This window comes from Marinobacter bryozoorum (genome assembly GCF_023156245.1).
In the GTDB taxonomy this organism is placed as follows: domain Bacteria; phylum Pseudomonadota; class Gammaproteobacteria; order Pseudomonadales; family Oleiphilaceae; genus Marinobacter; species Marinobacter bryozoorum.
On sequence record NZ_JAKZAH010000017.1, the window covers coordinates 1 to 93573 of the forward strand.

The 93573-nt window shown below is 60.3% G+C and carries 79 protein-coding genes and 1 other RNA gene; 19 read left to right on the forward strand and 61 right to left on the reverse strand.

All coding sequences use genetic code 11. The annotated features are described in order from the left end of the window. The first annotated feature begins 79 nt into the window (after window positions 1-79). The 3 genes from MLC59_RS10855 to MLC59_RS10865 are packed head-to-tail and all read left to right on the forward strand — an operon-like array spanning window position 80 to window position 3575. Window positions 80-1093: an ABC transporter permease gene (locus tag MLC59_RS10855; RefSeq protein ID WP_248234206.1), complete on the forward strand. Its 1014-nt coding sequence runs from the start codon at window positions 80-82 to the stop codon at window positions 1091-1093. 1 nt (window position 1094) lies between these two features. Further along, on the forward strand, window positions 1095-2726 hold the full coding sequence (locus MLC59_RS10860) for an ABC transporter ATP-binding protein (protein WP_248234207.1): 1632 nt from the start codon (window positions 1095-1097) through the stop codon (window positions 2724-2726). Window positions 2727-2783: 57 nt separating this feature from the next. After that, the gene (locus MLC59_RS10865) at window positions 2784-3575 is read left to right on the forward strand and encodes an enoyl-ACP reductase FabI (RefSeq protein ID WP_248234210.1); all 792 of its coding nucleotides are present in this window, start codon (window positions 2784-2786) and stop codon (window positions 3573-3575) included. Window positions 3576-3611: 36 nt separating this feature from the next. On the opposite strand, the gene MLC59_RS10870 is transcribed toward MLC59_RS10865, so the two are convergent. Together MLC59_RS10870 and MLC59_RS10875 are read right to left on the reverse strand one after the other, a co-directional pair. Further along, complete coding sequence (locus tag MLC59_RS10870; protein WP_248234212.1) at window positions 3612-4025, reverse strand: PilZ domain-containing protein; 414 nt, start codon at window positions 4023-4025, stop codon at window positions 3612-3614. A 59-nt stretch (window positions 4026-4084) separates the two neighbouring features. Then, window positions 4085-5875 carry a DUF1631 family protein gene (locus MLC59_RS10875; protein WP_248234213.1) on the reverse strand — a complete coding sequence of 597 codons (1791 nt, stop codon included), beginning with the start codon at window positions 5873-5875 and terminating at the stop codon, window positions 4085-4087. Window positions 5876-6102: 227 nt separating this feature from the next. On the opposite strand from MLC59_RS10875, the gene MLC59_RS10880 reads away from it, so the two are divergent. After that, entirely contained in the window at window positions 6103-7176 is a 1074-nt protein-coding gene (locus MLC59_RS10880) for a 3-deoxy-7-phosphoheptulonate synthase (RefSeq protein WP_248234215.1), read from the forward strand. A gap of 54 nt (window positions 7177-7230) precedes the next feature. Here MLC59_RS10880 and cobA read toward each other — a convergent pair whose 3' ends face one another. The 20 genes from cobA to leuC form a co-directional block, all read right to left on the reverse strand. Next, entirely contained in the window at window positions 7231-8109 is an 879-nt protein-coding gene (gene cobA, locus MLC59_RS10885) for a uroporphyrinogen-III C-methyltransferase (RefSeq protein WP_248234216.1), read from the reverse strand. Window positions 8110-8129: 20 nt separating this feature from the next. After that, window positions 8130-9404 carry a serine--tRNA ligase gene (gene serS / locus MLC59_RS10890; protein ID WP_248234217.1) on the reverse strand — a complete coding sequence of 425 codons (1275 nt, stop codon included), beginning with the start codon at window positions 9402-9404 and terminating at the stop codon, window positions 8130-8132. A 143-nt stretch (window positions 9405-9547) separates the two neighbouring features. After that, on the reverse strand, window positions 9548-10897 hold the full coding sequence (locus MLC59_RS10895; RefSeq protein ID WP_248234219.1) for a replication-associated recombination protein A: 1350 nt from the start codon (window positions 10895-10897) through the stop codon (window positions 9548-9550). Beyond that, window positions 10897-11538 (reverse strand): outer membrane lipoprotein periplasmic chaperone LolA, encoded by a 642-nt coding sequence (lolA, locus tag MLC59_RS10900; RefSeq protein ID WP_248234220.1) that lies wholly within the window; start codon window positions 11536-11538, stop codon window positions 10897-10899. Before lolA ends, MLC59_RS10895 begins: the two co-directional genes overlap by 1 nt. 18 nt (window positions 11539-11556) lie before the next feature. Beyond that, complete coding sequence (locus MLC59_RS10905; protein WP_248234221.1) at window positions 11557-14109, reverse strand: DNA translocase FtsK; 2553 nt, start codon at window positions 14107-14109, stop codon at window positions 11557-11559. Window positions 14110-14166: 57 nt separating this feature from the next. Further along, a complete protein-coding gene (locus tag MLC59_RS10910; protein WP_248234223.1) occupies window positions 14167-15390 on the reverse strand; it encodes an O-succinylhomoserine sulfhydrylase in 1224 nt (407 codons plus the stop codon). A gap of 13 nt (window positions 15391-15403) precedes the next feature. Then, window positions 15404-16927: an amidophosphoribosyltransferase gene (purF, locus tag MLC59_RS10915; protein ID WP_248234224.1), complete on the reverse strand. Its 1524-nt coding sequence runs from the start codon at window positions 16925-16927 to the stop codon at window positions 15404-15406. A 40-nt stretch (window positions 16928-16967) separates the two neighbouring features. After that, complete coding sequence (locus MLC59_RS10920; RefSeq protein WP_248234226.1) at window positions 16968-17525, reverse strand: CvpA family protein; 558 nt, start codon at window positions 17523-17525, stop codon at window positions 16968-16970. A gap of 140 nt (window positions 17526-17665) precedes the next feature. Continuing rightward, complete coding sequence (locus MLC59_RS10925) at window positions 17666-18379, reverse strand: SPOR domain-containing protein (RefSeq protein WP_248234229.1); 714 nt, start codon at window positions 18377-18379, stop codon at window positions 17666-17668. Window positions 18380-18503: 124 nt separating this feature from the next. Continuing rightward, on the reverse strand, window positions 18504-19787 hold the full coding sequence (gene folC / locus MLC59_RS10930) for a bifunctional tetrahydrofolate synthase/dihydrofolate synthase (RefSeq protein ID WP_248234231.1): 1284 nt from the start codon (window positions 19785-19787) through the stop codon (window positions 18504-18506). After that, window positions 19774-20709 (reverse strand): acetyl-CoA carboxylase, carboxyltransferase subunit beta, encoded by a 936-nt coding sequence (gene accD, locus MLC59_RS10935; RefSeq protein ID WP_248234233.1) that lies wholly within the window; start codon window positions 20707-20709, stop codon window positions 19774-19776. The genes folC and accD overlap by 14 nt, the downstream gene beginning before the upstream one ends. Window positions 20710-20749: 40 nt before the next feature. Continuing rightward, window positions 20750-21562, reverse strand: coding sequence for a tryptophan synthase subunit alpha (trpA, locus tag MLC59_RS10940; protein WP_248234235.1), 813 nt, complete (start codon window positions 21560-21562; stop codon window positions 20750-20752). A 43-nt stretch (window positions 21563-21605) separates the two neighbouring features. Continuing rightward, window positions 21606-22814 carry a tryptophan synthase subunit beta gene (gene trpB / locus MLC59_RS10945; protein WP_248234327.1) on the reverse strand — a complete coding sequence of 403 codons (1209 nt, stop codon included), beginning with the start codon at window positions 22812-22814 and terminating at the stop codon, window positions 21606-21608. Next, entirely contained in the window at window positions 22807-23481 is a 675-nt protein-coding gene (locus tag MLC59_RS10950) for a phosphoribosylanthranilate isomerase (protein WP_248234236.1), read from the reverse strand. The genes trpB and MLC59_RS10950 overlap by 8 nt, the downstream gene beginning before the upstream one ends. Window positions 23482-23511: 30 nt before the next feature. Then, window positions 23512-24417, reverse strand: coding sequence for a tRNA pseudouridine(38-40) synthase TruA (truA, locus tag MLC59_RS10955; protein WP_248234238.1), 906 nt, complete (start codon window positions 24415-24417; stop codon window positions 23512-23514). An 86-nt stretch (window positions 24418-24503) separates the two neighbouring features. Then, complete coding sequence (locus MLC59_RS10960; protein WP_248234240.1) at window positions 24504-27794, reverse strand: FimV/HubP family polar landmark protein; 3291 nt, start codon at window positions 27792-27794, stop codon at window positions 24504-24506. A 340-nt stretch (window positions 27795-28134) separates the two neighbouring features. After that, window positions 28135-29250, reverse strand: coding sequence for an aspartate-semialdehyde dehydrogenase (gene asd, locus MLC59_RS10965; protein ID WP_248234243.1), 1116 nt, complete (start codon window positions 29248-29250; stop codon window positions 28135-28137). Between the two features lie 123 nt (window positions 29251-29373). Continuing rightward, on the reverse strand, window positions 29374-30447 hold the full coding sequence (gene leuB, locus MLC59_RS10970) for a 3-isopropylmalate dehydrogenase (RefSeq protein WP_248234245.1): 1074 nt from the start codon (window positions 30445-30447) through the stop codon (window positions 29374-29376). 28 nt (window positions 30448-30475) lie between these two features. After that, window positions 30476-31123, reverse strand: a complete 648-nt coding sequence (gene leuD / locus MLC59_RS10975) for a 3-isopropylmalate dehydratase small subunit (protein ID WP_248234246.1) — start codon at window positions 31121-31123, stop codon at window positions 30476-30478. A gap of 22 nt (window positions 31124-31145) precedes the next feature. Next, the gene (leuC, locus tag MLC59_RS10980) at window positions 31146-32564 is read right to left on the reverse strand and encodes a 3-isopropylmalate dehydratase large subunit (protein WP_248234248.1); all 1419 of its coding nucleotides are present in this window, start codon (window positions 32562-32564) and stop codon (window positions 31146-31148) included. 364 nt (window positions 32565-32928) lie between these two features. Between leuC and MLC59_RS10985 the strand changes: the two genes are divergently transcribed. Further along, on the forward strand, window positions 32929-33795 hold the full coding sequence (locus MLC59_RS10985) for a LysR family transcriptional regulator (RefSeq protein ID WP_248234249.1): 867 nt from the start codon (window positions 32929-32931) through the stop codon (window positions 33793-33795). On the opposite strand, the gene MLC59_RS10990 is transcribed toward MLC59_RS10985, so the two are convergent. The 10 genes from MLC59_RS10990 to MLC59_RS11035 all read right to left on the reverse strand — a co-directional run bounded on the left by MLC59_RS10990 (window position 33788) and on the right by MLC59_RS11035 (window position 44803). Beyond that, window positions 33788-34954 (reverse strand): MFS transporter, encoded by a 1167-nt coding sequence (locus tag MLC59_RS10990; protein ID WP_248234328.1) that lies wholly within the window; start codon window positions 34952-34954, stop codon window positions 33788-33790. The genes MLC59_RS10985 and MLC59_RS10990 overlap by 8 nt on opposite strands. A gap of 46 nt (window positions 34955-35000) precedes the next feature. Then, complete coding sequence (gene aroC, locus MLC59_RS10995; RefSeq protein ID WP_248234251.1) at window positions 35001-36095, reverse strand: chorismate synthase; 1095 nt, start codon at window positions 36093-36095, stop codon at window positions 35001-35003. A gap of 37 nt (window positions 36096-36132) precedes the next feature. Then, on the reverse strand, window positions 36133-37035 hold the full coding sequence (gene prmB / locus MLC59_RS11000; RefSeq protein WP_248234254.1) for a 50S ribosomal protein L3 N(5)-glutamine methyltransferase: 903 nt from the start codon (window positions 37033-37035) through the stop codon (window positions 36133-36135). Window positions 37036-37159: 124 nt separating this feature from the next. Next, complete coding sequence (locus MLC59_RS11005) at window positions 37160-38320, reverse strand: patatin-like phospholipase family protein (protein ID WP_248234256.1); 1161 nt, start codon at window positions 38318-38320, stop codon at window positions 37160-37162. Next, the gene (locus MLC59_RS11010; protein WP_248234260.1) at window positions 38313-39245 is read right to left on the reverse strand and encodes a DUF4892 domain-containing protein; all 933 of its coding nucleotides are present in this window, start codon (window positions 39243-39245) and stop codon (window positions 38313-38315) included. The genes MLC59_RS11005 and MLC59_RS11010 overlap by 8 nt, the downstream gene beginning before the upstream one ends. Window positions 39246-39253: 8 nt before the next feature. Then, the gene (locus MLC59_RS11015) at window positions 39254-40168 is read right to left on the reverse strand and encodes an alpha/beta fold hydrolase (protein ID WP_248234262.1); all 915 of its coding nucleotides are present in this window, start codon (window positions 40166-40168) and stop codon (window positions 39254-39256) included. A gap of 80 nt (window positions 40169-40248) precedes the next feature. Beyond that, the gene (locus MLC59_RS11020) at window positions 40249-40599 is read right to left on the reverse strand and encodes a PilZ domain-containing protein (RefSeq protein WP_091850305.1); all 351 of its coding nucleotides are present in this window, start codon (window positions 40597-40599) and stop codon (window positions 40249-40251) included. Between the two features lie 112 nt (window positions 40600-40711). Further along, window positions 40712-41710 carry a DNA polymerase III subunit delta' gene (holB, locus tag MLC59_RS11025; protein ID WP_248234329.1) on the reverse strand — a complete coding sequence of 333 codons (999 nt, stop codon included), beginning with the start codon at window positions 41708-41710 and terminating at the stop codon, window positions 40712-40714. A gap of 22 nt (window positions 41711-41732) precedes the next feature. After that, a complete protein-coding gene (locus MLC59_RS11030; RefSeq protein ID WP_248234265.1) occupies window positions 41733-43823 on the reverse strand; it encodes a transglutaminase TgpA family protein in 2091 nt (696 codons plus the stop codon). Continuing rightward, a complete protein-coding gene (locus MLC59_RS11035; protein WP_248234270.1) occupies window positions 43823-44803 on the reverse strand; it encodes a DUF58 domain-containing protein in 981 nt (326 codons plus the stop codon). Before MLC59_RS11035 ends, MLC59_RS11030 begins: the two co-directional genes overlap by 1 nt. A 119-nt stretch (window positions 44804-44922) precedes the next feature. Here MLC59_RS11035 and pabB point away from each other — a divergent pair, with 119 nt between their 5' ends. Continuing rightward, complete coding sequence (pabB, locus tag MLC59_RS11040) at window positions 44923-46263, forward strand: aminodeoxychorismate synthase component I (protein ID WP_248234272.1); 1341 nt, start codon at window positions 44923-44925, stop codon at window positions 46261-46263. 39 nt (window positions 46264-46302) lie between these two features. Here the strand turns inward: pabB and thrH are convergent, their stop codons facing one another. Beyond that, on the reverse strand, window positions 46303-46911 hold the full coding sequence (gene thrH / locus MLC59_RS11045) for a bifunctional phosphoserine phosphatase/homoserine phosphotransferase ThrH (RefSeq protein ID WP_248234274.1): 609 nt from the start codon (window positions 46909-46911) through the stop codon (window positions 46303-46305). Window positions 46912-47187: 276 nt separating this feature from the next. Between thrH and MLC59_RS11050 the strand changes: the two genes are divergently transcribed. Continuing rightward, entirely contained in the window at window positions 47188-47922 is a 735-nt protein-coding gene (locus tag MLC59_RS11050; RefSeq protein WP_248234276.1) for a phosphoadenylyl-sulfate reductase, read from the forward strand. 28 nt (window positions 47923-47950) lie between these two features. On the opposite strand, the gene cysB is transcribed toward MLC59_RS11050, so the two are convergent. The 20 genes from cysB to MLC59_RS11150 all read right to left on the reverse strand — a co-directional run bounded on the left by cysB (window position 47951) and on the right by MLC59_RS11150 (window position 73408). Next, window positions 47951-48928 carry an HTH-type transcriptional regulator CysB gene (gene cysB, locus MLC59_RS11055; protein WP_248234278.1) on the reverse strand — a complete coding sequence of 326 codons (978 nt, stop codon included), beginning with the start codon at window positions 48926-48928 and terminating at the stop codon, window positions 47951-47953. Between the two features lie 193 nt (window positions 48929-49121). Then, window positions 49122-51284, reverse strand: coding sequence for an ATP-dependent DNA helicase DinG (dinG, locus tag MLC59_RS11060; protein ID WP_248234281.1), 2163 nt, complete (start codon window positions 51282-51284; stop codon window positions 49122-49124). After that, a complete protein-coding gene (locus tag MLC59_RS11065; RefSeq protein ID WP_248234283.1) occupies window positions 51284-52039 on the reverse strand; it encodes a general secretion pathway protein GspB in 756 nt (251 codons plus the stop codon). The genes dinG and MLC59_RS11065 overlap by 1 nt, the downstream gene beginning before the upstream one ends. An 8-nt stretch (window positions 52040-52047) precedes the next feature. Next, window positions 52048-53850, reverse strand: coding sequence for an ExeA family protein (locus MLC59_RS11070; protein ID WP_248234285.1), 1803 nt, complete (start codon window positions 53848-53850; stop codon window positions 52048-52050). Between the two features lie 154 nt (window positions 53851-54004). Then, a complete protein-coding gene (locus MLC59_RS11075) occupies window positions 54005-54805 on the reverse strand; it encodes an MlaA family lipoprotein (RefSeq protein WP_248234288.1) in 801 nt (266 codons plus the stop codon). Window positions 54806-54862: 57 nt separating this feature from the next. Next, a complete protein-coding gene (locus MLC59_RS11080) occupies window positions 54863-55981 on the reverse strand; it encodes a beta-ketoacyl-ACP synthase III (RefSeq protein WP_248234330.1) in 1119 nt (372 codons plus the stop codon). 191 nt (window positions 55982-56172) lie between these two features. Then, window positions 56173-60114 (reverse strand): ATP-dependent RNA helicase HrpA, encoded by a 3942-nt coding sequence (gene hrpA, locus MLC59_RS11085; protein WP_282450956.1) that lies wholly within the window; start codon window positions 60112-60114, stop codon window positions 56173-56175. 102 nt (window positions 60115-60216) lie between these two features. Then, window positions 60217-61899: an AMP-binding protein gene (locus MLC59_RS11090; protein WP_248234290.1), complete on the reverse strand. Its 1683-nt coding sequence runs from the start codon at window positions 61897-61899 to the stop codon at window positions 60217-60219. Between the two features lie 472 nt (window positions 61900-62371). Then, a complete protein-coding gene (locus tag MLC59_RS11095) occupies window positions 62372-63550 on the reverse strand; it encodes a vWA domain-containing protein (RefSeq protein WP_248234291.1) in 1179 nt (392 codons plus the stop codon). A gap of 63 nt (window positions 63551-63613) precedes the next feature. After that, the gene (locus MLC59_RS11100; RefSeq protein WP_248234294.1) at window positions 63614-64456 is read right to left on the reverse strand and encodes an AAA family ATPase; all 843 of its coding nucleotides are present in this window, start codon (window positions 64454-64456) and stop codon (window positions 63614-63616) included. 170 nt (window positions 64457-64626) lie between these two features. Beyond that, a complete protein-coding gene (locus tag MLC59_RS11105; protein WP_248234295.1) occupies window positions 64627-66783 on the reverse strand; it encodes a VWA domain-containing protein in 2157 nt (718 codons plus the stop codon). Between the two features lie 102 nt (window positions 66784-66885). Continuing rightward, entirely contained in the window at window positions 66886-67254 is a 369-nt protein-coding gene (locus MLC59_RS11110) for a hypothetical protein (RefSeq protein WP_248234296.1), read from the reverse strand. Window positions 67255-67271: 17 nt separating this feature from the next. Beyond that, window positions 67272-67718 (reverse strand): YcgN family cysteine cluster protein, encoded by a 447-nt coding sequence (locus MLC59_RS11115; RefSeq protein ID WP_248234332.1) that lies wholly within the window; start codon window positions 67716-67718, stop codon window positions 67272-67274. Next, window positions 67715-68008: a YcgL domain-containing protein gene (locus MLC59_RS11120; protein WP_248234298.1), complete on the reverse strand. Its 294-nt coding sequence runs from the start codon at window positions 68006-68008 to the stop codon at window positions 67715-67717. Before MLC59_RS11120 ends, MLC59_RS11115 begins: the two co-directional genes overlap by 4 nt. Further along, window positions 68001-69152, reverse strand: coding sequence for a ribonuclease D (locus MLC59_RS11125; RefSeq protein ID WP_248234299.1), 1152 nt, complete (start codon window positions 69150-69152; stop codon window positions 68001-68003). The genes MLC59_RS11120 and MLC59_RS11125 overlap by 8 nt, the downstream gene beginning before the upstream one ends. Window positions 69153-69176: 24 nt before the next feature. Next, complete coding sequence (gene recR, locus MLC59_RS11130; protein WP_248234300.1) at window positions 69177-69779, reverse strand: recombination mediator RecR; 603 nt, start codon at window positions 69777-69779, stop codon at window positions 69177-69179. Window positions 69780-69865: 86 nt separating this feature from the next. Beyond that, window positions 69866-70189, reverse strand: coding sequence for a YbaB/EbfC family nucleoid-associated protein (locus MLC59_RS11135; RefSeq protein WP_248234302.1), 324 nt, complete (start codon window positions 70187-70189; stop codon window positions 69866-69868). Window positions 70190-70218: 29 nt separating this feature from the next. Then, window positions 70219-72321 carry a DNA polymerase III subunit gamma/tau gene (dnaX, locus tag MLC59_RS11140; protein ID WP_248234304.1) on the reverse strand — a complete coding sequence of 701 codons (2103 nt, stop codon included), beginning with the start codon at window positions 72319-72321 and terminating at the stop codon, window positions 70219-70221. 179 nt (window positions 72322-72500) lie between these two features. Next, window positions 72501-72597: signal recognition particle sRNA small type (gene ffs / locus MLC59_RS11145), an RNA gene on the reverse strand. Between the two features lie 109 nt (window positions 72598-72706). Then, window positions 72707-73408 carry a 2OG-Fe(II) oxygenase gene (locus tag MLC59_RS11150; RefSeq protein ID WP_248234305.1) on the reverse strand — a complete coding sequence of 234 codons (702 nt, stop codon included), beginning with the start codon at window positions 73406-73408 and terminating at the stop codon, window positions 72707-72709. Window positions 73409-73529: 121 nt separating this feature from the next. Between MLC59_RS11150 and MLC59_RS11155 the strand changes: the two genes are divergently transcribed. The 5 genes from MLC59_RS11155 to prsR all read left to right on the forward strand — a co-directional run bounded on the left by MLC59_RS11155 (window position 73530) and on the right by prsR (window position 79921). Continuing rightward, window positions 73530-74438, forward strand: a complete 909-nt coding sequence (locus MLC59_RS11155) for a D-hexose-6-phosphate mutarotase (protein ID WP_248234306.1) — start codon at window positions 73530-73532, stop codon at window positions 74436-74438. A 50-nt stretch (window positions 74439-74488) separates the two neighbouring features. Beyond that, a complete protein-coding gene (locus MLC59_RS11160; RefSeq protein WP_248234307.1) occupies window positions 74489-75304 on the forward strand; it encodes a lysophospholipid acyltransferase family protein in 816 nt (271 codons plus the stop codon). Next, entirely contained in the window at window positions 75304-76251 is a 948-nt protein-coding gene (locus MLC59_RS11165; RefSeq protein ID WP_248234308.1) for an SDR family oxidoreductase, read from the forward strand. Before MLC59_RS11160 ends, MLC59_RS11165 begins: the two co-directional genes overlap by 1 nt. A gap of 65 nt (window positions 76252-76316) precedes the next feature. Next, the gene (gene prsK / locus MLC59_RS11170; RefSeq protein WP_248234309.1) at window positions 76317-78473 is read left to right on the forward strand and encodes an XrtA/PEP-CTERM system histidine kinase PrsK; all 2157 of its coding nucleotides are present in this window, start codon (window positions 76317-76319) and stop codon (window positions 78471-78473) included. Window positions 78474-78547: 74 nt separating this feature from the next. Further along, on the forward strand, window positions 78548-79921 hold the full coding sequence (gene prsR / locus MLC59_RS11175) for a PEP-CTERM-box response regulator transcription factor (RefSeq protein ID WP_345799769.1): 1374 nt from the start codon (window positions 78548-78550) through the stop codon (window positions 79919-79921). Window positions 79922-79951: 30 nt separating this feature from the next. Here the strand turns inward: prsR and MLC59_RS11180 are convergent, their stop codons facing one another. Beyond that, entirely contained in the window at window positions 79952-81436 is a 1485-nt protein-coding gene (locus MLC59_RS11180; protein WP_248234310.1) for a bifunctional 2-methylcitrate dehydratase/aconitate hydratase, read from the reverse strand. Window positions 81437-81585: 149 nt separating this feature from the next. Next, window positions 81586-82299: a lytic transglycosylase domain-containing protein gene (locus MLC59_RS11185; RefSeq protein ID WP_248234312.1), complete on the reverse strand. Its 714-nt coding sequence runs from the start codon at window positions 82297-82299 to the stop codon at window positions 81586-81588. A 309-nt stretch (window positions 82300-82608) separates the two neighbouring features. Here MLC59_RS11185 and MLC59_RS11190 point away from each other — a divergent pair, with 309 nt between their 5' ends. Next, window positions 82609-83034 carry a host attachment protein gene (locus MLC59_RS11190; protein WP_248234314.1) on the forward strand — a complete coding sequence of 142 codons (426 nt, stop codon included), beginning with the start codon at window positions 82609-82611 and terminating at the stop codon, window positions 83032-83034. Window position 83035: 1 nt separating this feature from the next. Here the strand turns inward: MLC59_RS11190 and MLC59_RS11195 are convergent, their stop codons facing one another. Beyond that, window positions 83036-84139, reverse strand: coding sequence for a DUF2855 family protein (locus tag MLC59_RS11195; protein WP_248234315.1), 1104 nt, complete (start codon window positions 84137-84139; stop codon window positions 83036-83038). A gap of 135 nt (window positions 84140-84274) precedes the next feature. Between MLC59_RS11195 and MLC59_RS11200 the strand changes: the two genes are divergently transcribed. From MLC59_RS11200 to MLC59_RS11220, 5 genes are all read left to right on the forward strand, one after another. Beyond that, window positions 84275-84916, forward strand: coding sequence for a TetR/AcrR family transcriptional regulator (locus MLC59_RS11200; protein WP_248234316.1), 642 nt, complete (start codon window positions 84275-84277; stop codon window positions 84914-84916). Between the two features lie 112 nt (window positions 84917-85028). Beyond that, window positions 85029-86030, forward strand: coding sequence for a thiosulfate ABC transporter substrate-binding protein CysP (cysP, locus tag MLC59_RS11205; protein WP_248234317.1), 1002 nt, complete (start codon window positions 85029-85031; stop codon window positions 86028-86030). A gap of 27 nt (window positions 86031-86057) precedes the next feature. Beyond that, entirely contained in the window at window positions 86058-86888 is an 831-nt protein-coding gene (gene cysT, locus MLC59_RS11210) for a sulfate/thiosulfate ABC transporter permease CysT (RefSeq protein WP_248234335.1), read from the forward strand. 6 nt (window positions 86889-86894) lie between these two features. Then, window positions 86895-87758, forward strand: coding sequence for a sulfate ABC transporter permease subunit CysW (cysW, locus tag MLC59_RS11215; RefSeq protein ID WP_248234318.1), 864 nt, complete (start codon window positions 86895-86897; stop codon window positions 87756-87758). Beyond that, window positions 87755-88846 carry a sulfate/molybdate ABC transporter ATP-binding protein gene (locus MLC59_RS11220; protein ID WP_248234319.1) on the forward strand — a complete coding sequence of 364 codons (1092 nt, stop codon included), beginning with the start codon at window positions 87755-87757 and terminating at the stop codon, window positions 88844-88846. The genes cysW and MLC59_RS11220 overlap by 4 nt, the downstream gene beginning before the upstream one ends. Window positions 88847-88871: 25 nt before the next feature. Here the strand turns inward: MLC59_RS11220 and rarD are convergent, their stop codons facing one another. Next, complete coding sequence (gene rarD / locus MLC59_RS11225; protein WP_248234321.1) at window positions 88872-89765, reverse strand: EamA family transporter RarD; 894 nt, start codon at window positions 89763-89765, stop codon at window positions 88872-88874. 135 nt (window positions 89766-89900) lie between these two features. Here rarD and MLC59_RS11230 point away from each other — a divergent pair, with 135 nt between their 5' ends. Continuing rightward, complete coding sequence (locus MLC59_RS11230; protein WP_248234322.1) at window positions 89901-90080, forward strand: DUF2897 family protein; 180 nt, start codon at window positions 89901-89903, stop codon at window positions 90078-90080. On the opposite strand, the gene MLC59_RS11235 is transcribed toward MLC59_RS11230, so the two are convergent. From MLC59_RS11235 to MLC59_RS11250, 4 genes are all read right to left on the reverse strand, one after another. Beyond that, window positions 90081-91196 carry an App1 family protein phosphatidate phosphatase gene (locus MLC59_RS11235; RefSeq protein WP_248234323.1) on the reverse strand — a complete coding sequence of 372 codons (1116 nt, stop codon included), beginning with the start codon at window positions 91194-91196 and terminating at the stop codon, window positions 90081-90083. A 101-nt stretch (window positions 91197-91297) separates the two neighbouring features. Further along, the gene (locus tag MLC59_RS11240; protein WP_248234324.1) at window positions 91298-92062 is read right to left on the reverse strand and encodes an SDR family oxidoreductase; all 765 of its coding nucleotides are present in this window, start codon (window positions 92060-92062) and stop codon (window positions 91298-91300) included. 210 nt (window positions 92063-92272) lie between these two features. Next, window positions 92273-92971, reverse strand: a complete 699-nt coding sequence (locus tag MLC59_RS11245) for an SDR family oxidoreductase (RefSeq protein ID WP_248234325.1) — start codon at window positions 92969-92971, stop codon at window positions 92273-92275. A gap of 82 nt (window positions 92972-93053) precedes the next feature. Beyond that, the gene (locus MLC59_RS11250; RefSeq protein ID WP_345799771.1) at window positions 93054-93545 is read right to left on the reverse strand and encodes a UbiA family prenyltransferase; all 492 of its coding nucleotides are present in this window, start codon (window positions 93543-93545) and stop codon (window positions 93054-93056) included. Between the last annotated feature and the right edge of the window lie 28 nt (window positions 93546-93573).

The window sequence follows — 93573 nt, forward strand, 5'->3', positions numbered from 1 at the left end:
TTCCCATCAGATTCTCCGGTGATGAAGAATTTTTACGCATTATGCCAGAAGGTGTCTCCTGCCGCGCAGACTCCTAGGCATGTCTCCCATTCAACAACGTCGCCTGGCGAACTTTCGCCGCAACCGCCGTGGCTACTGGTCTTTGTGGGCATTCCTCGCCCTTTTTTGCCTGTCCCTCGGTGCCGAACTGATCGCCAATGACCGCCCGCTGGTCGTGACCTATAAGGGCGACTTCTACTTCCCCGTGGTCCAGTCAGTTCCAGAGGAGACCTTCGGCGGCTTCCTGCCATCTGAAACGAACTACCGGGAAAGCGTTATCGCCGATGAAATCAACAGCCATGGATGGATGCTGTGGCCACCGATCCGTTTCAGCTATGACACGGTAAATTATCAGCTTGACCGGCCCTCGCCCGCTCCACCCTCGGCGGAGAACTGGCTTGGCACTGACGACCAGGCCCGGGACGTAGCCGCCCGGGTTATCTACGGCTTTCGTATATCCGTGCTGTTCGGGCTTATCCTGACCGGCCTGAGCTGCCTCGTGGGGGTTGCGGTGGGAGCGCTCCAGGGCTATTACGGCGGCAAGGTCGACCTGCTCGGTCAACGGTTTATCGAGATCTGGTCCGGGCTACCAGTGCTTTACCTGCTCATTATCCTGTCTGCGATCCTCCAGCCAAATTTCTGGTGGTTACTGGGTATCATGCTGCTGTTCAGCTGGATGGGACTGGTAGACGTCGTGCGTGCAGAGTTCCTCCGCGCACGCAACCTGGAATATGTCAAGGCAGCCCGGGCCCTGGGGCTGGGTAACCGCAAAATCATGTTCCGACACATCCTGCCCAACGCCATGGTAGCAACGCTGACGTTCCTGCCCTTTATTCTCACCGGTGCTATCACCGCCCTGACATCGCTGGATTTCCTGGGCTTCGGCCTGCCTCCCGGCTCACCTTCCCTCGGGGAGCTGATCTATCAGGGCAAGGAAAACCTTCATGCGCCCTGGCTGGGCATGTCAGCATTTTTCAGCCTGGCGCTGATGCTGACGCTGCTGGTGTTCGTCGGTGAGGCCGTACGTGATGCATTTGACCCGAGGAAGAATTGATATGGGCAGTGTGCTGCGGTTTGACGACCTGACCCTCAGGTTTGGCAACAACGCCCCGGTGGTCAACGGCCTGTCGTTCGAGGTACGGGAGGGCGAAACGGTGGCACTGGTCGGTGAAAGCGGCTCAGGAAAGTCCGTATCGGCTCTCTCGGTATTACGTTTGCTGGACGAGCACCTGATAGATTACCCCACGGGCTCCATCCTCTATCGGGGCGAGGACTTGTTGCAGGCAGGCGAACGCCGGCTACGACAGGTGCGGGGCCGGGCCATCAGCATGATTTTCCAGGAGCCAATGACCTCCCTCAACCCGCTTCACACGGTTGAAAAGCAGATCAGCGAGGTCCTGGCGGTACACAAGGGAATGCGTGGTGAGAAAGCCCGGAACCGGGTTATCGAGCTGCTGGAGCTGGTGGGTATCCCGGACCCCCGTGAACGGCTCAAAACCTATCCGCACCAGCTGTCAGGAGGTCAGAAGCAAAGGGTAATGATCGCCATGGCCCTGGCCAACGAGCCGGATCTCCTGATCGCTGATGAGCCTACAACCGCCCTCGATGTAACGGTTCAGAAGCAGGTGCTGGAGCTGCTCAAATCCCTCCAGAAGCGCTTCGGCATGGCCATCCTGCTGATCACCCACGACCTGTCAATCGTGCGCCACTATGCCCGGCGTGTGGTGGTAATGGAAAATGGGGCCATGGTTGAGCAGGGAGAAACTCACCAGGTTTTCACGTCACCTTCGCACCCCTATACCCGCAAATTGCTGGACTCGGAGCCGCCGGAGCACCCTCCCGAGCTGGACCAGGGCAACGAGGAATTGCTGCGGGTGGAGGATCTCAACGTCCGGTTTCCAGTGGGTAAATCCCTGTTCGGACCCACCCGGCGCTGGTTTCCGGCGGTTCAGGATGTCAGTTTCCGGCTGCGGCGGGGTGAAACCCTGGGTATCGTCGGCGAGAGCGGCAGCGGCAAGACCACCATAGGCCATGCCCTGCTCAAGCTGACCGAAGGCCAGGGCCGGGTTGAATTCCTCGGAGAGCGGATTGATCACCTTAACCAGGGCGAGTTCCGTCCCTGGCGCCGGCGAATGCAACTGGTTTTCCAGGACCCCTTCGGCAGCCTGAGCCCCCGTATGTCGGTGGGCGACATTGTGAGAGAAGGCCTGGAGGTACATGGCAGTGAAGACCGCAAGTCCCAGGAACAGCGGGTTATCCGGGCGCTGCAGGATGTCGGACTGGACCCGGAGGCACGCCACCGCTATCCTCACGAATTCTCTGGTGGCCAGAGGCAGCGCATCGCCATTGCACGCGCACTGGTGCTGCAGCCGGATATCATCGTGCTGGACGAGCCCACGTCGGCCCTTGACCGCACGGTGCAGAAGCAGGTAATCGAGCTACTGCAACGATTGCAGGCACGTTACCGCCTGAGCTACCTTTTTATCAGCCACGACCTGGCCGTGGTGAGGGCACTGAGCCATCAACTGCTGGTTCTGCGCGGCGGAAAGGTTATTGAAAGCGGCGCGGCCGAAGCCATCTTCCGGAGCCCCGGAACAGACTACACACGGGAACTGCTGACAGCGGCCCTTTTCTACCGGCCCCCAGCTACCGAACAGGTCGCTGACCTACGACCATTGGACCGTTAGGCAGCACTACCTTCATCAGGGATAATGCCCGCAACATTCATCATAGGGAGAACAACCATGGGAATCCTCAGCGGAAAACGCGCACTGATCGTCGGTGTCGCAAGCAAGCACTCCATTGCCCACGGCATTGCCGAGGCCTTTCACGAGCAGGGCGCCGAACTGGCGTTCACCTACCAGAATGACAAGCTCAAATCCCGGGTTGAGGGCTTTGCCGAAGGCTGGGGGAGCACCCTCACCTTCCCCTGTGACGTGGCCTCCGACGAAGAAATCGACAAGGTGTTTGCCGACCTGAAGCAGCACTGGGATTCGATTGACATTATCGTTCACGCTGTCGGGTTCGCACCCGCTCACGAACTTGACGGCAACTATGTGGATGTGACCACCCGCGACGGCTTCCGCATGGCCCACGATATCAGCTCCTACAGCTTCGTGGCGCTGGCCAAGGGTGCACGCAAGGAAGGCCTGCTCAATGAAAGCAGCTCGCTGATGACCCTGTCTTACCTGGGCTCCGAGAAGGTACTCCCGAACTACAACGTGATGGGCCTGGCCAAGGCATCCCTGGAGGCCAGCGTGCGTTACATGGCAGTGGCCCTGGGCGGAGACGGTGTGCGGGTCAATGCCATTTCCGCAGGCCCCATCAAGACCCTGGCGGCCTCCGGCATCAAGGCTTTCCGCCGTATGCTGAACGAAAACGCTGGCCGTGCCCCGCTGAAGCGCAATGTTACCCAGAAAGAGGTTGGCAACGCAGCGGCGTTCCTTGGCTCAGACCTGGCCAGCGGCGTAACTGGCGAAGTGATGTATGTGGACTGCGGTTTCAACATTACCGGAATGGGTACCCTGGAAGACTGAGGGCGCACCCTGGCAGCCCGGGGCAATCCCGGGCTGCTACCCCTGATCGGCCTCTATGATCCGGGCCATGGCCTCCACCCAGGCCAGATACTCAGCCTCTCCAGAGTCCAGCACTCTGAGCCCCGTCAACCACTCACCTTGCTTCCTTGCCGGGCGACACCAGATCACTTCAACGGTTAACGGAAATCCCTCACCGTATCCGGGCAACTCAACGATCACCGGCAGCAACGCTCTGCCAGGCAAGGGTTCGGTGGTGATCAGTCGCATGCCACCAGTGGAGATATCAGAACTGCTCGCCCGGGTAGTCCGTGCACCGTCGCCGGCACCGGGCTCCGCAGCTTCCAGTTCAATCGTGACGTTGGCCCGACCGGTCAGGCGATATTCGGTGCGCTGGTCCCGCTCCGGTTCAACATCCGGATAACCAAATGAGTATGGATCGTCTGTTGTCATAATTCGGCAGCACTTTCATTACAATACGAGCAGTGAGAAGGGTTCGGGATGGCCAGTTTTCAGCGACCTAGCCGAATGCGGCCCACTACCCGGCTCAGGGTTTCATCAAATTCCGCAGACGCACCGAGAATCCGCGCGGTATCGTCCAGCAGGTGGTCGACCAGCTGATCGATGGTCAGTTCCGTGCGATTGAGGCCAAGCCGGTCCACGAAAACCAGCTTGCGACGCGCATTTATCCGCACGGCGAGTTTCAGCCGCCGTTCCTGGTTATCCCCTCCAGTGCGCAGGGCAATCCAGCTACCCGGCCCGAGCCTGTCCACCTCGGTCATTGCCTGGTCACGGGCGGCAGCACGGGCCGCCTCCAGCCGGGCAGCCTCTTCCTGGCGGGCACGCTCACGGGCCTGTTGCTGCTCCCGCTCGGCCTCGGCCTGGCGGCGAGCCTCGGCTTCCTGGAGCTCGCGCTCACGGGCTTCTTTCTGCAACCGGACCTGCTCAGCCTTTTCCCGGGCACGGCGGGCAGCCTGCTGGCGCTGTCGGCGCTGGGACTCCAGCACCCGGCCGAGTGCCGTCAGGGTGTCTTCGAGGACCTGGCCAAAGCGGGTCTGCTCGGGTAATGGCCTTATAGTGCCTTCCTCCAGGGCCTGTCGGAAGTCCCGCCAGAACGTCATGCCCAGACGTACACCGAAACCGTTGCTCCACAGGATTTCGGTCGTCTCCGGGAAGCACGCCAGAAAATACCGGCGTTGTTCGTCATCACCCGAACCCTTCACAAACCATTGCCCCCGGACACGACCGATGTCTTCCTCAAGCGGGGCAGCGATATCCAGCCAGTGGCGGTCGTAATCCAGCCTTACCAGGTGCTGTCGGGTAGAAGACACCTCGGGTTCACCGCCACGAAGTCGTTCCACCAGGACCTGTTCAAGGGCTGCAAGGGCGCCCCGGGGGGGAGGCTCCTGCCAGATTCGCTGCCAGACCTCACTGACACGGTCTGCCAGCTGTTCCCCCACCTGGTAGACCCGTTCAAGATTCTGGCTCGACAGATCCGGGTCACCGACCCAGACCATCCACTCCAGCAAACGTTTTCCGTGACGCCAGTTATCACCATCCGGGCCCTCCTTCCAGGCGATCTGGCGCAGCAGGGGAACCCAGTGGTCAACGAGGAAGTCCATGATCGCCGGCGGAACCCTGCGACCTTCCAGCGCCCTGCCTGCCACGGCCCGCGACGCCTGGTCAGCCTTGCGCTGACGGGCAGCCCCGGCCTCGGTCTCCAGCAACCGCTGGTGCAGGCGACTGGAATGCGCCTGTCGGCGCCGGGCCTCGGCATGCCACTGATCACAGTACTCAACGAAGGAAGTAATCGACTGGGTGGCGAAGACATCCTCGACAACTTCGACCAACCGGTCGAGGCGGTCCAGCAGTGCCCGGGACGAGCGCCCTCCGGAATCACTCCAGCCACGCCAGTCCTCAAAGCTGTCGAGCCAGGTCACCAGGTGGTCCAGGAAGGGGCCCGCGCCGGTTGCCGCAAACTGCCAGGCCAGCGGGTACCGCAAGCGTGCCAGGCGAGCGACCAGCACAGGGTGTAAACCGGAAGACCGGAGGAAGACGTCCATGATGCGATCTGCCAGATAGGCCGAATTCACCTGCCTGACTGACCACGGGCCGTCCATGGAACTGAGCAGGTCCGAAACCCGCTGGTCACTCTGGTCATGCCATTGCGCCTGCAACCAATCTCCCCAGTCCACGGGTGTGGGTGGTTCTCCCACAGGATAAGGCAGATCCGGCACCCGAATTTCCCTGAGCACGCCCTCAATGGCTTGGGACAAGGTATCGGGCTGGAAGTGTTCAGGCATGGGTACTGTCGTCACAAACAGGCACTGTATGGTCCGGATACGGATTTGTTCACATTGCAGCACGTGAAGCTGCCCAGGTCCAGCGAAAGGAGCCGGTTCGGGTGCCCCGGCGCGTTGCATTGACCGGTCAAATGGCGCAGTATATCGATCCATCAAAATAACCCCGGAAAGCCCTGCAAGGCACTGCCCGCAAGGCTTCCAAGAGAGAGCACCAGGAACACAACTGTATGTCCGGCAAGCAACTAGAGAACCTCAATGTGGCCAGCCAGGAACCGCTGATCACCCCGGAAGCCCTGAAACAGGAACTGCCACTGACTGACAAGGCCGCAGCGACGGTCTCGCAAGGAAGGCAGACGATCTATGACATCCTCGATGGCAAGGATCACCGCCTGTTTGTGGTTGTCGGCCCCTGCTCGGTCCACGACGTTGATGCAGCCCTCGAGTATGCCCGCCGCCTCAAGGCCCTGGCGGATGAGGTCAGCGATACCCTGTACATCGTAATGCGGGTCTATTTCGAGAAGCCCCGCACGACCGTAGGCTGGAAGGGGCTGATCAACGACCCGCACCTGGATGATTCATTCGACATTGAACAGGGCCTGCATATCGGTCGTCGCCTGCTGCTGGATATCGCCGAGATAGGCCTTCCGACAGCAACCGAGGCCCTCGACCCGACGCTTCCCCAGTACCTGCAGGACAGCATTTCCTGGTCCGCCATCGGTGCCCGCACCACCGAGTCCCAGACCCACCGGGAAATGAGCAGCGGCCTTTCCATGGCAATTGGCTTCAAGAATGGCACTGATGGCAGCCTGGATGTGGCAGTCAACGCCCTGAAATCGGTGTCCCACCCCCACTCCTTCCTGGGCATTGACCAGCAGGGCAAGGGAGCCATTATCCGTACGCGCGGGAACAAATACGGTCACGTGGTCCTTCGTGGTGGTGGCGGCAAGCCCAACTACGACTCCGTCAGCGTAACCCTGTGCGAGCAGGCACTGGAAAAGGCGGGCGTACGCAAGTCCATCATGGTGGACTGCAGCCACGCCAACTCCAACAAGGATCCGACCATTCAGCCACTGGTCATGCAGGACGTGAGCCACCAGATCCTGGAAGGTAATCGCTCCATCCAGAGCCTGATGGTGGAAAGTAACCTGAACTGGGGCAACCAGCCGATCCCTGAAAACCTGGCTGACCTGAAATACGGGGTATCGGTCACCGATGCCTGTATCGACTGGGAGACCACGGAAAAAGCCCTGCGCGAGATGCGTGACAAGCTCAAGGATGCACTGCCCGCCCGGCTGGGCTGATCAGCCGTGGATTACCGTGCGGGCCGGGATACCGGTCCGCACCTCCCGCACCTCTTACCGGTCGTCCCCTGTCGGTACCGCAGCCATCCAGTCGAGTCGGTCTCGCAGGCTCACCACGTCGCCAATAATAACCAGTGTGGGTGCCGGCACGTCCCGCTGTTTGACGCGTTCAACAATATCCTCGAGGGTGCCACAAACCACTTCCTGTTCCGGTGTAGTGCCACGGGATACGAGCGCCACGGGCATTTGCTGCCGCATACCATGGGCCGTCAGCTCCCTTACGATAATCGGAAGGCCCACGAGCCCCATATAGAAGACCAGGGTCTGGTGACTCTGCACAAAGTCATTCCACGGCAGGTCACAGGTATCGTTCTTGAGGTGGCCCGTCACAAAGCGAACTGACTGGGCATGGTCGCGGTGGGTTAGCGGAATACCCGCATACGCGGCACAACCGGAAGCGGCGGTGATACCCGGAACCACCTGGAAGCGCACCCCCGCCTCCGCCAGGGTTTCGATTTCCTCTCCACCCCGGCCAAAGATAAACGGATCGCCTCCCTTGAGACGTACCACACGTCGCCCCTCCCGGGCCAGGGCCACCAGGCGCTGGTTGATCTCGCCCTGGGGAACACTGTGATTGGAGCGCTGCTTGCCTACGTGCACCATTTCGGCACTGTGAGGAATCATATCAAGGATGGGCTGGGAGACCAGGCGGTCGTACAGCACTACCTCGGCAGACTGCAGGATACGCCACGCCTTGAGGGTCAGCAGTTCCGGATCACCCGGTCCTGCCCCGACCAGGAACACCTCCCCAACCGAGGAGTTAGGATTCCTTGTAACCGGGTTAACCCGGTACCGGGGCGGCAGGCGCACGCCCTCCTTGCCCTTCAGTGGTGCATTGCCGGGCCGCGCTGCCCCGATCCGATGCCTGCTCATATCGCTCCGGTCCGCTGTTGTCATTGAATCCTGTCGATGCCTCGCATATAGGGGCGCAGCACGTCCGGCACCTCAATGGAGCCGTCGGCCTGCTGGTAGTTTTCCATCACCGCAATCAGGGTGCGGCCCACCGCCAGGCCGGACCCGTTCAGGGTATGCACAGGTTCCGGCTTGCCGGTTTCCGGGTTACGCCAGCGTGCTTGCATACGCCGTGCCTGAAAATCCCGGGTATTGGAGCAGGAAGAAATCTCACGATACTGGTCCTGCCCCGGCAGCCAGACTTCCAGGTCATAGGTCCGGGCGGCCGAGAACCCGATGTCACCGCCACACAGCTCTACCACCCGGTAGGGCAGGTTCAGCAGCTGCAGGATTTTCTCCGCGTTACCGGTCAGCTCGTCCAGGGCGGCGTCCGACTCTTCGGGGCGAACCACGTGGATCAGCTCCACCTTGTCGAACTGGTGCTGCCGGATCATGCCCCGGGTATCACGGCCATAAGACCCGGCTTCGCTGCGGAAGCAAGGTGTATGGGCGACAAACTTCAGCGGAAGGCTGGCATCTTCGATAATGCTGTCTGCCACCAGGTTAGTCACGGGTACTTCAGCCGTTGGTATCAGGTACAGGGGGTGCTCCCCGACGGTACGGAACAGGTCCTCTTCAAACTTCGGCAGCTGACCGGTGCCATACAGGGTGTTGGCATTGACCATGTAAGGAACGTAGGTTTCTTCGTAACCATGCTCCAGGGTGTGCTGATCCAGCATGAACTGGGTCAGGGCCCGGTGCAGGCGTGCAATGGCACCGCGCATGGCGACAAACCGGCTGTGCGCAAGGCGGGTCCCCGCCTCGAAGTCCATTCCCCCCATCGCCTCGCCAAGACTGACGTGGTCCTTTACTTCGAAGTCAAAACTCCGTGGCTCACCCCAGCGGCGGATCTCCACATTGTCTGCTTCGCTCTCGCCCGCAGGTACCGTTTGATCCGGAACGTTGGGAATGCCGGAGAAAAAGGCATTGAGAGCCTCCTGTACCGAGCGCAGCTCATCCTCGGCGTCTGCTTTCTGACGTTTGAGGTTTTCCACCTCCTGCAACAGCGGCTGGATATCTTCGCCGGCCGCCTTCGCCTTGCCGATGGACTTGGAACGCCGGTTTTGCTCACTCTGCAACGTCTCTGTGCGCACCTGGATGGAACGGCGCTTCTCTTCGAGTTCGTTGAACACATCCCGTTCGAAGGTAAAGTGCTTGATGGCCAGACGGCGGGCAATCTCGTCGGTTTCAGCGCGGACGCGTTTGGGGTCGAGCATGGCAATCCCTGTGGTTGACTGTATGGAATCGGTTAGGGTAACGGCGCATTATAACCATTCGGGTCCCATGGCGTTAAGGCGTGGGCGGCAATTCGGCTATTGAAGCCGTGCCCGTAATGCAGTGAGGGCAAGCGGAAAATCTGTTAACGGGAACCGGAAGGGTAACGCTGGCGGTCACTCGCCCGGTTCATCGTATCCAGGCGCTCCCGCTTCTCGCCCAACCGGATTTCCAGGCCTCGGGGAACCGGTTGGTAATAGCGCCGCTGGTGAACCTCTTCGGGCAGGTAGGCTTCGCCGGCGGCGAAGGCATCCGGCTCATCATGGGCGTAACGGTACTCCTCACCATAGCCCAGGTCTTTCATCAGGGACGTTGGCGCGTTCCGGATGTGCACCGGCACCTGGTAGTCGGGATCCTTGCGGATATCTGCCATGCAGCGGTTATAGGCGCTGTAGACAGCGTTGCTTTTGGGCGCCAGGGCCAGGTAGGTCACCGCCTGGGCAAGGGCCAGTTCGCCTTCCGGTGAGCCCAGGCGCTCCAGCACATCCCAGGCATCGAGGCACAGCCTCAGGGCCCGGGGATCGGCATTGCCGATGTCTTCCGAGGCAATTCTGACCAGGCGCCGTGCAACGTAGAGGGGGTCCGCACCGCCATCCAGCATGCGGCACATCCAGTACAACGAGGCGTCCGGATCCGAGCCCCGCACCGACTTGTGAAGGGCCGAGATCTGGTCATAGAAGACATCCCCGCCCTTGTCAAAGCGCCTCAGACTGCTTTGCAGCACCTGCTCCAGCACTGACTCGGTAATCTCGGGCGCGCCATCCGCACCCGGTTCTGCCAGGTCAGACGCCACCTCCAGCACATTCAGCGCCCGCCGTGCGTCACCACTGCCGGCCGAGGCAATCAGGCCGAGCACCTGGTCACTCACTGCAATCTGTCCAGCCAGGCCCGACGCCGAGACCAGTGCCCTTTGCAGGAGTCCGACCAGATCCTGTTCTTCAAGGTTCTTGAGCACATAGACCCGCGTTCGGGACAGGAGTGCACTGTTGAGTTCAAAAGAAGGGTTTTCCGTTGTAGCACCGACAAAGATGAACGTGCCATCCTCGATATGCGGCAGGAAGGCATCCTGCTGGCTTTTGTTGAACCGATGAACCTCATCGACGAACAACAGGGTGTCACGACCATCTGCCTGTTTGCGGCTGCGGGCCCGGTCCACTGCCGCGCGGATGTCCTTAACGCCGGACAGTACCGCCGACAGCGTCTCATAGCCCATGTCTCCAACACTGGCCAGCAGGCGCGCAAACGTGGTCTTGCCGACGCCGGGTGGCCCCCAGAGGATCATGGAGTGTAACTGGCCCTGCTCCACTGCCTTGCGCAGGGGCTTGCCGGGGCCCACCAGGTGTTCCTGCCCCACGTATTCGTCAAGGTTACGGGGACGCATGCGGGCAGCCAGCGGCTCAAAACCCTTCTGGTCTCCGAACAGGCTGTCCTGCATTACTGAATGCCCTGAATCACATCTACGGACTCGGGATAGTCTAACTCGAACGCACCGTCCGGAACCTGCTCGTTAATACGAACATTGCCGAATTCAAGCTCGGTGCGCTGGGCCAGGGAGTCCTCCAGGCGCATGGCCTGGAGTTCACCGTCATAGAAGGTAAGCGTCAGCGAGATAAACAGGGAATCCTCACTGCGGGGCAGCAGCGTATACTCCCGGGTGTTCTCGCCGTAACGCTGTTCGGTGATGTCGTAGGTCTCTGCCAGGCCTTCCGTTTCACCGCTGAGCAGTAAAGCCGGCGTGATGCTCACCTGCTCGTCCAGCTTCTGGATTGTGACCTGCTCCAGGTCCGGGTCATACAGCTCAACGGTTTCGCCATCGCTGACGATAAACTGGTTGGCGGGAGGATCGGTTTCCCAGTAGAAGAGTCCGGGGCGCCTGGCCTTGAGGTTTCCGGTGGTCTCCTGCATCACCCTCCCCTGCTCATCGGCCACTACCTGGGTAAACGCCGCCTGAAATGTTGAATAACGGCTGAGGGCATCCGCAAGGCGATCAGCAGCCCCTTCGTCGGCGGAAGCCAGGCTGGTGGTCATGAGTAACGCAGCAAGTGAACCCAGTAATGCGCGACCGGTCTTGATCATTCGGAACCTCCTGAAGGCTCAGGCTTTCGGGGGTGGCGGCGCCAGGACTTCCCGGGCACCGTTGTGGCCAGCCGGACTGACAACGCCAGCGGCTTCCATGGCATCCACCAGGTTGGCGGCCCGGTTGTAGCCAATCTTGAATTTGCGTTGAACCGAAGAGATCGACACCCGGCGACCCTCTGTGACAAAGGCGACCGCCTCGTCAAACAGGCTGTCTCCTTCACTGTCGCCCCCCTCGCTCAGGGTCGGTACGCCGGGCAGACTCTCACCCTCGGCACCATTAAGGACATCATCAACGTAATCTGGTTCCCCGCGGGCTTTCCAGGCGTTAACAATGCGGTGCACTTCGTCGTCGTCCACGAACGCACCGTGAACACGTACCGGCAGGCCGGAGCCCGGCGGCAGGTAGAGCATGTCGCCGTGACCGAGGAGCTGCTCCGCACCGCCCTGGTCCAGCACAGTCCGCGAATCAATCTTCGAAGATACCTGGAACGAGATACGGGTCGGTATGTTGGCCTTGATAAGGCCGGTAATAACGTCGACAGACGGGCGCTGGGTGGCCAGGATCAGGTGAATGCCGGCGGCCCTCGCCTTCTGCGCAATACGGGCGATGAGCTCTTCCACCTTCTTGCCGACAATCATCATCATGTCGGCAAATTCGTCGATGACCACCACGATAAATGGCAGGGTTTCCAGTTCCGGACGCGCCTGCTCATCGTTATCCAGGTATTCGTCCGGCTTCCAGAGCGGATCCAGCAGTGGCTCACCGGCTGCGCGGGCATCCTTCACCTTCCGGTTATAGCCGGCAATGTTCCGTACGCCCAGGTTAGCCATCAACTTGTAGCGACGTTCCATCTCCGCCACGCACCAGCGCAGGGCATTGGCGGCCTCCTTCATGTCGGTCACCACCGGCGACAGCAGGTGCGGGATGCCCTCGTAGATACTCAGTTCAAGCATCTTGGGGTCTACCATGATGAAGCGCACCTCTTCCGGCGTAGCCTTCAAAAGCATGCTCAGCAGCATGGCGTTAACACCAACGGATTTACCGGAGCCCGTGGTGCCAGCCACCAGCAGGTGGGGCATTTTCGACAAGTTGGCGACCATCGGGTTGCCACCGATGTCGTTGCCCAGGGCGAGCGTCAGGGCCGAGGAAGATTCGGCAAATACCCTCGCGCCGAGCACCTCACTGAGACGCACCATCTCCCGTTTCTCATTCGGGATCTCAATGCCCACCACCGATTTGCCGGGAATTACCTCAACAACCCGGACACTCAGCACGGCCAGTGACCGGGCGAGGTCCTTTGCCAGGTTGGAAATCTTGCTCACCTTGACACCGGGGGCTGGCTTGATTTCGAAGCGGGTGATAACCGGACCGGGGTTTACCTCCACAACTTCCACGGTCACCCCGAAGTCCGCCAGCTTCTCTTCGAGCATACGAGACATGTGCTCCAGGGATTCCTCGGAGTAGCCCTTCTCCTGGTGCTCATCAGGCGGGTCCAGCAGGGTCAGTGGTGGAATCGGGCTTTCCAGGTCTTCGAGCAGGGAGGCCTGTTTGCGAGTCTTTTCCTTCTCGGCCTCACCGTCACCATCCCGCTTGAACGGTGAAATTTTCACCTTGCCGGCGCTGCCTGCAGACTTTGCTGGCCTAACGGGTTCTGGCTCCGGTTCCGGTTCGTCATCATCCCGGGAGCTGAAGCTTTCAAGCAGCACAGGTTCATCATCGTCCGACCGGCGGCGGCCCGCCCGGGAGTCTTCCTTACCCTTTGTGGGCTGGCTATCTTGGTCCCCGGCCCTATCCTTGCCACCAAACGGCCACAGCCGACGCCACCAGGGCTCCTTGTCGGAAACCTGCGCCTGCTCGGTCAGCAACGGCGGCTCCGATTTCTCGTCCGGCGGCGCCTTTTCCTGACTTGCATCCTGCGTACTATCCGAGGAAAAGAGCCCGCGCAGCCACGACAGCCCATCAAGGGTGTAGCCACCGACCCGGTCCATCAGACTGAACCAGGAAAGCCCCGTAGTCACCGTCAGCGCGAACAGAAAAATAGCCACCAGGATCAGGGTGGTTGCCGGCAGGTTAAAGAACCGCACCATGGAGGAAGACACCGCCTGCCCCAGGACACCGCCGGAGGTGGCTCCAAGGCCAAATAGGGAATAAAGGGCCAACAGGCTGCAGGCGGATAAAAGGATGAGCAGAAAGCCGCCAGTCCGCATCAGCAGCAAAGGCCAGTGCATTTCCAGTGGGTCGTGGCGCAGGCGTATCAGTAACAGGGCATAGCCCGCCACCATCACAGGGAACAGATAGGACACCTGCCCGAAGACATCCATCAGCAGGCTGGCGAGCCAGGCGCCAAAGGGCCCGGCCGCATTATCGACCCGCACGTCATGCCCGATAGATGCCCAGCCCGGATCGGAAGCACTGTAGGTGGCCAGTGCCATGGCAAGGAAGATGGCCAGTGCGATAAACGCAATCACCAGGCCTTCCCTGGCCCCCTGGGCGACCAGGCGGCGAAACCGCTGCTGTTTTTCGGTGAGCTCTGCGGGGGCGTTGTCTTGCTTGCCGGTTTTAGCCATGAAGTCGGGACACAATCCTCTGCTGATGAAATGGCGACTGCATCAATACCGCCGGCATCATAGACCGAGGGCCTGCAGCCCCCGCTTCATGTCGTTCTTCAAGTCTTCCAGGGCCTCAATGCCCACAGAAAGGCGGATCAGGTTGTCGGTAATCCCCGCCAGCGCCTTGTCTTCCGGTGACAGCCGGCCATGGGTGGTGGTGCCGGGATGGGTAATGGTGGTTTTGACATCACCCAGGTTAGCCGTAATGGACACCATTCGGGTGGCATCGATAAAGGCCCAGGCTTCAGGCTGCCCCCCGCTGACGGTGAACGACAACACACCGCCGTAGCCATCCTGCTGGCGACTGGCCAGCTGGTGCTGGGGGTGACTCTCAAGGCCCGCGTAATGAACCTTTTCGACCCCTGGCTGCAGCTCAAGCCAACGGGCCAACTGTAACGCATTCTCACAGTGGGCACGCATACGGATTGGTAAGGTTTCCAGCCCCTTATGGAACACCCAGGCATTGAAAGGGCTCATGGTCGGCCCGGCGGAGCGCAGGAAACCGTAAACCTCTTCCATAAGCGCCTGGCCACCGACCACCACACCGCCGACACAGCGACCCTGCCCGTCCAGGTACTTGGTCGCGGAATGGATAACGATATCCGCGCCGAATTCCAGCGGTCGCTGCAGCACGGGCGTACAAAAGCAGTTGTCCACCACAAACAGGGCGTCGTTGTCGTGGGCGAGTTCTGCCAGGGCAGCCATGTCGGCGACTTCGCACAGGGGATTCGACGGTGTCTCGATAAAGAGCATGCGGGTACGCTCGTTCACGGCGCTCCGCCAGCCGTCCATATCGGTCAGCCCGACAAAGCTGGTGGTTACACCAAAACGAGCCAGGTACTTCTGGAACAGCACATTGGTCGTGCCGAAAACACCCCGCGAACATACCACATGGTCGCCGCTTTTCAGCAGTGACATACAGGTCGCCAGGATGGCGGCCATGCCGGATGCCGTTGCCACGGCGCGCTCCCCGCCCTCCATGGCCGCAATGCGCTCCTCGAAGGCCCGCACCGTCGGGTTGGTGAAGCGGGAATAGATATTACCCGGCTCCTCGCCGCCAAAGCGCGCGGCCGCCTGGGCTGCACTGCCATAAACGAAACTCGAAGTGGGAAAGATGGCATCACTGTGCTCCAGCTCACCGGTACGGTGCTGCCCTGCCCTGACCGCAAGGGTATCCACCGAGACCCCGTCCAGGTCAGCTTCCGGAATCAGAATGTGCTCTTCACGGCGTTGCGTCATGTTGTTCCAGGCCTCAGTCTTCGTCGTTATGCAGGTCGATAATACCGTTATCTTCAGGAAGACCCGCCTGGGCCGCTTCCCGGGCCTCGTCCCCCCGAAGGGCGTCCAGGCGCGCCAGGTAGGCCTCATCGACATCGCCGGTAATGTACTTGCCATTGAAGACAGAACACTCCCAGCCCTCAATGTCCGGGTTCACATCATCGACACAGGACACAAGGTCTTCCAGGTCCTGGTACACCAGCCAGTCGGCACCGATAAGGGTCTGGATTTCCTCCACGGTACGATCATGGGCGATCAGCTCCCGGGGCGACGGCATATCGATACCGTAGACATTGGGGAAGCGTACGGGGGGTGCTGCAGAGGCGAAGTAGACCTTGCGGGCGCCGGCGTCCCGGGCCATCTGGATAATTTCGTGGCAGGTGGTGCCCCGTACGATGGAGTCATCCACCAGCATCACATTCTTGCCGCGAAACTCCAGGTCGATGGGATTGAGTTTCTGGCGCACGGATTTTTTGCGCATTTTCTGGCCGGGCATGATGAATGTGCGGCCAATGTAGCGATTCCTGATAAACCCTTCCCGGAATTTCACTCCCAGGCGGTGGGCCATCTGCAGAGCGGAGGTTCGGCTGGTGTCCGGAATGGGTACCACGACGTCGATATCGTGGTCGGGACATTCCCGCAGCACCTTGTCCGCCAGGGTTTCCCCCATGCGCAGGCGGGCCTTGTAGACCGAAACCTGGTCCATGATGGAGTCCGGGCGGGCGAAGTACACATGCTCGAAAATACAGGGGTTCAGGCTGGGGGCCTCGGCACATTGCTGGGTGTAGAGGGTACCGTCGGTTTCGATATACACCGCCTCGCCCGGGGCGATATCCCTGACCAGCTTGAAGCCCGCCGCACTGAGGGCCACGCTTTCAGAGGCGATCATGTACTCTTTGCCCTCGTCGGTCTCACGCACGCCGTAACAGGCGGGGCGGATACCGTTGGGGTCGCGGAAGCCGACAATGCCGTAACCGGTGATCATGGCAATCACCGCATAGGCGCCACGGCAGCGCTTGTGAACGGCGCGCACGGCAGCAAAGATTTCTTCCTTGCTTGGATCGAGCTTGCCCAGCTTCTGCAGCTCATGGGCAAACACGTTCAGCAGGACTTCTGAATCGGAATTGGTATTGATATGGCGCAGGTCTGTGCGGAACAGGTCCCGGGCCAGCTCATCAGCATTGGTCAGGTTGCCATTATGCGCCAGCGTAATCCCGTAGGGGCTGTTGACATAGAACGGCTGGGCCTCCGCCGAGCTGGAACTGCCTGCAGTAGGGTAACGTACATGGCCGATACCGACATTACCTACCAAGCGACGCATGTGGGAGGTACGGAAGACGTCACGCACCAGGCCATTGTCCTTACGCAGAAAGAAGCGGTCATCCTGGAAAGTTACGATACCGGCCGCATCCTGGCCCCGGTGCTGGAGTACCGTCAGGGCGTCATACAACGCCTGATTGACATACTGCGTACTGACAATTCCTACAATTCCACACATGGGTGCTGCGTTCTCCAGAACATTGAAACTACGGTGTTGCCTAGAAGGCCTGAGACTTTACCGCCTCGGACATGTGCCCACGGACCACTTCGCCGGATGGCGCCGGCCCGAGGAAGCGCTCGAATTCGTCTCCGAAGGTACGACGGGACCAGTCCTCCACGACGCTCAGCCGCTCGATCATCACAGATGTCCGCCACCAGGTATCCTCAGCCAGCGGGGTATAACGGGTAAAGGCGATGGCGACGACGACCACGACCAGGCCCCTCAAGAGGCCGAAAACCATGCCCAGAACCCGGTCGGTGGCACTGAGGCCAGTAACCCGGACCAGGTGGCCAATCAGGTTATTGATGATGGCCCCGACGATCAGCGTTGCCACGAACAGTATGGCAAAGGCCGCAATCAGGCGAACCAGCGGTGTTTCCACCGTACCGGCAAGGAGGGACTGCATCTGGGGATGAAAGGTGCGGGCGACAATGAACGCAGCCACCCAGGTAACGAGCGACAGGGCCTCCCTGACAAAGCCCCTTTTAAGGCTGATCAGGGTGGAAATTGTCAGCAGGGCGATGATGACCCAGTCGATCCAGATCAGCGCGTTCATGAATTACCCGGTGAAGAACAGGAACCGCGAATTCTATCAGGAATCACCGGTAACCCAAACCACCTGGCCTGACAACGATGCGGCGGCGCGACCGGAAACAACCTGGCGCCCTGCCCTGCCTTTGCGTCCCCGGGAAACGCTCAGCCTTCGCCCCGGGTAACCAGGGACTTGATACCGAACGCCTCATCCAGCACTGCCTTGGCCTTCTCTGCCTCTGCCTTCTCGGCAAACGGACCGGAAAAAACCCGCAACAATCGTTGATCACCACGGGTAACTTCCTGCAGGTGGGCACCATAGCCCCTTTCGCGAACACGGTCCCGCAGTCGACGGGCGTTGCCTTCATCCCCGAAGCTACCCAACTGTATTACCCAGGCGCCGGCCAGGGTACGCTCGTAGTCGGCATTTTCACTGTCCTCGGCCGCAGAAGCCGTTACAGCGGGCTCTTCAGGCTCAGTTTCAGTCGTAGCGCCCTCGGTTTCCCGTGCTGACTGCTGAGATTGCGCCTGCCCGGCCGTACCTGTGCTGGCTGGCTCTTGCTCAACCACTACCGGCGCTGACTCCTCGGCGGGTTCCACGGGCTTTTCTCCGGCCACAGTGCCCTCGTCTCCCATAGCAGGATCTTCAAGCATATCCCGGGCGGGTGGCTCCGCTTCCTCGACACGGTAATCCGGCACGCCCTCCAGTGGGTCTTCGTCTTCCGGTACATTGACCTCGGGGAACGGAGGTTCCTCCGGGATATCCAGGGAGCGCACGGCGCGCTCATCATGGGGTTCGTCAAACATCATTGGCAGAAAAATCACCACCAGTGAAATCAGTACCAATGCGCCTATGATCCGCTGTTTCATTCCACTCACCTTACGTCGGCTCCCTGTTGGAGGCGCCAATACCTGTGAATATAACTGCCGTAAAACCCCAACTCAAAGCGGTAGCGGGTCTATGACCAATTTGTAAGACGTTTCGCGAGCCTGGCCCGGGACACTAGCTGAAGTAACGCTTCCCTTCCGCGACGGAGAAAAAGGAACCTAATATCAACACCAACCCATCAGTGCCTGCACTGACCAGCGCGGCTGCCGTGGCCTCCGCTATGGTTTCACACGTTGCCAGTCGCTCTGCTGGAATCACCGCTTTCACTCGCCCGGTAAGTGTTTCGGAGGACAGGCCACGGGGCACGTCCAGCCCGGCGATAAACCACTGGTCGACAATCGGGGCGAGGGCCCTGGCTACGCCGGCCGAATCCTTGTCCGACAGCCCTCCATAAACCGCGACTACCCGGCTATAGCCGGAAGTGCGGCGCAGAAACTCCAGGCGCCGGAACAGCCAGTGTGCGGCATGGGGGTTGTGGCCTACGTCGGCGAACACATCCGGGCGCCTTGCCAGCCGCTCAAACCTGCCTGGCAGGGAGACCGACGAAAGCACCTCACCGATACGCTGGTCCGACAGCGGCAGGCCCAGCTCGATCGCCGCCACGGACGCAGCCGCCAGGCTGTTAACAGGCAGGCGGTCCGGCGGAACCGGCACCCGGTGACCGGCATCCGTCTCAAGGACAAACCGGCCGGAATCATTGCTGACGAGGTACCCCTTGCCCGGCCGCAGCAGCCGTACTCGTTGGGCACTGGCCTGCTGTAATACCGACGGCGGCGGATCCAGGTCTGCGTATACCGCGGTCTGTCCCGGCCTCAGTATACCGGCCTTCTCGTAACCGATGGTGTCGCGGTCATCACCAAGCCAGGCAGTATGGTCCAGGTCTACCGAGGTGATAATCGCGAGGTCAGCATCCAGCACGTTGACTGCATCAAGGCGGCCCCCGAGGCCGACTTCCAGCACCATATTGTCAACACCCGCCTCAACCATCACCAGGAAGGCAGCAAGGGTTCCGTATTCGAAATAGGTCAGGCTGATATCACGCCGGGCGGCTTCGACTTGTTCAAAGGCGCGGATCAAGGCTTCGTCTGAGACATTCTGCCCATTGAGGCGCACACGCTCGTTATAGGCGAGCAGATGGGGGGAGGTATACGTGCCGACCGTCTCACCCGCAGCCAGCAACAGGGCTTCCAGTGCGGCAACGGTGCTGCCCTTGCCGTTGGTTCCGCCGACGGTGATCACCCGGGCTTCGGGGGAGCCGGGCATCAGGCGCCGGAGAACCAGCAGAACGCGTTCGAGCCCGAGGTCCATCTCTACCGGGTGGATCGATTCCAGGTAAGCCAGCCACTGGTCGAGAGTAGCGCCCGGCCCGGGGGCCGGGACTGTGTCACTCGCGGGCATCGGCCGTATCGGGGCTGTCAGGCCGCTCACTCACCTCGAATTCGATGGGGGCTTCACTGGCCGGTTGCTCCTGGCCGGTAAACTTGGCCAGAACCGAGGCGATGCGCTCACGCATCTTGTGCCGGTGCAGGATCATATCGATCGCACCGTGCTCCAGCAGGAACTCACTGCGCTGGAAGCCTTCCGGAAGCTTCTCCCGCACCGTCTGCTCGATAACCCGGGGGCCGGCAAAGCCGATCAGCGCATAGGGCTCGGCAATGTTCAGGTCACCGAGCATTGCCAGGCTGGCAGAAACCCCACCGAATACCGGATCGGTCATTACAGAGATATAGGGGATGCCTTCTTGCTTCATACGCTCCAGTACGGCGGCCGTCTTGGACATCTGCATCAGCGAGAGGATGGCCTCCTGCATACGGGCGCCGCCGGAGGCTGAAAAACAAACAAGCGGGATACGCTCTTCCAGGCAGATATTGGCCGCCTGTACGAACTTCTCACCGACCACCTGCCCCATGGAGCCACCGAGGAAGTTGAACTCGAAGGCACAGGCCACCAGGGGAATCCCCAGCGTACGGCCTTTCATGACCACCAGGGCATCTTTCTCACCGGTAGCTTTCTGGTTCTGGGACAGTCGCTCCTTGTAACGACGGGTGTCCTTGAACTTGAGCCGGTCCCAGGGTTCCAGGTCGGTAGCCACTTCCTCGCGGCCATCCTCGTCCAGGAAAATCTCCAGACGACGCCGGGCCGTTACCCGCAGGTGGTGATTGCACTTGGGGCAGACATCCAGGTTCTTGTCCAGCTCAGGCTTGTAGAGAAAGGCACCACACTTGGGGCATTTCTTCCAGAGCCCTTCCGGCACACCAGTCCGCTGCCTGGATTCCGAGCGAATCTTGCTCGGCATGATCTTGTCTAGCCAGTTACTCATGTTGTCATCCTGTCATTTCATGCCGACTGAACGGGCGGCCTCAGGAGGCCTTGCCGTCCAGCGCTTCGCGCATCGGGTGCAACAGATCCGTCAGGGCCTGCCTGAGAGCGGCTGGATCTGCCTGGTGGTGGGCTATTGTATCCACCAGCACAGAACCGACTATTACACCATCGGATACCTTACCCACCGCTGCCGCAGTTTCTGCGTCACGTATCCCGAAACCGACGCCCACGGGCAGTGCGGTGATCCGGTGAACATTAGCCACCTTGCGACCAACCTCGTCCACATCAATGGACGCAGAACCGGTCACACCCTTGATTGAAACATAGTACACATACCCGGAAGAGTGTTCACTGATTGCACGTATCCGGTCATCGGTTGTGGTGGGTGCCAGCAGGAATATCGGATCCATCTGTCGCTGGGAGAACAACGGCGCTACGTCATCCGCTTCTTCCGGCGGCAGGTCAACCGTCAGGATACCATCGACACCCGCCTCGGCAGATGCGTCGGCGAAGGCCTCGTAGCCCATGGCCTCCATCGGGTTGAGATAGCCCATCAGCACCACCGGTGTGGTCTGATCCTTCTCCCGAAACGTTTTGACCATGCCAATCACCTGACGAAGTGAAGTGCCATGTTTGAGTGCACGCTCGCAAGCCAGCTGGATCACCGGCCCGTCCGCCATGGGATCCGAGAATGGCACACCGAGTTCGATAATGTCTGCGCCAGCCGCTGCCAGCGTGTGCATCAGGTCCACGGTCTGATCCGGATGGGGATCACCGGCAGTAATGTAGGGAATCAAAGCCTTGCGACCCTGCTCCTTGAGGTTTTCAAGCACCCCTGCAATGCGACTCATGCCTGCTCCTGTAAAAAATGAATCCTGTTTGCCATTGCGCGGATCAGACCTCGATACCATCGAGCTCTGCAATGGTATGGATATCCTTGTCACCGCGACCGGACACATTGATAACAACCATCTGGTCCTTATCCATGGTGGCAGCCAGCTTGGTGGCATAGGCCACGGCGTGGGAAGACTCCAGGGCCGGCATGATGCCTTCCACCCGGGTAAGCATGCGGAACGCGTCCAGTGCTTCCTGGTCCGTTACCGACACATAGTTAGCCCGGCCAATATCTTTCAGCCAGCTGTGCTCAGGCCCTACTCCCGGATAGTCCAGGCCAGCAGAGACAGAGTGAGTACCAGCAATCTGGCCGTTATCGTCTTCCATCAGATAGGTTCGGTTACCGTGGAGAACACCCGGGCGTCCCGCTGCCAGCGGTGCCGCGTGCTGGCCGGTTTCAATGCCCAGGCCGCCAGCCTCGACACCATAGAGCTGTACCGACTCATCAGTGAGGAACGGATAGAACATACCGATGGCGTTGGATCCCCCGCCCACGCAGGCCACCAGGGCATCCGGCAGCTTGCCGGCCTGTTCAAGGGCCTGTGCCCGGGTCTCGCGACCGATCACCGCCTGGAAGTCCCGGACCAGCAGCGGATAGGGATGGGGCCCGGCGACGGTCCCGATAATATAGAAGGTCTCATCCACGTTGGCGACCCAGTCCCGCATGGCCTCGTTCATGGCGTCCTTGAGGGTGCGGGTTCCACTCTCAACGGCATGGACTTCCGCGCCCAGCAGTTTCATGCGATATACGTTCAGGGACTGACGGCGAACATCTTCTGAACCCATGAAGACGTGACACTCCAGGCCCAGGCGGGCGCATACAGTAGCGGTGGCCACGCCATGTTGACCGGCACCAGTCTCGGCGATAATGCGCTTCTTGCCCAGAAACGACGCCAGCAGCGCCTGGCCGATGGTGTTGTTCACCTTGTGGGCTCCGGTGTGATTGAGGTCTTCGCGCTTGAGCCAGATCTGGGCTCCGCCGGTTTCCCGGGTCAGTCGCTCGGCGAGGTACAGCGGGCTGGGACGACCCACATAGTGGGCCAGGTCCTTGTCAAAGGCGGCCTGGAATTCCGGGTCCTTCTTGAGACGAAGGTACTCGCGCTCCAGGGTCATCAGGGAGTCCATCAGGGTTTCAGACACGAACCGGCCGCCGTAGGCGCCAAAGTGCCCCCTGGCGTCCGGCAGATGGCTCAGCATTTCTTCAGTCAGTTTGGTTGACACTATTAACCTCGCTCAGAAACTCGGTAATTTTGGCAGCGTCCTTGATTCCTTTCATCACTGCGCGGCTTCCAGCAGGGGACGCTCCACCCGGCTGGTCGGACGCTTCAACACCGCCACTGACATCCACCCCCCAGGGACGTACCTGGTGAATGGCTTCAGCTACGTTGGTGGCATCCAGGCCGCCTGCAAGAATCAGTGGTATCGGGCGGCGCTCCGGTATGACGGACCAGTCAAACCGCTGCCCGGTTCCGCCATAACGTTCAGGGTCATACGCATCTACAAGCAAACCCGATGCCTGCCCCCACACATTAAAGCCCTGCTCGATGTCAGCCCGCTCCCGGACGCGTATGGCCTTGATCCAGCGACGATGAAACTGGCTACAGAAGTCGGGGGATTCGTCACCATGGAATTGCAGCAGGTCCAGCGGAACCCGCGACAGCACCTGTTCAACCAGCATACGATCTGGATTCACAAACAACCCGGTCAGGGTTACAAAGGCAGGCAAGGCCTCAGCGACCGCAACGGCCCGCTCAAGGGTAACGCACCGGGGACTTGGTTCGTAGAACACCAGTCCGATGGCATCCACCCCTGCCCGGGCAGCCGCGAGGGCATCCTCTGGCCGGGTAATGCCGCAAATCTTGGTGCGCGTACGCATCGGGTGCACTATCGTCCTCCAGTAAAAGTATCAGGTACCGGTGGCCGGCTTGCGGTGTACCCAGGTTGGCGAGACCGAGGCATTCTCGGCGTCATCGAACCAGGGGCGCACAAAGGATGGTCCGCAACTGGCGCCGGGAATACCAAAGCTCTCGGGATAGCCTACATCGACCAGATAGAGGCCAGCCGACGGCGCGGTGACCCCCGCCTTGCGTCGATCCTGGCCTGCAAGCACCTCTGCAACCCACTCCGGCGGGTATTTACCCTGCCCCACCGCCATCAATGCCCCGGCGAAATTCCGCACCATGTGGTGCAGGAACGCATTAGCCTGGACATCGATTACAACATAGTTGCCCCGGCGCCTGACCCGGACAAACTCCACGAACCGCCAGGGAGACCGGGACTGGCAACCTGCCGCCCGGAAAGCACTGAAATCATGTTCGCCCTCGAGGTGTCGGGCCGCTTCCTGCATGGCTCCCTCATCCAGGGGCCGAAAGGTCCAGCTGACCTGCGGCGCCAGCAACGCGGGGCGCACCGGACCGTTGAAGATAACATAACGATAGCGGCGGTACACGGCAGAAAAGCGTGCGTGGAAGGGCTCTGGTGCGTTTCCCGCCCAGTGGGCGGCTATGGACGAGGGCAGTGCCGTGTTGATGCCCATCACCCAGGAGCGACGATCCCGCACCGCCCGGGTATCAAAGTGTACCACCTGGTAGCTGCCGTGAACCCCGGCGTCCGTTCGCCCGGCACACACCAGGTCCACAGGTTCGTTTGCCACCTTGCTGACAGCCCGGGCCAGCTCGGCTTCTACCGAAGGTACACCGCTCTTCTGCAGCTGCCAGCCGTGGTAGGCGGCGCCATCATACTCAATCACAAGGGCCACCCTGCCCTGGCCAATAGCGTTGTCGGTGGTCAGCGGTATGGGGGTCTGAAACAAGTGCCTACCTGACAATAAAGGATTACATACATAAAAGAACGCCGGCACTGGGCCGGCGTTCGGATAAGATTGACGATTATAACGTATCAGGGCAGTTTTTTGAGCAGCGCCTGTGCGTCTTCTTTCTGATCGTCACTTCCTTCAAGGATAACCTCCTCCAGGATTTCACGAGCCCCTTCGCTGTCCCCCATGTCCACGTAGGCGCGGGCCAGGTCCAGCTTGGTGGCTACCTCGTCGGTACCGGACAGAAAATCGAAGTCGTCATCCTCGTCAAGGGAGGCCTCGTCGATGTCGTCAATACCTGCGTTATTATCCGCCTGGCCAGAGTCAGGGGGCGTTGCACCCAGCTCGTCATCCTGGCCGGCATCAAGGCCTTCGTCCAGCTCGGCATCCAGGCCGGCGTCCAGCTCAGGGATCTCCAAGTCTGACAGGTCATCCTCCATGGGCCCCTTTTCGCTGGCAAGGTCTCCCTCCTCGCCAAGATCAAGGTCTCCGAGATCCAGCTGACTTTCGTCATCCGGCTCTGTTCCTGATACCTGGTCCATCAACTCAAGGTCTTCATCGGACACGTCAAGCTCCAGGTTGTCCAACCCGTCATCGGAGTCAGCCTCCGAGGTCACCTTGTCGAGCTCCGCATCCAGCTCATCGAGGAACGACTCGTCAAGGTCAGCCTCGTCTTCCGGATTCGTGGACTCATCCACGGGGGACGCTTCGGTGGCACTGTCATCAAGGTCCAGGTCTCCGAAATCCAGGGGGTCCTCTTCGCTGGTGTCTGCGGCGCCCTGCACGTCATCGGCCTGGGGCTCACTGTCAATACCAGCGTCATCCATCTCCAGGGAGCTGAAGTCATCTTCCAGGTCCAGCGGAGAGTCCTCCGGCGCATCAGAGTCCTCAGCGGTTACATCATCTTCCGGCAGTTCAAAGTCAATACTTGCGAACTCATCCTCCTCCGCTGGTTCTTCGGCAGGGGCCATTTCCGGTGCCTGTTCCTCAGTGTCGCCGGAAGTACCGAAACCCGTGAAGTCGTATTCTATGTCTCCTTCGCCCTGCTGCTCACCAGTGAGTGAAGCCTCGTCATCCGACTGGACCTGCTCGTCTTCCGGCTGGACCTGCCCATCTTCCGACTGGTCCAGCTCTTCATCGGGCAAGTCCAGCTCTTCAAACGCAGACATCAGGTCACTGGATTCGTCCTCGTCCCGGGAGGCAGCCGCAGCGCCTGCCGCGGCGGCTCCAGCGACACCGGCAGCCGCTGCAGCACCAGTGGTGTTATCACCCTCACGCAACTGGGACTCCAGCTCATCTATGCTGGGTGTAGACTCAACCTCCTCCAGACGCGCACGCAGTGCCTCGGCTTCCGGCTGCACATCATCATGCTCCATGGCCTCCAGCTCGGCATACTGTTTGTCGAAGGCCGCGCGGTTACCTGTATCGGCATAGACTGCGAGCAACTTCAGACGGAGGTCGGAACGACTGGGCTCCCGTGAAATCGCGTTTTCGAGGACCTCGGCAGCAGAGTCGTGCTGGCCGTAGGCTATATAGCGATCCGCCTCCTCGATCGCACCGGCTGTGTCAGTGGCGTCTTCCTCGCCCAGGGAAAGTTCGAAGCCGTCATCCTCGGACTCGTCTTCAAGTTGCTGATAAAACGCTTCGTCCTTGCTCCCGCGACGGCGGGACATCAGCAGTACCAGCAGTAACAGCAGTACCAGGAAGCCGCCGAGGGCAATCTGGTACAGGAAGTTACCGGCAATAAGGTCAATGGCTGTTGCCAGGAAGCCCTTTTCCCGGTCGACCTGGTTGTCAGCAGCGGCTGAAGACGCCTCTTGCCCCTGCTGCTCACCACCGGCAGCTACCGGGTCATCCGTCGGCCCAGCAGCACTTTCGCCCTCTGCCTGCCCGGTTTCCGGGACCTGTTCTGCAGCCGGATCCGGGTCAGCCACGGCTTCCGCTTCACTATCAGAAACGTCCATCGAAGCGGTGTCCGAACTGGTGTCTGAGGCGGTATCCGAAGTGGTATCCGAGGCAGTGTCCGAAGCCACATCACCGGCCTGACCAACAGATTCGGCCTCGCCCTCACCAGCATCGGCCTCAGCACCTTCGGCAGGGATCTCACCGCCAGACGCTGCCGGGTCATCAGAACCCTGAGCTTCGCTATACTGACCAGTTTCAGCACTGGACTGGCCATCCGGGCTTGCCGTTTCAGCAGACTCCTCGCCGTCACCGGCAGACGAAGCGGAATTGCCGTTATCCTGCCCAACCGTGCCCTGGACCTGGGCCAGTTGGGTATCCTTGAGCTCGAGAAGACGCTCAAGGGTTTCCACCTGCTCCTGCAGATCCTGGAGGCGACTGCTCAGCTCGTCGTTCTCCCGACGCACCCGGTCCAGTTCCTCAAGGGCAACGGCCTGGCCAGCGTCAGCGGTTCCACCCTGTGTGCCATCACCTCCGGCAGAACCTTCGCTACTGGCTTCTTCGCTGTCCTCGGGGACCACCAGTCGAAGTTCATCGGTACCCTGTTGACCTCCCGCACCTTCACTACCGCCGGTTGCGGCGACGTTGTCAGAAGTGGCATCTACGGAGGGTTCCGGCTGGGCGACAGCCTGGTTCTGCGCAACCACTTCCTGGTTGGCCTCGGCCTGGCTGCGGGAGCGAATATCGTCACCATCCGGCACCCGCAGAACAGCGCCACGCTTGAGCCGGTTAATATTGCCGCCAATAAATGCATCCGGGTTCAGGTCCTGGATAGCCAGCATCACCTGCTGCACCGAAACGCTGTTATCCGGGCGCACCGACTGGGCAATTTGCCACAGGGTGTCGGATGCCTGGACAGGGCCCAGGGTCCGTGGGCCAGATGAAACGGCGTCCTCTGCGGCCTGGCTGCCTGAGGAGGTTCGGGTTGGTGAAGGAGACTGCGATGATGGCTGACTGGAAGCCGCTGAGGTACGGGTTGGCTGAACCGGCTGGTCTCTGCCCGATTCCTCGGCGTATACCGGGGGATCTACCAGAACGGAGTATTCCCGCATGACACGGCCACTGGGCCAGGTCACCTCTACCAGGAAGTTAAGATACGGTTCGCGAACCGGTTCCCGGGAGGTAACCGATATCACCAGTTCTCCATTCGGAGCAGTGGTGACGTTGAAATCCAGTTGGGTAAGGAAAAAGTCCCGACGCAGACCGACCCGCTCATAATCGCGCTCAGATGCAAGGTTAACGAAGATATCGCCCGGGCTAACGCCTCCGGCCCTGTTAACGTCGATCTCTGCATTCAATGGTTGGTTCAGATAGGACTGAAGCTCTATCTCCCCGAGACCCAATGCCTGTGCGACACCGGAACCAAGCCCTCCCGCCAGAGCCAGAGCAACCGCAAGCTTGCGTACCTTCATGCTTTTTCCTTACCAGTCTCCGTTATTCGTTACCGCATATTGAATACAGATTCGGACGAGGTTGGATGACTTTCGTTTTATTTAAATAAGAGTGCCGAAAGTATTGTTGATAATGCCAGCTTTATCAATCAATCACGCATCAACTTTGTACCATTTCCTGATGTATTTCACGGAACCAGTTGTCAAACCAAGATTAGAACTACCCTCACCATCATTGAGACAGCCAGGAAGAAGATCCCAGAAAATAACAGGGGCGACGACTGATTTCAGCCGTCGCCCCTGACGTGTTACCTGAAACGGTACACAGTTGGCATTACACGCACTGGTCCGCGACAGATTTTTAGCGTTCCTGCAGGATCCGCAACATCCGCCGCAGGGGTTCCGCCGCCCCCCACAGCAATTGGTCACCCACGGTGAACGCGGAGATGTATTCCGGGCCCATGGTCAGTTTGCGGATACGGCCGATCGGGATACTGAGAGTGCCGGTAACCTTCGCCGGCGTCAGCTCCTCGATGGTGGCCTCCTTCTCATTGGGGATGACCTTCACCCAGTCGTTGGCCTTTGCAAGGATCGATTCGATCTCGGAAACCGGCAGGTCCTTCTTGAGCTTGATGGTCAGCGCCTGGCTGTGGGAGCGCATGGCACCGATACGCACACAGATACCATCGATGGGGATCGGGTTATCGCTGCGACCAAGAATCTTGTTGGTCTCGACGCCCGCTTTCCATTCTTCCTTGCTCATGCCGTTATCGAGCTGCTTGTCGATAAACGGGATCAGGCTGCCTGCCAGCGGTACCTGGAAGTGCTCGGTGGGGAAACCGCCGGCACGCATGGTCTCGGTCACCTTGCGGTCAATCTCCAGGATGGCAGAGGACGGATCTTCCAGCTCGGACTTCACCGCACCGTTGAGCTCACCCATCTGATTGAGAAGCTCACGCATATTCTGTGCGCCGGAACCGGAGGCCGCCTGGTAGGTCATGGGAGATACCCACTCGATCAGGTCCTGCTCCAGCAGGCCACCCAGGGCCAGCATCATCAGGCTGACGGTACAGTTGCCGCCGATGTAGTCCTTGACGCCCTTGTCCAGGGCCGCATCGATCACGTTCCGGTTCACCGGATCGAGAACAATCACGGAATGGTCCACCATGCGCAGCGTAGAAGCGGCATCAATCCAGTAGCCGTCCCAGCCTGCATCACGGAGTTTCTGATAGACCGCGTTGGTGTAATCGCCACCCTGGCAGGTAACGATGACATCCAGGGTTTTCAGGGTGTCGATATCGAAGGCGTCCTGGAGTGGCGGGACGCCATCCTTGCCAACATCCGGGGCCGGCTTACCGGTCTGGGAGGTGGAGAAAAACACCGGATCGATGTCAGCAAAGTCGTTTTCTTCACGCATGCGCTGCATGAGGACCGAGCCCACCATGCCACGCCAACCTACAAGTCCAACTCGCTTCATGTGCGACCTTTGACTCTATGCCCGCCCGCTACCGTTATCGCTGGCAGGGACAGGATGGATGACCCCGCGGCAGCGGCGTTGTGCTGCCGTCGGGTTTCGATGAAACAAAACGGTACCTGAAATTTACAGGGCCGCCAGTACAGCTTCACCCATTTCACGGGTGGAGACCTGTTTTGCACCTTCGGACATGATGTCCGCCGTGCGCAGCCCCTGGTCCAGTACCTTGCTGACCGCCGCCTCGATGGCCTCGGCAGCTTTCTCTTCGCCCAGGCTGTAGCGCAGCATCATGGCACCACTGAGGATGGTGGCCAGCGGGTTGGCAATACCCTGCCCGGCAATGTCCGGCGCTGACCCGTGGCAGGGCTCATACATGCCCTGTTTTTCGGAGTTCAGCGAGGCGGACGGCAGCATGCCGATAGAACCGGTGAGCATAGCCGCTTCATCCGAAAGGATATCACCAAACATGTTACCGGTCACAATCACGTCAAACTGCTTGGGTGCGCGGACCAGCTGCATGGCGGCGTTGTCTACATACATGTGGGACAGTTCCACGTCCGGATAGTCCTTGGCCAGCTCTTCCATGATTTCCCGCCAGAGCACGGTCACTTCCAGCACGTTGGCCTTGTCTACGGAACACAGCTTGCCGTTGCGCTGCTGCGCTGCCTCGAAGGCTACCCGGCCGATACGACGGATCTCGGACTCACTGTAGATATAGGTATTAAAGCCCTGCCGTTCGCCACCGTCCAGCTCACGTACGCCACGGGGCTGGCCGAAATAAATGCCACCGGTCAGTTCACGGACAATCATGATATCCAGGCCGGACACCACCTCAGGCTTGAGGGAGGACGCTGACGCCAGTTGCGGGTACAGGATGGCCGGCCGCAGGTTGGCAAACAGCTCAAGGTTGGAGCGCAGGCCCAGCAGCCCCTTTTCCGGGCGCTTTGCCATTTCCAGCTTGTCCCACTGGGGACCACCAACGGCACCCAACACGATGGCATCGGCCTTTTTCGCCCGCTCGAGGGTGTCGCTTGGCAGTGGCTCGCCGGTTTCGTCGATGGCGGCACCACCAACCAGGCCGGTTTCAAATTGCAGTCCCAGGTCAAACTGGTCATTAACCTTGTTCAGGACTTTTTCGGCCTCGGCCACGATTTCCGGGCCAATCCCGTCACCGGGCAGCATCAGTACGCTTCTGGACATAGTATTTTTCCGTTGTCAGCTTGGATGATCAGTTTGCCGTATTGAACAGCCAGGGGGCCGTTTCGCGCCGCTTGTTTTCGTAGTCGCGGATAAGGTCTGCGTCTTCGAGGGTTACCCCGATGTCGTCCAGTCCGTTCAGCAGGCAGTGGCGGCGGAAATCGTCCACGTCAAAACCGAAGGATTCGCCTGAAGGTGTTGTAACCGTCTTGGCTTCCAGGTCGATGGACAGTTGATAGCCCTCATTCTCATAGGTCTCCTGGAACAGCTTCTCAACCACTTCTTCAGCAAGAACAATGGGTAACAGGCCATTCTTGAAACAGTTGTTATAGAAGATATCCGCAAAGCTCGGGGCAATGATCACGCGGAATCCGAAGTCATCCAGGGCCCAGGGGGCATGTTCGCGGCTTGAGCCGCAACCGAAGTTGCGGCGGGCCAGCAGCACACTGGCGTTCCTGTAGCGATCCTGGTTGAGCACGAAATCCGGGTTCAGGGGCCGGTTGGAACAGTCCTGATCCGGCTTACCTTCGTCCAGGTAGCGCAACTCGTCAAACAGGTTAGGGCCGAAGCCGGTCCGCTTGATGGACTTCAGGAATTGCTTGGGGATGATCATGTCCGTATCCACATTGGACCGGTCCATGGGGGCGGCGACGCCCTGGTGTTGCGTAAATGCGCGCATGGTTGTCTCTCCTGTGGATCAATCAGTTCATTATTTCACGGACATCGACGAAATGGCCCTTGATGGCCGCTGCCGCCGCCATCGCCGGGCTCACCAGGTGGGTACGCCCACCAAAGCCCTGACGCCCTTCGAAGTTACGGTTGGAGGTGGACGCGCAATGCTCCCCCTGCCCCAGCTTGTCGGCGTTCATGGCCAGGCACATGGAGCAGCCCGGATCCCGCCATTCGAGGCCGGCTTCGATAAAGACCTTGTCCAGGCCTTCCTGTTCCGCCTGGGCCTTCACCAGGCCAGAGCCCGGGACCACCATGGCCTGCTTCAGGGTCGGTGACACCTTGTGCCCCTTGACCACCTTGGCCGCTTCCCGCAGGTCTTCGATGCGGCTGTTTGTGCAGGAGCCAATGAAGACTCGGTCCAGCTTGATGTCAGTAATCTTCTGATTGGGCTGTAATCCCATGTACTTCAACGCCCGGACAATGCCTTCGCGCTTGATGGGATCTTCTTCCCGGTCCGGGTCCGGTACCGCGCCGTCGACGCCAGTGACCATTTCCGGGCTGGTGCCCCAGCTGACCTGCGGCAGGATGTCGGCACCGTCCAGTTCGACCACCTTGTCGAACACCGCGTCGTCATCGCTGTGCAGGGTGCGCCAGTATTCCACCGCCTTGTCCCACTGCTCACCCTCGGGTGCGAAGGGACGGCCCCTTACATAGTCGATGGTCGTATCGTCGACGCTGACCATTCCGACCCGGGCACCCGCCTCGATGGACATGTTGCAGATGGTCATGCGCGCTTCCATGCTCAGGTCGTGGATGGCCTCACCGCCAAATTCGATGGCGTAGCCTGTGCCGCCTGCGGTGCCGATCCTGCCGATAATGGCCAGCACCACATCCTTGCCGGTGACGCCTGGGCCTAGCTTGCCGTTGACCTTTACCAGCATGTTTTTCATCTTTTGCTGGACCAGGCACTGGGTGGCCAGTACATGCTCCACTTCGGAGGTGCCGATGCCGTGGGCCAGGCAACCAAAGGCGCCGTGGGTAGAGGTGTGGGAGTCACCGCAGACGATGCTCATGCCCGGCAGCGTGGCGCCCTGCTCCGGCCCGATAACGTGGACGATGCCCTGACGCTGGTCCTTGATCTTGAATTCGAGGATGCCAAACTCGTCGCAGTTCTTGTCGAGGGTTTCCACCTGGATCCTGGAAACCGGGTCGACGATGCCTTCCACGCCCCGCTCACGATCGGTAGTGGGGACGTTGTGGTCCGGTGTGGCGATGTTGGCGTCTATGCGCCAGGGTTTGCGATCGGCCAGGCGCAGTCCTTCGAAGGCCTGCGGTGAGGTGACTTCGTGGAGCAGTTGCCGGTCGATGTAGATCAGCGCAGAGCCGTCGTCGCGCTGCTTGACCAGGTGGTCGTCCCACAATTTGTCGTATAAGGTCTTGCCCGCCATGATGGTGTCTCTCTCGGTTGTTCGGGTCTGGTTTTGATTGCACTGGGTGGATTTTACTCCCGCGTGTCGAATAACCGCAATTCATGTTTTTTATTCTAGCCATTCCTATCTGGAATGTTATAGTTGTGACAAGCGAATTACCGCTGCCAAGTACTTTATTAACCCAGGCCTGAGATTTCGGTGCAAAGGCCGGTGAGCGGTATGGCTTTTCCGGACACGCCCACAAGTACGTCCATGGCCGATTTTTGCTCCTGCAAAATCGGCATTCCCGCCATCCGTGGCGGTCATAGAGCTCGACGTTCCGGGAAAAGCATCCCCCACCCCGGCTCTCCAACTACGTGCAAGCCTCAGACAGGACTAGAGTGTGGACTCCAACGCCTTAAAAGCCTTTGTAACCATCGTGGACCAGGGATCGTTCTCTGAGGCCGCCGAGAACCTCCACTTGACCCAACCGGCGATCAGTAAACGACTGGCGGCCCTGGAGAATCAGCTGGGAACGCCGCTCCTGGAACGTAGTCATCGGCAGATCCGCCTCACAGACGCTGGTGCCCGGTTGCTGCCCCATGCCCGTCGGATTCTGGATGAGGTGCATAATGCCCGGCTGGCGTTGCAGGACGGGGCCGGCGAGGTGTCGGGGCACCTGGCGTTGATTGCCAGCCATCACATCGGGTTACATCACCTGCCCGCCTGGTTGCAGCGGCTGGGTCGTGAGTATCCGGAGGTGTCGCTGGGGCTGCAGTTTATGGACTCAGAGGGTGCCTATGACCAGATGCGCAAGCGGACGGCGGAACTGGCGTTCGTGACGCTCAGTGAGAGTATGGACCAGTCGTTCGAGGTGCATGTGCGCTGGGAAGATCCGATGGCATTCGTTGTAGCGCCGGATCATCCATTGGCGACGCTGGAGCAGCCCGACCTGGCCGAGCTGTCCAGCTATGACGCCTTGTTGCCGGAGGCGGGTACGGCCACTTATCGCTCCGTCAGCCGGTTGTTCCTGGATGCAGGCCTTTCCCTGAACCTGCCCATGCCGACCAATTACATGGAAACACTGAAGGTGATGGCCGGTGTCGGGCTCGGTTGGAGTGTCTTGCCGGTAAATATGGTAGACAGTTCCCTGAAGGTATTGCCGGTACCCCACCGGGTAAGCCGCTTTCTCGGCGCAATCGGTCTGCGGGGTCGGTCTCTCAGTCCGCAGGCGCGGGCATTGCTGGGGATTGCCGGGGAAATCAGGTAGGTGCCTCTTCGGGCGGCGGCCGCAGCCAGCGCCAGGTAAGGCCGACGGCAAAGAGCATGGCGATGGCACCGCCCCAGAAGGCGATCGAGGTGTTGAAGCCCTCCACCAGGAAGCCCGAGAGCCAGGCCCCCACTGCGCCACCAGCACCGAAGGTCAAGCCACTATAGAGCGCCTGCCCCTGCCCGTGGTGGTGCTGACCAAAGAAGCCCTGGACGTACTGCACGGAGATAACGTGCAGTGCGCCGTACGAGGCAGCGTGGAGCAACTGCGCGAAGATAAGGACAGAGACTACGTCGGTGACCTCAGCAATAAGGACCCAGCGGACCATGGTCAGCATAAGCGCGCCGATGGCAATCTGGCGCACGGAAAAGTGCCGGGTAATCCGGTGCATGACCAGGAACAGGCCAATTTCCGCCAGGACACCCAGGGACCAGAGCAATCCGATGCTGAGCTTGCTGTAGCCGAACTGCTCCAGGTGGATGCTGAAAAACGTGTAGTAGGCCCCGTGGGAAACCTGCAGCAGGAAGTTCATGGCGAAGAATGCAACCACTGCCGGGTGACTGACGATGGCTTTCAGGCTGCCCCGGGGCGCCGGCGCTTTTTTCTCGCCCCGCTCTGAAGGAACCAGGAAGGCCGAGATGGCGATGCCGGCAAAGACCGGTAACAGCAACCACGGCAGTGATGTAATCGGCACCCATTCCAGCACGCCACCGATGATGGCGACGCCACCGATAAACCCCACGGACCCCCAAAGGCGGATACGACCATATCGCTCTTTCCGGGTGCCGAGAACCCTGAGCGTAATCACCTCGTAAAGCGGAAGAATAGCGTTCCAGAAGAAGGTGAACAGCAGCATCACCAGCAGCAGGCCGTTAAACCCCGGCTCGAGGAACACACCGGCAAAACACAGCGAGCCAATCACGGCCCCGAATCGCACCAGCCGTACCCGAAGGCCGGAACGGTCGCCCAACCAGCCCCAGACGCTGGGGGCGACGATCTTGGTGAGCTGGATGGTCGCCATCAGGGTGGCGATTTGCAGATAGGAGAAGCCCCGCCCTTCCAGGTACAACGACCAGTAAGGCAGCAGTGAGCCCAGCAGGGCGAAGAACCAGAAGTAGAGGTTTGAGAGTCGCCAGTAAATAACGGTTTTCCTTAAGATTCAGATCGTCCGGCAAAACCCGTTACGGGGGCTTTCGCCCCCGCTGTCAACGCTGTCCGATGTTGGGTGTCGTCACCTCGACATCGCCGTTCTGTCCCCGCTGACGCAGGTAGTGGTCCATCAGCACAATGGCCATCATGGCCTCGGCGATCGGAGTTGCCCTTATGCCGACACAGGGGTCATGGCGGCCGGTGGTTACCACGTCAACCGGGTTGCCGTCCACATCAATACTCTGCCCCGGCAGCCGAAGGCTCGAGGTGGGCTTGAGGGCGATGCTGGCAACGATGGGCTGGCCCGAGGAGATTCCCCCCAGAACACCGCCGGCATGGTTGCTCAGGAAACCTTCGGGCGTCAGTTCGTCCCGGTGTTCGGTTCCCTTCTGGGTAACCGAATCGAAGCCGGCACCGATTTCCACGCCCTTGACCGCGTTGATACTCATCAGCGCATGGGCCAGGTCTGCATCGAGCCGGTCAAAGATGGGCTCCCCCAACCCAGGGGGCACGTTTTCTGCCACGACGTTGATGCGCGCACCGATGGAATTACCTTCCTTGCGTAAGGCGTCCATGTAGGCTTCCATTTCCGGCACCTTGCCAGCGTCCGGGCAGAAGAACGGGTTCTGGTGGACCTGGTCCCAGTCGAACGACTCCGCCTTGATCGGGCCCAGCTGGGACAGGTAGCCCCGGATACGGATACCGAGTCTCTGCTCCAGGTATTTCCGGGCCACGGCGCCTGCCGCAACGCGCATGGCGGTTTCGCGGGCGGAAGACCGGCCCCCGCCACGATAATCCCGCACGCCATACTTGTGCATGTAGGTGTAGTCAGCATGGGCCGGGCGAAACTGTTGTGCGATCTTCGAGTAGTCCTTGGACCGCTGGTCGGTATTTTCGATCAGCAGGCCGATGGGCGTCCCCGTGGTCTTGCCTTCGAACACGCCGGAAAGGATACGTACCTCATCCGCCTCCCGGCGCTGGGTGGTGTGGCGGGACGTACCGGGCTTGCGGCGGTCCAGGTCTTCCTGGAGGTCCGCTTCGGTCAGCTCCAGGCCCGGCGGGCAGCCGTCGATAATGCACCCCAGTGCCAGCCCGTGGCTCTCGCCAAAGGAGGTGACGGTAAACAGTTTTCCAAACGTATTTCCTGACATGATTCAGTATCTTGTATTTGAATGTTCAGATAGATTCTCAGGTATTCTCCAGACCTGACACCAGTTGCTCACGGGTCAGCAGGAACACGCCGTCGCCCCCGTTTTCGAACTCCAGCCAGGTGAAGGGTATCTGCGGATAGGCTGCATCCAGTGCATGCCAGCTGTTGCCTACTTCCACAATCAATAACCCACCAGGATTCAGGTGTTCAGCGGCCCGAGCCAGTATACGATGGGCAATGGCCAGGCCATCTTCTCCGGCTGCCAGTCCAAGCCTGGGTTCATGGTGATATTCGGCCGGCATATCAGAGAGGTCCTCGGCATCCACATAGGGAGGATTGCTCAGGATAACGTCGTAGCAACCGGTTATCTGATCAAGGACATCTGAACGCCTGGTCATGACGCGGTCCGCAATTTCGTGCAATTCGATATTGGATTCCGCAACCGTCAGTGCCTCTTCCGAGATATCTGACAAATCCACCACGGCTTCCGGAAAAACCGTGGCCGCGGCAATACCGATACAGCCACTACCGGTGCAAAGGTCCAGGATTCGCTCCACCGGGTGATCCGCCAACCAGGGCTGCAACCTTGCTTCCAGCAGCTCGGAAATCGGTGAACGGGGTACCAGCACGCGGCCATCTACATGGAATGGCAGCCCCATGAACCAGGCCTCACCAATCAGGTAGGCCACCGGGAGCCGTTCGTTGACACGCCGGTCGATCCGTTCAAGGATCAGTTGTCGTTCGTCCCGGGTCAGGCGAGCATCCAGGAACAGGGTATTGTTCTCCAGCGGCAGGTGCAGGCTACGCATCACCAGGAGTACCGCCTCGTCCCATACGTTGTCGGTACCATGGCCGTAATACAGGCCAGCCTCACTGAAGCGGGAAGCGGCGTAGCGCAGGTAGTCTCTTACGGTAATCAGGTCGTCAATGGGACGGGTCACTGCCGGGTCCTTCTGTCTGGCCGCACCGGGGCGGGGCGTGATTGGTTTCGCCGGATTATACGCGGATTCCCCGCCCCCGGCAGCCCCGGCTGTTGGCACCGGTAAAGACGCGCTGCCAGGGGTCCTACAGTGAAAGGGGCCCGGAACTGCTGCGGTTCTTCTCGAAGCGATCCAGCGCCGCGTGCATGCGTTCGCGGCCAATCTGGATCAGCTCCGGCGCCTTGTGGTAGTCGTAGGTACGCGAGGAATTCTTCGGCACGTTCACCAACAGGTCCGGCGGATAGCCGGCGAGCTTGTACTGCACCAGGGCGCTCTGCATGGTTTCGATGGTGAGGTTCATGATATCGAACTTGCCAATGCCCAGCTTTTCCCAGTTGATGGTCCCGGTCTCGGCCCAGGGATCCTGGCGGGAAGCCGGTTGCTCTTCCGCCTGTTCCCGTGCCTCTTCTTCCAGCTTTTCCTCCGGAGTCCCGTTATTGCCGGGCGCGGGATCCCGTCGGCCGCCGAAGCTTTTCAGCGCGTCCCAGTCAAACCACCGGGAGGCCTTGTCGCGGACCTTTCCGACCCACTCGTCCAGCTCACTGTCATCGCCGACCGGCTTAAAGGCCGCATCGGGGATACGCCGACCGGTATCGTCCTCGCCACTGAGGTTGACGGCAACGACCAGGTCCGCGTGTGCGGAGATGGTCGGCATGATGGGCAGCGGGTTCAGCAGGGCCCCATCCACCAGTACCCGGCCATTCATTACCACAGGAGTGATCAGGCCCGGGATAGCGATCGATGCGCGGATGGCCTGGTCCAGGGGTCCCTCCTGGAACCATATTTCCTTGTGGCCGAGAAGATCGGTGGCCACAGCCGTGTAAGCAAGTGGCAGGGTTTCTATGCGGGTGTCACCCAGCATCTCACGAACGACGGAAAAGACCTTTTCACCCCGGATCGCCCCCACCGAATTGAGGGTAACATCCAATAGCTTCAACACATCGAACTGGCCCAGTCCGGTCACCCAGTCCTTGTAGGCCTGGAGCTTGCCGGCGGCGTAGATACCGCCGATCAGCGCGCCCATTGAGCACCCCGAAATAGCGACGATGTCATAACCGCGCTCGCTGAGTACCTCGATAGCGCCGATATGGGCATAGCCCCGGGCGCCTCCCGACCCCAGGGCCAGGGCGACGGTTTTACGTTCTGGCTTGCCCCGTGCCTCCGCAGCGTCACCCCCGCCTACTGCACCGGCAGGCTCCGGGGTGCCTGACTGGGCGAGGGGCCTGGGCACTGGAATCTTACTCATTAAGGCTGCCTCCCTCCGGGGGCGTTATCACCAGGATTTCGATACGATTTTCCGGGCGTTCCGGCGTGGCAAAGCGCACCAGGGGACCGACCGCGTGAATCAGGTGCCTCGAACTGGATAACCCAGACCTGTCGAGCAGGTCCGACATGGTGTTGGCGGCCCGTTCCGCCCGGTCGACAGCTTCCTGGATGGTTTCGCCCTCCTCCAGGTTGGAAAAGCCCGCGATAACAATGCGACTGTCCGGATCCGAGGCCATATCATCCAGTACGCGACGGGTTTCACCGCCCCAGTCGAACCGAATGCTGATGCCACCCTCCCAGGGCACGATAACCGGCCCGGCAAGGCGGCTGCCCTTACCGTCGACACCCGGGAGCACCACGTCGTCTGCCAGTTGCAACTGCTCGAGCCACAGATATTCCCGCTCATTTCCCCGGGTCACCGTGTAAAGCACCACCAGCCAGCGCTGTCCGCCATTGTCCTCGAAGCCGGCTACCAGGTAATCCTGCTGGGCATCCCGGCCGTAAAGCGTGGCCTGGTCGAATACCTGGTTTGCCCATACATTACTGCGGCCGCATTCACGCCCGCCACACTGGAACAGGATACTGGCGTTGCGGGTCTGCAGCTGCTCCATATACCAGCGCCGGGCGTCCTGGCGGGTCACCCCTGGCTCCATCCGGAACAGTCGGCCAGTCCCCTTCACAGCCAGTCGCTCAGACCGCTCGGCCCGAAGTTCCGAACCCACTTCACGAATGGGACTGAGCATTACCCGGTAGGACGGGGACGCCAGGGTCCGTTCGCCTTCAAGCTCCGCCTGTGGGAAGTCCATGAGCACACGGGCCTGCGCAGGCGCCCAGGGCAACAGTGACAGCAGCAGTCCAAGGGCGAACCAGCGGGCGATAGAAAAACGTACAGATCCGGAAAGCATCACGTGCCTCAATTCTCACCCAGGAAGGTCCGTATACCCTCGGCAACGGGACTGATGTCCCCATCAAGGTGGCAATGGTGGCCGCCATCAATATCGAGACAGCGCACATCGCCCAGGGTTTCAAATCGCTTCTGCCAGCGGTCAAAGTTGGCCAGCAGGCCATGCTCAGCCCGTATCAGCATGGTGGGCGCCTCAATAGCCGCGACGAATGCCTGGACCTGCTCTTCGGTAAACATCATCACCGAGGGGTGTCGCAACCGTGGATCGGTGCGCCACCGCAGTCCCTCCGCTGTTTCGGTGAGGTTCCGGGACAGCAGTACCCTGGCGACGTCCTCCGAAAGCGGATTGCGGCCCCGTGTCCGCAGCTTCGCGGCTTCGTCCAGGCTGGCATAGGAGCTGCCGGCGCCGGATCCGTTCAGACGCTTGCTGATGCCACGGCGCAACTGACTGACAGCCTCTTCCGGGGCCTTCGAGATTGGCCCAAGACTGTCGATCATCACCAGCCGGCGCACCTTTTCTGGAAACGCTGCCGCAAACAGCATGGCAACGATGCCGCCAAGGGAATGCCCGACAAGGTCTACCGTGTCGTGCCCCGAGAAATGGTTGTCGAGTAGCTCCGCCACATCCGAGACATAGTCCGCCAGCATATAGCTTTGCCCTTGCGGCCGGTGGTCAGAGTGGCCATGCCCGGCGTGGTCAACTGCCCACACAGGACCGAGTTTGCGAAGTTCGGGTGCCAGGTAACAGAAGCTGAGACTGTTATCCAGCCAGCCGTGAAGCAGGATAACCGGTTTGTCGCCGGCTGCATCGTCGGACGCAGGCCAGTGCAAACCGGCCAGGGTCAGGTCTTTCAGGGGCCAGCTCACTTCAGAGAAGCCGGTTTCAGCTTCAGAAAGCGGCCCCGGTGACAGGGAAAGGTTCATGAATGCGGGTTAACCTCCAGCAGGAACGCCAGCACGAAGGGATCGGGCACTGACCGGCACCCCGGCACTGCCCTGCCCCCTCACATGGTGTGGGTGGGTCGGTCGGAACTGAGGGATCCGGCCAGGTACGCTTCGATCTTGGTGCGGGCGGTTTCATCTTCGCCATTAAACTGTACGCCGATGCCGGCAGCACGGTTGCCCTGGGCGCCCCTGGGGGTAATCCAGACCACCTTGCCCGCAACCGGGATCTTCTCCGGTTCGTCCATGAGGTTCAGCAACAGGAAAACTTCATCTCCCAGCTGGTATTGCTTCTGGGTGGGTATGAACAACCCGCCCTGGCGAATGTATGGCATGTAGGCCGCATACAGCACTGCCTTGTCCTTGATGGTCAGGGTCAGAATACCGCTTCGCGCGCCAAAACCAGGACCCATGGTCGTCCTCCAGCTGTTATCGTTATTACAGATTACCGGTAATGCCGCTGCAGCCACACTACCGTCGGGATGCTAGCCAGCACCGCCAGCCCGGCGCTCAAAGAGCCGCAGCTCAGCCCGCTGAGCGCTTCCTTACCGGCATCAACCCCCGCCACTGAACCAGCAGGCGGTCGGTCTCCAGTTCCGGACTGACATTATTCACCAGTGCGCGCCTCGAGTCGCGGATTGCGTCCACAAGTTGGTGCGCGCGCCAGGGTGGATTCGAGGTTGCCAGGTATCGTACCACCTCGACGATACCCGGGTCGCGGGCGTCACCGCCGGCCATGACCCGGGCCAGGTCGTTGGCCCAGGCTTCCATCAGGTTCAGTGTCGCCTCAAGGCCCAGGTCCCGGAAGGTCCGGGCCGCTGCAGCCACAGTAATCGCACCCTTCATGAACTGTCGAAATGCCTCCAGGGCCGCGTCCCGCCTGGTCAAGAAATCACTGTCGAGTAATTCGAGGGCCAGTCGTGGCGCGCCACCGGCCAGGTGCAGGGCAAGGGCCTGGCGATCTGTGTCTGGCGCCTGCTCCCGGCTCGCCAGTTCGGCAGCGAGCCAGCCTGTGGCCTCTTCTGCCCTGGGGGTGGCCAGGGGCAGCACCCGACAGCGGGAGCGAATGGTGGGTAACACCGGCCGGCCGGTTTCCTGCAGGAGCAACAGAACCACATCTGAAGCGGGCTCTTCCAAGGTTTTCAGCAACGCATTGGCAGCATTGATATTGAGCTGATCGGCCCTGTCCACGATAGCCACTTTTATGCCAGCTACCTGTGGCGACGCTACAGCGAACTGCGACAAGGCCCTTACCTGGTCAATACGGATCATGCGGGACTTTTCAGGCTGGTAGACCCGGATATCCGGGTGGGACTCCCCTGCCACCAGCAGACACTGCCGGCACTCGCCACAGGGTGAACGCATCCCCGGTGTACGCCGGTCGCAGACCAGCAGCGCTGCTATACACTCGGCAAGGTGGCGTTTACCTACCCCCCGTTCACCAGTGACAAGGCTGGCGTGGGGCAGTCGCCCCTGATCCAGGGCTTGCCCGAATTGTTCCAGTACCGGCATCAGCCAGGGCATGTCGGTCACAGCAGGTTCCTGATCAGGACGGGCGATGGGCAGGTTCAGCGGAATGCTTGCCTGCGGACCCGTAAGTGGTGGATCGTCGTTTCAGCTCGCGCCGGATTTGCGACAGCCGCCGGCGCATAGGACGCACATCGGTCGCCCGGTGGCGCTGGCGTCCCGGTCGCGCTCGGGCACCCGTGCCATAGTAATGATTGTTCAGGTCCCGGGCAAAGGCCCGTGCCACCGGTCCAGCGGAAGGCGCCTGCTCCTCTGTCATGGTGGCCAACTGCAGGGGGGTTGCGCCTGCGGGCACGGTGACACCCCGTTGCCGCAACACTTGGCCCCAGCGAGCAACCAGCACCCTGGCAGGATCACTGTGCCGCCCCCCTCCATGGCGCAGTGCGGCTATCATCGCTGCAATCAGCAGTGCCACGCCGACCAGTCCGGCGGTCACATAACCCAGTTCCTTGAGTCCGATATTACCCGGCAGGCGACTCATCAGGTCCATCTGGGACTGCCCCTGGTATCCGACTACCCAGCGTTGCCAGTTATAGTTGATCCGGTCCATCTGCAGGCTGATCCACTGCACCAACGCCAGGTCGCCGTATCGCTGGGGGGACGTCCAGTTATCCTCGAGGAATGAGCCTTCCTCCGCCATGGCCTCCCGCAGGCCTGACTCAATCCGCTGGGGTGCAATGGCTGCCGTTGGATCCAGCCGCACCCAGCCCCGACTTTCAATCCATGCCTCAACCCAGGCATGGGCATCATACTGGCGGACAATCAGATAGGCCTCGTCAGCACCGGACGAGCCGCCCTGGTAACCGGCGACCACCCGGGCCGGAATGCCTGCCGCCCTCAGCAGGAAAGTCATGGCGCTGGCGTAATGGGCACAGAAGCCCCGTTGGGCATCAAACAACAGGGTATCCACCGGGTCTTCCGGCATGGTGGGAGGGCGCAGGGTATAATAGTACGGTTGCTCCCGGAACCGGTTCAGCACCGAATTGGCGAACGCCAGGTCTGATTGCGCCTGCCGGGCCAACTCACTGGCCAGCTCACGGCTGCGCTGGTTACCGGATGGCGGCAGCTGCAAGTAACGGCGTCGCTGCCCCGGGGACAGTGCAGCGGCGTCCCCCGCCTCCGCCCCCAGCGCCATCCGGTAACGAATGGACGTATCGGCAGGCCGCTCAAGCCGGAAAAGCCCCCCCGGTACCTTTGCAATATTGCCGGATACCGCCCTGGAATTGTCCAGGGCATAGACCCAGCGCTGGCCTGAGGCCTCCATCAACACGTCGTATTCATTGGGTGCCAGGCCTTCAAGTCCCGCATCACGATCCACCCGACCCAGCCGGCGGTAGGACTCCTGCTGCCACTGGCTCCAGGTGTGCCCGTCAAAGCGGTCAAGGATCAGCCCTCGCCAGTAGCGCTCCCGGTGCTCCGGCATCTCGCCGCCAAAGCTCACCCGAAACGCCCGTTCGCTGCTCTGGGCGAGGCTGGAAATGTCTCCCGGCGTCATGGAATCCGAGAGGCCGGTGCGTGCCTGCTCCGACACCAGGGGCACACTCCACAGCGGTGCCATACGAGGGAAAAATACGAACAAGGCGATAACAACCGGTAGGGTCTTGAGCAGCATGCCCCCCAGGCGCCGGAGTCCGCGAAAGCCGCCGTGCCGGCTTTCTGCGGGGGTGTGCAGCAACTGCAGGGCTACCAGGATCACCACCACACCGGTCACGGTAACCAGCGACCAGCCGATGCCCTGGCGGAACAGGAAGTTCACTGTCGCCAGGTACACCAGGATGAAGAACACTACAAAGAAGTCCCGCCGGTTAGCGGTTTCCAGCCACTTGAGTCCCACAGCGAGCACAAAGAATGACGCCGCCGTATCAACGCTGAAGCGGCCTTGCACAGTGGCAATATAAACGGCAATCAGACTGGCCATGACCCCGAGGCGGAGCCAGCGCCCCGGCAATCGAACCCGGCCCACCTGTGCCAGCCACCGCCAGCCGGCCAGGGCCAGGCAGGCAGCAATCAGCCAGACAGGAAGGCGGTCCCACTGGGGCAGTAATAATAATGCGAAGCCACAAAGCAGCCAAAGCAGTGCACGGGTTGGCAGCAGCGAAACAGCCGACATCACAGCCCACCCTCCCCGCCCGGAGGTGTGCGTTGCCAGGCGCCCAGGGCACGCAGACACTGGCGCCGGTGATTGGCGCCCTGGTCCGGCTCAATGGTCAAACCGGGCAAGCGTAACCCCCAGGACTCACCGGCCTGGTCCCTGTCCAGCACCAGGGCAGCGAGGTAACTCAGCCGAAGCTCATGGTCGACACCGGGAAAGCCATCAAAATCCAGCCATTGCGGACTACCCTGCTCCCCCTGCCAGTCTGCCACGGCCATCTCTCCATTGCGGGAGTAACGCTTCCAGTCCACCCGGGCGCTCAGGTCACCTTCCCGCCAGGGGCGAAGCTCCACCTGGTCCTGGCCCTGGCTGACCGAGACAGCGTCGCTGTCACCGGCTTCGACGCTGCCCTCGGGAGCCCGGGGCGGCATGACTGGCCGGGGGTAAACCAAAGCGGGTGTCGCCGGACGCAGCCAGGACCAGGCCACCAGCAGGCCAAAGGGAAAACGGGTCTCCACCCTTACCCGCTCTGGTAGCAGGAAACCTCTCTCACGACTGGGCACCTCGAGGGCGCCTTCGATGCGGTCGTGGGCCGGTACGGACAAGGTCACGACGCTACCGGCCTCGTTTCCCAGGTCGATCGACGTTGCCTCATGGGCGGATTGCAGCGCAAAGCGAAAAACAATGGGTTCTCCGGCAAAGCCTTCCCCGGCCTTGAGCAAGGCGAGCTCGAGACCACTGAGGTTGTTGTGGGTCTGGTGCATCGCTGCAACGAACAGCGCCCCAAGCAGGAACGTAAGCAGGTAGATCAGGCTGTTCTGGTAATTGATACCCGTGAGCAGCATAACCACCAGCAACAGGCCGAACACCATCCCGGCGGACGTTGGCAGTATATAGATTGAACGACGATCAAACTGACGCTGGTCATCCAGGGGGATTCGGCGGTTTATCCAGCTTCGCCAGCGCTTGCGGATCTTTGATCGGGTGGTGGAAAACAATGGACTCTTCACCATGGCCAACGGACTGTATTGAAGCGGAATTCCCCTGGCTGCCGGGTTACAGGCTCAGGGTGGATATAGGGTATCATGCACAGTCCATTTTCCTGTCAGGTTAACGGATGTCGAACCGCGTCTCTGTGCCACCGTCCCGAATTGCCGACTTCGTCACTGCCCTTGCCGGGCTCAACGGATTCGTGTGCCTGGGAACCGGGCGCGGTCGCAGCCGTCGATACAGTGCCCTACCCGAGCGTCGGTGGCCGCTATCCACCGACAACTCGGTGTTTGGCCAGTCGGTAACGCAAATTATCGAAAGTCACCGGCACATCGCCGCCGGCACAGGCCGGTCCGGATTTGTTGCCGGTACCCTGTTTTACGATGCCGGGCGCCATACGGTTCCTGGCTTTCGTAGCCTTAAACCTTCACCAGAGTCCGTTGGCTGGGCAGGGCTCTACCTTTGGCGGCTCGAGGTCACGCGGGATGAATCCCTGGAGACACCGGCCACACTGCTTTTTGACCCGGCATGCCCTCCGGCTGTCCGTAGCCAGGTGATGGCATTACTGGACAAGCCTCGCCCTGCAGTCGCCGGCAACGAGTTCCGCATGACCACTCACTTCCACGCCAGCGGAACGCCTGAGCAATACCGCCGCGGTGTGGGCCGTGTGCTTGGATACATCCAGGCCGGCGACTGCTATCAGGCCAATTTGTCCCAGCAGTTCGTGGGCAGGTTCGAAGGCTCCCCCTGGCATGCCTGGCAAGCCCTGGCAGACGCGATCCCCGTTCCCCATGGTGGCTACCTGGATGCCGGTCCATGGCAGTTGCTCAGTGTGTCACCGGAGCTGTTCCTGGAAATCGACGACAACCGGGTCACCAGCAAGCCCATCAAGGGCACCAGGCCCCGCAGCCAGGATCCGGAAACCGACCAGGCGCTGGTCAGGGACCTGGTTTCAAACACCAAGGATCGGGCCGAAAACCTGATGATCGTTGATCTCATACGAAATGACCTGTCTCATTTCTGCCAACCCTTCTCGGTAAGGGTACCCCGGTTGTTTTCGGTGGAAAGCTACCGTAACGTCCATCAGCTGGTCAGCACCGTCACCGGCACGCTGAAACCTGACACCACGCCCTTTGAAGCCTTTCTGAGCGCCTTCCCGGGAGGGTCCATCACAGGCGCCCCCAAACGGCGGGCAATGGAGATCATTGACGAGCTTGAGCCCCACGGGCGGGGACCCTATTGCGGCAGTCTGTTCTGGTGGGATGCGGATAACCGGCTGGAAAGCAATATCGCCATTCGCAGCCTGCAGACATTCACTGACGGTACCATCCGGGCGTGGGCCGGGTGCGGCATCGTTGCGGATTCAGACCCGGAAGACGAGTATCAGGAATCCATGAGCAAGATCCAGAGCCTGCTGGACACACTGGAAGGGCTTGGCTGTCCGGACGGTGAAACCGGCAGCACCTGACGCTGTGCCCGGGTGCTGCCGTGACCGCTGTGTTCAGTATCAGTATCGGTTGCTGAGGGACAGGAACGTGTTCCTGAGCTCGTCAAAGTCGTGTACCGCCGGGAACTGCGGAAACTCGTCAATCACGTTCCGGGGTGCATGGAACAGGATGCCACCTTCTGCCTGGGTCAGCATGGTGGTGTCGTTGTAGGAGTCACCGGCAGCAATCACCCGATAGTTCAGCAACTGGAAGGCCCGCACTGACTGGCGCTTGGGGTCGCGCTGGCGCAGCAGGTAGTCCGTGATACGGCCGTTCTCATCCACTTCCAGCTTGTGACACAGCAGTGTGGGGTAACCCAGCTTTTTCATCAGCGGCATGGCAAACTCATAGAAGGTATCCGACAGGATAACGACCTGGAAGCGCTCCCGCAGCCAATCCAGGAACTCCCGGGCGCCGGGCAGCGGGTCCAGTTCACCGATAACCTCCTGGATGGCTGGCAGGCCATAGCCATGCTCGTCCAGGATGCGCAGTCGCTGCTTCATCAGCACGTCGTAATCAGGAATATCCCGGGTGGTGGCCTTGAGCTCTTCAATACCGGTTTTTTCCGCAAAGGCAATCCAGATTTCCGGGATCAGTACTCCCTCAAGATCAAGGCACGCAAGTTCCACAGTGGTCTCCTGTCAGTCGCCGGCTGGCGGCAATGGGATTAATAGCGAGTAGCGCGGCTATGATAGAAAAAACCGGCGGTGAATGCACCGTCCGTCGTATCAGATTGGTGAGCGCTCCGGCGGCTGATATAACCTTATGATTGCAGATTACTTCAGTACCCTTCGTTCTGGTGATAAATTGACGCCCTTATCGAATGAAACATCCAGCAAACTCTCCAGTAAATAGCATCCACCGGAGTCGCTCCGGGCGATGATCTGCAAGGGAATATATGTCCGATGGGCGAGATTGAACAATTACAGCACGAACTGGACGGACAAAGTCCCCGCGCCATCCTAAAGGCCGCCCTGGCCCGCTACGATGAGATCGCCATCTCCTTCAGTGGTGCCGAGGATGTCGCATTGATCGAGATGGCCCACAAACTTACTGACCGGCTTCGGGTGTTTTCCCTGGATACCGGGCGACTGCACCCGGAAACTTATGACTTCTTCGAGCGGGTGCGCAAGCACTATGGTATCGACATCGAGTTCCAGTTTCCGGACGCAGGCGCCGTACAGTCACTGGTAACCGAAAAAGGCCTGTTCAGTTTCTACGAGGATGGTCATGGGGAATGCTGCGGCATACGCAAGGTGGAGCCCCTGCGTCGCAAGCTGAAAACCCTGGATGCCTGGGTTACCGGCCAGCGCCGGGACCAGAGCCCGGGCACCCGCAATGAGGTGCCTGTGGTACAGCCAGACGATGCCTTCGAAGGCCGCAGCGGTGAACTGGTGAAGTTCAACCCGTTGGCCAACTGGACCTCAAAGGAAGTCTGGGACTATATCCGCATCTCCGAGGCACCCTACAACAAGCTTCACGAGCGTGGCTTTGTCAGTATTGGCTGCCAGCCCTGCACCCGCCCTGTACTGCCCGGCCAGCACGAGCGGGAAGGCCGCTGGTGGTGGGAAGAAGCCACCCAGAAAGAGTGCGGGCTGCACGCCGGCAACCTGATTGCCAGCGACGTTCACAGCAGCTGACAGTAAACAACGCCCGGGAGCTGCCCGGTCAGTAGACCGGCAGCTCCACGTCCCGAAACAGATCCTCTATTTCCTGCCGGCTGCCCTGATGGGCCACCGCCTCGTTCACCATGTCCTTTGTCAGGTGCGGGGCAAACCTTTCCATAAAATCGTACATATAACCCCGCAGGAAAGTACCTTTACGGAATCCGAGCCGGGTGATGCTGGGGCGGAACAGCTTACTGGCATCCAGCGCCACCAGGTCAGAATCTGCCTCCGGGTCATAGGCCATGGAAGCAATGATGCCCACCCCAAGCCCGAGCCGGACATAGGTCTTGATGACATCTGCATCGGCAGCGGTGAACACCACCTTGGGCTCCAGCCCCTCCGTCTGGAAGGCCTCATCAAGCTTTGAGCGACCAGTGAACCCGAACACATAGGTGACCAGTGGGTGCTGCGCCAGTTCCGGCAGGGTCAGTTCCGACAACTGGGTTAACGGGTGGTCCCGGGGCACTATCACACAGCGATTCCAGCGATAGCAAGGCATCATGATCAGGTCGTTAAACAGCTCCATGGCCTCTGTGGCAATAGCGAAGTCCACCGCCCCATTGGCGGCCATCTCGGAGATCTGCATGGGTGTACCCTGGTGCATGTGCAGCGAGACCTCGGGGTAGGCCTCGATGAAACCATGGATTACCGGTGGCAAGGCATAGCGGGCCTGGGTATGGGTAGTGGCAATGCTGAGATCTCCCTTGCGCTGGTTCGAGAACTCCTGGGCGATCTTCTTGATGCCCTCCACCCGCCGCAGGATTTCCCCTGCCTCCCGGATAATGGTCTCCCCGCCTGGCGTAATCCGGGTCAGGTGCTTGCCACTTCTGGCGAATACCTCAAGACCCAGTTCATCCTCAAGCAGCCGGATCTGCTTGGAGATGCCGGGCTGCGACGTAAACAGGCTCTGCGCCGTGGCAGAAACATTGAGGTCGTGATGAGCCACTTCCCAGATATAACGAAGTTGCTGTAGTTTCATTGATCCTTTCGCTCCCTAAGCGGATGCAGGACATTGCGCCCTGCCACCGGCTATGCGTCACGGTTTTGTCAGTATTGTTACCAGAATACGCATAAAAATGCTTGTTTTCATTCTTTTTAAGAATAGAGAGTGCACAGATACTTAGTGTAGCCCATATACCGCAAATGCAAGTGTTGTGCAGGCCACATAACGATCATTGAATAATTCGACGAAACGGCGGCAGCGCATCCAGCAATAACTGGCCATAGCGGCGGCTGACAATGCGCCGGTCAAGAATGGAGACCCGACCGGTGTCCGACTCGGTACGCAACAACCGGCCCACTGCCTGCACCAGTTTGACCGAGGCGTCCGGTACTGTAATTTCCATGAACGGATTTCCGCCCCGGCTGGTGACCCACTCCGCCAGACTGGCTTCGATGGGGTCGTCCGGCACCGAGAACGGCAGCCGCGTGATGACGACGTGATCCAGGTAACGCCCTGGCAGGTCAATGCCCTCGGCAAAGCTGGCCACGCCAAACAGTACTGAAGGCTTGCCGGCGTCTACCCGCTCACAGTGATGACGCAGCACCTCACCCTTGGCCATATCGTCCTGGGTGGTGATCAGCCCTGGGTGGTCCGGTGCCAGCCGGTCCCGAACCGCATTCATCTGCCGGCGGGAGGTGAACAGCACCAGGGTCGCCTTTTCCGTTGCCCATAACTCCGGCAGCCGCTGTACAAGGGCCGCCGTAAAACCTTCCGTGTCCGTAGGCAGGGCATTCATGGGCGGGACCTCCACCGTTGCCATTTCGCCGTAACGGAAGGAGCTGGGCACCACCAGGTAACGGCTATCGGCAGGCAGCCCCGCCCTTGACCGTAACCGGTCAAACCGGCCCAGGGCCGTCAGGGTTGCGCTGGTAAGCACCGCACCATGGGCCCGGGACCAGAGCCGGGAGTAAAGCAGGTTGTCCGCCAGGACCGGGCTGCTATACAGCGTGACCTCTTCGGCATGGTCCCAGCGCTGGCGTACTGCCCAACGAGCCGGTGGCGGTGGCCGGTAGCCGGGCTTGTCGCCCTCCGACTCCGGCGCCGGCGCCTCGCACCAGGCTGCCCAGAGTCGGGACTGGTCCTCTGCGCGGGCATGGAAACTGCCAATGACCGGGTACCAGGCCTCTGCGGTGTCCCGGTCAAGCTCATGGTCCTTGCGCTCATCAAAGCCCTTCTGAAGTTCGTCCGCCACAGTACCAAGGTGACGAACCAGTGCCGCCGTTGCAGCACGGGTTTCCGTCGCCAGTGCGAGCATCTGCTGGGGCAGTTCGCCTTCCGGGTACCGCCATTGTGCCGTACGACGCTCATCGGAAAACTCCCACTGAATGCTGTCCAGCAGGTGGTCCTGAACCCGGTTCAGGCAATCCTCCAGCTGGCGCGACGCCTCCGAAACCTTCTCGATGGTACGCCCGGCCGCCGTCGACGGCGGCAGCCAGGGCTGAATCTTGACCAGTGCCTGGCCCAGCTGTTTGAGCCACTGCCGGGTGCTGTTCAGTGGAACCGACGCGGCAAAGTGATTGAGCGCCTTGCCCGGCAGGTGATGGGCCTCGTCAAACACATACAGGGCATTTTCTGGTTCCGGCAGTATGGCCCCACCACCGAGGGCCAGGTCAGCGAGTACCAGGTCGTGATTTGCCACCACCACATCGGCGGTTTCCAGTCCCTTGCGGGCGTCGAAGAACGCACAGTTGTCGAAATAGGCGCAGTGGCGGTTGGTGCACTGGCGGTGGTCCGTAGTGACCTGGCGCCAGATCTCATCGGGAATGGTGGTCGGCCAGTGATCCCGGTCACCGTCCCATTGCCGGGCGCCGTACTGGCCGAGGAGTTCCTCGAAGAACTTGCGGGTACCGGGTTCCTGCTCCCTGCCCTCATCCAGCAGGAACAGCGGCATGGTATCGCTGTCACCATGGCCTTCATCCTGCAGGCGGGTTTCCAGGCGGGACAGGCACAGATAACGCCCCCGCCCCTTGGCCAGGGTCCATTCGAATTTCAGTCGGGTATGCTTTTCCAGGTCCGGCAGGTCCTTGGAGATGATCTGGTCCTGCAGGGCCACGGTCGCCGTCGAGATGACCAGGGTCTTGCCCAGGGCCCGAGCCACCGGAATGGCCGCAATCAGGTATCCCAGTGTTTTGCCGGTACCGGTGCCCGCTTCCACCACACAGGCCGCCGGCGCCGAGGTACGCTTGCTGTCATCCTCGGTGATGTCCCCCATATAACGGGCGATTTCGGCAATCATCAGGCGTTGGCCATAGCGGGCCCGGATGCCCTTGCCTGCAAGTACATCACGGTAGGCCTGCTGGATTTCGGCTTTGACGTCTTCGCTCAGAGGCATTAGCGCGGGCTGCTCCAGTCACGGACCACACCTACCCTGAAGCGTTGGCCGTCCATACTCAGCTCCACACCTTCTTCGGTAATCCTTTCCACTCGCAGCGGCCCCAGCGTGTCTCCCGAACGGAGGTAACGGTTGTTGATCATGACGCTCCGGGAGGACGGTTGGGAGGAATACACGTGGCTGTTGAAAACCAGGTCCGGCACCTGACGTTGAAACGCCGTCGGCAGCTCGACCAGGTGCGGAACCCGCCCTTCCCAGGGTGTCGGGGCGTAGGCCTTGTCACTGCCATCGGGACTGGTGGGACGAATAGTTGGCACGATAACCGTCGGTGCTTCATCCAGGGTATCCAGCACCACCACCCCGGCGTCGCTTACGCTTCCCGTAGCCTCGGCAATCTCTGCCGGCTCCCCGGCCTCCGCTGGCTCACGGTCCACGGCGTCGCCCGCGGTACCCTCTTCTGACAGGCCGGCCGGCTCGGCAACCGTGGCTGCCCGGCTCTGCTCTCCAGGTCGGTCACTGCCTGCGGACACCGGTGTTTCCGGGCTTGTCGCGGACTGCATCAAACCGACGCTAGGCCACAACAGCACAGCGAGCACCACCGCGTTCAGCGCAAGGGCTATGGCCAGCCAAGCCAGCGCAGGAATGCCCCGGCGACGGCGGCGGTGGATCATACGCACCTGTTGCCCAAGGTCAGGTACACGTCCCTGATTGCGCTCGGACTCGGATTTTTTCAGTGCTTCGAGAATATAGGACATGGCTCTGCCTAACCCGCTCCTTCCCTGGCTGCCTGGCTGGACTCCACCGGAGCAGCCAGGGTGCCATTACCAGGAACCAGCCGCGGTACTCCGGCATCCAGGTCATTGCTCATCTGGATCAGAGTCATGGCCCCCACCACGCCATCCTGCTCCAGGCCCTTGACCTTCTGGTACCAGCGCACCTGTTCATTCCGGATCATACGGCTGACCCGGTCTATTTCGCTATTGTCGCTGGCGTGCAGACCTACCAGTTGCATCATCCGCGCACTGAGCCAGACGCCCTTCCGGTTCTGACTGGGAAGCTCTGAAGGGTCGCCCTCCCAGGCCATGTACGGGGGCAACTGCCAGAGCACCGAAAACTGGCCGTACCAGTAATCTTCCAGCTCGTCGAAGGATACGTTGAAGGTTCCGTCGGCCGTAGCGACCGTGGCGATGTCGCCCCGCAGCTTTAACAGGGTGACGTAGCCACGCTCGCCTTGCGGCCCCCGCAGCTCCAGCACGGCGGGACGGTTGATGTCTTCCATGCTGCGCCGGCTACCCTGGCGATGCAGGCAGCGTAAGCCGGCCGCGTCGGCGTAGTCACAGGCAAACGGATAGCCAGACCGGTCCCAGTCGTAGCCCCACAACTGGAACAGGCCATCATAGGCTTCGGCGGTGGTCATGGTGTGTTCCTGATAACGGAAGCTGGCCAGTTCCGGCTCATCCGCTCCGGTGGCCGGTGCGTCTGCGCGCTCGACCGTTCCTGAGACTACCGGCTCTTGCTCGGCTTCAGAGCCGCCCCCGGTAGGGCTTCCATCATCTCCGTCAAGGTCGTCCCCAGCGGCAACGGCTTCGTCCGCAAGCGCCCCTTCCGTGACCGTCTCCGTCTCACTGGCCAGCCCCGGGCCAGCCCCACCTTGCCGCTGATCCAGCACCGCCCAGGCTGCAATTGCCAGCGCCGCCAATACTGCTGCCGCGGTTACCAATCGAAGCACAGGTGAGACCGGCCCACTTCGAGGCTCGGTGGCCAGTCCACCCACCTCCCTTGCCGCCGCACGGATATGGCGCGGCTCAATATGCTGGACACCTTCACTGTATGCACCCAGAAGTGCCCGGTCACTGATCAGGTTGATCAGTCGGGGGATGCCATGACTCTTGCGATACAACAGCCTGGTGGTGCCTGGACTGAATAGCTCCATTTTTACCCCGGCCACCCCCAGACGGTAATGGAGATAAGCCGGAAGTTCATCCTTCTCAAGGGACTCCAGGTGGTACCGAGCAGTGACACGCTGGTTGAGCTGACGCAGCTCCGGACGGTCGAGTATGCCTTTCAGTTCCGGCTGCCCCAGCAGGACAATCTGCAACAGCTTCTTCTCAGCGGTTTCCAGGTTGGTCAGTAGTCGCAGTTGCTCCAGGACTTCCGCCGACAGGTTCTGGGCTTCATCGATCATCAGCACCTGGTGACGTCCCCGGGCATGGGCATCGAGCAGGTGTTGGTTGATGCCATCAATCAGGTATTTGATGGTGGCATTGTCAGCATAGGCAACGCCCAGCTCGTCACAAAACGCAGCCAGTAGTTCACGGGCAGAGAGCCTGGGGTTAAGGATCAGGGCTATGTCTACATGCCCGGGAACATTCTCGATAAAGCAGCGACTGACGGTGGTCTTGCCGGTACCCACCTCGCCAGTGATAACAACGAAGCCACCCTGCCCCTGAACCCCATACATCAGGTGAGCCAGGGCCTCCTTGTGGCGCTCGCTGAGATACAGATATCGGGGATCCGGCGCGATGGAAAACGGCGGCTCCCGAAATCCGAAGAAGTCGTAGTACATGAAGGTCCAGTCAGCTGACAGCCGGTGTTGCCGGGCCCATCCTTTTCAGTCGAAGGCCCACGTTATCTCTTCGCCCATAATACCGTCGGCGGTTGTTTACTGTCACCATGGCACACCGACGGGTTCACTTTACGGAGCCGAATATCCGGCGCGATCAGAAGTCGTCCAGCATCAGGTCATCCTCTCCACCACTGGTGAAGGGATCTGAGGTCACTTTGCCATCGTTGATCAGAAACTCTCGCCGTTGCAGGTAGGCATTACGTACGAACACATAGCTGTCGCCCGAGACAAACCCTTCCGCTGACAACAGCTCAGCCCGCTTATCCACGATATTCAGACCCAGCGCATAGTAGCGGTCCGGACTCTCGGCATAGTCTCGCAGGGACGGGAAAACCAGGCTGTCGGTCGCGATACCCGTGAAGCCACGGGGCGACGACGGGCCCAGAAACGGCAACATAAGGTAGGGGCCAGACCCCACGCCCCAGTAGCCCAGGGTTTGTCCGAAATCCTCCGGGCGCTCTGGCAGGTCAAAGGCCGTTGCCACGTCGAACAGCCCCCCCAGACCAAACACGGTGTTGTAGGTAAACCGTCCCGCGGCCACCACCGCATGCTCACCCTTCAGCTGTAACACGCTGTTGATGAAGTTGCGGACCTCGGTGAGGTTGTTGAAGAAGTTGGTCACTGCCCGGTCCGCGAAAGTGGGCATGACAAACTGATAACCCTCGGCAACCGGCCTCAGCACCCAGTCGTCCACGGTCCGGTTGAACGCGAAAACCTCACGGTTCCATGATTCCCAGGGGTCGCGGGCATCCGATCTGCCGGCCTCGGTATAAACCAGCTGTTCGGACTGGCCTGCCTGGTCCGCTGACTGCTCCTCCGGGGAGGATGCGCACCCGGCCAGCAGCAGGACGCCAAGGGCTGATGTCATAACGGCTTTGGATATTTCACAAGACATGGTGGTTCCTGATTGGCCAGTGGTTATCCAGTAGTTCGTCCCTGTCCGGGCATCGGATCAGCGCTTGCGCACCACGACGCTACCAATCGAGTAACCTGCGCCAAAGGAGCAAATCACCCCCAGGTCACCGGCCGTAAAATCGCCCTTGTGCTGGTGGTAGGCAATAACCGACCCGGCAGAGCTGGTATTGGCATACTCATCCAGGATGACCGGCGCTTCCTCGGTGGTGGCCTCCCGGCCCAGTACCCGCTTTGAAATCAACTGGTTCATGTTCAGGTTCGCCTGGTGCAACCACATACGCCGCAAATTCTCCGCCTTCAGGGACAGGCTGTCGAGATGGCTGACGATCAGCTCGGCCACCATCGGCGAAACCTCCTTGAACACCTTGCGACCCTGCTGCACAAACAACTTGTCCGGCTTGCCAATACCATTCTCGTCACCACGGTTCAGGAAACCGAAGTTGTTACGAATGTTATTGGAGAAGCGGGTTTTCAGGCGGGTGCCCAGAATCTCGAAGCCCTGCCCCGCTGCCACCTGGTCATCGCGCTCCACCAGCACTGCGGTGCAGGCATCACCGAAGATGAAATGGCTGTCGCGATCGCGGAAGTTGAGGTGGCCGGAGCAGATCTCCGGACTGATCACCAGGACAGCCCGGGCCGTCCCGTTTTCAACCGCGTTGGCAGCTGCCTGGATACCAAAGGTTGCCGAGCTGCAGGCCACGTTCATGTCATAGGCAAAGCCGTCGATACCCAGGGCCTCCTGGACTTCAATGGCAACGGCAGGATAGGCCCGCTGCAAATTGGAGCAGGCCACGATAACAGCGTCCACATCTTCCGGGGTGCGTCCAGCCTGGGCCAGCGCCTCACGGGCCGCGGCCACGGACATGTCACACTGAATGGAGGGCTCATCGTTACTGCGCTCCGGAAGGCGCGGACACATCCGTTCCGGGTCCAGGATACCGTCCTTGTCCATGACATGGCGGCTCTTGATACCTGACGCCTTTTCAATAAAGTCCACGGCAGAAGGCTGCAGGGGCTCCACTTCGCCGCTGGCGATGGCTTCTGCATTGCGTTCGTTGTGCAGCTCGACATAACGATTAAAGGAAGCCACCAGCTCTTCATTGCTGATGGAAGCGGGCGGAGTATACAACCCGGTACCGGTGATAATGGCGGTGATGCTCACGAAGGACCCCGACTGTTCTGGAGATTATTGTGGACAGCTATCCTGCAGGCTAAGTATGACGTGCGACGCATCCCTGTCCGATAATTAGCGGAGATATTATCACAAACCCCGGATTCCGGTCCCTACCCCATAACGGAAAGGTAAAGCGGGCCAGCAGCGGGTTATGGCGCAGTACCAGCCGGTACTTACTGGCGAACTTCGGCCCACTGACGGTCCAGTCTCTTCACCGATACCGGCATGGTGGTGCCCAGCTGCTGGGCGAACCAGGACACGCGGAACTCTTCGAGCATCCATCGGTAAAGGATCAGTTCCGGGTCCGATATGCCCTGCCTGCGATGCTGCTCGTACTTTTGCTGGTAGCGCCCCCACAGTGACTCGATGGCATGCAAGAACTCCCGTTCACGCCCCATCTCCCGGGGCATCTTCTCCAGCCGGATGTCCGCCGCCTCGAAATAGCGGGGAAAGCAGGCCAGCCATTGCGGTGGCGTCGCCACCAGGAACCCCGGGTACACCAGCTGCTCCATCTGGAACTTCAGGTCTGCCATGCTGTTGGCAATGGCCAGGTTGATCTTGCCCTTGAGCTGTTTCATCACCCGGTGGTGGCCCTGCATGAGTTGGTGAAGCTGTTCGTCCGCCTGCTCGAGGGCCGGCAGGAAATCGCCGCGCCCTGCATCATAGACCTTGTCAAAGTCCCCAGCGCTGCGGGGCAGCGAGCCTTGTGCCTGCCCTGGCGCCCCCAGGAAGTGGTTAGCCGCATTGGCAAGCAGGAAGTCGTCCAGCAGCACCCGGGCCTGGCCAACCGGTGCAAACATCAGGGCGGATTGCCGAAAACGGGCCAGCCGAGCGTCGATGCGATCCAGGACACTTCCGAGCCGGTTCAGCAACAGGCGGGCCAGGGCAATGCGGTGACTTTCGGCAGCGGTTAATGGGTCCAGGAAGCGGGTTTCGCGAACCTCGCCCCCGAGATCCTCCAGCGCCGGGTAGACGGTAACCTGCATACCGCCCCGATCGGTATGAACCGACGGTGGCAGGGTACCGAACTGCCAGTCCGTTGCCTGCACCCGGTCTGCCTTGCCCTCGGCTTCGTCTGCCTGGCTGAGGGCTTGCTCGGCCTGCTTCTCCAGCTTCTTCTGCAACAAACCCGGATCACGGCCCTGGGCCAGCACCTTGCCACCTTCCCCGAATACCTTGAGGTTCATGCGCAGGTGCCGGGGCAGTTCCTCCGTGGGCCAGTCCTCCGGCGCAATGCGTACACCGGTCATCCGGCGAAGCTGATCCGCGAGGACTTCGGTCAGCGGCAAGTTGGACGGTGTCATGTTCTGCAGTGCTGCATCGACGAAGTCCGGCACCGGTACAAAGTTGCGACGGACCGCCTTCGGCAGCCCCTTCACCAGCGCGATACATTTCTCTCGCACCAATCCGGGTACCAGCCAGTCCAGGCGATGCCCCGGCAACTGCTTCAGGGCCATTACCGGTACCTGGATAGTCACGCCATCATCGTCCCCGGTGGGCTCGAACTCATAGCTCAGGGGGTACTTTGCCCCTTCCCACTCCAGCTCGTCCGGGTACTGTTCCAGCTCGTTATAGTCCAGGTCCCGCTGCAGGATATCCTTCTCGGTCAACTCCATGGACTTCAGGTCCGGGGCCGACAGGGACTTCCACCAGCTTTCAAAATGACGGCCGCTGACAATCCCTGCTGGCAGGCGTTCGTTATAGAACGCAAACAGCTGTTCGTCATCAACCAGCAGGTCCCGCCGTCGGGTCTTGTTCTCCAGGTTCTCGACGGTATCCAGCAGCTCCCGGTTACGGGCAATAAAGGGCGCCCTTGTACGGTAGTCCCCCTCCACCAGGGCTCGACGAATAAACAGTTCGCGGCAAGCGGCAGGATCTACCTTGGCGTAGGGCACCCTGCGCTGACTGACCACATCCAGGCCATAGAGGCTGACCCTCTCGAAAGCCATGACCTGGGCCCGTTTCTGCTCCCAGTGGGGCTCCGAGTAATGGCGCTTGACCACATGCTCACCCAGCGGCTCGACCCAGTCCGGCTCGATTTTCGCCACCATGCGCGCAAATACACGGCTGGTTTCCACGATCTCTGCTGCCACGATCCATTTGGGCGCGGTCTTGGCCACCCTGGAGCCGGGGAACAGAAATACCTTGCGGTTACGGGTAGCCAGGTACTCCTTTTTTTCCAGCTTGGTGGCCACCTGGCCCAGCAAGCCCGCCAGCACCGCTTTATGAACGGCATCGTAGCCAGCGGAATCCCGGTTCAGGGTGAACTTCTGTTCCCGGCAAATCAGGGTGAGCTGGCGATGAATGTCCCGCCATTCCCTCATTCGCATGTAGGACAGGAACTGCTTCTTGCAGTATTTGCTGAGCTGGTTGCCAGACAGCTCCTGGCGCTGCTCCTCGAAATGGTTCCAGAGATTGAGCAGGCTGACAAAGTCCGATTCCTTATCGTTCCACTGGCTGTGCGCCTGGTCCGCCGCCTGCTGCTTTTCCTGTGGCCGCTCCCGCGGGTCCTGCACACTGAGCCCGGCGATAATAACCAGTAACTCCGCCAGGCTGCCCAGCTCACTGGCCGCTACCAGCATTCGTGCCAGGCGCGGGTCCAGCGGTAGTCGGGCCATGGTGCGGCCGAGGCCGGTAATACGGCGCTTGCCGGAAACCGCGCCCAGTTCTTCCAGTAACTTGTAGCCGTCGTTGATCTGACGATTGTCCGGCGCTTCCAGGAACGGAAAATGACGAATGTCTCCCAGCCCCAGGGTCACCATCTGCAGGATGACGGATGCCAGGTTGGTGCGAAGAATCTCCGGGTCAGTGAACTCGTCGCGGCTGACGAAATCCTGCTCGTCATAGAGCCGGAAACAGATACCCGGCGCCACCCGCCCACAGCGTCCTGACCTCTGATTGGCACTGGCCTGGGATATTGCCTCTACTGGCAGCCGCTGGATTTTCGACCGAACCGAATAACGGCTGATCCGGGCCACACCGGTATCAATCACGTAACGAATACCAGGAACCGTGAGGGAGGTTTCTGCCACGTTGGTGGCCAGCACAATGCGCCGCCCCCGGTGGGGCTGGAATACCCGGTTTTGTTCCTTCGTACTCAGGCGCGAATAAAGCGGAAGTACCTCTGTATGGCGCAGCTCCGCATGGCGAAGCTGTTTGCTGAGTGCACGGATTTCACCCTCTCCGGGCAGGAATACCAACACGTCCCCCGGCGGTTTTTTCTCGGCCCGCTCGTGGTCCTCGATTTCCTCCAGCGCCGACACCACGGCATCGCCCCAGCCCAGGTCCCGTTCGTCCGCATCGCCGGTCATCGGGCGATAGCGCACTTCCACCGAGTAGGTACGGCCCGAAACCTCGATTACCGGAGCTTTGTGAAAGTACTCACTGAACCGTTCCACCTCGATGGTGGCTGAGGTGATGATCACCTTGAGGTCCGGCCGTTTCGGCAACAGCTGCTTCAGGTAGCCCAGCAGGAAGTCGATATTGAGGCTGCGCTCGTGGGCCTCGTCGATAATGATGGTGTCGTAGGCATCCAGGAACCGGTCATGCTGGACTTCAGCCAGCAGGATACCATCTGTCATCACCTTGAGCCGGGTGTCCTCGTTACTGGTATCCGTAAAACGGACCTGGTAGCCCACCTGACTGCCCTGCTTTGGGCCCAGCTCCTCTGCGATCCGTCCTGCAACGGTGCGTGCTGCGATTCGCCGGGGTTGGGTGTGCCCCACCAGGCCACGGGTGCCGCGACCGGCATTCAGGCAGATCTTGGGTAGCTGGGTTGTTTTACCCGAGCCGGTTTCACCGGCCACGATGATGACCTGGTGTTCCTCCAGCGCACGGGTGATGTCCTCCACGCGGTCAGATACCGGCAATCCGTCCGGGTAGCTTGCCGGCGTGTGTGCCTGGCGGCGGGATTCGACCCTGGCCAGCCCCTCATTCAGCCAGCGATTGATTCGTCCCAGTTGCTGATGGTCAGGCTTGTTCCGGGTCTTGGCCAGCAGCCTCAGAATACGGGCGGTTTCCCGCTGATTGCAGTCGCCAAGCTGACGACGCACCTGATCCACGCTCAACAGGGTGCTTGCGTCCGGAGTGTCCTTGTCGGAGGGGGTGTTGCTCATGGATAGTCCGGTTGGTGAGTGACGGCGGTATTGTAACGGAACCCTGCCAACAAACACGAAAAACCCCGCCGAAGCGGGGTTTTTCCAGCGTCAGGCCGGAACTTACGAGTTCTTGTTCACTTCTTCGTCACGCAGCTCACGACGCAGGATCTTACCCACGTTGGTCTTCGGCAGCTCGTCGCGGAACTCGAAAGCCTTGGGCACTTTATAGGCAGTCAGGCGCTCACGGCAGAACTCGCGCAGCTCGTCTTCCTTCAGGCTCGGATCAGACGGCACCAGGTATACCTTCACCACTTCGCCGCTCTTTTCGTCGGGAAGACCAACCGCCGCGCATTCCAGCACCTTCGGATGGCTGCTTACCACGTCTTCCACTTCATTCGGGTACACGTTGAAGCCAGAGACAATGATCATATCCTTCTTGCGATCCACGATCCGGATGTAGCCATCCTCCTGGATAACCGCCACATCGCCGGTGCGCAGGTAGCCATCGTCAGTAAAGGACTTCTGGGTCTCCTCAGGACGCTGCCAATAGCCGCGCATGACCTGTGGGCCTTTGACACACAGCTCTCCAGGCTCACCCAGGGGCAGGTCATTACCGTCGTCATCCACGGTTTTACACACTGTATTGCAGATAGGCAGGCCAATGGTACCAAGCTGGATGGCGCTGGGCGGGTTGAAAGTAACGACCGGAGAGGTTTCCGTCATACCGTAGCCTTCGGCAATCTCGACACCCGTTACTTCCTGCCAGCGCTTGGCCGTGGCGCTGGTCAGGGCCATGCCGCCGGACGAGGTCATCTTCATCTGGCTGAAGTCCAGGCTGCGGAAGTCTTCGTTCGCCATAAGACCGTTAAACAAGGTATTCAGGCCGACAAAAGACGTGAACTTGTGGTTCTTCATCTCCTTCACGAACGCCGGAATATCACGCGGGTTCGGGATCAGCACGTTATGCGCCCCCGCTTCCAGCATGATGCCGCAGTTCAGGGTAAAGGAGTAAATGTGGTACAGAGGCAGGGGCGCAATCATCACCTCCTTGCCTTCTTCGATCTTGTCTTCCAGCAGCGGGCGAGTCTGCAGCAGGTTGGCCACCAGGTTGCCATGGGTCAGCATGGCACCCTTGGCCACGCCCGTGGTACCGCCGGTGTACTGAAGTACCGCCAGGTCGTCCTGGGTCGGCCTGGCTTCGTCCAGCTTTTCCTTCGCCCCTGCGGACAATACCGCAGGTAGCTTGTGCGCCTGGGGCAGGTTGTAGGCCGGCACCATTTTCTTGAGGTGCTTCACCGCGGCGTTCATCAGGGTACGCTTGACCGGTGAGTGCATGTCAGCCAGCTCAGTGACAATGACATGCTCGATGCCGGTATGGGGCAGAACCTTCTCGGCGTTGGCCGCCATGTTGGCCAGCACCACCAGCGCCTTGGCGCCGGAATCATTGAACTGGTGTTCCATCTCGCGGGTGGTGTAAAGCGGGTTGGTGTTGACCACCACCAGTCCGGCGCGCATGGCGCCGTAGACAACCACCGGGTACTGGGTAACATTGGGCATTTGCACGGCGATTCGGTCACCGGCCTTCAGGTTGGTCTTGTTCTGCAGCCAGGCGGCGAAGTTACGGGCCTGGGCGTCCAGTTCGCCGTAGCTGAGGGTTACGCCAACCGCACTGAAGGCTGGGCGATCAGCGTACTTCTTGACCGACTGGTTGAAGACATCAACCATGCTCTGGTACTTGTTGAGATCGATTTCACGGGGCACACCGGGTGGATACTTGTCCTGATAGAACTGCTCAAAGTCCATCGCTCCATCTCCTGTAGTTACTTATGATTATAGTGTCGCAGCCTCGCTTCCCCGGATTCCCTGCCGTGATCAGCACAGGACTGCTGCAACTTGTCGGGATACCATCCAGCCAGTTTTCTCCAACGGAACCGGTTCCGCTGAAAAAACAAGCAGACAAAAGTATCAGCCTCGAAAGAAAGGCGAGAATATCAGTTTTACGCTGTTTCAGGTAGATCCTGCCCGGTACCCGCACGTTTGCTGATGATCTCTGTGATGTCTTTCGCGTTAATCCGTCAGTGTTTTTTACAGGCCCAGGTCCAGCAAAGGGCCTGAAAACCCTGACATAGCGGTAATCGGCTGATCAAAAGGGAACTTTCCGGAACTGGCAGCGATTCTGCTTAGGAAGTGGTAACGCAGGCGCTTACTGGAGGTGTTTGCGTTAAATGCCGAGCTTAGCCGATACACTCTCAACCGTGTATCGGCTCTTTTTCGCTCACTTGCTCAGATGACGCATGGCCGACTCAAGCCCTTCAATGGTCAGTGGATACATATGATCTCCCGTCAGTTGCCGGGTTATACCCAGTGAGCCGCCCCTGCCCCAATAGCTTTCCGGCAGGGGGTTCAGCCATACCACCTTGCGGAAGTGATCGGTTACCCGTTGGAACCAGGTGGCACCGGCTTCTTCGTTCCAGTGTTCTATGGAGCCGCCCGGGTGGGTGATTTCATAGGGAGCCATGGTGGCGTCGCCGATAAAGATCACCTTATAGTCCGGGCTGTACTTGTGAAGGATGTCCCAGATGGGTGTGGTTTCGTGGAGCCGACGCACGTTCTTGGTCCAGACCGCCTCATAGATGAAGTTATGGAAGTAGAAATACTCCATGTGCTTGAACTCCATCCGCGCGGCGGAAAACAACTCCTCGCACACACGTACATGGGGGTCCATGGAGCCCCCCACATCGAAGAACAGCAGCACCTTCACCGCGTTGTGGCGTTCCGGCACCATTTTCAGGTCCAGGTAACCGGCATTACGGGCGGTGGAGCGGATGGTGTCATCCAGGTCCAGCTGGTCGGCCGCACCCTGGCGCGCAAACTTCCGCAGGCGCCGCAGGGCAACCTTGATGTTGCGGATACCCAGGGTGATGGAGTCGTCCAGGTCGCGGAACTCCCGCTTTTCCCAGACCTTCACGGCACGGCCATGGCGGCCTTCCTTCTGCCCGATGCGGAAGCCCTCAGGGTTATATCCGTTGGCTCCAAACGGCGAGGTACCACCGGTACCGATCCACTTGTTGCCGCCCTGGTGCCGCTCCTTCTGCTCCTCCATACGCTTCTTGAAGGTATCGATCAGTTCTTCCAGGCCACCGAGGGACTCGATCTTCGCCTTCTCTTCATCAGAAAGCTGCTTTTCAAATTCTGCCCGCAGCCAGTCATCAGGAATGAGTGCTTCCATCAACTCGTCGAGGTTTTCTATACCTTTGAAATACGATTCAAAGGCCCGATCGAACTTGTCGAAATGGCGTTCATCCTTGACCAGGCACAAGCGTGCCAGGTAGTAGAACTCTTCCATATCACCGAAGGCCACCCGCTTCTGCAGGGCCTCCAGCAGGTCGAGGAATTCACGCAGGCTGGCCGGAACCCTGGCTGCGCGAACTTCCATGAAAAAATCTATCAGCATGGCGTCCTCCCAAAAGAGGCCGTTGAGTCATTTGTTCGCCGGGGCAAGATTGCCCCGTACGCCTCACTTCTTGCGACGAGCCATGAATGCCAGCTTCTGCAGAAGATGCACGTCCTGTTCATTCTTGACCAGGGCACCGTATAGGGGTGGCAGGGCGCTGCTGGTGTCGCTCTCCTGCAGCATCTTGCGGGACAGGTCATCGGCCAACAGCAGCTTGAGCCAGTCAATCAGCTCGGACGTGGACGGCTTTTTCTTCAGGCCCGGAACCTTGCGTACATCGAAGAACACTTCCAGTGCGTCCCGCACCACTTCCTGCTGGAGACCAGGGAAGTGAACATCCACGATGGTCTTCATGGTGTCGTGATCCGGGAAGGCGATGTAGTGGAAAAAGCAGCGGCGCAGGAAGGCATCCGGGAGCTCTTTCTCATTGTTACTGGTGATCACCACGATCGGACGCTTCTTCGCCTTTACGAACTCCTGGGTCTCGTAGACGAAGAACTCCATACGATCCAGTTCCAGCAACAAGTCGTTGGGGAATTCGATATCGGCCTTGTCAATCTCGTCGATCAGGAGCACGACCTGCTCGTCGGCCTCGAAGGCCTCCCACAGCTTGCCCTTGACGATGTAGTTGCGAATGTCCTTGACCTTCTCGTCCCCCAGCTGGGAGTCCCTCAGACGGGAAACCGCGTCATATTCGTACAGGCCCTGCTGGGCCTTGGTCGTGGACTTGATGTGCCAGGGGATCAGGCGAAGCCCGAGACCCGCCGCCATTTCTTCCGCCAGCAGCGTCTTACCGGTACCTGGCTCACCCTTGATCAGCAGCGGGCGCTGCAGGGTGACGGCGGCATTCACCGCCATTTGCAAGTCTTCGGTGGCTACATATTTATCAGTACCGGTAAATTTCATGATAATAAATCCTGTCTTTCTGGTTTGACCGTTAAAAATAGAGACTGGCGATGGCCCGGACCGCAGGTCCTGGAAACGCGCATCGCCTGCCAGTGACTAATGGAGGACGAGTATAGATTTTTTACCCGTCACTGATAAGCAGCACGGATGGCAGTCAGTGTCGAAGACGGTCAGCCGTCTTTTTTGCCCTCGTCTTCGGGGGGCTTTTGCTGCCTGGTGTTTTCGTCCTCCTCGGCGTCCAGGTCTGGCAGATCATCGATATCAGAGAGATCGAAGTCTTCCAGGCCAAATTCGTCGCCGTCTTCATCCTCGAGCAGTGAGTCATCAAAATCATCGAGCCCCGGATCGTCCTCCCGGCTGGCTTGTTCGGCCGCATCCACCTCGGGCGCGGCCTGCATTTGCGGGTCGTCCTGGACTTCCTCCGGCACATCCTCTTCGGTGCCGCCAGCCTCTGCCTTTGCCTCGTCTTCGGTCACCTCCGGCTCGTCTACGGGAGGAGCCTCCTCCACGACAGGCGGCTCTGGCTCGGCCGGCGACCGGTCATCGGCCTCACCGGTCTCATCCGTGGTAGCCTGGGCATCACTCTGAGTGACCTCTGGCTCGTCATCCGCCACCTCATCGGCGGCTTCCTCGACGACAGGCGGAGTGTCTTGCTGTTCGGCATCTTCGGTGACCTCCGCCGAGGGTTCCGCTTCTGCCTCGACGGGGGGTTCCGGTTCCGGGTCAACAGCCGGCGCTGCCTCGGCAGTATCTCCAGCTTTGTTTTCATCTGGCGCTGACTGCCGTCTTCGGCGCAGCAGGAACAGGACAACGCCCAGAATTATCAGCAACAATGCGCCGGCGGCAACCAACCAGGGCCAAAGGTCTTTCATGAAGCGGCTTTCTTCTGACGACTCAGCCGGGGTTTCCGGTGTGGCGGCCGGGTCTTCCGGCTCCGGCGCGCTTTCTTCCAGCTCGCTGAGGTCCACAGGACCCTCGCCAGCAACGTCGGCTTCAAGCTCCTCCTCGGGCACTGGCTCGGACTCGGTTTCAACAGGTCCATCCAGTGCGGGCCCCTGCCCTGACGCCTCGGGAGCCGCCAGGGTGAGTGTCTGCCGGAACTTGCGGGAGAAGGTACCACCGTCCGCTTCCAGCTCCAGCTGGTACTGGCCCGGCTCCTCCAGGCGGGAAATCGTGTCCCGGTAGATACCATCTGCCGGCGGCTGATCTGCGCTGAGGGTTCGGGTACCCTGACGACCGTCGCCAGTGGTCATGGTCAGGCGAACATTGATAACACGCAGGAAGTCGGCGTCGGTGATACGCTCACCTTCCTCTGTAAAGAAGGCCTCCAGCCGGAGGGCCTCACCCGGCAAGAACCGGGCGGGAATGGGGCTTACTTCCAGGCGAAGGTCACTGACGACGGTCACCCGACTACCCTCACCCAGCGTACCTTCCAGCTGCCACTCACCGGCTGGAGGGTTGTCAACCGTAATCAGGTCATAGCCGACTTCCCGGGCCCAGCGCACTGCCTCACCCGCATTGTCGGGCACAGCACGGGTACCGTCCGGGTGTAGCAATGTCAGCTGCCGATCCTCCGGAGCTGTACTGCTGAAGATCAGGGCGGTGAATTCCTCGACGCCCTGGTCGACGGTGAAACGGTTATTGTCCAGCGGGACCTCATTCGCCGGGACGGCCTGGCCCAGGGTGTCGGCGAAAATACGGCTGAGCTCGTCGGCGGACTCCGCGACGTGGGCAACACCGCCGGTGTGGTCTGCGATCGCCCCCAACAGGTCAAGGTCAGCCTCGGCAGACAGGGCAATGGTATGGATCGTCAGCCCTTCCGATGCCAGGCTGGGCACCAGCTTTTCGAGAATGCGGTCGCGCTCGGCGTTGTTGCGGGCAGGACTGGGGTCTATATCAACCTTGCCATCACTCAGGAGAATCAGGTGGGTGTTGGCCAGAGACCGGCCGGGGGCAAACCACTTATCACTGGCGGCTTCGATGGCACCGCCAATATTGGTCCGTTGTGCAACGGAATTGATCTTCTCTGACCCGGCATTCAACGCGTTCCGCTGGCCGTCATCTAGGGAGCTGTGCGCAACCAGCATGTTGACCTCCCGGCCAAAGGTCCACAGCCCCACACCGGTCGCATCTGGCAGCAAACCCGTCAGCAACCGGACGGCCGGGCGCCGGAGATTGTCCGGATCGTTGAGTTTCATGCTTCCGGAGATATCCACCACCACCCGTATATCCCGCACGGGTTCGCCCTGGCCTTGCTGGGCGTAGACAGGGGAAAGCATCAACGTGACCACTACGGTCAGCGTGAAAAACAGCTTTCGCAACAGCATGAACGGGTCCTCTTGTTATCGTTCGGGTTTCCCGATGTTCTCGCGCCGTCCCGGGCCAATGTCCGCCACCTCAGTAAGGCATGCGGGTATCCCTGCTGGCCGTCAGCGCCGCATAAAGCGGTACCGCACCAGGTCCAGCATCCAGACCAGTGCCATAATCAGAGCTGCCACGCCCATATTGAAGAACGCCCTGGCGGCCTCCGCTGGTTCGCCGAGGAAGCTCTCGTAACCACCGAACAGCCAGGCCGGCACCCACCAGCCATCTACCACCGAAGACTGAACCGGGGTAGCAATCAGCGCAATGAGCGCTGCCTTGAGCAGGGTGCGCAGCCCATACAGTGGCAGCAAGCGGAACAGCCTCGTCATGGCCCAGTAAAACAGCACAAATCCTACCACGTAGATACCCCAGAACAGGGCGTAGGCGGTCTGGGAGTCGGCATCCATGGTGGCAATGGCCAGTGAATCAGTCATAGGTCTCAATGGTTCCTTCACAATACCCAGTGAATAATGTGTTCTTCCCAGTCTTCGTCCGGCACCTCATTCGCCGGTGTCGTCCGGTGGGCAACGGACACACCTGCCTCATGCACCGTATCCGGGGATCCGGAGCGCAACGGGTGCCAGTCTGGCAGGGGCCGCCCTTCCGCCAGGGTGCGATAGGCACAGGTCATGGGCAACCAGTGGAACTCTCCGATGTTATCCGGGGTCAGCACCGTACATTCCGGTACAATCTGCTGACGCTGCTCATAGTTCTTACAGCGACAGGTTGCCGTATCCATCTGCCGGCAAGCCAGGTCGGTGTAGTAAACTTCGCCACTATCGGCATCTTCCAGCTTTGTCAGACAGCATTTTCCACAACCGTCACAGAGCGACTCCCACTCTGACGCGGACATCTCGCCGAGGCGCTTGCGCTGCCAGAAGGGGATGTCGGCCATCAGGCACCAAAGCCCCTGAGCTTTTCCTTGAACGATACAATATAACTGTCGGCTTTTTCTGGAAGCTGGAGATAGTAATCTTTCTCTGAGATGGCCTCCAGCACTTCCTTTCCCGTGGTCCGGGCCAGCCGGCGTTCGGGGGTCAGGACCAGGTCGAGGGCGGGCACCGGAGTGCCGAACAGCTCCCGCAATGATTCGGGCAGGTCGTTCCAGTCGTGGCCACGGCGCAGGTAGATATAGGTCCCTTCCCGCTTACTACTGCGGAATACGGATACAAAGGTCTTCTCAGTCATTGCGGGGTTCCAGTAAAACTTTGATGTCATCCAGTACCGGCGCCAACACCTGGTGACGCCAGCCGGAGGCAAATACTTCCAGCACCTTGAGATCGCGCTGGCGGAGCAGGGATTCCAGCCGCTTCCGCGGCGCGAGCAGCTCCACGGGCACATCTGCCTGCTCGGCAGCACGGGCCATCAGCTTTTTAACCTTGCGGTACTGGTCCTGCTGCGGCCGGGTCAGGGGCCGCTCGATCAGTGGATCCGGGACCTCGCCGGCGGTTTGCGCCTCGCCAATAATGGCCAGCAACTGATCCCCGTAACGACGGATAACCACCGGGGGAACATCTTCCACCCCGGACATGGCACCAGCGGTGCCCGGCAGTCGATCCGCCAGGTTGATCAGGGCAGCATCGGACAACACCCGGTTACGGGGGCGGTCCCGACGGCGGCACTCTTCCTCCCGCCAGGCCACCAGGGCCTTGAGTACGCCCTGCTTTTCAGGTGCCAGGTGCCAGCCACCACGCAGTTTCAGGTACCAGTTACCCGGCTCCGAAAGGGCGAGCAAGTCATCGGCAAACCGGTCTGACTCTTCCGCCATGGCGCCAGGCATACCCCGTGCCTCGAGACGGGCCGCAACCCAATCGTGCAGTGGCAGCAGGAAGCGGACATCGTCCAGCGCATATCGCAACTGTGCATCGCTGAGGGGGCGGGCGAGCCAGTCAGACCGGGTAACGGATTTGTCGAGGGTTTCCCCAAAAAGGCTCTCCACCAGCCGCGCGTAGCCTACCGAAAAGCCAGCCCCGGCCAGCGCCGCGCCTAACTGCAGGTCCAGTAGCCCCCGGGGTTCCAGCGACAGCCAGTGCCGGAACAGCTCCAGGTCTTCTCCCATTGCATAGAGCAACTTGGGCTTGCCAGGGTCTGCCAGCACCTCCCGGAAGCGGGAGGATTGCTCGACTACCGACGGTTCCGCCAGCCTCAAGGAATCCCCGGCACCCAGTTGGACAAGCCCGGGAATGGGGAAGAAGGTAGAGACCCGCTCGAACTCTGTATCCAGGGCAAGCGGGTACTGCTGGTGTGCCTCCAGCCAGGCTTCAAGGTCGGTAACCGTCTCCAGCCACTGGGGCGTCTGTACCGCGGGTACCGGGGGTAAAGCCTGGTTCATGAAATCTCCTGGGAAGCCTTTGAATTAGTCTGACAGGGGCTTGCGACCCCGGAAGGCGTGGGTCAGGGTGAAACCGTCCACATAGCCCAGCTCGCCACCCACCGGGATACCATGGGCCAGCCGGGTTGTCAGCACGCCGGTGCCGTCGAGTCGATCGGCAATATAGTGTGCCGTAGCCTCGCCTTCTACCGTGGGGTTGGTCGCGAGGATCAGTTCCGTAACTGACTCATCCCGCACACGTCGCAGCAACAGCTCAACACCGATATCCTCCGGGCCGATGCCGTCAATGGGTGACAGGTGACCCATCAGCACGAAATAACCGCCCCGGTAATCACCAGCCTGCTCGATGGCTAACAGATCGGAGGGGCTTTCTACCACGCAGAGCGTGCCGGTTCGACGCTCCGGTTTCTCACAGATGGGGCACACAGCCGTATCCGAGAAATTCTGGCAACTGTCACACCGACGCACACCCGTCATGGCAGAAGACAGGGCGCCGGCCAGCCTTTCACCGCCACTGCGCCCTTTTTCCAGCAGATGGAACGCCATACGCTGGGCCGTTTTCTGGCCAACGCCAGGTAAACACCTTAACGACTCAACCAGTTCATCCACCAGTGGACTGAAAGCCATCCGTACTCCTGCAACTACAGCTGTGAGCGGTCATCGACAACTTCGCCCGCAATCAGAGGCGCAGCCATCATCATGGTTAACGGCCGTCAGAAGGGCATCTTGAAGTTGGAGGGCAGCCCCATACCCGACATCATTCCGGACATGCGATCCTTCTGCTCCGCCTCGACCCGGCGAACGGCGTCGTTAATGGCCGCAGCAAGCAGGTCTTCCAGAACTTCCTTGTCTTCCGACATCAGGGAGTCATCAATGGATACCTTGCTCACATCATGGCGACCGTTCATCGTCACCTTGATCAGGCCGGCACCGGACTCACCGGTCACCTCAGCCTTGGCTGCCTCCTCCTGGGCCTTCTGCATTTCTTCCTGCATCTGCTGGGCCTTTTTCATCAGATCGCCCATGCCATTCATCATCGTGTCTACCTCTCGATTCGGTTGCGCCTTTAACCGGCTTTCAGCGGCCGGATACTTTCTTTGACGACCCGGCCCTCAAACCGTTCCACTATGGCCTGGACCAGCGGATCCTGTTCAATGGACTGCTCAGCCTGTTGCTGGCGGCGGGCCTTTTCCCGTGCCTCCCAGGCGATCGGCGTCTGGTCGCCGGCGTCACCGGGCGTCACCTCCAGGGTGACAGCCTCGCCAAATGCCTGCCGAAGGCCTTCCAGGATTCGCTGCTGGTGACGGTCGGTCAGCAGGCGGTAGTGCCCTTCGTCCAGGGTCAGTACAAAGCGCTCGCCATCCCGCTCACAGGACGCCTGGCTTGCCAGGTTGCCCGGCATGCCGACAATGCCCAGCTGCCGAAAGTCCCTGGACCAGACAAAACCCTCTGCACCCAGCAACTCACCGGGTTCATCCGGTACCGGCGACGACGCCTTATTACCAGGGTCCCGGGATTCTGTCTGGGGCTGGCTGTCGACTGCACCTTCCGGTAGCTCCGATACGCTCGCCCCTGGTACAACCGGTGCTGTCGCAGTGGGGCTTGCGCCCTCTTCTGTGGCAATGTTTCCAGGCCCGGTGTCCCAGGGGACATCGTCATCTGAGTCCCCCCCCGCCATCTGGTCCGCCATGGCCATCAGGCTGTCATCTTCCAGACTGGCTGCCGGTGCTGACGCAGAGGCCTGTGGCTGGGGGGGCGCCCCAGGTACCTCCACCGGCCCTGGGCCAATCGCTGGCGTTACAGACGGGGGCTCGTCATCGGTGGTTGCGCCGGCTACACCCGTTTCCGGGTCGTCAGCCTTGAGGTTGGGTTGCCCTGGGGGTGTTTCAAGAGCCGCAGGGGCGGGTTCCTCGCCGGAATCCCTTTCGCCTTCGCCATCCCCCGCGGCTGTGGTGCCTTCCCGTCCGGCGGTGCGATCCGGTGTGCCGGCGTTGACCTCAGAGGACTCAGGGCGTTCTGCAGAGGGCTGCCGGGGTTCTGCAGGCGCCTCACGACGCGCTACCGCCGGCGGATCGCGCTGATCTACGCCCGGGCGAAAGGCCAGCATCCGCAGGAGGGTCATTTCAAATCCCATGCGGGCATCCGGGGTAATCTCCAGGTCTTTGCGCCCCACCAGGGCTGCCTGGTAAAAAAGTTGCGCGTCTTCTGCGCTTAACTGGCGAGCCAACTCCTGCACCCGGTGAGCATCACCCATGGCGTTATCGGCACTGCCGGGCACGACCTGCTCCATGGTAACCCGGTGGAACAGCGAAAGCAGGTCCGCCAGAATGGCGTTGAAGTCAGGCGCAAAATCCGAGATTCGGTCAATCTCTGCCAACAGCTCGGGGCCATTGCCGGTTACCAGGGCTTCTACCAGCTTCTCCACATCCCGTTGATCAATGGTGCCCAGCATGCTGCTGACATCACTGGCGGCAAGCTTCTGGTTTCCGAAAGCAATGGCCTGGTCCGTCAGGCTGAGGGCGTCGCGCATGCTGCCGTCCGCCGCCCGGGCCAGTTGCCACAAGGCCGGCTCTTCGAAAGGTATGGACTCTTCTCCCAGAATGTAGCGCAGATGGCCGACGATATGCTCCGGCGTCATCCGCTTCAGGTTGAACTGCAAACAACGAGACAGCACCGTGACTGGCAGCTTCTGGGGATCGGTCGTGGCAAGCAGGAACTTGACGTGTTCCGGCGGTTCTTCCAGTGTTTTAAGGAAAGCGTTGAAAGACTGGTTGGTAAGCATGTGTACCTCATCGATCAGGTACACCTTGAAACGGCCGCGGGTAGGCGAATACTGAACGTTGTCGGTCAGTTCGCGCATATCATCCACCCCCGTGCGGGAGGCAGCGTCGATTTCGATCAGGTCTACGAAGCGGCCATCGAGTATCTCCTGGCAGCTTGGGCATTCCCCACAGGGGTTCGCGGTCACGCCGGTTTCACAGTTCAGGCAGCGGGCCAGCAGGCGCCCGATGGTTGTCTTGCCTACACCCCGGGTACCGGTAAACAAGTAGGCGTGGTGAAGCCGGTTGTGCTCCAGGGCATGTACCAGTGCCTGCAGCACATGCTCCTGCCCCACCATGTCCTGGAATGTTCTGGGACGCCACTTCCGGGCGAGTACCTGATAACTCATAGGGCCGTCACTGCACAGAGAAAAAAGTAGGGGAAAAGCTTATCACGGACCGGCATCCCGAAGAAGCAGGCAGCTGTTTCAAGCGGTAGCATCAGGACGTTAACCCGGCGTGATAAAGGCACGCTCCGGATCGGGACTTACAGGAAAGGAGGTAAACAGGAGAAGAAAACTGGGGGTGGCCCCACCAGCGACACCCCGGCACACGAGTCCACCGCTGCGGCTGCTCCCTTCCGGGCCTGACCGGGTTCACGGTTTATCGTTGCGGGGGCACCGGCAGGACCACCATAACGGCGGTCCGGATTACCCGAACGCGGCGCGCATAGTAGCAACAGCCGGGGGTGGTATCAATGCCTGTTCTCTCTATGGCGCAAAAAAACGTGCCTGCTCAGCCCACTTGCAGAGGTACCGGCACCACGTCCTGCCGGAACCAGCAGGCAATACTATGCCTGGTGCGGGCTGCAGGCAGCACCTCATGGGGCACCTCTTCACTCATGAAAATAGCTACCCTGCCCGCATCCGGCAGCACCCTGCCACAGACCTCCACCGGGTTCTCCCGGTTGAAGACCTGCAACTCTCCCCCATCCTCAACGAGCCAGCCCTCATTGAGATACAGGACCATACTGACTACCCGTGAGGCGCGTCCACGGAAACTGTCCAGGTGGCGGCGGTAAAAATCACCCGGCTGATAACTGGCGTAGTGGGATTCAAATCGCTGCAGACCCAGGAACAACCTTTGATTGAGGCCGACCCGAACCTGCTCCAGAAAGTCAAAGAACTGCTGCTGTGCAGGCGTCTGGCCGTTCAGCCAGGCGATCCGATCCCGGCGAACCGAGCGGTCCCGGGTAAAGTCGGTGCCACGGCCCACCCCGGCATGCTCCATGGATGCGGTTTTCTCAAGGATTTCCACTTCCTCTCTCAGCTGCGCCAGCAATGCCGGCCCCAGGCGATTACTGGCGTCCAGGTTGAGCCACCCCCATTCAGTCAGGTTGGTAGCGATGGCATCCAGCCAGGATTCATCGGCCTGGGGCAAGCCCGGTTCAGCGGCCACTGGGGCAGGATTCAGGACATTAGCAACGGCAGTGGTCATCAGTGGTTTTCCCGGCGGGTAAAAAACGGCATTCTAGACCTTTGTCGGGGCACGGGAAGCCCCCGGTCCCGATTTTTCATAGTCAGTTACCGTTATCCGGATGCGAATTGCAAGGAATTCCATGGCCCACCTCGCAGACTCCCGTTTTGCACGACCTACCCGGACCGGCGAGCTCGACACCATAGAGATCTGCCACCCCGGGTTTCAGGCGACTATCGCACTGCAGGGGGCACACCTTATCCGGTTTGCACCCTCCGGAGAGCAAAGCTGGCTCTGGCTGAGTCCCACGGCACGATTTGCACAGGGGCGAGCCATTCGGGGCGGCATTCCAGTTTGCTGGCCCTGGTTTGGTGATCCAGCCCGAAACCCGGGTGCCGTGCGCTCGCTGTTCGAAGCCCATGACCTGCCCGCGCACGGTTTCGCGAGAACGGCACTATGGAGCCTGGCGGAGCTTCAGGAGTCCGAAAGCGGGGTCACGGTGTCGCTGACCCTCGCGCCCTCTGTGCAGCACCTTACCCTTTGGCGCGGCCGGGCAAGGACCAGGCTGACCTTCCGGTTCCGGCCTGACTCACTCTCGCTGGCACTGACGACCGACAATACCGGCGACAAACCGCTCGCGTTCACCCAGGCTCTGCACACTTACCTGCCAACAGACGACATAGCCCGGACCACACTGTCAGGCCTCGAAGGTGCCGCCTACCTGGAAACCCTGGAGAACTGGCAACCAAAACAACAGCAGGGCAAAGTAAACTTTGAAAGCGAGACGGACCGCATCTACCAGGCGGCACCGGAGATCAACGTAGAGGCGGGTAACCGGGGCTTTCGCTTGACAGCCGGTGGTAGCGGTTCCACGGTGGTGTGGAACCCGGGGCCAGAGAAAGCCCGCAGGCTTTCCGACTTCCCCGATGACGGCTGGACCGGGATGCTGTGTGTCGAAACGGCGAATGCCGTGGATGATTTCCGGGAGTTGGCACCCGGCCAGTCACACACCCTGACCATGACCCTGCGCACGATCAGTGCCGATCGCTGATGTCACCATACATCGCCTATACTCGGTTTAGACAGGACAAAGGATGACCCATGAGTCTGGCAGAGTTTCTTAAGCGACGACTGGTTTCCCCGGAGCTGGACCAGGAGATCGACAGCATCGGCAAGCCCATCGGCTCCCTGGGTTATGATCCCTGGGGTTATAACAACGATACCCTGAAAATCGGCTATGCCATCACCCGTGAAATCTACGATAAGTACTTCCGGGTAGAAGTAGACGGTATCGACAAGATACCTGCCGAGGGGCCGGTTTTGATTATTGCGAACCACAGCGGCCAACTGCCCATCGACGGACTTCTGATAGGCTTCGCGCTGGCGTCCCGGAAGAAAAGACCACGGCTCCCCCGAGCGATGATCGAGCGCTTTTTCCCCACCGTTCCCTATCTGGGCAACCTGCTAAACCAGTTTGGTGCGGTACTCGGCGATCCCGTTAACTGCGCGCGCATGCTGGCGAACGACGAGGCTGTGATTGTCTTTCCCGAAGGTGTCAGGGGATCGGGCAAGCTCTACCGCGACCGTTATCAACTGAAACGGTTCGGCAACGGCTTCATGCACCTGGCCATGGAGCATGGCGCCACCGTAGTTCCGGTGGGCGTCGTCGGGTGCGAGGAAACCATACCCACGCTGGCCAACATCAAACCCCTGGCGCGGATGCTGGGGCTGCCCTACTTCCCCCTGGCGGCACCCGTGGTGCTGCCAGCCAAGGTGCATATCTGTGTCGGTGACCCCATGGTTTTTGACAACGATGATATCCCGGAGGAGCAAGTGACGGCCCGGGTAGACCTGGTAAAGGCAGCAGTAGGCGAAATGATCAAGAAGGGACTCAACCAGCGCAAGAGGCTGTTCTGATGGCAGCACCCAAACGACCCCAGATACTGGTGACCGGCGCCGCGGGCACCCTGGCCCAACAGGTCATCGGACAGCTACGGGAGAGCTGTGACCTGGTGGCGGTAGATTTCCGCGAACAGGTCTGGCTTGGCGACGACATTCCCAGCTACTGCATCGACTTCAACAAGCGGGTATTTGAAGATATCTTCCGCCGCTTTCACTTCGATGGCGTTATCCACCTGGGCCGCATCATGTCCAGCCAGGAGAACCGGCTGCGGCGTTACAATGCCAACGTCCTGGGCAGCCAGAAGCTGCTGGACCTCAGCCACAAGTACAACGTCAGCCGGGTGATCATCCTGTCCACCTACTATGTGTATGGCGCGGTCCCGTTCAACCCGGCCCTTATTAACGAAGAAGCGCCCCTGAAAGCCGCAGGCCTCACCATGGACCTGGTCGACTCGGTCGAACTCGAAAACCTGGCCAACATCTACCTCTGGCGCTACCCCAACCTGAACATTACCGTGCTGCGCCCCTGCAACATCGTCGGCCCTGGTGTTCGTAACGCCATCAGCACCCTGCTCTCCGGAGAGCGGGCCCCGGTACTGGCAGGCTTCTCGCCGATGATGCAGTTCATTCATATTGACGACATGGCGGATGCCATCGTGGCTGCCTGGCAATACCGCCGCAAGGGTATCTACAACGTGGCCCCGGAAGACTGGGTGGCCTACCAGCGGGCGCTGGAATTGTGCGGTTGCAGCCGGGTGCCAATCCCCTCGATACCACCGGTCCTCCCCCGTACCCTGCTGCGACTGATCAACCTGAGGCGCTTTCCGCCGTATCTGATGGACTTTTTCAAGTACCCTGTCATTATCGACGGGCGGTCCTTTGCCCGGGACTTCGGGTTTCACCCCCGGCGGTCCCTGGATGATATATTTCACTATTATCGGGAGAACAAGCACCCGGTGTAGGCCCGATGTTCCGGACGGGCGCTGAGAACCGCCGGATAAAGAACTGATCACAGGATGTGCAGTTGATGTTCAATGAATTCGGACTGATCAGCCATGCCGCCGCCACCCTGGCATTCCTGCTGTTGGGCGGGCTGATCATTACCCGTTACCTGCGCCGGACGTCTGACCAGATGCTGCTGTTTTCAGCGTTACTGTCCACTTTGTGGGCGGGCTCGCTGGTGAGCCAGCAAGTCTGGGGAGAGCCCTCGTTCATCGCTCGCTACCTGCTGGAACTCCTGCGCGACGCAGGCTGGGTAATGGTTTTGCTGGCGCTGCTCAGAGCCGCCGACCGACAGATCCTGGCCGCTGGCCGAACCCGTCGGGTACTGGGCTTGTTCACCTTTGCCGTGATTTTCGTGTTGTTCACGCTGGCTGCACTGGAAGCCCTTCTGTCCATTCCCCTTGTCAGCGGCAAGCTCAAGATCGTCGGCCAGATTGCCCTTTCCCTGCTGGGTATCTGCCTGGTGGAGCAGATCTGGCGCAACTCCCTGCAGTCGAGTCGCTCAAGCATTCGGTACCTGTGTATCGGCATACTGACGCTGTTCGCCTACGACTTCTTCATGTATACAGACGCGCTGCTTTTCGGGCAGATCTCCAGCGGCTTCTGGGATGCCCGGGGCATGGTGAACGCGCTGATTGTGCCCCTGCTGGGCATCACCATGATGAACACGCGCAAGCAGCCAGTAGAATTCCAGCTCTCCCGGAACGCCATGTTCCATGTCAGTGCACTTGTTTTCGCCGGTATCTACCTTCTGTTTGCCGCTGCCGGGGGCTACTACGTGCGGGTGCTCGGGGGGGACTGGGGGGATGCCCTGCAGATCCTGTTTATCACTGGCGCACTGGCCTTCCTCGGCCTCCTGCTCACCTCCCGACGGTTCCGTGCCCGGCTGATGGTCTTCATCAGCCAGAACTTCTTCGACTATAAATATGACTACCGGGAAGAATGGCTGAAGATGACCCGGGAACTGGCCAATCTCAGTGACCGCCCCCCCCTGCCGGAACGGATCATCCGTATCCTCGCGGGGCTGGTAGAAAGCACTTCCGGAGCGCTCTGGGTACGGGACGAAGATGGCAACTTCATGTTGCAGAATGTCGTCAACCTGGAGCAACCGCGTTTTACCAGTATCGACGGCACCTGCGAGCTGACCCGCTTTTTCAGCGACCGGGAATGGATCATCGACATGGACGAATATCGCAACGACCCGGTGCGTTACAACCTGCTGGAAATCCCTGATCCGATCCTGAAGTTCGAGCACGGATGGTTGCTGATCCCCATGTACCTGGGTAATGAACTTTACGCCATTACGCTTGTGGGCCGCCCCAATGCGCGGGTAGAGCTTAACTGGGAGAACTTTGACCTGGTCCGGGTCGTCGCCCGGCAGACCTGTAACCTGCTGGCCCAGGCCGACGCCCAGAACCGGCTGTCACGGGCCATGCAGTTCGAGGCGGTGAGCAAGGCATCCGCCTTCATGGTTCATGACCTGAAAACATTGATTGCCCAGCTCTCGCTACTGGTCCGAAACTCCGCGCACCATCGCGATAACCCTGCGTTTATCGATGACATGATCAGTACCACGGACCACGCGGTACAAAAAATGTCCAACCTGGTGGACCACATCCGCAAGCCTGCCCAGGGCCACGGTGAACAGAGTCCACTGAACCTGCATCAGATGATCCGGAACCTCGCCGCCCACTATGCTCGCAACCACCCGCGACCCAGGGTTCTGGGACCTTCAGACCCGGTCATGGTGCAGGCAGACCAGGACCAGCTATGGAGCGTACTGGGCCACCTGATACAGAACGCCCAGGATGCCACGCCACCAGATGGCGAAGTCACCCTCACCCTCAAGGCGTCCGCCGATCACGTGGTATTGTTCATCCAGGATACCGGCTCCGGTATGAGTGAAGAGTTCATTCGCATGCACCTGTTCAAGCCCTTTGAGAGCACGAAGGGGCTGACAGGCATGGGCATCGGTGCCTACCAGGCCCGGGAATATATCCGTCAGCTCGGCGGCAACATTGATGTAACCAGTGAACCCGGCATGGGCTCCTGCTTCTCGGTGCTGCTGCCTACGGTGAAGCCGGCGCCCCGGGCCGGGACAACCGGGAAAGAGCAGAAGGACATTGTCGAGCCGCAGGCGCAGCCATTGCCGGGCCAGGCTGGGCGATTGCATTCCTCCTGAATACAGTCGACACTTACCACAGGCCGAGGGCGGTCAAGTAAGTCATGTCAACAGGGAAAAGGACTTGAGTTGTTGTGAACAAGCGATTGCTGATAGTTGAAGACGATCCGGGCCTCCAGAGTCAGATGCGCTGGTGTTTCAGCAGCGACCTGGAAGTCGATGTAGCCGCCGACCGCGCCAGTGCCCTGGCCAGCCTGCGCCGTAATGACCCCCAGGTGGTGACCCTTGACCTGGGCCTGCCCCCGGATCCGGGCGGTGCCTCCGAGGGTTTTGCGCTGCTTGACGATATCCTCCGCCTTTCCCCCATGGTAAAGGTCATCGTGGTCACCGGCCGCGAAGACAAGGAAAACGCCGTCAAAGCCATCGGCATGGGTGCCTCGGACTTCTACCAGAAACCCCTGGACGCGGATATCCTCACCTTCGTGGTGAACCGGGCCTTCCGGCTGGCGGAGCTCGAAGAGGAGAACCGGGAACTTGCCAGCCGGAGTAATGGCACCAATATCAAAGGGATTGTCGCCGCGAGCCCACAGATGCTGTCGGTATGCCGCACCCTGGAAAAAGTCGCTCCTACGGATGTCACTACCCTGATCACCGGCGAAACCGGTACCGGCAAGGAACTGCTGGCCCGGGCGTTACACGATCTCAGTCCGCGCTCTGACAAGCCCTTCGCCGCAATCAACTGTGCTGCCATTCCAGAGAACCTGCTGGAAAGCGAGCTGTTCGGCTACGAAAAAGGCGCCTTTACCGGGGCCACCCAGAGCAAGAAGGGCAAGATCGAGAGCGCCAATGGCGGCACCCTGTTCCTGGATGAAATAGGCGACATGCCCATGGCACTCCAGGCCAAGTTGCTGCGCTTCCTGCAAGAGCGTTCCGTGGACCGGGTGGGCAGCGTCAGGCCCGTGGATGTGGACGTACGTGTGGTCTGTGCCACCCACCAGGACGTGCGTCAGTTAATCGATGCCGGCGAGTTCCGGGAAGACCTGTACTACCGGATCAGCGAGATCACACTGGATGTGCCGGCACTGCGGGACCGCCAGGGCGACCCGTTGGTCATCGCCCGCTCCCTGCTGCAGACCCTTTCCCGTCAGCTGGACCGGCCCAACCTGTCGTTCAGTGACGATGCAGTGCGGGCCATTAACAGTTATCCCTGGCCGGGCAACGTCCGTGAAATGATCAACAAGGTCAAACGGGCCACTATTATGGCCGAGGGCAAGCGGGTGACCGCCGGTGACCTGGAGCTCGTTGATGACTGCGAACCGACGGATAACCAGCTCAACCTCCGCCAGGTTCGGGAAATCGCCGAGCGCAATGCCATCCTGCAGGCCCTCAAAACCACCGGGTTCAACATGGCGCAGGCCTCCCGACTACTGGGCATTACCCGACCGACCCTCTACAACCTGACTGACAAGTATCGTATCGATACCTCGACGGAACCGGCCCAGGCCTGAACCCGGGCCGCTGAGGCCTTCTGCGTAAGGTCAGATCACAAAGTGCTCCATAAACCGGTGCACAGGCGTTTCCTCGAGTGTCTGCTGATGGTCGCAGAGAGCCAGGATCTGCTCACAGGTTTGTGACGGGAAGCGTGTGGCCAGGTTGGTACGGAATTTTTCTACCAGTAACGGCAGCCCCTCGTTCCTGCGCCGGCGGTGCCCTATCGGGTATTCCACGGCTACTCGCTCGGTGGAACTGCCATCCTTGAAGAAGACCTGGATAGCGTTGGCAATGGAGCGCTTGTCCGGCTCCAGGTATTCCCGGGTGTACCGTTCGTCTTCGATCACTTCCATCTTGTCCCGGATCTCGTCGATGACCGGGTGGGTTTCATGGAAGCGATCCTCGTAGTGTTCCGCATTCAGCTCGCCAAAAATCAGCGGCACGGCGGCCATATACTGGAGGCAATGATCCCGGTCGGCGGCGTTGGCCAGTTTGCCCTGCTTGGAAATGATACGAATGGCAGACTCATGGGTCACCAGTTCAATGCGGTCGATCTCGTCCAGCCGGGCCCGTACCTGGGGGTGCAACTGCACAGCAGCTTCCGCCGCGGTCTGTGCGTGGAACTCCGCCGGGAAGGAGATCTTGAACAGTATATTCTCCATCACATAGCTGCCAAACGGTTGCGGTAGCGAGAACTTCCTCTGATCCTCGGGCTTGATGGCCTGGTCCCGGTTGGTCTTGCTGAACAGGACATCATAGAAGCCCCACTGGGGCGCGGTGAGTACACCAGGTATGCCCATTTCCCCTCTCAGGGCGATATCCGAGAGCCTTACGGCCCGGGAAGTGGCGTCCCCGGCGGCCCAGGATTTTCGTGAGCCCGCATTGGGGGCATGGCGATAGGTACGAAGTGCCTGGCCGTCTGCCCAGGCATGGGACAACGCCGACAGCAGCTGGTCCCGGTCAGCCCCCATCAGCCAGGCCGTCACGGCAGTGGACGCGACCTTGACCAGCACCACATGGTCCAGCCCGACCCGGTTAAAGGAGTTCTCCAGTGCCAGCACACCCTGGATTTCATGGGCCTTGACCATGGCTTCCAGCACCGTTTTCATAGTCAAAGGTGCTTCACCGTTGGCCACTCGCCGGCGAGAAAGGTGATCCGCCACCGCCAGGATGCCACCCAGGTTATCAGAGGGGTGACCCCACTCCGCCGCCAGCCAGGTGTCGTTATAGTCCAGCCACCGCACGATACAGCCGATATCCCAGGCAGCCTTGACCGGGTCCAGCTCGAAAGACGTACCAGGCACCCTGGCACCATGGGGTACCAACGTACCCTGGACCAGCGGCCCTAGGTGTTTGGTGCATTCCGGGAAACGAAGTGCCAGCAGTCCACACCCCAGGGTATCCATCAGGCAATAGCGGGCTGTGGTCCAGGCTTCCTCGCTATCGATGGGGGTCTCCAGCACATAGTCTGCAATAGACTTGATCACATCGTCATAGTCCGGGCGGACATTCTGGTCGGCGTTGGCGTTCATGGGACCTCCTCAATTTCGGATAACAGCCATGATCATGGATCATGGCCCGATTCCGATCAGTCTAGACTATGGGAGGGCCACCTGATCAACCGGCGGGGGTCATGGAGGGCATAGCAGGCCCTGAACACCAGGGCCGTGAATGAGTGAGGTCAGTTGCTGGCCAGGCGATAACGTTCATGGAGAATACCGACCCGCTCCACATAGGCCCGGGTTTCTGCATAGGGGGGAATACCATTGTGCCGCCGGACGGCCCCCGGGCCCGCGTTATAGGCAGCGGTCGCCAGGCGGACATCACCATTGTGGAGCTCAATCATGCGGGCAAGGTAGTTAACCCCACCGCGAATGTTCTGGCCAGCGTCCAGGGCGTTGGTGACGCCGACCTCCTGTGCCGTTCCAGGCATCAGCTGCATCAAGCCCTGCGCCCCCTTGGAGGAAACCGCCTGTGGATTGAACGCACTCTCGGCGTGGATCACAGCGCGAACCAGGGCCGGGTCGATGCTGAACTCCTGCGCAGTGGTATTGATTTCGTCGTCATAACGCCCCGTAAACAGCGGGGTGCGTTGCCAGTTCACTTGCGAGTCCGGCCTGCATGCGTAGCATTCGAAACGAATGACATCAAAGGCTGCCCGGGACGGCCGCGCCTCGCTGAACGTCACTACCCCGTTCTCGTCCTTGTACTTATAAACCGTTTCCCGGCCGGTGCTGGCCAGGGCCTTGCGGCCTGCGGGGGCATTGGTGTACTCAACCCGGCCGTCTGGATGAACAATGCGGCGCACCGTATCAGCCGATACCGCGGGCGCGGCCAGCACAACGGGTAACAGACACAGCAGTATGTTGATCAGCAAATGGACGGGGCGCCCCATCTACACCTCTTGGCAATCGTCGCGAACACACCTGAACAGCCCGACCGGACCATTCCCGGCCAACGCGGCCGGAAGGTTAAGGAAATGATAGCAAAATCACCCCGATGAAACCGGAACCTGACAACATTTCGGAATGTCGGAAAAGGCATTGAGCCCGCGGAAATTAAGGCTCGCTAACCCATTGAGTCCTTGAAAACCGGAAAATGGCAGTAAAGGTTAACCAACAGGCCCACAAAAATCGCCGGAATCATCCATACTCAGAATGGAAGGGTTCCAGTGATTACCTATCCCGAAACCTTGGAGGACACCATGGAAAAGATCTGGATTCTGGTCGCAGACAGTGCTAATGCACGGATTCTGGCAACCACCGCCCGCACGGCCATGCCTACCGAAGTGAAGCGCCTGGAACACCCGGAAGGCCGGCTGAAGGAAAGCGAACTGGTGACGGACCAGCCGGGCCGGTCCCGGGAGAGTCGCGGCCAGGGCCACGCCATGCAGGAAGCGAGCGCCACCGAGCATGAGGAAATGCTGTTTGCCGGCGAAATTGTCCAGACCCTTGACAAGGCCCGACAGCAAGGCAAGTTTGAAAGCCTGATCCTGGTGGCGCCACCCCGCTTTCTGGGCATGATCCGTCAGAAGCTCAACGGCCCCCTTGAGAAGGCCGTGATCCAGAGCGTGGACAAGAACCTGGTGGCGGAGGACGAAGCCACCATCCACCAGAATATCTACCACTGATTCAGAGTTTCACAACATGCCCGTCGGCCGGGTCCACGTCTCCGTTAACCAGTGAACGGACAAGGGCCTGGGCCGACGCCAGCCCGTCGTGTTCCTGCACGCGAATCCACGGCGAATCAGCCTGTTTGACCCGGTCGATAAAGGCCAACTGGGCCTTGTTGAATCGGCGGGTGACCTCAGCCGGGCCCCAGTCAGCATTGCGCTTGCGGATCTGGTCCGGTGCGAAGTAACGCTTCGGGGCAGGCCCCGGCAGGGTCCATTCAGTTTCACTGATATGTTCGTGGTTGTGGGCAGAACCGGCGTAGCAGTTATGGACCAGGCTGCCGGGCATGTGCCGGTGGATCGTCTCACGCACCGCATCGTTACCGGAAAAATCCACGTAGAGCGTCGGCACGTCCGGGTCCAGGGCTTTGATATCGTCGTAGTTCACCACCCGGTCATAGCAACCGAGGCCCTCGACAAAACCAATATTGGCCGATGAGGTCAGGCCGACAACCTCCAGGTCATCACGGTCTTGCAGGCAGAAAACCGTGCCATAGGCGGTTTTGCTGGACGCGCTTGAAACCAGGATCCGCTTCGCGCCGAAGAAGGCGTTGTCTTCCAGGAAGTCGGCCAGCATGAACGACGTAATGAACAACGGGCGCAACAGCATCTGGTAGTTTTCATTCTCCGGCCGGTAGGCAGCGTCTGTCCCGGTGCGCTGATACTGGTTATAGGCAGAGACCAGTTCAAGCCGGTGGCTGGCACCATCATAGAAGCCCCGCTCGGTGACCCGGACAGGCTCTACCACCAGGTGTGTCGCCAGCGGCCAGAACCCGTAGAAACGTTCACCGGGCTCTACTCCCTCTACGGTGCTCTCTTCTACCTCGGCGAAGCCCCAGGCTGGCATCTGGCCCCAACCTGCATCGCTGACCGGGAAAAAGTCCCAGTAACGCAGGTGGGGCGTATGGCCGAAAGCAGCGTAGGTAATGTTATTGGCCGTGAGTGCCACGCGATCGATACGCATGCGGGCCTGGCCCTCGGTCAGGGCGCCGGAATCGTTGGTTTCCAGGCGGGACTTTGCCAGGTTGCCCTGGTCCGTCAACAGTCGGGTAAACTCGGTCATCTTATTGTTCCTCGGTTTCCTGATAATGGACGAATAGGCAGGGCGTCCGCTTCCGGACGGAAACACCGGAATATGGGATACTGCCCGTAACACCCATTCTAACGATCACCAGCACAACCGTGGTTCGGAAACCCGATGAGCAGACCATCGTCCTCTCAAAACCCGCGTACCAGGCCCCTCAAGCGCCCACGGCAAGCCCGTGCCCGCTTCACAGTGCAGGCCATCTACGATGCCTATGTTCGGATTTGGCAGCGGGACGGCTGGGAACAACTGACCACCCGCAAGGTAGCCCTGGAAACCGGCATCGCCATTGGCACCCTTTACGACTACTTTCCCAGCAAGGAGGCGCTGCACTCCGGCTACGTTCGCCACTGCATCGAGCAGATGATCCAGCATATCGATGAACAGGTCGTCGCCCCGGCAGGCCTGACCTGGCGCCAGCGTATCCACCTGTTGATTCATCACCTCGCCGGCCTGGCTGACGACAAGAACACCTGGTTCTCACCGGACATGATGTGGCTTGAGCCCGCAGTGGCGGATACCCGCCTCCAGCAGCGGGCCTACGACGAACTGCTTGCGGTCTGGCACCGGGTTATCGCTGCCTGCGACGACCTTACTCCCCGCCCGGCGGACACCACCCTTGAAGCACTACATTTATCGGTATGGGGCGGCCGCCGGTATGGCCTGCAGGTAGAGCTTGACGATGAACGCCGCCGGGCCTGGGCCGCGGAGCTCGAACGGCTCTGCACGACAGCACTCGCACATAGCAACGAATAATCACTAGCCATATTCGTTACTGAGATATAAATATTATTTTTTAGACTTTTCGGTTTTTAATGCTATTTGTTACATTCCCCCGGACTTCATTACCGGATCCGGGAGGAACACCATGAAAAACTGGCTGAAAGGTCTTGTTATTGGCGCCAGCCTGGCCAGCGCGCAGGGAGCAGTTGCTGCCGAACAGCAGCTACTCAATACCTCCTACGACATCGCCCGCGAACTGTTTGCGGCTTACAACGAGCACTTCCAGGAATACTGGCAGGAAAAAACCGGCAACACCGTCACCATTGACCAGTCCCATGCCGGCTCCTCCAAACAGGCCCAGGCCATTATCCAGGGCCTGAAGGCGGACGTTGCTACCTTCAACCAGGTGACCGACATCAACATCCTCCATGAGCGCGGCAACCTGATTCCGGAGAACTGGGCCGAGCGGCTGCCCAATAACAGCTCCCCCTACTACTCCACCATGGCCTTCCTGGTGCGCAAGGATAACCCGAAGAACATCCGGAACTGGGATGACCTGATTAAGGATGACGTCGAATTGGTGATGCCTAACCCCAAAACCTCAGGCAACGCCCGCTACACCTACCTGGCGGCCCTTGGCTATGCCCAGGAAACCTTCGGCGATGACCAGGATAAGGTCGACCAGTTCCTTGCCGACCTGCTCGGTCAGGTAAAAGTTTTCGACAGCGGCGGCCGGGGTGCCACCACCACCTTTATAGAACGTGGTATCGGGGATGCCCTGCTCACCTTCGAGTCGGAGGTGCTGAACATTGCCGACCGCTATCCTGGCGAATACCAGGTTGTTACCCCGGAGGTGAGTTTCCTGGCTGAGTTCCCGGTCACCTGGATCGATGAGTACATCGAACAAAACGATACCGAGGAACTCGCCAAGGCCTATCTGGAGCACCTGTACAGCGCGGAAGCGCAACGATTGCTGGCTGGCTTCAACTACCGGGTTCACCACGAAGCGGTCAAATCCGACTTTGCGGACCGCTTCCCCGAAGTGAAACTGCTTCCAATTGACGAAATCGCGGGCAGCTGGGAAGAGGCTATGGAAACCCACTTCGCCAGTGGTGGCAAGCTCGACCAGCTTCAGCGTCGTCGATAGGAACGACTGGTGGCAAATGCCTCGCCCTTGAAACCGCGCTCCAAAAGGGTACTCCCGGGCTTTGGGTTAAGCCTGGGAGTCTCCCTGTTGTTTATCAGCCTGGTGTTGCTGCTGCCCCTGACCGGGCTGGTGGCCGAGACCGCAGGCATGACCTGGAGCCAGTTCTGGTTTGTGATCAGCGACCCACGAGTCGTCGAATCCTACAAGATCACCCTGTGGACCGCTTTCCTCGCATCACTGTTCAACGGCGCCTTTGGTTTGCTGCTGGCCTGGGTATTGGTGCGCTATGAGTTCCCCGGCAAGCGGCTGATCGATGCCATGGTGGACCTGCCCTTCGCGCTGCCAACCGCCGTGGCGGGCATTACCCTGGCGACACTTTTCTCCGCTTCCGGCTGGTACGGCCAGTGGCTTGAGGCCGTGGGGATCAGCGTTGCTTACACTCCGGTTGGAATCATCATCGCCATGGCCTTTACCAGCATTCCGTTTGTCGTGCGCACGGTACAGCCGGTACTGGAGGCAATGCCCCCTGAAGATGAGGAAGCCGCCATTACCCTCGGCGCAGGGGATGGGCGCGTGTTCCGTAAGGTGATCTTCCCTTCACTCTGGCCTGCGTTGCTGACCGGTATTGCACTGTCTTTCACACGCAGCCTCGGCGAGTTCGGAGCGGTGATCTTTATTGCCGGCAATACCCCCTACGAGACGGAGGTCACCAGCCTGATGCTGTTTGTGCGCCTGCAGGAGTTTGACTATGCCGCAGCCAGCGCCATTGCTTCGGTGGTCCTGCTGGTATCCTTGGTGCTGCTCTTTGCCATCAACCTCTGGCAGGGGCGTTATCTGCGCCGCCTGCACGGGAAGTAAACCGCCATGAAATATCAGTCTCATCATCGGGTCGGTGACCAGCCCTGGCTTCGTCGTGTGCTTATCCTGACGGCGGTTACGCTGGCAGCCCTGCTGCTGGCCATCCCGCTGCTACTGATCTTCACCCAGGCCTTCAGTGCCGGCTGGGATGCGCTGGTCAGCAATATCGGCGACCGGTATACGCTGCATGCCATCGGTTTGACCCTGTTCGTTGCGCTGCTCACCGTGCCCCTGAACCTGGTGTTCGGCACGGCCCTGGCCTGGCTGGTAACCCGTTTCCGGTTTCCCGGGCGGAAACTGCTGATCACCCTGATTGACGTACCCTTTGCCGTATCGCCGGTAGTCGCGGGTCTGCTCTACCTGCTGCTCTATGGACGCAATGGGTGGCTCGGCAGTTGGCTGGCCGACTATGACGTGCAACTGATGTTCTCCTGGCCCGGCATAGTGATGGTCACCATCTTCGTGACTTGTCCGTTCGTGGCGCGGGAGCTGATCCCGCTGATGCAACAACAGGGTACGGAGGAAGAAGAAGCCGCCGTCACCCTGGGCGCCTCGGGCTGGCGACTTTTCCGGCGGGTGACCCTGCCCAACATCAAGTGGGCGCTGATCTATGGCGTGGTGCTGACCAACGCACGCGCCGTCGGTGAGTTTGGCGCCGTTTCAGTTGTTAGCGGAAATATTCGCGGAAAAACCAATACGTTACCGCTGCATGTTGAACTACTTTATCAGGATTACAACATTGCGGGTGCATTCGCCGCTGCTTCGTTGCTGGCGGCCATCGCCATACTGACCCTGGCCATCAAAGGCGTGGCGGAGTGGCGACAGGCCCAGCTGCTGGCCCGTGAACCCGCAGACAGGAATCCCCAATGAGCATCAAGATCGAACACCTGAACAAGACCTTTGGCAGTTTCCGGGCCCTGCGGGATATATCCCTGGATATTCCGGATGGCAAACTGACCGCCCTGCTCGGCCCCTCGGGCTCCGGCAAGACAACCTTGCTACGGATCATTGCCGGGCTGGAAAACGCCTCTGACGGCCGTATCCTGTTTGGTGAGCGAGACATCAGCCGCCTGCCGGTCAAAGAGCGCAACGTGGGCTTTGTCTTCCAGCACTATGCCCTATTCCGCCACATGACGGTGGCGCAGAATATCGCTTTCGGCCCCGAGTCATTGCCCAAGGCCCAACGCCCCCCGAAAGCCGAGATCCGCAAGACCGTGACACGTTTGCTGGAAATGATCCAGCTACCGGAGCTGGCCAACCGTTACCCGGCCCAGCTTTCAGGCGGCCAGAAACAGCGCGTCGCCCTGGCGAGGGCCCTCGCCACCCGTCCGGATATTCTCTTACTGGATGAGCCGTTCGGCGCACTGGATGCCCGGGTGCGAAAGGACTTGCGCCGCTGGTTGCGGGGGCTGCATGACGAGTTCCATTTTACCAGCGTGTTCGTCACCCACGACCAGGAAGAGGCCCTGGAACTATCAGACCAGGTCGTGGTGATGAGCCAGGGCCAGGTGGAACAGGTAGACTCGCCTACCCGGCTGTATGCCAGCCCGGCCAGTCGTTTCGTGTTCGATTTCCTGGGGCATGTGAACATTATCTCTGGCAGCGTCACGGACGGCTGGCTGCAGCAGGGAAACGCCCGGGTTTCGCTGCCGGGGGTGTCGGTATCAGGCGACGCCCAGCTCTATCTGCGCCCCCACGAGGTGCGGCTGTCGGTGGAGCCAGGTGACCGGGCCTGCCTGCCCTTTACCATCGAAGCCATTAACCTGATCGGTGCCGAGGTTCGGGTTGAACTGAAACCAGATGGCTGGGCCTGCGACGACATATGGGAGGTGGGTATCTCCCACGGTGAGTTCAGCCGCTGGCAACCGGCACGGGGCGACCGCTGCTTCGTCACGCCGGATATCGGTCACCTGTTCCGCAACGGCGATAACCGGCCCGAGACGGTCGCCTGGACCTGAATTGGCCTCCGGCCGGTAACACTACTCAGGCGGCGACCCGCTCCCGACCGAACCAGGCAGAGCCGGAATAGATGGCCAGCGCCACCCAGATCATCACAAAGCTGAACAGCTTGCCCGGGCTCAGGGGCTCATCAAACACGAACAGGGCCAGCAGGAACTGGATGGATGGGGTGATATACATCAGCAACCCCACGGTCGCCAGCCGCAACCGCCGGGTTGCACCGGCAAAGAACAGCAGGGGAATAGCCGTCACTGCCCCGCTGGAAAGCAGTAACAGCGCGGTACCGGGGCTGTCCGTGAAATGGGACGCCCCGCTCTGCTCCAGAAACGCCAGTGCCAACAACCCCAGTGGAAGCAGCAACAGGGTTTCCACAAAGAGCCCGGAAAGCCCATCCAGGACCACCTTTTTGCGAAACAGCCCGTAACTGCCAAAGCTGAATGCCAGCACCAGGGTGATCCAGGGCACGAAGCCCAACAGGAACAGTTGGAACAGGATCGCCAGGGTCGCGATCACCACCGCCACCGCCTGCATTCGGGTGATGGTTTCACGCAGCACGATAAGGCCCATGGCGACATTCACCAGGGGGGTCAGGAAATAACCCAGGCTGGCCTGCAGCACATGGCGGGTTTCCACCGCGTAGATGTATACCCCCCAGTTGATTGCGATGAACACCGCACAGGCAAGCACATAACCCAGTTCCTTGGGGCGCACCAGCGCGTCCTTTACCGGCTGCCAGCGGCGCAACAGGGAAATGACAAACACCAGGAAAACACAGGACCAGATCACCCGGTGAATCAGTACCTCGAACGCAGGTACCCCCTCAAAAAGGGCAAAGTACAGCGGAAAGCTACCCCACAGGCAATAGGCCGATAAGCCGAAGGCTACCCCTTTGCCAGTTTCGCGCGCATCTTGTTCCATAGGTTCCTCATCAGCAGAATTGAGAATGTAACACAGGAGCCACTCCGTGGCGCGCGTGACGAACCGGTACTGACTGGCGTCCGGTCGCAAGCTGGTTCACTATAGACAGACATTCACGGATCAGGACGTCTAGCTATGCCAACGATCGGCTGGGTATTCCTCCTGCTGGCTATCGCCCTGGTGGTGGGCAGCCTGCTGATGCTCAAAGATTCCGCCAATATGCCCATCTCGAAAGAGAAAATGGCCCGCATCAAGAAGCGCAAGGCGGAAGTGGAAGCGCAGGAGAAGAAAGAAAAAGAAGATGATAACTGGTGATCAGGCCGCGCTTTCTGACACGCTGTCACGAACCGCTTCAATCACCTCAGCACAAATCAGACCCTGACCGGCGGCATGCTCCGCCAGCACCTGGTTGTCGTCGCTAAGCACCAGTTCGCAGCCGGCCGCACGAGCTTCGTCTGCCAACCTGGCGATAGCTTCGGAGCGCTGGGGGTCTGCACTCACATCCCGGATGTAAATGGCCAGTACTCGGTCGGGGTGCTCTCGCAGGATGCGTGCATAGGTCTCCGGGTCATGTTGTCCTGAATCCCCTACCAGAACAAATTTCAGCTCGCCGTAAAGCCCCATGACATGGCGGATAGCATCCAGCTTGTGATCGCGCGCGCGACGGGGAAGAATACTGCCCCGCTTCATGCCCCACTCCCGCAGGACCAGGATTGGACCGTTAGGTATGCGGTGCATGCGAAACATCTCCACCAGGACCTGATAGATACTCCAGGGTCCCCGGGACACATAGATCAGAGGATTGCCCTGGTTGCCGGAAGGCCCATCATGGAACCCCCGGTACAGCGCCGGCACCCCTGGAAAGATCACCCGGCTGTCAGCACCCTGGGCAAAAAGGCGCCACATCATCTTCAGGGTATTGGCCACACCGGTGTAGACCACCGTGTCGTCGATGTCGCTGATGACGCCGTAACCGGTCCTATGGGTCGGAGTAAAGAACTCCCCGGTGGTCGTTGCCCGCTCATCCGTAGGGCGATCGAGTGACAGTTCCACTGAGTGCCACTCTACATCCGAAGGCATTGCTCCGAGATCCATATCAACCCGGAAGAACCCATGGCGATCCGTCTCGACAACCGCTGTGGTGCCCTTGTAGCGCACCCGGACCTGGGCACCCGCGATCGGCTTGCGCAACAGCCGGCGCAGCAAGTCGATCAGGTCACGCCACAAACGGTCCTCTCGCATCGTTGCGCCGAACCCCGGTTGCCTGAAAACCCGTCCCATCAGGAAAACCCGGTGGGACGATCCATAACCACGGTAGGACTGGATGAATAGTCCGCCACGGCCATTGTCGCCCTTTACCGGTGCCGCCAAGACATGCAGCCCCCGGCGCATGGACACCAGGAAACGACGGAAACGTTGTCGAACGGGCATTCAGTTCTCCACAGCAGGCACACCTGCCCGGGAAACGTGACCGGCCAGGAAGGCTTTACCGGCATTATAGCCACCCGGGTAATGAATCACAGGGACACCGTTCAGATCGCTGTGTAGCCACCATCCACCGGAAGCGCAACGCCGGTGGTGAAACCTGCGCCCTCAGAACACAGATAGAGCACCGCCTGGGCGATCTCATCTGCCTGGCCCAGCCGGCCGATGGGGTGCATGTTCATAGCGCCCTCCCGCTTACGGGGATCCGCCTCGGCAGCACGACGGAACATATCGGTATCAATCACCGCCGGGCACACCGCATTCACCCGTATACCCTTGCGCGCATACTCCACCGCTGCCGACTTTGTCAGCCCGATGACGGCATGTTTACTGGCGCTGTACACCGCCATTTTCGGGGCGGCGCCAAGGCCTGCGACCGAGGCTGTATTGACGATCGCACCACCGCCTGGCTGCTTCAGCATGGCTTCGATCTCGTGCTTCATACACAGCCAGACGCCCTTCACGTTGACATCCATCAGCCGGTCGAAGTTCTCCTCGCTGCCATCCGCCAGCCTGGAGTCTTCCACATCAATACCGGCGTTGTTGAAGGCGCAGTCCAGGCGGCCATGGGCATCAATAATACGCTGGACCAGCCTCTGCACGTCGGACGCCTTGCTGACGTCACAGGCGATGAACATGGCCTCACCGCCCTGCTCTGCGATATCGGCGGCAACCGCCTGACCCGCCTGCTCAGCCACGTCGCTGACCACCACCTTTGCACCCTCCGCCGCAAAGGCCCGGGCTGTCGCCTCACCAATACCGGCCGCGCCACCCGTCACCAGTACTACCTTGTCGGAAAACCTTGTTGTCATTGTCGTTTGCTCCGGAAGTTTGAGGAAACACCCGATACTACGAGGCAAGCGACAGGATGGGAACTGAATCAGGCTTATTCAGTGAAATTAATGGTGTCGATAACAGACGAAATCCGCGCTACCGGATACTCAAAGGCAGCCTGGACCAGACCTTTCAAAAAAAGCAGGCGACCTATAGTCAACCTGCCTTTGCGGAGGGCGAGGTATGAGTTACTTGATAGCGGGCGTAGGGCGAATGAGGATTTCGTTTACATCCACATGGGCCGGTTGCGCCAGGGCATAGGTGACGGCGCGGGCAATATCAACGGGTTCCAGTGCGTTGTCCGGGCGTTCATCGAAGAATGGCGTATCCACCATCCCCGGCTCGATCAGGGTCACACGGACGCCGCTCCCACGGATTTCCTCGCGCACACCGTAACCAATTGCCGAGACGGCCCACTTCGTGGCGCTGTACATAGAACCAGGAATAGTAACACGGCCCGCTGCTGAGCCGGTGATCAGGATATGGCCGCGGGATTCTTTCAGGGCCGGCAAGCACACCTGCAGGGTAATGCCCACACCGAGAACATTGGTCAGGATCATATCCTTCCATACCTCGGGGTCTGCGCCGCTGAAGCCACCGGGCTCACCACCCCGGCCGGCATTGGCAAACACCGCATCGATTCGCCCGAACGCCGCCAGGGCCTTATCGACCATGGCTTTCTGGTCGCTGACAGACTGCACGTCGCAGGCCGTGATAGCCACCCGGTCTTTCCCGCCCAGCTCCTGCTGCAGGGCCCTGAGCTTGTCCTCCGAGCGGGCTGCCAGCATCAGCCGGTAACCATCAGCCGAGGCGGCCCGGGCCGTTTCGGCGCCGATACCGGAGGACGCACCGGTAATCAACAATACAGGATTGTTGGAATCTGCCATGAACTATCTCCTTAATCGTTTGGGTACAACCAGAAACTTGCGCACACGCCACTCTCGATGACCAGGCGCAGATCGCCGGCTATTATCCGCGACCTGCTACCAGTGTAATCGCCAGCACCAGTGGGGTTACCACAGCGGCGACTACGTTCCAGCCCATGGCTTTCTCGAAGGCCGCAGGCTGCTCCCCACGACGGCGCGCGCCCATCCAGGCCAAGGCACCGCCGCCGAGCGGCAGTAGCGCCAGTAATGTTAGCCCGGGCAACCCCATCGCTGCCACACCCACCAGCACCAGGAGAGCCACTAACCCCAGCTGAACTCCATAGACCTGTGTACTGAACCGGCGCCCGTAAACAATCGGCAAATGGCGGCGCCCAACCTGCCTGTCGGCCTCAATGTCGGGATACTGATTGAGCAGTAAAAGGTTATTCGCGAGGAAGAACGGTATCAGTGAAGCAAAGGCCGACACCAGACTGTACTCGCCGGTGAGCACAAAGTGAGTACCCATGACCATCAGCGGTCCAAAGGCTAGGAGTCTGCGCGGCAGGAGACACCTTCTGGCATAATGCGTAAAAATTCTTCATCACCGGAGAATCTGATGGGAA

Bases quoted from the DNA above. Each gene is read 5' to 3' on its own strand.
- MLC59_RS11190 (WP_248234314.1), top strand. From the start codon at position 82,609: ATGGAAAAGATCTGGATTCTGGTCGCAGACAGTGCTAATGCACGGATT.
- hrpA (WP_282450956.1), bottom strand. From the start codon at position 60,114: ATGAGCAACACCCCCTCCGACAAGGACACTCCGGACGCAAGCACCCTG.
- MLC59_RS11165 (WP_248234308.1), top strand. From the start codon at position 75,304: ATGGCAGCACCCAAACGACCCCAGATACTGGTGACCGGCGCCGCGGGC.
- MLC59_RS10960 (WP_248234240.1), bottom strand. From the start codon at position 27,794: ATGAAGGTACGCAAGCTTGCGGTTGCTCTGGCTCTGGCGGGAGGGCTT.
- MLC59_RS10910 (WP_248234223.1), bottom strand. From the start codon at position 15,390: ATGACGCAACGCCGTGAAGAGCACATTCTGATTCCGGAAGCTGACCTG.
- MLC59_RS10950 (WP_248234236.1), bottom strand. From the start codon at position 23,481: ATGCGTACGCGCACCAAGATTTGCGGCATTACCCGGCCAGAGGATGCC.
- MLC59_RS11160 (WP_248234307.1), top strand. From the start codon at position 74,489: ATGAGTCTGGCAGAGTTTCTTAAGCGACGACTGGTTTCCCCGGAGCTG.
- serS (WP_248234217.1), bottom strand. From the start codon at position 9,404: ATGCTCGACCCCAAACGCGTCCGCGCTGAAACCGACGAGATTGCCCGC.
- MLC59_RS11200 (WP_248234316.1), top strand. From the start codon at position 84,275: ATGAGCAGACCATCGTCCTCTCAAAACCCGCGTACCAGGCCCCTCAAG.
- MLC59_RS11230 (WP_248234322.1), top strand. From the start codon at position 89,901: ATGCCAACGATCGGCTGGGTATTCCTCCTGCTGGCTATCGCCCTGGTG.
- MLC59_RS11185 (WP_248234312.1), bottom strand. From the start codon at position 82,299: ATGGGGCGCCCCGTCCATTTGCTGATCAACATACTGCTGTGTCTGTTA.
- MLC59_RS11120 (WP_248234298.1), bottom strand. From the start codon at position 68,008: ATGACTGAGAAGACCTTTGTATCCGTATTCCGCAGTAGTAAGCGGGAA.
- leuC (WP_248234248.1), bottom strand. From the start codon at position 32,564: ATGGCGGGCAAGACCTTATACGACAAATTGTGGGACGACCACCTGGTC.
- dinG (WP_248234281.1), bottom strand. From the start codon at position 51,284: ATGCCTCTGAGCGAAGACGTCAAAGCCGAAATCCAGCAGGCCTACCGT.
- MLC59_RS11235 (WP_248234323.1), bottom strand. From the start codon at position 91,196: ATGCCCGTTCGACAACGTTTCCGTCGTTTCCTGGTGTCCATGCGCCGG.
- MLC59_RS10905 (WP_248234221.1), bottom strand. From the start codon at position 14,109: ATGGCTAAAACCGGCAAGCAAGACAACGCCCCCGCAGAGCTCACCGAA.
- accD (WP_248234233.1), bottom strand. From the start codon at position 20,709: ATGAGTAACTGGCTAGACAAGATCATGCCGAGCAAGATTCGCTCGGAA.
- MLC59_RS11075 (WP_248234288.1), bottom strand. From the start codon at position 54,805: ATGTCTTGTGAAATATCCAAAGCCGTTATGACATCAGCCCTTGGCGTC.
- MLC59_RS11195 (WP_248234315.1), bottom strand. From the start codon at position 84,139: ATGACCGAGTTTACCCGACTGTTGACGGACCAGGGCAACCTGGCAAAG.
- MLC59_RS10855 (WP_248234206.1), top strand. From the start codon at position 80: ATGTCTCCCATTCAACAACGTCGCCTGGCGAACTTTCGCCGCAACCGC.
- rarD (WP_248234321.1), bottom strand. From the start codon at position 89,765: ATGGAACAAGATGCGCGCGAAACTGGCAAAGGGGTAGCCTTCGGCTTA.
- MLC59_RS11125 (WP_248234299.1), bottom strand. From the start codon at position 69,152: ATGAACCAGGCTTTACCCCCGGTACCCGCGGTACAGACGCCCCAGTGG.
- MLC59_RS10920 (WP_248234226.1), bottom strand. From the start codon at position 17,525: ATGAACGCGCTGATCTGGATCGACTGGGTCATCATCGCCCTGCTGACA.
- recR (WP_248234300.1), bottom strand. From the start codon at position 69,779: ATGGCTTTCAGTCCACTGGTGGATGAACTGGTTGAGTCGTTAAGGTGT.
- MLC59_RS11180 (WP_248234310.1), bottom strand. From the start codon at position 81,436: ATGAACGCCAACGCCGACCAGAATGTCCGCCCGGACTATGACGATGTG.
- MLC59_RS10860 (WP_248234207.1), top strand. From the start codon at position 1,095: ATGGGCAGTGTGCTGCGGTTTGACGACCTGACCCTCAGGTTTGGCAAC.
- MLC59_RS11245 (WP_248234325.1), bottom strand. From the start codon at position 92,971: ATGGCAGATTCCAACAATCCTGTATTGTTGATTACCGGTGCGTCCTCC.
- MLC59_RS11220 (WP_248234319.1), top strand. From the start codon at position 87,755: ATGAGCATCAAGATCGAACACCTGAACAAGACCTTTGGCAGTTTCCGG.
- MLC59_RS11155 (WP_248234306.1), top strand. From the start codon at position 73,530: ATGGCCCACCTCGCAGACTCCCGTTTTGCACGACCTACCCGGACCGGC.
- cysB (WP_248234278.1), bottom strand. From the start codon at position 48,928: ATGAAACTACAGCAACTTCGTTATATCTGGGAAGTGGCTCATCACGAC.
- MLC59_RS10880 (WP_248234215.1), top strand. From the start codon at position 6,103: ATGTCCGGCAAGCAACTAGAGAACCTCAATGTGGCCAGCCAGGAACCG.
- MLC59_RS11005 (WP_248234256.1), bottom strand. From the start codon at position 38,320: ATGAGTAAGATTCCAGTGCCCAGGCCCCTCGCCCAGTCAGGCACCCCG.
- MLC59_RS10895 (WP_248234219.1), bottom strand. From the start codon at position 10,897: ATGCAGGACAGCCTGTTCGGAGACCAGAAGGGTTTTGAGCCGCTGGCT.
- trpA (WP_248234235.1), bottom strand. From the start codon at position 21,562: ATGAGTCGCATTGCAGGGGTGCTTGAAAACCTCAAGGAGCAGGGTCGC.
- MLC59_RS11135 (WP_248234302.1), bottom strand. From the start codon at position 70,189: ATGATGAATGGCATGGGCGATCTGATGAAAAAGGCCCAGCAGATGCAG.
- purF (WP_248234224.1), bottom strand. From the start codon at position 16,927: ATGTGTGGAATTGTAGGAATTGTCAGTACGCAGTATGTCAATCAGGCG.
- MLC59_RS11090 (WP_248234290.1), bottom strand. From the start codon at position 61,899: ATGGACTTTGAGCAGTTCTATCAGGACAAGTATCCACCCGGTGTGCCC.
- pabB (WP_248234272.1), top strand. From the start codon at position 44,923: ATGTCGAACCGCGTCTCTGTGCCACCGTCCCGAATTGCCGACTTCGTC.
- folC (WP_248234231.1), bottom strand. From the start codon at position 19,787: ATGCCCGCGAGTGACACAGTCCCGGCCCCCGGGCCGGGCGCTACTCTC.
- MLC59_RS11150 (WP_248234305.1), bottom strand. From the start codon at position 73,408: ATGACCACTGCCGTTGCTAATGTCCTGAATCCTGCCCCAGTGGCCGCT.
- MLC59_RS10875 (WP_248234213.1), bottom strand. From the start codon at position 5,875: ATGCCTGAACACTTCCAGCCCGATACCTTGTCCCAAGCCATTGAGGGC.
- cysP (WP_248234317.1), top strand. From the start codon at position 85,029: ATGAAAAACTGGCTGAAAGGTCTTGTTATTGGCGCCAGCCTGGCCAGC.
- asd (WP_248234243.1), bottom strand. From the start codon at position 29,250: ATGAAGCGAGTTGGACTTGTAGGTTGGCGTGGCATGGTGGGCTCGGTC.
- MLC59_RS11030 (WP_248234265.1), bottom strand. From the start codon at position 43,823: ATGTCGGCTGTTTCGCTGCTGCCAACCCGTGCACTGCTTTGGCTGCTT.
- aroC (WP_248234251.1), bottom strand. From the start codon at position 36,095: ATGTCAGGAAATACGTTTGGAAAACTGTTTACCGTCACCTCCTTTGGC.
- MLC59_RS11010 (WP_248234260.1), bottom strand. From the start codon at position 39,245: ATGCTTTCCGGATCTGTACGTTTTTCTATCGCCCGCTGGTTCGCCCTT.
- holB (WP_248234329.1), bottom strand. From the start codon at position 41,710: ATGCCCTGGCTGATGCCGGTACTGGAACAATTCGGGCAAGCCCTGGAT.
- MLC59_RS10870 (WP_248234212.1), bottom strand. From the start codon at position 4,025: ATGACAACAGACGATCCATACTCATTTGGTTATCCGGATGTTGAACCG.
- leuB (WP_248234245.1), bottom strand. From the start codon at position 30,447: ATGTCCAGAAGCGTACTGATGCTGCCCGGTGACGGGATTGGCCCGGAA.
- MLC59_RS11095 (WP_248234291.1), bottom strand. From the start codon at position 63,550: ATGCTGATAGATTTTTTCATGGAAGTTCGCGCAGCCAGGGTTCCGGCC.
- lolA (WP_248234220.1), bottom strand. From the start codon at position 11,538: ATGATCAAGACCGGTCGCGCATTACTGGGTTCACTTGCTGCGTTACTC.
- MLC59_RS11065 (WP_248234283.1), bottom strand. From the start codon at position 52,039: ATGTCCTATATTCTCGAAGCACTGAAAAAATCCGAGTCCGAGCGCAAT.
- MLC59_RS11110 (WP_248234296.1), bottom strand. From the start codon at position 67,254: ATGACTGATTCACTGGCCATTGCCACCATGGATGCCGACTCCCAGACC.
- prsK (WP_248234309.1), top strand. From the start codon at position 76,317: ATGTTCAATGAATTCGGACTGATCAGCCATGCCGCCGCCACCCTGGCA.
- MLC59_RS11240 (WP_248234324.1), bottom strand. From the start codon at position 92,062: ATGACAACAAGGTTTTCCGACAAGGTAGTACTGGTGACGGGTGGCGCG.
- MLC59_RS11015 (WP_248234262.1), bottom strand. From the start codon at position 40,168: ATGAACCTTTCCCTGTCACCGGGGCCGCTTTCTGAAGCTGAAACCGGC.
- MLC59_RS11070 (WP_248234285.1), bottom strand. From the start codon at position 53,850: ATGTACTACGACTTCTTCGGATTTCGGGAGCCGCCGTTTTCCATCGCG.
- MLC59_RS11020 (WP_091850305.1), bottom strand. From the start codon at position 40,599: ATGGGTCCTGGTTTTGGCGCGCGAAGCGGTATTCTGACCCTGACCATC.
- MLC59_RS11105 (WP_248234295.1), bottom strand. From the start codon at position 66,783: ATGCTGTTGCGAAAGCTGTTTTTCACGCTGACCGTAGTGGTCACGTTG.
- MLC59_RS11050 (WP_248234276.1), top strand. From the start codon at position 47,188: ATGGGCGAGATTGAACAATTACAGCACGAACTGGACGGACAAAGTCCC.
- cysW (WP_248234318.1), top strand. From the start codon at position 86,895: ATGAAATATCAGTCTCATCATCGGGTCGGTGACCAGCCCTGGCTTCGT.
- cobA (WP_248234216.1), bottom strand. From the start codon at position 8,109: ATGAGCAGGCATCGGATCGGGGCAGCGCGGCCCGGCAATGCACCACTG.
- MLC59_RS11100 (WP_248234294.1), bottom strand. From the start codon at position 64,456: ATGAAATTTACCGGTACTGATAAATATGTAGCCACCGAAGACTTGCAA.
- MLC59_RS10865 (WP_248234210.1), top strand. From the start codon at position 2,784: ATGGGAATCCTCAGCGGAAAACGCGCACTGATCGTCGGTGTCGCAAGC.
- leuD (WP_248234246.1), bottom strand. From the start codon at position 31,123: ATGCGCGCATTTACGCAACACCAGGGCGTCGCCGCCCCCATGGACCGG.
- dnaX (WP_248234304.1), bottom strand. From the start codon at position 72,321: ATGAGTTATCAGGTACTCGCCCGGAAGTGGCGTCCCAGAACATTCCAG.